Here is a 113549-nt window from a genome sequence, read left to right on the forward strand (position 1 = left end):
GGTGCCGGCAAGCTATCGCTGGACCGCGCCATTACCGACTGACCGCTCTGGCTCAACGAAAAGGCCCGCATTGCGCGGGCCTTTTTTGTTGCGCGTCATTCTTGACACTGTCCGGTCAGCTTCTCTAGGATGTTGCCCATGCGCCGATTTAAACAGCTACTTGCGGGGCGCCAGGTGACTCATTCAGTTGCCGATAGAAGCTTGAAACAGGCTTCGAAATACCGCTAAAGCGCTGGTTCGGTGTTGCCTCTCACCTGCCATGCAGAATTTTGAGGCAGAGACACGACTCGATGAACGCACTTAGCCCTGTAGTACGTCCCGCGCCGATCACGGCACACCTTACCCAGCGCAATCCAAAAATCCTGCTTGGCGGTAAACATCAGCCGACGCTCCTGCGTTACCTCGATGGCTGGCCACGTCGTACCGGCGGGCCTGCAGCCTTCCTGATCCAGTTTGTCGAAGACGGCGAATCGCTGGCTCGATTTGCCAGCGACAGCTTTGACCTGGCGGTGATTCAATCACCGAGCCTCGAAGACGCGCCGGAAGTGATAAAACAACTGACCCGCGTTGCCCGACAGGGGCTGATTACCCGTCGCTAAGGCTCAGAGATACTCAATCGCCACGATGTACACGCATTGCTCACCGGTCGGCGTCTGGACCCGAACTTCGGCGTCCAGCGCCTTGCCGATCAGCGCGCGGGCGAGCGGTGAATCGATACTGATCAGCCCCAGCTTCAGGTCCAGTTCATCCGGGCCGACAATGCGATAGCGCGACTCTTTGCCGTCTTCGTCTTCAATCGTGACCCACGCCCCGAAATAGACCTTGTTCGGATCGCTGGGCTTTTCGCTGACCACTTTCAACGCTTCCAGCCGTTTGGTGAGAAAGCGCACACGGCTGTCGATTTCGCGCAGCATTTTTTTGCCGTAGGTGTATTCCGCGTTCTCGGAACGATCACCCTGCGCCGCCGCCTCGCTCACCGACTGCGTCACTTGCGGTCGCCGTACATGCCAAAGCTCATGAAACTCCGCCCGCATCCGCGCTTCACCTTCGGGGGTGATCAGCGCGGTGCCTGCGGGGCGGGGTGGACGATAACGGCTCATGGCAACTTCTTGTATTTGAGAAGGTTCGAGTCTATCAACCCTCGCGCAACACTGTCAGGGGGCTGGCATTCAACGCACGACGTGTACCAAACACACCGGCACCGCCAATCAGCACCGCACCGATCACCGGCAGCACCAGCAACCATGGATGCGGGTGCCACGGCAGGTCGAAGGCGTAGCGGTAAAGCACCAGACTCACCAGTTCCGAGCCCAGTGCCGCCAACAAACCGCTGACCGCGCCGAGTAAACCGAACTCGATCCGCCGGGCCTTCACCAGCAACTGCCGCTCGGCCCCCAGCGCGCGCAACAGGGCGCCTTGGCGAATGCGTTCATCGAGCGTCGCCTGCAGGCCGGAAAACAACACCGCCATCCCCGCCGCGAGTACAAACAACAGCACATATTCCACCGCCAGCGTGACTTGGGCGAGGATGCTGCGCAGCTGTTCCAGCAAGGCTTCGACTTGCAAAATCGTCACCGCCGGGAAGCTGCGCGAGAGGTCGACAATCTGCTGATCGTGACCGGCCGCCAGATAGAAACTGGTCAGGTAAGTCGCCGGCAAATCTTTCAAGGTGCCGGGCTGGAAGATCATGAAGAAGTTCGGTTGGAAGTTGTCCCAGTTGATCTCTCGCAAGCTGGTGACCTTCGCTTCACGATTGACCCCGCCCACGGTAAACACCAGGTGATCGCCCAGCTTGAGCTTCAGGCTTTCGGCCACTTTGCCTTCAACCGACACACCGGGAACCTCGTCCGGTGTCTGCTCGGTCCACCAGTTGCCCGCCGTGAGTTTGTTGCCCGCCGGCAAGTCTGCCGCCCAAGTCAGGCTCAGGTCGCGCTGGATCGCCCGATCACCCGCCGAATCCTTGCTGACGATGTCCTGCACCGGTTCGCCATTGATGCTGATCAGTCGACCCGGCACCACCGGGTAAAGTGGCGCCGACTGCGCCGACAGTTGAATCAGGCGATCCGTAAAAGCCTGTTTGTCCGCCGGCAGAATGTTCAGCGCAAAATAGTTCGGTGCGTTTTTCGGCAATTGGTTCTGCCAAGTGTCCAGCAACTCGCCTCTGAGCAATGCGATCAGCGCCATGGACAGCAGAATCAGGCCGAAGGCCAAGGCTTGCCCCGCTGCGGCCAGTGGATGGCGCAGCAGTTGGCCCAGACCGAGGCGCCAGGGCAGCGAAGCACGGGCCAGCAGCCGGCGCAGGCTTTTGAGCAGCAGCAAGAGCAAGCCACCGAGCACCAGCGCGGCGATTACGCCGCCGCCGAGCAGGGCGAAGGTCAGCACCAGGTCGAGGCTCAGGCGCCACATGATCAGGCCGAGGGCACCCAGGGCGGCGCCATAGACCATCCAGGTGCTGGACGGAATTGGCAGCATGTCTCGGCGCAACACGCGCAGTGGTGGCACGCGACCGAGCGCGGCCAGCGGTGGCAGGGCGAATCCGGCCAGTGCCACCAGCCCGGTGCCGATCCCGGCAATGGCCGGCAGCAGACCACCCGGAGGCACGTCAGTCGGCAGCAAATCATGCAGCAAGGCGAACAGCCCCAACTGAGCCAGCCAGCCGAGGAGGGCGCCACTGAGGCTGGCGAGCAGGCCGAGTACGGTCAGCTGAAAACTGAACAATGCCATGGTTTCCCGGCGTGACAGGCCCAGACAACGGAGCAGGGCACTGGCATCGAATCGGCGCGTGGCAAAGCGCGTGGCCGACAGCGCTACCGCCACGCCGGACAACAGGACCGCCACCAGACTCGCCATGTTGAGGTAACGCTCGGCCTTGCCCAGCGCGCCGCCAATTTGTCGGTTGCCGTCGCGGGCATCCTGCAGGCGCTGGTTGGCCGCCAGGCCCGGCTTGACCAGTTGGCGATAGGTTTCCAGCGCCTCGGCTTTGCCGCGCCAGAGTTCGCGGTAGCTGACCCGGCTTCCGGGTTGCACCACACCGGTGGCGGCCAGGTCGCTGAGGTTGATCAGCACCCGTGGCGTGAGGCTATAGAAGTTGCCGGCCCGGTCGGGTTCGTAGGTCAGGACGCGTGCCAGTTTCAGGGTTTTCATGCCGACGTCGATGCTGTCGCCGATCTTCAGGTCCAGCGCCGTCAGCAGTCGCGCCTCAACCCAGGCCTCGCCGGCTTTCGGGCCGCCGCCGGGTTCTTCCTGAGCAAAAGGCGCCGGGGCACTTTTCAGTTCGCCGCGCAGTGGGTAGACATCATCGGCCGCTTTGATGCTGGAGAGTTGAATGCCGTTATCGGTGGCGATGACGCTGGAGAATTCCACCACTTGAGCGTGTTCAAGCCCCAGCTCCGTACCGCTTTTGATCTGTTCGAGGCGTGCCGGTGAGCTGCCTTCGAGCAACAGGTCGGCGCCGAGAAATTCGGTGGCGCGCAACATCATGGCGCCGTTGAGGCGGGCGCCGAAGTAGCCGATGACGGTACTCGCCGCGACGGCCACCAGCAGGGCGAAGAACAGCACGCGCAATTCACCGGCGCGGGCATCACGCAGCAGTTGACGGATGGCAAGACTGAACAGGCGCAACAGCGGCAGGCGTGCCATCAAGGCTCCAGTGGGGCGACCAGCAGGCCGGCTTCAAGGCGGATCAGGCGCCGGCAGCGATGTGCCAGGCGTTCGTCGTGGGTCACCAGTACCAGTGTCGTGCCGCGTTCCTGATTGAGTTCGAATAACAGGTCGCTGATGCGTTCACCGGTATGGCTGTCGAGGTTGCCGGTGGGTTCATCGGCGAACAGCACATCGGGCTCGGCGGCAAACGCACGGGCAATCGCTACACGCTGCTGTTCGCCACCGGATAGCTGGCGGGGGGAGTGGGTCAGGCGCTGGCCCAGGCCGACCCGTTGCAGCAACTCGGTAGCCCGCTCGCGGGCATCTTTGCGGCCATCGAGTTCCAGCGGCAACATGACGTTTTCCAGGGCGTTGAGGCTGTCGAGCAACTGAAAGGACTGGAATACAAAACCGACATGCTCGGCCCGAATGCGTGCGCGTTGATCTTCATCGAGGGTGCTCAGCCCTTGCCCGGCCAGCGTGACTTCGCCGCTGCTGGGCAGGTCGAGCCCGGCGAGCAGGCCGAGGAGGGTGGATTTGCCGGAACCGGAGGCGCCGACGATGGCCAGGCTGTCGCCCTTGTTCAGTTCCAGGTTGAGTTCGTGCAGGATAGTCAGTTCACCTTCCGCGCTGGGAACCACTTTGCTGAGGTTCTTCGCGGTGAGAATGCTTGCGCCCATGGAGAATCCGATGCGTGTGTGGTTTTTGAGTGCTGGCCTGGCCTTGATGTGCATGGCCCAGAACGCAGCGGCGGGTACTGTCCTGATCGTTGGCGATAGTATCAGCGCGGGTTTCGGACTGGATACCCGGTTAGGGTGGGTCTCGCTGCTCGAGCAACGGCTCAAACACGAAGGCTTCGACGATAAAGTGGTCAACGCCTCCATTAGTGGCGACACCAGTGCCGGAGGCCAGGCGCGCCTGCCTGCGCTGCTTGCAGAGCATAAGCCGGCGCTTGTCATCCTCGAGTTGGGCGGCAATGACGGACTGCGTGGAATGCCCCCGGCTAATTTGCAACAAAACCTTGCGTCGATGATCGACAGCTCCCGCGACAACGGCGCCAAGGTCCTGCTGTTGGGCATGCAACTGCCTCCTAATTACGGCGTGCGCTACACCGAAGCCTTTGCCAAGGTCTACAGCACGCTGGCCACCGAGAAAAACATCGCGCTGGTGCCGTTTTTCCTCGACGGCGTCGGCGGTCATCCGGACTTGATGCAGGCTGACGGCATACACCCGGCGGCCGGGGCTCAGGACAAGTTGCTGGATAATGTCTGGCCTACGCTAAAACCGCTGTTATGACCCTTTTCTAGGCGCAGGCTTTCGGCTAAGGTGGCGCCCCCGATTTGGAGCCCCCGATGCCGCGTCCTGCCTGGTCACTTTTTGCCTACCAACTGATCGAGCCTGACGAACAGCTGGATCTGTTCGCCTGCCAGGAAGTGCGGGTGCATCTGGTAACCCGTCAACTGGAGCTGGGCGGCTCGGCGGACCGAACCTTGTGCGGCAGCCTGTTGCCTGCACAGCCACGCTGGTCGAGTGTGGACCGTCGAGTATTCCAGGACCAGCGCCTGTGCTCGCTGTGCCGGGCGATCCTTGAATCGCAAAAGCGCGGCACCTCGCCGATCTGGCCAGAGCTGCGTTTTGAGCTCTGACGCATAAAAGATAGCGTGCTATCGGCCAACTCCCCGAAATTCCAGACGGCGGTGTACAATCCCGTTTTTTATACCCTTGTCGATCATGCGAAGGACTTTCCGGATGTTGCCGCGTTTTCCTGCCGTCACCCGCTGCCTGTCTCTTGCCGCCCTTTGTATGGCCGGTCCAGCTGCAGCATTGGAGTTTCCCCTGCCACCGCCCGGTGAAGACATCATCGGCCAGGTGCAGGTGATCAAGGCCAAGTACGAAGATACCTTTGCTGACCTTGGCACCGCTTACGACCTGGGCTACACGGAAATGATCGCGGCCAACCCGGGTGTCGATGCATGGTTGCCGGGCGCCGGTACTGAAGTCATTCTGCCGACCCGTTTCATCCTGCCACCGGGCCCGCGCGAAGGCATCGTGATCAACCTGGCTGAGTACCGCCTCTACTACTACCCCAAAGGCCAGAACGTGGTGTACACCTTCCCGCTGGGGATTGGTCGTGAGGGGTGGGGCTCGCCAATCGCCCATACCACCATCACCGCGAAAACGCCTAACCCGACCTGGACCCCTCCAGCGTCGATCAAGGCCGAGCACGCCGCCGATGGTGATCCGCTGCCGAATGTCGTGCCAGCAGGCCCGGATAACCCTCTGGGGCCGTTCAAGTTCAGCCTGGGCACTCCGGGCTACCTGATTCATGGCTCGAACAAGAAATTCGGCATTGGCATGCGCACCAGCCACGGCTGCTTCCGCATGTTCAACAATAACGTGCTGGAAATGGCGAAAATGGTGCCGGTCGGCACGTCGGTACGAATCATCAACGATCCGTACAAATTTGGCGTAAGTGGCGGCAAGGTGTATCTCGAAGCGCACACACCGCTGGATGACAAGGGCAACCCGTCGGTGGTCGACAAGCACACCGCGGTGATCAACGCGATGCTCAAGCGTGAAGACATCACTAACAACCTGCGCATGAACTGGGATGTGGTGCGTGACGTGGTCGCCGCTGAAGATGGCCTGCCGGTGGAAATCGCGGTGCCGAATGGCTCCGCGCCGATGGTGTCGAATACACCGCTCGATCCGTTGCAGTAAGGCTTGAAAACAACCCGCCGACGCACACCGCGTCGGCGGGTTTTTTATTGCCGGTAGGAAACACCAGGCAATAAAAAAGCCGACCCAAAAAATGGGTCGGCTTGATAACAATCCCGAGGGATTATTACTTGCGGCTAGCTTTGTCCAGCATGCGCAGAGCACGCTCGTTAGCTTCGTCAGCAGTCTGTTGTGCTTTTTGAGCAGCAGCCAGAGCTTCATCAGCTTTACGGTAAGCTTCGTCTGCACGAGCCTGGGAGCGAGCAGCTGCGTCTTCAGTAGCGGTCAGACGTGCTTCGGTTTCTTTCGATGCGCTGCTGCAACCGGTAGCCAGAACTGCGGCCAGAGCCAGAGCAGAGAATTTCAGAACGTTGTTCATCGTGTTCCCCTTCAAGGACTTTCTATTAAGTTAGCTGTCTCCTCAGAGTGAGGAAATAGCCGGCGTACATACTACTCATTACTACTCGTAAGTAAACTGACGTAAAGCAAGAAGCAAAAAAAATTGTAGGCGTTGATTCTTTTTCGAGCAACTTTTAACTGCATTGTCTAAAAAATATCCAGCTGCGAGGCCCGAGATGAGCGAGCCGCTCAAAAAAAGTTCCGCGCACTCACAGGGCTTTTTTTCGGTCTTGGCTAAAGTCTGGCTAGATGAGTTCGTCCATACTTCTGTTCGAATTTTGCGCAGAGGCTCTCATAATCTTTATCCATCTAGAGGTGACTTTAAGAGAGCGGATTCGTCTTATGTCTCAATATCCGGCAATGTTCAGGCTGCCGACCCGCTAAGACCGTCGGTCGAGCCGTCCCTGCGTCCCCCCGGAGCAGCACCTGCTGGCTGAGCATGATGACGAGCGCACCTTGAGCATTTTCGCCAATGGTGCCTACTATTTGATACGTGCTCGGTTGCGCGAGATCGGTGCAGTTCTTCTCGGTGTCCATTGGCACGGGGTGGCGTAGATGTTCCTTCGCCGGAAAAACATCGGTAAGGTAGGGGTCAGAATTCAGACCCGCGAGGAGTAGTGATGAGCGAGGCGTTGTCCATCCACCATGACCAGGCTGGTCATCAGTTCGAGACCAATGTGGACGGTCATCGTGCCTACCTGACCTATATGGATCTGGGAAAACAGACCCTGGATATCTATCGCACCTTCGTGCCCAACGCGTTGCGTGGTCGCGGCATCGCTGCGGCATTGACCGAGAAGGCGTTGGAGTACGCTGATGAAATGGGTTACACCGTCATTCCATCGTGCTCCTACGTTGAGCGCTATATGGAGCGTCACCAGCGGCACGCCGCCAAGCTGTGACCCCAACGAACACATAAAAAAACGCCAGGTTTAAGCCTGGCGTTTTTGTGTGCGCTAAACGCTGATCAGGTGCGATCGCGTTTGGGCAGCACGTCCTTGAGCTTGGCATGCATGCTGCGCAAGGTGTTTTCGGTGGCGGACCAATCGATGCAGGCATCGGTGATCGACACGCCGTATTGCAGGTCGGCGAGGTCTTTCGGGATAGCCTGGCAGCCCCAGTTCAGGTGGCTCTCGACCATCAGGCCGATGATCGACTGGTTGCCTTCGAGAATCTGGTTGGCAACGTTCTCCATCACCAGCGGTTGCAGCGCCGGGTCCTTGTTGGAGTTGGCGTGGCTGCAATCGACCATGATGTTCGGCTTGATCTTCGCCTTGTTCAGCGCTTGCTCGCAGAGCGCGACGCTGACCGAATCATAGTTCGGCTTGCCGTTGCCACCGCGCAGTACCACGTGGCCGTAAGCGTTGCCCTTGGTGGTGACGATCGACACGCCACCCTCCTGGTTGATGCCCAGAAAGCGGTGCGGGCTGGAAACCGATTGCAGGGCGTTGATCGCCACGGTCAGGCCGCCGTCGGTGCCGTTCTTGAAGCCGACAGCCGAGGACAGGCCGGAAGCCATTTCGCGGTGAGTCTGGGATTCGGTGGTACGCGCGCCGATGGCCGACCAACTGATCAGGTCCTGCAGATACTGCGGGGAGATCGGGTCGAGGGCTTCGGTCGCGGTCGGCAGGCCCATTTCGGCCAGGTCCAGCAACAACTGGCGACCGATGTGCAAGCCATCCTGAATCTTGAACGAGTCGTCCAGGTAGGGGTCGTTGATCAAGCCTTTCCAGCCGACAGTGGTGCGTGGCTTTTCGAAATACACGCGCATGACCAGATACAGGGTATCGGACACTTCTGCCGCGAGTGCCTTCAGGCGCTCGGCGTATTCGTGGGCAGCCTTGATGTCGTGGATCGAGCAAGGCCCGATGACGACGAACAGGCGGTGGTCGGTGCCATCCAGGATATTGCGAATGACTTCGCGACCCTTGGTGACGGTGCGCAGGGCGGCGTCGCTCAGGGGGATGTCACGCTTGAGCTGGTCAGGAGTGATCAGCGTCTCGTTGGAGGCGACGTTTAGGTCGTTGATCGGTAAATCAGCCATCGTTTACTCGTCAGGTCACGGGTGCCGGCCGCCAGCGAACCCGCGCGGCGGAGCACAGCAAATTAAGCGCGTCGGGGACCCGAACCTTAGCGCGTTAGGCGCCTGCTCGACAATGGGCACACACCTGTTTAATCCAGCACAGCCTGTGCAAATGCCTTGCGCACGGTGTCGTGAGAGAACTCGTCGGCATGTGCCTGGACCCATTCAAGGGCCAGCGCCTGAATACCCTGCAAGTCGTCATGTGCGTCATGCAGGCGGCAATAGCGTTCGATCTGGCACACTTGCTCGCCCATTCGGGCACTGAACATCATCTGCTCGTCGACAAAGGCAATGCCCACCAGGTAGCCGCGTTTGCGCCGCAGGCACCAGGCCACATAGCCCAGGTAGCGCAAGTCGGGGTTCAGGGTCGGCATGCGCACTTCCAGCGCCGTGCCGTGGCGCCAGGCCCTGTGATAATTGCAAGCCATGCCCCCGAGGCTGATAGTGTGCAAGCGCTGTCGCGAGATGCACTCATGTGTGAGCAACGTTAATTCGACGGGCACATCATCAGGATGAGGAATAAAACGTCCCATGAACACGGACTCCCTGTGTCGGCCATCTGACATTCTTTCACCCAGTATAGTGGTCGAATTGGAACTGACCGATTTCGATGCCGACCAACGGCTGCTGGGAATGCCCGGTGTTTCCCTGGTGATTTTTACCAGTGTCGGCTGCGCCAGTTGCCGATTTGCCCGTGAGCAATTGCCAAGGCTCGATCTGGCAGTCGATCGACTGTGCTGGATCGATGCGGGGAACAATGGCGGGGTGGTCGAGCGTTATCAGGTTTTTCATTTGCCGGCGCTGTTTTTAGTGCGCGACGGTGAGTTCTTCGGGGCGTTAAAATCGCGCCTGACCGGTACCGAACTCAATGAAGCGGTCGGACGGGCGCTGATGAAAACAGCAGAGGAGTTGCCATGATGGGGGCAGTGACCAGGCCGACAATCGGTGTGATCGGGACCGGCGCAATCGGCGGGTTCTACGGGATGATGCTGGCGCGTGCCGGCTTCGATGTGCACTTTTTGCTGCGCAGTGAATTTTCAGCAGTGGCCGAGCGCGGGTTGCGACTCGACAGCGCGGCGCATGGCGCGCTGACGTTGAACCCGGTTCAGGCCTATTCATCCGCGGAAGACATGCCCGCCTGCGACTGGTTGCTGGTCGGCGCCAAAACCACCAGCAATGCCGACCTGGCCCCCGCCATCATTCAGGCGGCTGCTGCGAACGCCAAAGTGCTGGTCTTGCAGAATGGCCTGGACGTCGAAGACAGCCTGCGAGAGTTGCTTCCTGACTCGTTGCACCTGCTCGGCGGGCTGTGTTTTATCTGTGTCCATCGCACCGGTCCCGGGGAAATTACCCATCAGGCGCTCGGCGCGGTCAACATCGGCTATCACAGTGGTCCTGCGGCCGATGAAGTGGAGCGCGTGGCGATTGTAGAAGAGGGCGCCAGACTGTTCCGCAGCGCTGGCATCGATTCCCAGGCCATGCCGAACCTGCAGCAGGCACGTTGGCAAAAACTGGTCTGGAATGTTCCGTACAACGGTTTGTCGGTTCTGTTGGGGGCCAGCACCACGCCATTGATGGCCGATGCTGACAGCCGGGAATTGATCAAGGCATTGATGGCCGAAGTGGTGCAGGGCGCAATCGCCTGTGGTCACGACATTCCGGCCGGTTACGCTGACCATCTGTTCATGGTGACCGAAAAAATGCCGGACTATTGGCCGAGCATGTACCACGATTTCCTGCACAAGCGACCGCTGGAACTGGCGGCGATTTACGCGCGCCCCTTGGCTGCGGCCAAAGCGGCAGGGTGCGAATTGCCGCTGATCGAAGCCTTGTATCGCAGTTTGAGTTTTATCGATCGACGAAATACCTGAGTCGATCAATCCGGGGGGAAGGGCATGGCCAAGACTATCGACGACAAACTGGTGCTGGCGATTTCTTCGCGGGCACTGTTCGACCTGAGCGAAAGCCACAAGGTGTATCTGTCGAGCGGTGTCGAGGCCTACCGGCAATACCAGATCGAGCACGAGGACGAAATCCTTGAGCCTGGTGATGCCTTCCCGCTGGTGCAGAAACTCCTGAACCTCAATACCCTTCTTGGTCGCGCCCGGGTCGAGGTGATCCTGGTGTCGCGCAACAGCGCCGACACCGGGTTGCGGGTGTTTAACTCGATTCATCACTACGGGCTGGCAATTTCCCGCGCGGCGTTTGTCGGCGGGCGCAGTCCCTATCCGTATCTCAAGGCCTTTGGTTGTGACCTGTTTCTGTCGACGCACGCCGAAGACGTGCGTAGCGCACTGGAGGCCGGTTTCGCCGCGGCGACCATTCTGTCGGGCGGTGCCAGCCGCGCGGCCAGCGATGAATTGCGGATTGCCTTCGACGGCGATGCGGTGCTGTTTTCCGACGAGTCGGAGCGGGTCTACCAGTCGGGCGGCCTGGAAGCGTTTCAGGCCAGCGAGCGCGAAGCCGCCCGTGAGCCATTGCGCGGAGGGCCGTTCAAAGGCTTCCTGGCGGCCCTCAATCTGTTGCAGCGTGAGTTTCCAGACGACGACTGCCCGATCCGCACGGCGTTGGTCACGGCGCGTTCGGCGCCGGCCCACGAGCGCGTGATCCGCACGTTGCGCGAATGGGATATTCGCCTGGACGAATCACTGTTTCTCGGTGGCCTGACCAAATCGGCATTTCTCGAAGCGTTTGCCGCCGATGTGTTTTTCGACGATCAGGCTGGCCATTGCGAATTGGCCCGCGAAGTCGTCGCCACCGGTCACGTACCGCACGGCGTAAGCAACGAGCAAAAGGTTTAAGCCTACCGTTCAACGCGTTACGCAGAGCGTCGTACTCGCCAAGGCACTGCTAAGCTGAATCAAATCTCCGCCATGTTGGCTTGCGAGGAGATCCTATGATTCAGTCGATGCTGTATGCCACTGACCTTGGCCTATATGCACCGTTGGTGATGCAACATGCCTTGGCCCTGGCGCGGACATTCAATGCCGACTTGTATGTGGTCCACGCGGTTGAGCCCATGGGGCTGTTTGCCGAATCGGTGCTTCAAAGTTATCTCGATGAACAGGCCTTGAACGAGTTTCACAGTCAGGGCCTGAGTACCGTCATTGCCAATATCGAGCAGCGGGTGCTCGACAGTTTTCGCGAAGAGCTGGGGGATGAAGGGGAGCAGGATCTGGCGCGAATCCGCGCGGTGCGCGTACTTCAGGGGGATCCGTCGCAGGTGATTCTCGACCAGGCGCAGAAACTCTCTGTGGATTTGCTGATCGTAGGTAGTCATAGCCATGGTGCTGGCGCGGAAACGCCTTTGGGCAGGACCGCCGCGCGCGTGTTGCAGCTGGCGCGGGTGCCGGTCTATCTGGTGCCACTGGTAGAGCGTCGCCGCAAGGAAGATCGCTAGAACACAAATAGTGGCAATTTGACAAAAAAGTTCTAGATTTATTCTTCACGCCATTAATATAGTTATATACCGTCGCTGATGCCCGTGGCGTCTACCTGCTTTGAGGGATTCATATGAAGCTTCAACAATTGCGCTACATCTGGGAAGTGGCGCACCACGACCTCAACGTTTCCGCTACTGCCCAAAGCCTTTACACCTCGCAACCGGGTATCAGTAAACAGATCCGCCTGCTGGAAGACGAACTGGGCGTCGAGGTGTTCGCCCGCAGCGGCAAGCACCTGACCCGCGTCACCCCGGCTGGCGAACGCATCATCACCACCGCCGGCGAAATCCTGCGCAAGGTTGAAAGCATCAAGCAGATCGCCCAGGAATTCTCCAACGAGAAAAAGGGCACCCTGTCGATCGCCACCACTCACACCCAGGCACGTTATGCGTTGCCACCGGTGATCAGCACCTTCATCAAGCAATACCCGGACGTTGCCCTGCACATGCACCAGGGTTCGCCGATGCAGATCGCTGAAATGGCCGCTGACGGCACCGTGGATTTCGCTATTGCCACCGAAGCGCTGGAGTTGTTCGGCGACCTGGTGATGATGCCGTGCTACCGCTGGAACCGCTGCGTGGTCGTGCCACAAGGTCACCCATTGACCAAACTGTCGAAGCTGACCCTCGAAGCCTTGGCCGAATACCCGATCGTGACGTACGTGTTCGGTTTTACCGGCCGTTCGAAGCTCGACGAAGCCTTCAGCCATCGCGGCCTGACACCGAAAGTGGTGTTCACTGCCGCCGACGCCGACGTGATCAAGACTTACGTTCGTTTGGGACTGGGCGTGGGCATCGTGGCGAAAATGGCGGTCGATGCCAAACTCGATAGCGATCTGGTCATGCTCGATGCGAGCGATTTGTTTGAATCGAGCATCACCAAAATCGGTTTCCGTCGTGGCACCTTCCTGCGTGGCTTCATGTGCGATTTCATCGAGAAGTTTGCCCCGCACCTGACCCGTGAAGTGATGGCTAAAGCCATTCAGTGCCACAACAAGCAGGAGCTGGAAGAACTGTTCGACGGCGTCGAACTGCCGGTCCACTGATCGTTTGTTCTAGACCACCTCGGTAACAGAAAACTGTTGCCGAGCGCCCGCCACCAGAATCTCCACTTCATCCCCTTCGAACTTGCCCAGCAGGTTTTTGCCCAGCGGCGAGCGGGGGGTGATGACGGTGATCAGTTGCCCCACCAGATCGACCTTCAGGCCGGCCGCATCGGGGGCCAGAAACAGCCATTGCTCACGACCGTTCTCGTCTTCCAGGCCGAGCAGTGCGCCGACTTCGATGCCGCGCTGATCATCATAAGGGCGCAGCATCAGATTTTGGCACAGCGCCAGTGACTGGCGGATTTCCTCCACCCGTTTGGCCTGCCCGGCTGCCAGATAGGACGCCTCCAGCCCCAGGGTGTCGTACTTGTTTTCGGCGATGTTTTCTTCGTGGGTCGCGGTTTCGTAGGCGGTTTGCGCGGCACGCTCTGCGATGTCGAGATCAATCCGCAGCTTGTCGAGAATCAATTGGTGGACGGTCTGTTTGTTCATGATCAGTCGCAGAATTGCAGGACATTGGCGCGGCTTTTTTCGCTCGGCGCGGTATGGTCCTGCTGCAACCAGAACTGGCATTTTGGATTGGACAGATTGCGGCTGCTGCTGCGGGCCTGATCCATGCGCACCTGCTGTTCGTTCTTGCGCAGGTTCTCTTCGTATTGCTCGAACAACGGGCTCTGCGGTGGAATATCCGGCCTTGGCTGTTCGACAATCGGCGGCTTGGCCAGTTGTTCCACGGCGGCGGCTACCGGTGCCAGTTGCTCTTTGAAAAACACCGCTGAGACGAGCCAGCAGGTCAGCGCGATGGCGATAAATCCCAGCCACATACCAAGGGCAATGCTGCCGGTCAATCGCAGGGCGTTAAGCTGGATCGGCAACGGGCGGCGCGGGTTGGGACGGTAGGGCATGGCTGCCTCCTGGCGGATGGTCGCGGGCGAGTGGCGATTGTCGCACGAAGATTAATCGCCGTCGGCTCTTCTGCACGAGGTAATTTATGCGGACAATCGGTGCCTTTGCCAACGGGAACCTGGAATGCCTGAACTGCCTCAAGTGAAAAACCGCCGGCGCTGGGATATTTTTTGCACCGTGGTCGACAACTTTGGCGACATCGGCGTGACTTGGCGCCTGGCTCGCCAACTGGTGGCCGACCACGGGCTGGAGGTGCGCTTGTGGGTCGATGACCTGCGCGCCTTCGAACGTCTGTGTCCCGAGATCGATAGCCATGTCGCGCAGCAATGGCAGGCCGGTGTCGAAGTGCGCCAATGGCCGACCGAGTGGCTGGCCACCGACGCGGCGGACGTGGTCATCGCCGCATTCGCCTGCCAATTGCCGAGCGCCTACATGGACGCCATGGCCGAGCGCGTAAAGCCGCCGCTGTGGATGAACCTCGATTATCTGAGCGCCGAGGACTGGGTGATCGGCTGCCACGGTTTGCCGTCGGTCAAATACAAAACGGTGCAGAAGTACTTCTTCTTCCCGGGATTCCGGCCGGGCACCGGCGGTCTGCTGCGTGAAAGTGGATTGCTTGAGCGTCGCCGACAGTTTCAGCAAAGTCCCGAGACTCAACGCGAATTCCTTCAAGGGTTGGGCATTGATCGTGCGCCGAACGCGCAATTGATCTCGCTGTTTGCCTATGAGAATGCCGGGTTGTCGAGTTGGCTGGATGTACTGGCCGCCGATTCGTCGCCCACACATTTGCTGGTGCCCGAGGGGCGGATTCTCGGCGATGTCGAACGCTGGCTCGGCGTTGAAGGATTGGCCGCGGGGGCGCTTCATGTTCGCGACGGATTGACCGTCCAGGTGCTGCCGTTCGTCCGACAGGATCAATATGATCACCTGCTCTGGTGCTGCGATTTCAACGCCGTGCGCGGTGAAGACTCCTTCGTTCGCGCTCAATGGGCGGGTCGGCCGATGCTCTGGCACATCTATCAGCAGGAGGAAGACATCCACCTGGACAAGCTCGATGCGTTCCTCGCGTTGTACACAAAAGGCCTGTCCGAGCCCGCCAGCCAGGCGATAAACGGTCTTTGGCACGCCTGGAATGCCGGTCATGATATGTCCGACCACTGGCGCACAGCCCGCAAACACTGGCCAGAGCTGCAAAAACACGCCGAGGCGTGGTGTCTGGAACAAGCCTTGCAGGCCGATCTTGCCGCGGCGCTGGTACAGTTTTATGTAAATTGGATATGATACGCGGCCTAGATTTTTGTAAATCCCATCCAAATTCGGATATTCGCAATGAAAACTGGTAAAGAACTGAAACCCGGTACCGTGATCCGTCTCGAAAACGATCCTTGGCTGGTTCAGAAAGCTGAATTCACCAAATCCGGTCGTAACAGCGCGATCATGAAGACCAAGCTGAAAAACCTGCTGACCGGTTACAAGACCGAGATCGTTTACAGCGCTGACGACAAACTGGACGACGTAATCCTCGACCGCAAAGAAGCGACCCTGTCCTTCATCAGCGGCGACACCTACACGTTCATGGACACCACTGACTACACCATGTACGAGCTGAACGCTGAAGACATCGAAGCCGTTCTGCCTTTCGTTGAAGAAGGCATGACCGATGTTTGCGAAGCGATCTTCTTCGAAGAGCGTCTGGTTTCCGTAGAACTGCCGACCACTATCGTGCGTCAGGTTGACTACACCGAAGGTTCCGCTCGCGGTGACACTTCCGGCAAGGTCATGAAGCCTGCCAAACTGAAGAACGGTACCGAGCTGTCGGTTGCTGACTTCATCGAAATCGGCGACATGATCGAGATCGATACCCGCGAAGGCGGTTCCTACAAAGGCCGTGCTAAATAAGCACTGCTTAAGGAATGAAAAAGCCCGACCTCTGAGTCGGGCTTTTTTGTGGGCGCAATTTCGAATTCAACGTTGCACCCCTGTAGGAGCGGTGTTACTTCTTCAGGTGTTCTTTGAGCTCTTGCGACGCTTGCAGCATCGCCGAACGCACCGCAGGCACCTGGCTCACCACGTTGAGCAAACCGTAGTCGTGGATCATGCCGTTGTAGCGAACCGACGTCACTGCCACCCCTGCCTCATCAAGCTTGCGAGCATAGGCTTCACCCTCGTCGCGCAGCACGTCAGCGCCCGCCGTCTGCACCAGTGCAGGTGGCAAGCCCTTCAGTTGGGCGGTGGTTGCCCGCAGCGGCGAGGCGTAGATCTCGTTACGCTGGTCGGCGTCGGTGGTGTAGTTGTCCCAGAACCACTTCATCATGTTTTTGGTGAGGAAGTGCCCCTCGGCGAACTGGTTGTATGACGCCGTTTCGAAGTTCGCATCCGTTACCGGCCACAGCAGCACCTGGAACTTGATCGCCGGTGTGCCCTTGTCCTTGGCCATCAGTGCAACCACGGCCGCCATGTTGCCACCGACGCTGTTGCCGGCCACGGCCAGACGTTTGCTGTCGACATTGATCTCTTTGCCGTGCTCGGCCACCCATTGGGTCGCCGCATACGCCTGGTTGATCGCCACCGGGTAATGCGCTTCTGGCGACGGGGTGTAATTGACGAACACCGCCACTGCCCCCGAGCCCGTTACCAGATCACGCACCAATCGTTCGTGGGTCGGGAAGTCGCCCAACACCCAGCCACCACCATGGAAGAACATGAACACGGGCAGCTCGCCCTTGACCCCGGCCGGCCGGACGATGGTCAGGCGCAGCGGTTGGCCATCGACTTGAATGGTCTTCTCGCTGACATCCGCTTTAGGCAGTGTCAGTTTCACCGAGGCTTGCGCACCCGTCAGCACGGCACGGGCGTCCTTCGGGGTGAGTTGCTCCATCGGTTTGCCGGTGCCGGCATTCAGTACGTCGAGGAAGGCCTGGGTGTTGTGTTCAACACCGTCGCCTGCAAACGCGTTGCCGATGGACAGGGCGAGAAGGGTGCCGGTCAAGACTTTGCTGAAAGCGTTCATGTTCGTTTCCTGTTCGGACTTTGGGATCAGCGGTTAGACGGTGACGTGCAGGCGCACATCGACGTTGCCACGGGTGGCGTTGGAATACGGGCAGACCTGGTGGGCAGCGTCGACCAGGGATTGCGCGTCGGCTTGTTCAAGGCCCGGCAAGCTGATGTGCAGGTCGATGTCCAGACCGAAGCCGCCAGGGATTTGGCCGATGCCGACATGGGCGGTGATCGAGGCGTCGTTCGGGATGGTGCGTTTGGTCTGGCTGGCAACGAATTTCAGCGCGCCGATGAAGCAGGCGGAGTAACCGGCAGCGAACAGTTGCTCAGGGTTGGTCGCTGCGCCGCCCGCACCGCCGAGTTCTTTCGGGGTAGCGAGTTTGACGTCGAGGATGTTGTCGCTGGAAACGGCACGACCATCACGGCCGCCAGTGGAGGTTGCGATTGCGGTGTAGAGAGTTTGCATGGTGTGAGCCTCATTCGGGTTTGATGTTTTGCGCTAAATGTTTGCGCGCTAAGTAAGTGCGAGATGAATGTATCGCGCAAGTATTTTGCGCGCAAGATAAATTTTTGAAAAAGTTTTGGTCGGGATTTGGGCGGATGATACGGAGGGCCGAGTTAGAGCGGTCGAGGCGAGATTTTCAGGACTGAAAATTTTTTGAGGAAGGGCTGAACGAGGTTGAAAGCACACAACAAAACCAATGTAGGAGTGAGCCTGCTCGCGATAGCGGTGCATCAATCGACATCAATGTTCGAATGTCACACCGCTATCGCGAGCAGGCTCACTCCTACAGGGATTCAGGTGGTAGAGGGATCAGAGGCTGTTCTGCAAATTGTCGCGCAGCACTTGCAGCTCCGCTTGCAGTTTGTTCAGTCGCTCCACGGTCATCCCGCTGGCGCCGAGGATGCACTGCGGAATGCTGCGTGCCTTTTCCCGCAAGGCGCGACCTTGTTCAGTGAGTTCGACGATCACCACCCGTTCGTCTTCGCGGCTGCGGGTGCGGCTGAGCAGGCCTTCGACCTCCAGGCGTTTGAGCAACGGCGTCAGCGAACCGGGATCGGTCAGCAGGCGCGTGCTGATTTCACCCACGGTCAAACCATCGCGTTCCCACAGCACCATCATCGCCAGGTATTGCGGATAGGTCAGGCCCAGCGCTTGCAACAGCGGTTTATAGACCTTGGTCATCAGTAGCGAAGTCGAGTGCAGGGCGAAACACGCCTGATTATCCAGCAGCAGTTGTTCGCAGTTATCCGGGGTGTCGCGTTCGGTGGTCATCTCAAAAGCCTTGATCGGTAATCCTCATGAATCTAGCGGGCGAATCTTTAATGCGCCATATAATTTTCGACTAGTGGCGATCCAGCGTGTTTTGCAGTGCCAGGTCCCACGGCGGGATCGGGCTGAAGCGAGTCTTGAGGTATTCCAGCAACAACCGGCTGCGCGAGTTGGGCTGTTGCGCCAATCGCAAGGCATAGATGCCGGCGCTCTCCGGTTTGGGCAGACCGTTTTCGCAGAACAGCGGCAGCAATTCACCGCGCAGCAGGTATTCACTGGCCAGCCAGGTCGGCAGGTGGGCGATGCCCAGCCCGGCCAATGCGCCACAGACCAGCGCTTCGGCATTGTTGGCGCTCATGCGGATCCGCGTCGGGCGATGCAAATGCATTTGCCCGTCACGTTCGAAGCGCCACGCGAAGGGCGGGGCGAGTCCATCCCAATCGAGGCCTTCGTGATCGACTAACTGTGCGGGCTCGGTTGGCACACCGCGGCGTTGCAGATAGTCCGGGCTGGCGCAGGCAATGCGCACCAGGCTCGCCAGTGGCGTGGCCACCAGTCGGGTGTCGGCCATCTGTCCGGCGCGCAATACCAGATCGACCTTGCCCAGGTTCAAGCCTTGCATGTCGACGAAGCTGTCGATCAGGTGCAGTTGTACGTCGAGGCCGGGGTACAGCATCAGGAAATCGGCAATCACCGGGGCCAGATGCCGTCGCCCGAATGCCGCGGGCGCATCGATTCTGATCAAGCCTTCCGGCGCGCTGCTCAGGGACACCGCTTCGGCCCGTGCCAGCCGAAGCTCGGCGACGATTCGTCGGGCGCGCTCGGCAAAGGCCAGGCCCGCCGGGGTCGCCATCACGGCGTGAGTGCTGCGGGTGAACAACTGGCTGCCGACGGCCTTTTCCAGACTATCAATGCGCCGCGCCACGGCCGATGGGGTCAGGGGATGGCGGCGGGAGGCCGCGGAGAAGCTTCCGGATTCCAGCACATCCAGAAACAGCCCAAGCTGTTCGGTCAATTGATTAGGGTTCATGGTGATCACGGCTATGCGAAGTTGGCACAGCCATTGTGCGGTGCTGTGCGTTTCCGCGCCATCGCGGACTGCGTAGCATGAACACCCTGACAAAAGAGGAATCGCCCGTGATCGAGTTTGTGATGTATCTGGTGTTTGGCGCGGCCCTCGGCACCCTCGGCGGGTTGTTCGGGATCGGCGGCGGTTTGATCGCGATCCCGTTGCTGGGCGTCCTGTTCGGGCTTGATCAACAAATCGCCCAAGGCACCGCGCTGGTGATGGTCGTACCCAACGTCATGCTGGCGCTGTGGCGCTATCACCAGCGCAATCGCATTGAATTGCGTCACGCGCTGCCCTTGGCGTCGATGGGCTTCTGTTTTGCCTGGATCGGTTCGATCTGGGCGGTCGGCATCGATGCGCAAACCATGCGCAGCGGTTTTGTCGCGTTCCTGGTGGCGCTGTCGGCCTACAACCTGTTCCGAATGTTCATCGCCAATACCCCCGCCTCGGCGCAGATGCATTACGGCTGGCCATGGCTGGGTGTGCTCGGCGCGGCTTCCGGGACCATGGGCGGCTTGTTTGGTGTAGGCGGGGCGGTGGTGGCGACGCCGGTGTTGACCAGCCTGTTTGGCACCAGTCAGGTGGTGGCCCAAGGGTTGTCGCTGGCGCTGGCGTTACCCAGCACCGGCGTCACGCTGGTGACTTACGCGGCGCACCATCAGGTCGACTGGCTGATTGGCGTGCCGTTGGCCATCGGCGGGTTGATGAGCATCAGTTGGGGCGTAAAGATCGCCCACGCAATGCCGGAGCGTCTGCTGCGCGGGTTGTTCTGCGGTTTTCTGGTGTGCTCGGCGGTGATGCTCGCGCTTAAAGTTTGAAGCCTTCGACAATGTGCTCGGCCAGGCACTCGGTGATCGGCGACGGGTTGTGCAGATTGCGCACGAGCATGATGCAGGCTTCCGGTAATTGCGGCAGGTCTTCGGCCTCACCGAGGATGCGCATGTCCGGGGTGATCAGGCTTTCCAGTTGCGCGGTCACCGCCAGCCCGGCGCTGACCACGGCCATCAATGCCGACAGGCTCGAACTGTTGTAGGCAATCCGGTAATCACGGCCCATCGCATCCAGTGCGTTACACGCCCACAGCCGGCAGAAACAATCACTGTTGAACATCGCCAGAGGCAATGGCGTCTGCTCATGGGCGCTGAAGCATTGCGCTTCGGCCCAGACGAAACGTTCCTTGCGTAACAACTGGCCAATCTCGGTCCCGGGCTCGCGAGTGACGATGGACAGGTCCAGGTCCTGACGTTGCAGCAATTGTTTTGATGATTCGCAGTGAACCTCGATCTGGATCAGCGGATAGCTCTTGGCGAAGCGCGACAAAATCCCCGGCAGAAAGCGCATCACGTAATCGTCCGGTGTGCCGATGCGCACGGTGCCGACCATGTGCGGCTCCCGCAGCGTGTTGAACACTTCGCTGTGGAGTTTGAGGATGCGCCGCGCATACCCCAGCAAAACCTGGCCTTCGGCGGTCAGTTTGACCTGTCGCCCATCGCGTTCGAACAGTTGGCGCTGCAACACGTCCTCTTCCAGACGTTTCATCTGCATGCTCACCGCCGACTGCGTGCGATTGACCAATTCACCGGCGCGGGTGAAACCGCCCTGGTCGGCGATGGCGACAAAGGTACGCAGGACATCCGTATCGATACTGGGGAAAGCTGACATCCATCAATCTCCGAGATGGTTACCATCAGAAACATTCGTTGGATTGATCTTATCCCTCGAGCGAGACTTGAGCCATCCCCAACGGAGGACAACGAGATGAAAGGTCAACATCAACACGTAACGGAAGAAAGATTCTCCATTCATGCGGTATCCGATCTGCTGCACAAGTTTACCCGCTGGTACGAACTTCATCGTGAGCGCGAATTGCTGGCGAGTCTGAGCGATGAAGCACTCAAGGACATAGGCGTCAGTCGTGCCGATGTCGAACATGAATCGGTCAGACCCTTCTGGGATGATCCGATGCATAAATGATGAGGCCATTGCTACACAAACCCCTCTCTGGTGAGGTAGGTTGCGAGCAGACACGGAGGTATTCATGCCCGCAACGCTGTCCTTTTCCAACCGACAAGCTCGACGTCTGGCACTGGCTGCCCAAGGGTTCAACGGGCGCCAGCCGCCAGCGACGATCACGCCTGTTCAACTCAATCGACTGATCGAACGGCTGGGTATTTTGCAGATCGATTCGGTCAACGCGTTAGTGCGTTCGCACTACCTTCCCTTGTTTTCCCGCCTTGGAAATTACTCATCCGACTTACTCGATCAGGCTGCCTGGAGTCAGGGCCGACGTCGCACGTTGTTTGAATACTGGGGGCACGAAGCCTCGTTGCTGCCGTTGTCGATGTATCCCCTGATGCGTTGGCGCATGCAGCGCGCTACGCGTGGCGAAGATATCTATCAGCAACTGGCGCGTTTCGGGCGTGAACAACAGGACACCATTCGCCGGGTGCTGGCCTCGGTCGAAGAACTCGGCGCGCTGGGTGCCGGAAGCCTGTCGACTCGTGAGGAACGGGCCGGGCCGTGGTGGGACTGGAGCGCGGAAAAGCATGCGCTGGAATGGTTGTTTGCCGCCGGCGAAGTGACGGTGGCCGGCCGGCGTGGTTTCGAACGACTTTATGATTTGCCGGAGCGGGTGATTCCTTCGGCCATTTTGCAGCAGCCGGAATTAAGTGAGGCCGAGGCTCAGCGCGGCCTGTTATTGCATGCGGTGACGGCATTGGGTGTCGGCACGGAAAAAGACCTCCGGGACTATTTTCGCTTGAACCCGGCAGACAGTCGCCCGCGTCTGGCGGAACTGGTCGAGGCCGGTGAGTTGCTGACCTGCGAAGTGCAAGGCTGGCGGCAAGCGGCGTATTGCCTGCCCGAGCCGAAAGTGCCGCGCAAGGTTGCGGCCAGTGCATTGCTTTCACCGTTTGATTCGCTGATCTGGGAACGCAGTCGTACCGAGCGGTTGTTTGATTTCCGCTACCGGCTGGAGATTTATACACCGCAGGACAAGCGGGTTTACGGGTATTACGTGTTGCCGTTTTTGCACAATGAACGGATTGCCGCGCGGGTGGATCTGCGGGCGGAGCGGGCGTTGGGACGGTTGGCGGTGCACGCGGTACACGAGGAAGAGCCGGGGCTGGATGATGAAGGGATGCAAGCTTTGGCAGTCAATCTGCAGCGGATGGCGGACTGGTTGGGGCTTGAGCGGGTGCAGTTGAATTGTCAGCGGGTGAGTGCCGACAGGTTAAGAGTGGCATTGGCTCAATTCTCTGGTGTTTAAGCGGCCGCCATCGCGGGCAAGCCCGCTCCCACATGGATCACCTAAACCCTGTGGGAGCGGGCTTGCCCGCGATGGCGGCCAGTCAAGCAATAAAGAACCTGCTGGCTTAACGCCGAACCTGTTTCAGTGTCTCCGCAATAAGAAAAGCCAATTCCAGCGACTGATCCGCATTCATCCGCGGATCGCAATGGGTGTGATACCGGTCCGACAGCCCATCCTCAGTAATCGGCCGCGCCCCACCAATGCATTCAGTCACGTTCTGCCCGGTCATCTCGATGTGGATACCGCCGGCATAACTGCCTTCCGCCTGGTGAACCTGGAAGAATTGCTTCACCTCGCCAAGGATCTGCGCGAAGTCGCGGGTTTTGTAGCCGCTGCTGGCCTTGATGGTGTTGCCGTGCATCGGGTCGGAGCTCCACAGCACCTGCTTGCCTTCGCGCTGCACTGCGCGGATCAGCGCCGGCAAATGATCGCCAACCTTGTTCGCACCCATTCGCGCGATCAGGTTCAGCCGGCCCGGATCGTTGTCCGGGTTCAGCACGTCAATCAGGCGAATCAGGTCTTCAGGGTTCATGCTTGGGCCGACCTTGACCCCGATCGGGTTGTTCACCCCACGCAGGAATTCGACGTGTGCGCCATCGAGCTGGCGGGTGCGGTCGCCGATCCACAGCATGTGCGCCGAGCAATCGTAGTAATCGTTGGTCAGGCTGTCGCGCCGTACGAAGGCTTCTTCGTAGTTGAGCAGCAGCGCTTCGTGGGCGGTGAAGAAACTGGTTTCGCGCAATTGCGGCGAAGTGTCCATGCCGCAGGCGCGCATGAACGCCAGGGTTTCATCGATGCGGTCGGCCAGGTGGCTGTATTTTTCCGCCAGTGCCGAGTTGGCGATGAAGTCCAGGTTCCACTTGTGCACCTGATGCAGATCGGCAAACCCGCCCTGGGCGAATGCCCGCAGCAGGTTCAGGGTGGCGGTGGACTGATGGTAAGACTGAAGCAGGCGTTCCGGGTCCGGCACGCGGCTTTTCTCGTCGAAACCGATGCCGTTGACGATGTCGCCACGGTAGGCGGGCAGGGTCACGCCGTCGATGGTTTCGTCATTGGCCGAACGCGGTTTGGCGAACTGACCGGCCATGCGCCCGACCTTGACCACCGGGCAACCGGCGGCGAAGGTCATGACGATCGCCATTTGCAGCAGGACTTTGAAGGTGTCGCGGATTTTCGCGGCAGAGAACTCGGCAAAGCTCTCGGCGCAATCGCCGCCCTGCAACAGGAAGGCGCGCCCCTGGGTCACTTCGGCAAACTGACGGCGCAACTCCCGGGCCTCACCGGCAAACACCAGCGGCGGATAACCGGCCAGGGTTTGCTCGACTTGCTGCAAGTGAGCGGCGTCGGGGTATTGAGGTTGTTGCTGGATCGGCAGGGCGCGCCAGCTGTCAGGGCTCCAGGGTTGGCTCATCACGTTCTCTAGTGTTTTACGCTCGGACGGTTATGTTATCAGCAATTAGTGCGTGACCTGTTCCCGTCGCTTCGCGGACAATCGCGCCTTTGCCGCGCCCCCTCGCGGTTTTATTGCGCTGCTGTTTATCACAGGTCGGCGCGGCAGCAATCAGGAGACGAAATGACTGAGGAGCGCGTCGAGCATCTGCTCGCCGAGGTACAGGATGAGTTCGGCGTGATACGCGTGCTGGAAGTCGCCGACTACCGTTTTCTGGAGTTCGGCGATGCCATCGAGCAGAGCTGCGTCTTCACCGCTGATCCGAGCTGGCTCGAGTACGACTACACCCGGGCGATGCTGATCGGTGCGCTGTGCCACGAGCAGCCGGAAAGCGCGCTGTTTCTGGGGCTTGGCGCGGGCACGCTGACTCAGGCCTGCCTGAAGTTTCTGCCGCTGGAAGATGTCGAAGCGATTGAATTGCGCCCGGACGTACCGCGCCTGGCCATTGAATACCTGGGGCTGGATGATGATCCTCGGTTGTATATCCGGGTGGGTGATGCGCTGGAATTGCTCGACACCGCTGAGCCGGCGGACCTGATTTTCGTCGACCTTTACACCGATGTCGGTCCGGGTGTCGGGCATCTGGCCTGGAGCTTTCTGGAAAACTGTCAGAAGCGCTTGAATCCGGGGGGCTGGCTGGTGATCAATCAATGGGCCACCGATGATGGAAAACCGTTGGGCGCGGCGTTGTTGCGCGGGCTTTATCACCGGCATTACTGGGAGCTGCCGGTGAAGGAGGGCAATGTGATTTTGATCGTGCCTTCGGAGCTGGATCAGGAATTGGACATGGACGGTTTGCTCGCCCGGGCCGAAGGGCTGGCGCCGCGATTGGGGTATTCGTTGCAGTCGCTGATCAAGGCGATTCGCCCGGCGACTTAAATGTGTTGCCTGTAATGGCCTCATCGCGGGCAAGCCTTGCTCCTACAGGTTGTGGATAACCCTTGTAGGAGCAAGGCTTGCCCGCGATTAAGTCCGAAAAACCAACACAAAATCAAAGCCCTTTGAAGATACCGGGCCGCTTCTCGACCATCGACCGCACCCCCTCCTTGGCATCCTCACTCGCCAACAACTTCTTCACCAGCGGCGGCAATCCCTGCGCCGCCGCCGTTTCCCCTTCATAGCGCGCCTGCCGCGCCGACATCAACGTCGCCTGCACGCCCAATGGCGCCTGCCGGGCAATCCGTTCCGCCAATTCAATCGCCCTTGGCAGCAGATCCTCGCTGGCCATGACTTCCTGCACCAGACCCAGATGCAACGCGTCATGCGCATCAAACTCATCACCGGTGAGCAGCCAGCGCATGGCATTGCCCCAGCCGGCGACCTGGTGCAGGCGCAATGTGGCGCCGCCAAACGGAAAAATCCCGCGCTGCACTTCTTTCTGGGCAAAGCGGGTGTTACTGGCGCACAGGTTGATGTCAGCGGCCAGCATCAACTCGATGCCGATGGTCAGGCAGTAGCCTTGAGCGGCAACAATCACCGGTTTGCTGACGCGGGGGCCGGCAAAAACACCCCACGGATCGCAGCCACCCGGCGGGGCCTGCCAGCCTTCGGCCAACGCCGCGCTGGCACTGACCAGATCGAGCCCGGCGGTGAAATGCTCGCCATGACCGAACACCACCGCGACCCGCGCCTCGTTATCGGCCTCGAATTCGCCGTAGGCCAGGCTCAGTTCGTTGAGCAGTTCAAGGTCGAAGGCGTTGCGCTTGGCCACCCGATCCAGGCCGATCATCAGGACATGACCGTGTCGTTCGCGGGTGACGCGACTGCAAGCGGGCTGATTCATGGAACAATTCCTCGGGCGGGAAGGGTGTGTCAGACCGCAGGTCTGCTTGCTAACGATGAACCGTTTTAGCGCCATCACCAGCAGGGCCGGGCCTTTGAAAAATAGACCGTGTCAGGATTATCCGCAAAGCCTGTGACACAACGGTGTATCCGTCAGTTTTCCGACAAATAATGCTCCCTTTTTGGGCGAATTCCGGTATAGTGCGCGCCGGCCTTTAACCGGGCCGCGTTTAGGTAGCGCAATTCCCCGAAGTCAGCTTCGGCTGCACGTCCGCACAGCGGACTCTCCCTTGACGAATCTTTTTCATTCATTCGTTTTCGCAAATCCCCGCCGACAAAGCAGCCAGGGCGACTCTTGAGTCTTACACGGCATGCGCAGCTTTGGAGCATGGGTCTTTGCGGATGCACTTAGAGGCAGACCCATGACCCAGGAAACCGGCGGCTTCGCCGCTTTTAATCTTAATCCGAATATCCTTGCAGCCGTCATTGCGACCGGCTACGAAGAGCCTTCGGCTATTCAGCAGCAATCGATCCCGATCATCATGGCCGGCCACGACATGATTGGCCAAGCGCAAACCGGTACCGGTAAAACCGCCGCGTTCGCTCTGCCAATCCTGCATCGCATCGATCCTGCAAAGCGCGAACCGCAAGCCCTGATCCTGGCGCCAACCCGTGAGTTGGCGCTGCAAGTAGCAACCGCTTTCGAAACCTACGCCAAGCAAATGCCGGGCGTTACCGTTGTGGCCGTTTACGGCGGCGCCCCTATGGGTCCACAACTGAAAGCAATCCGTAATGGCGCACAGATCGTTGTCGCCACTCCGGGCCGTCTTTGCGACCACCTGCGTCGTGACGAAAAAGTCCTGGCTACCGTGAACCACCTGGTTCTCGACGAAGCGGACGAAATGCTCAAACTGGGTTTCATGGACGACCTCGAAGTCATCTTCAAGGCTCTGCCAGCAACCCGTCAGACCGTATTGTTCTCGGCCACTCTGCCACAGTCGATCCGTGCCATTGCCGAACGCCATCTGCGCGATCCGCAACACGTGAAGATCCAGACCAAGACTCAGACCGTTACCGCGATCGAACAGGCTCACCTGTTGGTTCACGCTGACCAGAAGACCTCGGCTGTATTGAGCCTGCTGGAAGTGGAAGATTTCGACGCCCTGATCATGTTCGTGCGCACCAAGCAAGCGACCCTGGACCTGGCCAGTGCCCTGGAAGCCAAAGGCTACAAAGCCGCTGCGCTGAACGGTGACATTGCTCAGAACCAACGTGAGCGCGTGATCGAATCCCTCAAGGATGGCCGTCTGGACATCGTTGTGGCGACCGACGTTGCTGCTCGTGGCCTGGACGTTCCGCGCATCACTCACGTGTTCAACGTTGACATGCCGTACGACCCAGAGTCCTACGTTCACCGTATCGGCCGTACCGGCCGTGCCGGTCGCGAAGGTCGTGCACTGCTGCTGGTGACTCCGCGTGAGCGCCGCATGCTGCAAGTGATCGAGCGTGTAACCGGTCAAAAGGTTGCCGAAGTTCGCCTGCCGGACGCTCAGGCCGTTCTCGATGCCCGCATCAAGAAACTGACCAACAGCCTGTCGCCGCTGGTAGCTGATGCCGAATCGACCCACGGTGATCTGCTGGATCGTCTGACTGCCGACATCGGTTGCACTCCGCGTGCACTGGCCGCTGCTCTGCTGCGCAAGGCAACCAACGCTCAGGCGTTGACCCTGGCTGCGATCGAGAAAGAACGTCCACTGGTGCCGAACAATGCACCGCGTGGCGATCGTCCAGAGCGTACCGGTGATCGTCCGGACCGTGGTGATCGCGAGCGTCGTGCTCCGGTTCCATTGGCTGAAGGTCGTGCTCGTTGCCGTACCGCGCTGGGTGCGCGTGACGGTATCGCTGCCAAGAACCTGCTGGGCGCTATCCTGAATGAAGGCGGTTTGGCTCGTGAAGCCATCGGCCGCATCCAGGTACGTGACAGCTTCAGCCTCGTCGAGCTGCCGGAAGATGGTCTGGAGAAGTTGCTGACCAAACTGAAGGACACTCGCGTTGCCGGTAAGCAGTTGAAGCTGCGTCGCTATCGCGAAGATTGATCCGCTCTTGAGCTGATTGATCGCACATAAAAAATCCCCGACTGGTTCGGGGATTTTTTATGCCTGCTGTTTGTACCCTGCCTGTCGAGCAGCGTCGCACCCATCGCGGTCTACCGGTCAGCCAAAACGATAAATGTCCATGCCCAGCGCGCCCATGGTGAACCCCTGATGCGCAATGCTGAACTCGCCTCCAGCCCCACGAGCAAAATACAGCGGCAATAAATGCTCATCGCTAGGGTGATTGCGCACGGCATTGGGCGCCTGCTGACGGTAATCGTGCAGCGCCGCTTCATCGTCGGCCGCGAGTTTCTCGATCATCCAGTCGCGGAAGGATTTGGCCCACGGCTCGACGCTTTCCGGGCCCGCATGCCAATCCAGTTCACGCAGGTTGTGCGTGATGCTCCCAGAGCCGATCAACAGCACGCCATGCTCACGCAGGCTGGCCAAGGCATGGCCGACGCGGGTTTGCAGGGCAGGACCGCCACGGGTGGGCAGCGAGACTTGCACAATGGGGATATCGGCTTGCGGATACATCAACGTCAAAGGCACCCAGACACCGTGGTCGAACGGGCGCTTGGCATCGATGCGTGCTGGCAGATCGGCGGCCTTCAATAAATCGACAACCTCCGCCGCCAAATGGGGATTACCGGGTGCGGGGTACTGAACGTCGAACAACGCCTGCGCAAAGCCGCCGAAGTCGTGCCAGGTTTCCGGCCGGGGATTGCCGCTGACCAGCAGCTCATTGCTTTCCCAATGCGCCGATACGATCACGATGGCTTTCGGTTTCGGCAATTCGGCGGCTAATCGAGCTAGAGCCGGTCCGCTGGCCCCCGGTTCCAGTGCCAACATGGGCGAGCCATGGGATATGTACAGGCTGGGGAACATGAAAGAGCTCCTGAGGGGTAAGATGGCGTCATCTTCAGTCAGATCATTGATCTAAATCTAATATAAGTTTTAGGGTCTTTTGATCGAATTTTCGGGATTAATTATGCAGCCGGAGTTTTGGCACAAGCGGTGGACGACGAATCAGATCGGCTTTCACCTGCCGAAAGTGAATCCTTATCTGCAACGGTACTGGCCGCAGCTGGGGCTGGAAGAAGGCTCGCGCGTACTGGTGCCGCTCTGTGGGAAAAGCCTGGATCTGCTGTGGCTGGCGAAGTGCGGTCACGAGGTGTTGGGCGTCGAGCTGTCGGAAAAAGCGGTGGAAGACTTTTTCCACGAGCATCAATTTGATCCGGACGTCAGCGACCAAGACCCTTTCACGGTCTATCGAGCGGGCTCGATCGAGATCTGGTGTGGTGATTTCTTCGCGTTGACGGCCGGTGATGTCGCCGACTGCAGCGCACTGTACGACCGCGCAGCGTTGATAGCCTTGCCACCGATGATGCGCGAGCAGTACGCCGCGCATCTGACGCGGATTTTGCCGAAGAAGTCGCTGGGGTTGCTGATTACCCTGGACTACGACCAGGCGCAAATGGACGGCCCGCCGTTTGCCGTGCTGGATGATGAAGTGCAGCGGTTGTTCGGTAGCTCGTGGGCGCTGAAGATTCTAGAGGATCAGGATGTTCTGAGTTCGAGCGGGAAATTCCTGGAGGCGGGGGTTACCCGGCTTGAGGAGCGGGTGTATCGGGTTTCCAGCCATTAAGGTGTGTTGAGTTTGCTGGCCCCATCGCGAGCAAGCTCGCTCCCACATTGGAATGCATTCCCCTGTGGGAGCGAGCTTGCTCGCGATGAGGACAGGAAGAACACCGCATCAACCAGGCAAATAAAAAAGGCCCGCATCACTGCGGGCCTTGTTTTTTTGTTGCTGAACAATCAGCGCTGAAGTCGATGCAGCGCGTTGATACGTTCTTCCAGCGGCGGGTGGCTCATGAACATCCGGGCGAACCCTTGCTTGATGCCACCGTTGATGCCAAAGGCGTTCAGGGTGTCCGGCATGTGTACCGGCAGGCCTTGTTCGGCGCGCAGGCGTTGCAGGGCGCCGATCATCGCGGCAGTACCGGCCAGGCGTGCACCGGCTTCGTCGGCACGGAATTCACGCTTGCGCGAGAACCACATGACGATGGAGCTGGCCAGAATGCCCAGGACCAGCTCGGCGAAGATGGTTGCCACGTAGTAGGCAATCCCCTGGCCTTCTTCGTTCTTGAAGATCACCTTGTCGACAAAGTTGCCGATGATCCGCGCGAAGAACATCACAAAGGTGTTCACCACGCCCTGAATCAGCGCCAGGGTGACCATGTCGCCATTGGCCACGTGGCCAATTTCGTGGGCCAGCACGGCTTTCACTTCATCAGGCGAGAAACGCTCCAGCAAGCCCTGGCTGACCGCGACCAGTGCGTCGTTCTTGTTCCAGCCCGTGGCGAACGCGTTCGCCTCGTAGGCCGGGAAAATCCCGACTTCAGGCATCTTGATCCCGGCTTCCCGGGACAGTTGCTCGACGGTTTGCAGCAGCCATTGCTCGTGACGGGTGCGTGGCTGGGTGATGATCTGGGTGCTGGTGCTCATCTTCGCCATCCACTTGGAGATGAACAGCGAGAACAGCGAACCGGCAAAACCAAAGACCGCACAGAAAATCAGCAGCTGATTGAGGTTCAGATCAACCCCGTTGGCCGCCATGAACCCGTTGAAGCCGAAAAGGCTCAGGGTGATGCTGGCAATCAGCACGACCGCCAGGTTAGTGGCCAAAAACAGCAGGATGCGCATCATGGTTGTAGAAATCTCCTCGTGCTAAAGATGTAGCGTACTGCGGGGTATATAAGGTGCTGCACCGGGCTATTCAACCGGGTGACTATTTCAAACTGTGTCCTACGGCAACAGTCTAGCCGTTTGCAGGCCTTTTCCGATGCGGGCATGGGAAATGTTTGACAGGCAAAGCGCGGCGTAGGCCCCGCCGTCGTTAGACGCGAGCACCCAACCAGTGACCAGGCATGACTTGAAACAAGGAAGTGCGGCGGGATGCAGAGATGTGTTGCTGAATTAATCACCGCGCGACTTTCGCAAAAAGTCGCACGGTGACGAACCCCTTTTACTGACGGTAGGACTTGAGGAAGCTACCGATCCGCCCGATGGCCATCTCCAGTTCATCCACACGCGGCAGGGTCACCACGCGGAAGTGATCCGGCCAAGGCCAGTTGAAGGCTGTGCCCTGAACCACCAGCAGCTTCTCGGAGAGCAGCAGGTCGAGCACGAACTTCTCGTCGTTGTGGATCGGGCAGACTTTCGGGTCGATCCGCGGGAACGCATACAGCGCGCCCATCGGCTTGACGCAGGTGACGCCCGGAATGTCGTTAAGCAATTCCCAGGTGCGATTGCGCTGTTCCAGCAAGCGGCCCTGCGGCAGCACCAGGTCATTGATGCTCTGATAGCCGCCCAGTGCGGTCTGGATCGCATGCTGGCTAGGCACGTTGGCACACAGGCGCATATTGGCCAGCATGTCGATGCCTTCGATGTAGCTCTGTGCGTGATGTTTCGGGCCGGAGATGGCGATCCAGCCGGAACGGAAACCGGCAACGCGGTAGGACTTGGACAGACCGTTGAAGGTCAGGCACAGCAGGTCCGGGGCCAGGGACGCGGTGCAAATGTGCACGGCGTCGTCGTACAGAATCTTGTCGTAAATCTCATCCGAGAACACCACCAGGTTGTGCTGGCGCGCCAGTTCGAGCATGCCCAGCAGCACTTCTTTGGAATACACCGCACCGGTCGGATTGTTCGGGTTGATGATCACCAGCGCCTTGGTGTTCGGCGTGATCTTGGCCTTGATGTCCGCCAGGTCCGGCCACCAGTTGGCCTGTTCGTCGCACAGGTAATGCACCGGGTTGCCGCCGGACAGGCTGACCGCGGCCGTCCACAGCGGATAATCCGGGGCCGGCACCAGCACTTCGTCGCCATTGTTGAGCAGGGCCTGCATCGACATCACGATCAGTTCGGAAACGCCGTTGCCCAGGTAGATGTCTTCGATGCCGACGCCTTCAACCTGCTTCTGCTGGTAATACTGCATCACGGCCTTGCGCGCGCTGAACAGGCCTTTGGAGTCGCTATAGCCCTGGGCGGTCGGCAGGTTGCGGATCACGTCCTGGAGGATTTCGTCCGGCGCTTCGAAACCAAAAGGCGCCGGGTTGCCGATGTTCAGCTTGAGGATGCGATGACCTTCCTCTTCCAGGCGTTTGGCGTGCTTGAGCACTGGGCCGCGAATGTCGTAGCAGACGTTGGCGAGCTTGTTCGATTTGCTGACCTGCATGGCGATGTGTTCCCGAAAATGAACGATCCAGGCGGTGTATGAACTACCGTACTGGGAATCCTGCGTATTCACACAGGCCTGACGCCTTGAGATGCAGCACCCATAAATCCGTTTGAATGCGCGTGGTCTGGCTGCCAGACTGGCGTTTGACGAGGCGCAATCATACGTGCCGCCCGATCCGTGGAAAAGGTACAGATCGGGCTTTTTCAGTTGCTGAGGTGTGAAGATGGAAAAGTTGGAAAAAACCCTGGAAGAATGGAAGGCAATGCTCGATCCGGAGCAGTACAACGTGTGCCGCCTCAAGGGCACCGAACGGCCGTTTTCCGGTAAATACAACGGCACCAAGACTGACGGCGTTTACCACTGCATCTGCTGCAACGAGCCGCTGTTCGACTCCAAGACCAAATTTGACTCCGGTTGCGGCTGGCCGAGCTTCTACGCGCCGATCGGCGACAGCGCCATGGTCGAGATCCGTGATGTCAGTCACGGCATGATCCGCACCGAAGTGGTCTGTGCCAAATGCGATGCACACCTGGGGCACGTGTTCCCGGACGGTCCGCCGCCGACCGGCCTGCGTTATTGCATCAACTCGGTGTGCCTGGATCTGGTGCCGCGAATAGTGTGAGCCCTGTAGGAGCACGGCTTGCCGGCGTGGCAATCTCAAGGACGCCATCGCCGGCAAGGCGTGCTCCTACAGGGATTGTCCTGCTTCCATTGATTTATTAAATTGCACACAATTCAATTGCTCGCTATGTTTGTCTCATCTTCTTTCATCAAGAGTGCAAGTCATGACCGACAACCTGCTGAGCATCCCGTGCACCACCATCAAGGGTGAGCAAAAGACCTTGGCCGATTACGCCGGCAAGGCCGTACTCGTGGTCAATACCGCCAGCAAGTGCGGCTTCACCCCGCAATACAAAGGTCTGGAAGAGTTGTGGCAGACCTACAAGGACCAAGGGTTGGTAGTGCTCGGCTTTCCGTGCAACCAGTTCGGCAAGCAGGAACCCGGCAATGAAGGCGCCATTTCCGAATTCTGCGAATTGAATTTCGGAGTCAGCTTCCCGCTGTTCAAGAAAGTCGACGTCAACGGTGCCGGTGCGCATCCGTTGTTCGTTCAGCTGAAAAAACGCGCACCGGGTGTGCTGGGTTCGCAGGGCATCAAGTGGAACTTCACCAAGTTCCTGATCGGCAAGGACGGTCAGTTGGTCAAGCGCTTTGCCCCGGCGACCAAACCGCAGGACCTGAGCCGCGAGATTGAAGCCCTGCTCAAATGAATAGCCTGTCAGTCGATTCGCTGAAGCTCGACAGTCAGCTCTGCTTCAAGCTGTACGCCGCTTCCCGTGCGGTGATTCGAGCCTACAAGCCGATGCTCGACCAGCTCGGCCTGACCTATCCGCAATACCTGGCCATGCTGGTGTTGTGGGAATGGCAGGAGGCCGCTCCTGAGCAACCGACGGTCAAGGCGCTGGGCGAACGTCTGGCGCTGGATTCCGGCACCCTGACGCCGTTGCTCAAGCGACTTGAGCAACTGCAACTGGTGCAGCGCCAGCGTTCGGCTCGCGATGAGCGTGAGGTGCACCTGAGCCTGTCACCGGCCGGCAAGGCGCTGCGTGATCAAGTCGGCCCGCTCAAGGCGCGCCTGTTGTGCGACAGCGGGGTGGATCTGGATCGCCTGAGTGATCTGCGTAATGGTCTCGATCATTTGCTGGGGCAGATCAAGGCACTGTCGTAGCTGGAACCCATAGATCAAGCAGCGCGGCCAGTTCTTCTCGGCGGAAAGGCTTGGCCAGGTAGTCGCTCATGCCCGCCGCGCGGCAGCGTTCGCGTTCCTCGGACATGGCGTTGGCGGTCAGCGCGACGATGGGCAGTTGCGGCCAGCGTCCGCTGCGACGAATTTGCCGGCTGGCTTCGTAGCCGTCCATCACCGGCATGTTGCAGTCCATCAGCACCAGATCGAAGTCGCTTTGCTCCAGTTGATCCAGCGCTTCGGCCCCATGAGCGGCGACGATGACCTCGCAGCCCAATTTGCCGAGCATGCCTTTGGCGACCAATTGATTGACCGGGTTGTCCTCGACCAGCAATACCCGTCCGCGCCGCTGGTGGGGAAGGGCTTCGATCCGCGCGCCATTGATCATCGTGGTTTCTGGCTGCAAGATCCGCCGCAAGGTCTGGTACAGCGCATTGCGTGCCAGCGGCCGAGCCTGTTGCTGCAAGGGCGCGAGGGCACTCGCCTGTTCGCTGGGCATGAAGTTGCCATAAGCGGTCACCAGCAGAATCGGCGCGTCAAGGGTGGGGCGCAGGCCAAACAGGCATTCGGGGCAGTCGGTGATCAAGACATCAGGTTCAAGTCCGAGCAGCGAGTCATCGATGGAACGCTGTTGATAGTCGAGTCCCCACGCCGGCAGCAGGGTTTTCAGCAGCTCGGCCAGACCGCTGCTGGCCGCGGTGATCGCAATGATCTTGCCGGACAGCGGTGCCGGGGATACGGCGCGAGTGTGAGCGGACAGCGGCAGCTCGGCGCAGAACTGACTGCCAAAACCGGCTTCCGAGCTGATCGTCAGGCGTCCCTGCATGGCTTCGCAGAGGTTATAGGTCAGGGCCAGGCCCAGCCCTGTACCGCCGAACTGCCGGGTAATACCGGCGCCGGCCTGGGTAAAGGGCTGGAAGATCTTGACCTGGGCATCGTGGGCGATCCCGATGCCGGTGTCGCAGACTTCGATTCTGACCCCCTCTTCGAAGGCAGACAGACGCAAATCGACCCGACCGAAGCGAGTGAACTTGAGCGCATTGGACAACAGGTTGCTGACGATCTGCCGCACCCGGGTCGGGTCCCCCAGCACCAGTGCCGGAAATTGTGGATCGATCAGGCACGTCAACTCCACGCTCGGCGCCGCATTCTGGGAGAGCAGGTTGGCGGTGTCTTCAACCAGCGCGCCAAGGTCGAACGGAATGTGTTCGAGTTCCAGTTGCCCGGCATCGAATTTCGACAGGTCGAGAATATCGTTGAGCAGCTCCACCAGCACTTTGCCCGAGTCGTGGGCGATCGACAGTTGTTGCTGCTGTTCGGCCGTGAGCGGGCCGTCCAGCGACAGCGCGATCATTCCCAACAGACCATTGAGAGGGGTGCGGATTTCATGGCTCATGTTGGCCAGAAAGACCGAGCGTGCTTCAGCCATCTCGATGGCCGTGGTGCGCGCGACTTCAAGTTCCTGATTGGATTGGCTGAGCCGGGCATTGATCGCCTTGAGTTCGGCCGTGCGTGCCGAAACGATGTTTTCCAGTTGACTGAGGTAGTCGGTCAGACGGTTTTCGGCGTTGCGTCGTTGCTGGATCTCGGTGGCGATGTTTTCGAATTGTTGGTTGGCGACTTTGACCAGCACACCGATTTCATCGTTTTCATGCCCCGCCGGGTATTCCAGCCAGGTCGGCTGCGCACTGCGCGGATCGCGGCCACTGAGTTCGCGGATGACCCGCACCAGGGGCTTGGTCAGCATCACGTAGAACAGCGCCAGCAGAATGCCTGTCAGGATCAGGCTTCGGGCGAAGCCGTTGAGCAACGTCACTTCGGCCCGGCGCAGGAAGCGGCTGCCGAAGGCGTAGGTGTCGACTTCCAGTTGCAAGGTCCCGAGCGATTCGTTGGGCAGGTGATCGAGAAACAGACGGTCTTCGAACTGCCGATTGGCGCCGAACAGGAAATCGCTGATGACTCGATAGCCACTTTGCGCGCTTGGGCGTTTGACGCTGGCCAGCACGGTATTGTTGTTGTCGGTCAGTTTCGCGCTGAGGATCGCCGGTGAGCGCACCAGGCCCATGGTCAGTTCCTGGGCGAGTTCGGCGTCGATGTTGTAGGCGATGCGCGAGGCAGGGTTGTGGCTGATTTCCAGCAAAGACAGTATTTCGCGGTTGATGGAGGCGTCTTCGCTGGCATAATCGATGCCTATTTGCAGCAGGCTGAGCAGCGTGCCCAGAATGAAACCGACCAGCACAGTAAGCCTGGCTTGCTTGTATGACAGCCGGTGGGTGAATTTGATGTCCATGGGGTGTTGAACCACTTCCGTTTCCTTTCGCTGCTCAAGCATAGTCGATCATGCATGGATTCCGATGTTCTCGCGAACCCCTGAGCAGGGGATGAACCGGGCACTGAACGCTGTGTATTCGTCGCTGTATCGCCATCATCACTGTGAATGTGCCCGAGGAGAAGACGTGGACGCCCGATTGAATGCTTTTCTTGAACGCGCCGATGCTGTTTTGGCCCGTATCGAGCCGCTGCTGCCCGCACCTCGGCAAGCCATCGACTGGAATCAATGCCTGGCCGCACGCTGGCAACGCGAGGGGCGCAGCGGTTTTCTGCTGCCGCTGCACGTCAGCCTCGACATGCGCCTGTCTGACCTGATCGGCGTCGACCGGCAACTGGAGCAACTGGGGCGAAATACCCAACAGTTCCTCGACGGCATGCCGGCCAACCACGCGTTGCTCTGGGGCTCGCGCGGCACCGGTAAATCGTCGCTGGTGCGGGCCTTGCTGGCCGAACACGCCCAGGCCGGTTTGCGCCTGATCGAGATCGAGCGCGATCACCTGGCGGACCTGCCGCGTGTGGTCGAGCAAATCGCCAAGTTGCCGCAGCGCTTTGTGCTGTTCTGCGATGACCTGTCGTTCGAGGCGGGCGAGGGCGATTATCGCGTACTCAAGAGCGTGCTCGACGGCTCCCTCGAACAAGCGCCGGACAACGTTCTGCTGTACGCCACGTCCAACCGCCGTCACCTGGTGCCGGAAAAGGAAAGCGATAACGAAAACTGGAAACGCGTCGACGGTGAACTGCACCCCAGCGAGGCGGTGGAAGACAAGATCGCGCTGTCGGACCGCTTCGGCCTGTGGCTGTCGTTTTATCCGTTTACTCAGGAACATTTCCTCAACGTCGTCGAACACTGGATCGGTCAACTGGCCGGCAAGGCCGGGCTTGAGTGGCAGCGTGACGACGAGCTGGACATCCTCGCGGTGCGTTGGGCAGGAGGCCGAGGCAATCGCAATGGACGTTGCGCTTATCAATTTGCCCGCTATTGGGTCGGGCTCAAGCTGTTGGAGCACAAAGCATGATTGATTTACAGAAGAGCGGCCAAGGGCTGGATGGTTACGGCATGTTGTGGGCGCAGCTGGAATCGTTGCTGGCGGACGAGCGTGATTTCATTGCCAACGCTGCACAGTTCTCGGCGTTCCTGTTCAACCAGCTCGACGATTTGAACTGGGCCGGCTTCTACCTCAACCGCAACGAAGAACTGGTACTCGGTCCGTTCCAGGGGCAAATCGCCTGCGTGCGGATTCCGTTCGGCCGCGGTGTGTGCGGGACGGCAGCGTCGACCTTGCAGACTCAATTGGTTGAAGACGTGCATGCTTTTCCCGGACATATCGCGTGCGACAGCGCATCGAACAGCGAACTGGTTGTGCCGCTGGTCAAGGACGGTCGACTGATCGGCGTGCTCGACCTCGACAGCCCGAAACTGGCGCGGTTTACCGCAGAAGATCAGGCCGGTATCGAGCGCCTGGCGGCGATTTTCCTGCGCCTGACCGATTGCTGATCAAGCACTCAAGCCTGCCTTGACCAGCAGGCTGGTCGGGTCGACGGCGTCAATCTGCTGCGGATCGAGGAATCGTTCTGCGTACTGCAGATAAATGCGCGCCTGGACGAACAGCCCGAACAGTTCCGGGTCAATGTGGGCGTCACGGCACATGTTGGCCATGATGCCCAAGGCCTCGCTCAAGGTTTTGGCCTTCTTGTACGGGCGATCGGCGGCGGTCAGCGCTTCGAAGATATCGGCAATCGCCATCATGCGCGCCGGCAGGCTCATTTCTTCGCGCTTCAACTGTTTGGGATAACCGGTACCGTCCATTTTCTCGTGATGGCCGCCGGCGATTTCCGCGACGTTGTCGAGGTGGCTGGGGAAGGGCAGGCGGCTGAGCATCAGGATCGTCTGCACCATGTGATGATTGATGATGTAGCGCTCCTCGCGAGTCAGCGTGCCTCGGGTGATGCTCAGGTTATAGAGTTCGCCCCGGTTGTATTTGTACGGCGGTACATCGAGCTTGAAACCCCACGGATTGTCAGCCGGAATCAGCTCGTTTTCGACGCGTTCGAGCAGGTGTTCGGGTTTGTCCGCCAACAAGGGTTCGCTGACCGGCAGCGTCGGGGCCGGTGTGCGTGCCTGGCGGCGATTCTCTTCCCATGAAACCCCAAGTCGATCATCCAGCGTACGAGTCCAGGTGCGTTGAGCAATGCCGCGCAAGCGTTGCAGGTCGGCTTCGGCCATGGCCTCGCCGCCCAGATTGCAGTGGGCGACGAACGCGAAATCATCGTCCAGCCCCGCCAGGCTCGCATTGCGTAATTCGGCCAGCTGACGTTCGTCACCGCCCTGGGCGATGGCCTGCCAGTAGTTGATCCAGGCATCGCGCTTGAGCACTTCGAAACGCGTGCGGATTTCGTGGATGCGGTCGTTCAGGGTTTCAAGCTTGGTGGCTTTATCGACCACATATTCCGGGGTGGTGACTTTGCCGCAGTCATGCAGCCACGCCGCGATGTGCAGGGCTTCCCATTCATCTTCCGTCGGGTGATAACCGCTGAAGGCCGGCTCCTGACTGGCCGCGGCAGCCTCGGCGAGCATCAGCGTCAATTCCGGCACTCTCTGACAATGCCCGCCGGTGTAAGGGCTTTTGGCATCGATGGCGCCAGCCAGCAGTTGAATGAAAGAGTCCAGCAGCTGCTTCTGCCTGGCTTGCAAACGCTGGCTTTCAATACTTACCGCCGCCGCGCCAGACACCGCCTGGAGAAACGCGATACGGTCCGGGCGCAGCTTTTCCAGGTCGCTTTGTGCGCCGCTGTCGGTCAGCAAAAGGACCAGCAGGCCGACGGTTTCGTTATGCCGATTGTGCAGCCGGATACCGATCAGGTGAACCCGTGGACATTCCAGCGCCAGCAGCACCTTTTGCAGATCGGCTGCGTTTTCGAAGCCCAGGCTGGTGACCACATTGTCGGCGCTGGACAACTGCTGCATCCACTGAGGGCTCTGTGAACCCTGGAGTTCGTAACCTTGAATACCAAACGTCGACAACGCCTGAGAGGTCTCGTTGATCACCAGACCGTGGGGCTCCATGCGGTCGCCGTCCTGCTCGCGCAGGTAAATCAGGCCCGCCTGGGCCTGCCCGATCTTCACGGTTTCGAACAGCACCCGTTGCAGCAACGGGGCGAAACGAGTCTCGGCGCTCAAGCTGTCAGATATCTGGAAAAAGCTCGCGAGGGTGTCCTTCATGCGCGTCATCGACACGCTCAGTTGGTCGACTTCCAGCACGGGGGAGCGTCGGCTGACGGGAAAGTTGAAGTTGAAACTGCGGATCGCATCGGCTTCTTGCACGAGTGAACGTAAGGGTTTGACTAGAATTCTGGAGGTGAGCCACCCCAGCGGCAGGCACAGCAACAACGTTGCCAGCGTGATCAACGCCCCTTGCCAGCGCATGCGGTAGGCATCGACCAGTAATTCATCTTCGGGCACTAACAGCGCCAACTGCAATCCTTGCGGCCCGCCTTCCTGCATGCTGCTGCGGGCCACAATCCATTCGCGACCGGCGGCGTCCAGGCGATTTCCCTCGGACGGATGGGTGAGCAGGGCACCGAGTGCCGGATTCAGATCGGCCGCCTTGATCAAGCGTGCGGTCTGGTCGTCGACGATCAGACGGCTGCTGTCGGGATAGGCAACGGCATTGCCCTCGGCATCGAACAGCACGATTTCGGTATGCGGGGTCACCACATGTTTGGCCAGCGTCGCCGACAGTTCGGCGAGGGTCAGGTCGGCGCCCATCACCGCATTTTTGCCGCTGCGCCGGGCTAGCGTCGTCCCGACATGGTGAGTGGAGAAAAAGACATAGGGTTCGGTGGTGATCTGGCCCTCATCGCTGCGAGCACTGGTAAACCAGGCGCGTGTGCGCGGATCGTAGGTTTCTTCAGGGTTATCCTGGCGGCTGACGAGCGCCAGGTTTTGATCAAAAAACAACGACTGGGACCGCACCTTCCCGGCACCGGAAGGGTGTTCAATGCTCCAGACCTGATAGGCCGCATTCTCCGGGGCATTGGTGAGCGTTCTCAGGGCGGGGGTGCGCAGGGGGCGTACCATGAAAAAGTCGCCATTGCCGTATCCCAGGTACAGCGAGGCCAGGTTGGGATTGTCTTTGAGCGACTGGCTAAAGGGTTTCAGCAGCGCGAGCCGTTGCTCCAGCGCGGGCGCCTCGGTCGCCGGGTTGTCCGCCAGCAGGCTCAACAGATGGCGAATCGGTTCATAAGTGCCCTGCAGGTCCAGCCGGACATCCTGTTCGATGCGGTTGAACAGTTTTTCACTGCTGGACAAGATGATCTGCGTGGTTTGCCGGTAATTGAAAATGCCCAGCACCACGCCCGTGAGTAGCAGCAGGAAGGTAAACATCACGCTGATATGGACGTGCAGCGGAAACCTGCGTGGATCGGGGCGCAGTGGGTTGGACATTACTGGTCTCTCCGTGATGGTTAACACACTGCTCAGCCGTCCAAGCATAGTTAAGGCTCCATCGTTCTGCTCCTGTCGTTGTGCCCTATTTGTTGTTGCAAGGCGTGCTCCAGCTCGAGCATGGCGTGCTTGATGGCTTGGGTGCAGTCGGCTACGTTTTCGGGGTGGAACGCTTCACGGCAGGCGCTTTCGAGCGCTTCGCAGCTGTCGATCAATCGACTCGCCTGGACGATGCGCGCCGCCCCCTTGATTTTGTGAGCGATATCGAGGAATGACTGGGGGTCTTTGCAGGGGGACAAATCCAGCAATTCCTGGCGGTCCAGACGATTGCTGTTCAGCACTTCGAGCAACAAACGTTGATCCAGCTTTGGATTGCCGCCGGTGAGCAGCTGCAGTCCTTCGAGGCTGAATGCGGGGCGGGCGATCGGTTTGACGCGTTCAATCCACAGTCTCAAGGCCGCGAGGCTGAGGGGCTTGAACAGGCAGTCGTCCATCCCCGCGTGTTTGCAGCGTTGTACTTCTTGCGGTTGTGCGTTGGCGGTGAAGCCCAGCAGGGTGCACGCCTCGCGCGACTGTTGCTGTTCGTATTGGCGAATCAGGCGGGCCAGTTCGTAGCCATTCATGACCGGCATGTTGCAATCGACAATCACCAGATCGAACAGCCCGTGCTTCCATGCCTCGAACCCGGTTTCGCCATCCGTTTCAGCGCAGTGGTGGTGCCCCAAAAACTCCAGTTGCTGGCACATGAGCAAGCGATTGGCCGGGTGATCGTCGACCACCAGGACGTTCAACGGAGTTGAGGTAGGGTGAACAGTCGCTTCGACGGTTTTCGGTCTCAGGTCTGGCGGCAATGTCGTCAGGTGCAGCGCTATCTCGACCTGCGTACCGGCTCCGACCTGGCTACGCAACTGCAGACTGCCGCCCATCATCTCGCACAGCGTACGGCTGATCACCAGGCCTAACCCGGCGCCTCCTCGGGTCGACTGCGCGCTGTGGGTTGCCTGAGTGAATGGCTCGAACAAACGCTGTTGATCCTGCTCGCTGATGCCGATTCCGCTGTCCTGAACCTGCACGCGCAACAAAACCCGCTCGGGCTCGTCTGTGGCCTGCCACTCCACCACAATCCGCACCTGACCCTGTTCGGTAAACTTGATGGCGTTGCTGACCAGATTGGAAAGCACCTGCTTGAAGCGCATCGGGTCCAGCAACACATCGGGTGGCGGATGGGCGGGGCTCAAGTCCAGTAACAGATGCAGGTGTTTCTGTCGGGCGAGGCCGTCGAAGATCCTCACCACCGACGCTACCGTTTCACCCAGATGGACGCGCTCCGGATTCAGGCTCAAATGCCCGGATTCGATGCGCGCAATATCGAGAATGTCCCCGATCAGTTCCAGCAGGTCCTTCGCCGAGTGGTATGCGACGTCGATGGCGGGTCGGTCCGGATGAGCGGGTTCGATACGTTTGAGGGTCAGCTCCAGCATGCCGATGATTGCATTCATCGGGGTGCGAATCTCATGGCTCATGGTCGCCAGAAAAGTGCTTTTGGCTCTGTTCGCTTCATCGGCGCGTTCCTTGGCGGCTCGAAGGTCATCAAACAGTTGTCGCCGCTCGCTGATGTCAATCCAGCCACCAATGATGCCCTGTACTTCACCCTTCGAGTCCCGGTAAGGCAACACCCAGTGGTAAATCGTCAGTTTGCGACTGCCGATTTGCAACGTGCGATCGAGAATCAACGGTGCACCTTCGTTTACGACTCGCTGATAGTCAGACTCAAACTCCCGTGCCTCGAACGCGTTGCTCAAGTTGCCTTGAATGACACTTTTACCGATCACGTCTTCGTACTTTGCGCTGAAGGCTTCCAGGTAACTGTCGTTGCAGCTTTGCAGCACCCCCTGACGGTCCCGCACGTAGATCGGATGCGGCGTGCCGTTGACCAGCGATCGCATGAACTCAAGTTGGTCATTCAATGCGAGTTCAGCCGCCTGACGCTGTTTGATCTGACGACGCATGTAAGCGTTCCAGGCAACAGACATCAGCAGTAGCAGGCCAACCCCCAGCACCACCTGATAGAACACCCGGTGGTAGTTGCGCCAGGTGTTTTGCGATGTCGAGGCGTAACCCCGCCAGCGGCTGTTGATAATGCCCAGTTCTTGCGGGGTAATGCTCAGCAACGCCTTGTCGAGGATGGCGCTCAGTTCTTTGGCGTCGCGTCCGGTTGCGAGGGAAAACGCAGCCTGTTGCGTGCCAACGGTGGAACTGATCTGAAGCGTCTGCTCGAAGACTCTGGATGAGATGAAGTAGTTCGCAATCACCAGCGAGGTTACGGAGCCTTCAGCCTTGCCCTCTGACACCAGTTGCACGGCACTGAAGGTGTCGGGGGTTTCGATCAGAGTGAGGTTCGGGAACTCGAGACGCAGGTAATCCACCATCGGATTACCCTGGGCAATCGTCAGGCGTTTACCCGAAAACTGTGTGAGGTCGTTCGGACTGCCGGCCACTTTGCGCGTCAGCAGGACAAAAGAGTTTTCCAGATAAGGGCGGCTGAAATTCAGCAGCGTTTCACGGTGTGCGCTGGGCAGCAGGGCGGCAATCAGGTCGGTCTGATGCTGACCGATACGATCAATCATCTCGTCATCACTTCGGCTGCGTTGGATCTCGAAGCGCAAACCGGTGCGCAACCTGATCAGTTCGAGCAGATCGGCAGCGACACCTCGAAAGTTGCCGTCGTTATCGAAAAATGTCAGCGGCGCAAACGCTTCATTGACCACCACGCGAACCACCGGATGTTGCGCCAGCCAGCGTTCTTCGCGAGTGGTAAGTTGCAGTTTGTGATCGGTGAGAAGAATGTCACTGCCTGCACTCCAGCGTTTGGCAATCTCTTCCCGCGAATGGGTGGGTGTGGCATTCAGTATCGTGTTGATGATCCCAAGCAGTTCCGGGTTGTTGCGGTGCACGGCAAAACTGAAGCCGTGGACTTCGTGTTTACCGAAGTTGGCCATCCGGACGTTGTTCAGGTAACCCTTGTTGATCAGGTAGTGGGTCGAAATGGTGTCACCGAGAAAGACGTCCGCCTGGTCGAACGCAACCGCGTTAATTGCATTCTGGTAAGACGGGTAGGCCGTGATGATCGCCTTTGGATACAGGGCTTTGACTTCTTCCATCGGTAAATAGTGGTACACCATGCTCAACCGCAATCCGGCCAGTCCATCGGACAGGGATCGGGTTTCTCCTTCGCGTGTCACCAGAACCGGTTGGTCCGCGGCGTAAGGTGTCGACAGCACAATATCGGCGTTACGGGCCTCAAATCCGTTGGCGCTGCCGAGCATGTCGACCTCACCGTTTTCCAGCGCCTTGATGGCATCTTCCCGGGATGCGTAGCGCTGAACCTTGACTGGCAGGCCGGTCGCCTTGCCAAGGATGCCGGCGTAATCAGCGGTGAAGCCTTCATAGTCGCTGCCGCTGCTGGTCAGGTCGAAAGGCGGGTAATCGGGGGCTGAGCTACCCAGAATCAATTCGCGTTTGTTTTTGATCCATTGTCGCTGTGATTTATCCAGTTGTACTTCCATGTGCCCGACCATTGAGCGACTGAGCAGGGTGTAATGCTCGCTGGCGGAGTGTGTCGCAGACACTGAGGTGCTCAGGCACAAGCCGGCAGTGATCAGTATCAGATAATCCTTTAAACGACTGGGCATCCGGTCTCTCACACTAAGGCGTTGCGTTTTGCCATATCGATAAGTTCAACCAGTGATTTGGCTTTGAGTTTTTGCATCAAGCGTTTTTTATAGGTGCTGACGGTCTTGTTGCTCAGGAACATGCCCTTGGCAATTTCCTTGTTGGTGCGGCCTTGTGCAAACAGTTGCAATACCATCAATTCCCGGTCGTTGACTGACTTGAATAGCTCCAGGTCGGCATATCGCGTGTCATCGCTACGGACGGGGTTCAGCGCCTGGCTGGGGAAGTAGTTGTAACCGGAAAGCACCGCTTTGATTGCACTGACCAGCTCACTCAGGTCTTCCTGTTTGCAGACATATCCCGACGCGCCGGACTGCATGCAGCGAATACCGAACAAGGTCGGGCACTGGGCCGTTAAAACCAGGGTTTTTAACGGAGTACACATGGCATTAAAACGGGATAGAACTTCCAGTCCATCCAGTTTGGGAATGCTGATGTCGAGAATAACCAGGTCTGGCATGCATTCGCGGACCATCTGCATGGCGTCGACCCCGTTATCCGTTTCGCCGACGACTTTATAACCTTCATGTTCGAGCAACATTCGGACGGCAAGACGGATAACGGGGTGATCGTCGACAATAAAAACGGAGTTCATAATCAGATCCCATGCGAGCTCAAATAAAGCGCGCACCTTAGCTCAGATAGTTGAGGGGGCGCATGAACTGACAGGTCGATAGCAGTGATATAGGACAAGTCCTACAATTGAAGAGGAATGGGACTACGTTCCAGTTCGGATTTGAATGAGGATCAAGAGAAGTGTTGTATGTAGTAAGTTGATTGTTGAGTGATAGGTTTTTAGGAAGATGTCAGGGTCAATAAGTTTATAACGTCTGATTGTTTCAATGATTTTATCAAGTAACCAGGCCGCGGTAGATCTGTTGGTCGGCAGCTTTAAGTGTGTCCAGTTTCGCCGGATGTCAGACTACTCGAATGTATTGCCTGATCATTCCAGCACTCGACCCGCGTTCGGACAATCTGAACAGCGGGTCGGGGCGGGGGCGTCAGCGGCTTGAGCGACCGGTCATTTCCAGGGCCATTTCACTGGCATAGCTGTCGGTCATGCCGGCGATGAAGTCGATCATCCGCAGGAATGAAGTGTGCAAAGGCCCGCGAGGATCGGGTGCATTGTTGCCCAACAAGTCGAGGATGCGGCGACTTTTGAACGACGGCGTTCGACCATTGTGTTGTTCCAGTGCCGCGCCGCAGAAAGCGTTCAGTAGAATCTCCAGCGTGGTGTAGGCGCCGATTTCATGCAGTGTCTTGCGCTTGTCCTGGAAGATTTTTTTCCTGGCCATGTCTTTGGCATTCAGGACACAGCGCTTGGCCGGGCCATGCATGTGCTCCACCAGATCGCCGGGCAGTGTACCGGCCAGCAGGGCGTCCTGTTGTTCGACGAAGGCCCGGGCCGCTGCATTGGTCAGGTGTTCGATGGCTTTGCCCCGCAGGATGGCCAGCTTGCGTCGGCGCGAGTCCAGCGGGCCCAATTGGCGATAGGTTTCCGGAAGATCGTCGCCCACCAGATTGAGCAGTAACGACTCGACTTCGGCGTACTCCAGCAACTCCATTTCCAGGCCGTCTTCCAGGTCGATCAGCGCATAGCAGATGTCATCGGCGGCTTCCATCAGGTACACCAATGGATGGCGTGCCCAGCGCTGCTCCTCCAGTTGAGGCAGGCCGAGTTTATGAGCGATCTGCTCCAGCAACGGCAGTTCGCTCTGATAACAGCCGAACTTGTGCTTCTTGTAGCCCAGCGAGTCAGCGTGCTTCGCCGTCCAGGGATACTTCAAGTAAGTACCCAGCGTGGCGTACGTCAGCCGCGTACCACCATCGAACTGGTGGTACTCCAATTGAGTGAGCACACGAAAGCCTTGGGCATTGCCTTCGAAATTCAGGAAGTCATTACGTTCGACTTCGCTCATGTCATCCAGCCAGCCACGGCCTGCGGCCTGCTGGAACCAGTGACGGATGGCGTCTTCGCCGGAGTGACCGAAGGGTGGATTACCGATGTCATGCGCCAGGCAAGCCGACTGCACCACCATCCCCAGGTCACTCGGTTCGCACCAGTCTGGCAACGCGCTGCGGATGGTTTCACCGACACGCATGCCCAACGAGCGCCCGACGCAACTGACTTCCAGCGAGTGGGTCAGGCGCGTGTGGATGTGATCGTTACTGGTGACCGGATGGACTTGGGTCTTGCGTCCCAGCCGGCGAAAGGCACCTGAGAAAATAATGCGGTCATGGTCTTTGTGGAAAGGGCTGCGGCCGAGTTCTTCCGGGCTGTGCAGCGGCTTTCCGAGGCGTTCGCGGGTAAGCAGGGTTTGCCAATCCAAGGCTGGTCTCTCCGTCAGGTGACTGATGCCTTAGCCTAGAGCCCGGCGGCGTCGATGTCGATGAGCAGCAGTCGCTCGCCATTGTCGAAAAATTGCCCGGCGGTGAGGCAATACTGGTTGCTGGTGGCATCGCGGTACGTGTTGGAAAGTGTAAGCCGACGCTCGTCCCAACCCTCTGCCAACAAGTGATAGAAATACGGACGCCATGACCAGTTGTGACCCAGGTACCGGGTGTCCGATTCCCAGGCGTTGTTTCGCCATTCAAGGTTGGGCGTCAGTTGCGTGCCGTGGCGATCGCATTGATAGAAGCGCAACAACCAGGGGAATGCGTCCAGATGGGGCAGGGCGCTGAGCGGTGCGTGGGCTTGGGCCCATGTCTGCAACAGGGTCATCAGCTCGCCGAGTTGCTGGCGCATGACCATCAGCCGCCCACGCTCAGCCAGTTTTTGTTGAACATACCGTTGGCGCAGCTGTGCGAAGCGCTCGACAAAAGCGTCCGGGGCAAAGAAGTCGGCTTGTGCCTTGGCAAACAGAAAACCCTGCACGTACCGGGAGCCGCACTCCAGGGCAAAACTCAATTGAGCTTCGGTTTCCACCCCTTCGGCAATGATCCAGCAACCGGTTTTCTCGGCCATCTGCGCCAGCGCCTTCACCACATCGCTGCTTGGACCGCCCAATGCCGCCGCCTGGAACAAGCGCATGTCGAGTTTGAGAATGTCCGGTTGCAGGGCCAGTACGCGATCGAGTTGAGAATAACCGGCGCCGAAATCATCAATGGCGATTCGTGCGCCTGCCTCTCGGTAGCGAGCCACGACGTCAGCCAGGCGCTGAATGTCGCCGCCCAGTTCGGTTATTTCGAAGACGATGCGTTGCGGGTCGACGTTGTGCCTGCGCAGTTGCTTGAGGCTTGGCAGCGCTTGATCCGGGCGCAGGCGATTGATCCAGCGCGGGGAAATGTTCAGGCTGAGAAACCAGTCCGAGGGCGCTTCATGCAAACGACTGAGCGCGTTGTCGCGGATCTGCCGATCAAGACGCCGCAACGCGATGGCGGGTGTCCTCGGGTCGGCGAAAAGCGGGCCCACCGAGGCCAGTTGACCGTCGGCCTGTTGCAGTCGGCCCAATGCCTCGACGCCGGCGATACGGCCGGTGGCGGTATCGATGAAGGGTTGAAAGCAGGCGAGCGGTTGCCCGTCGATCACGAGGCCTCCTTGGTTAAGGTCTTGTTTTTGGATACCTGGTCACCGGATAGGCACACAGGATTGAACCCCTCGATAGAGAGGCTCATCCCGGTGGTATTGCAAGAATGCAGCCAGAGAGTGGCTATTTAGTCTTTTCGCGAGTTGCTTTGCAGGACCAGCTTGATCAAGGGCCCCAGGCTGGTGCCCAGACGAACCAGCCGAGTCAGGCTACTGGCGCCGCCGTTGCGGGTACTCTTGCCGGTCAGAAAGCCGAGCAAGGTGACAGCTGCCACGCCCCAGAGCGGGGCGTGCTTGATGCCAAAACTGTCCTGCAGGTCTTGCTTCATTCCGCGAATCCGCTGCAAGGGTTGTAGCAGTTCCCGGGACTCGAGGCGGATTTCCTGACGGTGCATTTCCATGCGCAGGCGAATCAGTGCCTTGCGCATTTCCGCGCGCGAGCTGTTATTGGGCAGTTGAGGCAGGCTCATGGCAACAGGCGCTCCCGATCGTTGGCCAATTCTTCCAGGGTGCCATGGAAGGGCGAGGACTCATCGAAGACCGCTGCTTTCAAACGCAATCCACAGAAGATCGCGGCTAGGGTATAGAACACGCAGAGCCCGATGATGGCGGCGAGGCGATAGGTGTCCCAAAACACAATCAACACCAGCGTCGACAACCCCACCAGCAACAGCAATGCAAAGACCAGCGCCAGGCCTGCAAACAGCAGCAGGCTTACGGTGCGCGCTTTTTGTTCCTGCAACTCGATGCCGAACAGTTCGACATGGCTGTGCAACAGTCCGAGAAACGCGGCACCCAGGCGCCGCGATGAAGCGCTTGTGCCCGTCGCCGACGAGCCGGATTCGCCGATAGACATATCAGCGCCGAGAAGCTAGCAGGCCAATGAGGAAACCTACCCCAGCGGCGATGCCGACCGATTGCCATGGGTTGGCCTGCACGTAATCTTCGGTCGCGGTGACAGCGGCCTGACCGCGTTCGCGCAACGAGTCTTCGGTCAGCTTCAGGGTTTCCCGGGCGCGCAACAGACTGTCGTGGATCTGGGTGCGCAGTTCATCTGCCTGATCGCCGGCCAGGGTCGCGGTGTGCTCCAGCAACCGCTCTGTGTCACTGACCAGGGTCTGAAAATCGTTCATCAGGATTTCTTGAGCAGTCTTTGCCTTGATGCTGGCCATGGGTGGATCTCCGTAAGTGGCTTCTGATGGGTTCGAGTATGAGCCTTGTGCGAAGGTTCAGTACAAATGACTGGTACAACTTTTGCTGTGTCGTGGTGCGTTTGCCGGCGCCGATGCGCTGTTGCCGGGCATGATTTCAGGAAAACCTCGGCTCAAACAATAAAAACTCGCGCGATGATTTCGCTCTGATGCGCCAAAGCGGTTCATGGGGATCAGTGATTCGATCCGCATAAGCCGCAACTTGGTGCGTCAGCAGTCTGCGTGAACTGCTTTGGTGCTTTTTTAGCCTTTAGGTCTGCCATTCCATGGAAAATCTGCAAAGCGCTGTGGACAGTCTGGTCCATAGCTCCAATACATTGTTCATCCTCATTGGCGCGGTCATGGTGCTGGCCATGCACGCCGGTTTCGCCTTTCTTGAGGTTGGCACGGTTCGGCAAAAGAACCAGGTCAACGCCTTGTCGAAAATTCTCAGCGACTTCGCCATTTCGACCCTGGCCTACTTCTTTATAGGCTATTGGATTTCCTACGGGGTGACGTTCCTGCAACCGGCGCCGGTGATCAATGCCGACCATGGTTATGGATTGGTGAAATTCTTCTTCCTGCTGACCTTTGCAGCCGCCATCCCGGCGATCATTTCCGGCGGCATTGCCGAACGCGCCCGGTTCGTCCCGCAATTGTGCGCGACCGCGCTGATCGTGGCGTTCATCTATCCCTTTTTCGAAGGGATGATCTGGAACGGCAATTATGGTTTGCAGGCCTGGTTGCTGGCGCGATTCGGCGCCAGCTTCCATGACTTTGCCGGTTCCGTGGTGGTGCATGCCATGGGCGGCTGGCTGGCCCTCGCGGCGGTGTTGTTGCTCGGGCCGCGACAAGGACGCTATCGCGATGGCCGCCTGGTGGCGTTTGCTCCGTCTAGCATTCCCTTCCTCGCCTTGGGCTCGTGGATCCTGATTGTTGGCTGGTTTGGCTTCAACGTCATGAGCGCCCAGACCCTGCAAGGCGTGAGCGGACTGGTGGCAGTGAACTCGTTGATGGCCATGGTCGGCGGAACCGTGGCGGCGCTGATCGTCGGGCGCAACGACCCAGGCTTTTTGCACAACGGCCCATTGGCCGGGCTTGTGGCCATTTGCGCAGGCTCCGACCTGATGCACCCGGTGGGCGCACTGGTGACCGGCGCCATCGCCGGGGCGCTGTTTGTCTGGTGCTTTACCGCGGCGCAGGGCAAATGGCATATCGACGATGTGTTGGGCGTGTGGCCTTTGCACGGTCTGTGTGGCGTGTGGGGCGGTATCGCGTGCGGCATTTTTGGCCAGAGTGCGTTGGGCGGCCTGGGCGGTGTAAGTCTGATCAGCCAGTTGATCGGCACCTCGCTGGGTGTGGTCGTGGCGCTGGCTGGTGGTTTTGCGGTGTATGGAACGATCAAGGCGTTTCATGGACTGCGCTTGAGCCAGGAAGAGGAGTACTACGGCGCGGATTTGTCGGTGCATAAGATCGGCGCCGTCAGTCAGGACTGAATCAATTTTCCGCATCTTCAGCTCCGGGATAAAAATCGTGGAGCATCCGATAGCGATCATGCCGGATCTGATCGGCCCGCTCCTGTACCTGATGGGCGGGCAGTCCCAGCATGATCAGTGCATGGGAGGCGAGCATCAGGCTGGACTCCAGCAACTCGGGTACGACTTCGTTGGCGCCGGCTTCTTTCAGCTCGGCCAGTTGGCTGTCATCGCGGGTACGAACCAGAATCGGCACTCTTGAATTGATCCGGCGAGCCTCCTTGAGGATCGCCAGCGCGATGTCAGGTTGGTCCACCGCAATTACCAGCAACCTGGCACGCGCCAGTCCGACGGCAAGCAGTAATTCACCTCGACGCGAGTCTCCATAGTGCACGCTGCTTTCGCTGACAGCCGCTTCCTCAACCCTGACCGGATCGTGGTCCAGTGCAATGTAAGGTTGTTGCTGATGACTCAGGCAGCGACCGATGGACTGGCCGACGCGCCCGTAACCACAGATGACCACATGCTTGTCCAGATCCGCGTTCAGCGCGCTGATCTCTTCAAGTTGGGCCTCCTTGTTGGATTTTCGATGCAGATGTTTTGCGATGGATGGGGCCGCGCGCAGCATCAGTGGCGTGACCAGCATCGAACAGAACGTCGCAGCCAGCAGCAAGCCGCCGAGTTGCGCGGGCATCAGATCGCTTTGCTGCATCTGCGCCATCAGCGCAAAGCAGAACTCACCTCCCTGGGCCAGTGCCAGACCGCTGCGCCAGGCGGTTTCGCCATCGCTGCCACGCCATTTGACCAGCAGCGCCACCACGGTGCCCTTGATCAGCAGCAATCCCAGGGTCAGGCCAAGGATCAGCAGCGTGTGGCTGGCGAACAGATTCAAGTCGATCAGCATGCCGATGGTGACGAAAAACAACCCGAGCAGAATGTCCCGAAACGGTCGGATATCGGCCTCGACCTGATGCCGGTAATGACTTTCGCCCAGCAGCATGCCGGCGAGAAACGCGCCCAGGGCAGGGGAAAGCCCCAGCAAGTGAGTCAGCCAGGCGGTCAGCAGGACAATCACCAGAGCCAGCAGTACAAACAGTTCGGCGGAGCGGGCGGCGGCGACTTCATGGAACAGTCTTGGCAACAACCAGCGGCTGGCCAATAGCAACCCGCCGAACAACACCACGGTTTTTATCAGGGTCAGGGGCAGCGCCCAATACCAGGCCTGATCACTGTTTCCGGCGAACACGGGCACCAGTGTCAGCAGCAAGACGGCCACCACGTCCTGGAACAGCAATACGGCGATGGCATTCTGGCCATGACTGCTGAAAATTTCGCCAAGGCTGGTCAGCTCCTTGCTGACGATGGCCGTGGACGACAGCGCCAGCCCCGCGCCCAGCAACAGCGCGGGAGTGACCGGCATCCCGAACATCATCAGTAAAACACCCAGCAACAGTCCGCAGGCCAACACTTGCAAACTGCCAAGGCCGAACACCACATGTCGCAGTGCGATCATTTTCGTCAGGGAAAACTCAAGACCGAGGGAGAACAGCAAGAACACCACACCTAATTCGGCAAGGTGTGGCAACCCTTCGCTCTCATCTACCCAATTGAACGCGGTCGGGCCAATCATCAACCCCACGCACAGGTAGCCGAGGACCGGGGGCAATCGCAGGCGCTGGAACAACGCGATGACCACTAGAGAGGAAACGAGAATAATCAAGAGATTGGCAAACACTAAAAGCTCCGCTGACAGACGCTGGCTACTCAAGCGTAGAAGCAAAAAAAACGTGAGCATTGCTTAAATGGCACAAACGACGCCTGATTTGCGTCAGGGTTATTCCGCCATCATGGCGATTCATGTTGTCGGGCAGAAAATTCGACGGCTCGACGGCTTTTCGGGGCAGGCCTAGAATAGTTACTTAATTTTTTCGGTTGAGCGCTCATGCCTCCTGAATGTCAGCTGTTCGGCACCCTGGGGTGCCATCTCTGTGAAGTGGCCGAAGCCGAGCTGATGCCGTTGGTTGAACACGGTCTGCTGGTCGAGCTGGTAGATATTGCTGACGATGAAACCTGGTTCGCCGCCTACAGTCTGCGCATTCCGGTCCTGCGACGAGTCGATACCGGCGCGGAACTCGGTTGGCCATTCAGTGCCGACGAGGTGGTGGCGTTCTTGCGTTAAGCGGTTTTTGTGCTGGCGATGGTCCCGTCTGTCGAACTTTGCGACTGATCCCCTTGGCTTAACCGATGCTCTTCGGATACTGTATGCGCATACAGTTATTCGGAGTGCTGCCTTGACGTCCCGGGTTTCCGGGTTTGAGCAGGCAGTTCCAGGCGTGAGAGGGATGAATCGTGGTCAATGTCGAACAATTGAAAAACAGCGTGAACCGGATGTCGGTCGATGTTGTGCGCGAGGCTGTCCTCGAATTGCGTCTGGACGGTTTGGTGACGGAAGGAAAAACGCCTTTTAACAAATTGCACTTCAACACCTGTTTTGCCGAGATCGAGGCGCTGTTCCAGCGTGCGGGTTACCACCGGCAGCTGGATGTCGTGGGCTATCAGGGGTTGTTGTACGCACTTTACGACCCGGCTCGCTGGGAAGCCGTCGATGTGTTGCGCTGGCTCAAGGAATTCACCGAAGCGGCGGCGCGTACACAGATTCCGGCATGAGGATTCTCCGCTAGGTTCGATTCGGCCACTGTTGGATAATGCTGCCCTGTATTGAGGGTTAGAGCTTTCGTATGTCCACTTCATCTTTTTCTGCCGCACACAGCCAGGCCAGCACACTCTACTTGCCGCCGGGTTCGTGGCTGACCGTTATCGATTGCCTGTGCGAGCATTTCAGCGCTATCGGTCGCGAACAATGGCTGGACAGGGTGGCCCGCGGTCGCGTGCTCGACGGGCACGGAATGCCGATTGCATTCGATCTGCCGTACAAGGAAGGGCTGCGGATTCATTATTTTCGTGAGGTTGCGGACGAAAAGCCGATCCCGGTGGTCGAGTCGATCCTCTATGCCGATGAACATTTGGTGGTCGCTGACAAACCGCATTTTTTGCCGGTGACTCCGGCAGGCGAGTACGTTGAACAAACGTTGCTGAGGAGATTGATCCGTCGTCTGGACAACCCACACCTGGTGCCGTTGCATCGTATTGACCGGCACACCGCGGGGCTTGTGCTGTTTTCCGCCAACCCGAAGAGCCGTTCTGCGTATCAATCGTTGTTTCCGGCACGGCAGATTGAAAAGTACTACGAGGCAATCGCCCCTGCATTGCCTGATCTGACCTTTCCATTGGTGCATAAAAGCCGGCTCATCGATGGCGAGCCGTTTTTCCGCATGCAGGAAGGTCCGGGTATCAGCAATACCGAGACAGCGGTCGAGGTTCGGGAAAAGAACGGAGATCTCTGGCGGTATGCGCTTTACCCGGTGACGGGCAAGAAACATCAATTACGGGTGCACATGACTGCGCTGGGCGCCAGTATCTGTAACGACCCGTTTTACCCGCAGGTGCTCAAGGACGTTGAAGATGATTATGCCAATCCGCTGAAACTGCTCGCGCAGGGATTGCGGTTTGTGGATCCGGTCACCGGCCAGGAAAGAGCGTTTGAAAGCACCCTCATCTTGCAGTGGTGAAAAAATCCCGGCCACGAAAAAGCCCGCGTCAAGCGGGCTTTGTCTTATCTGGCCGGTGCAGTAAAGATTACAACTCTTTAACGGTACGAACCTGATCCTTGTTGATGCGGGTTTCCTTGCCATCCAGCTGTTCGAATTCGTAGAAGCCCGATTTTTCATCGTACTTTGGCGAGTCGACTGCCTGGATTTCGCGGCCATCATTCAAGGTGATCACTGTCGGCGATGCGCAGCCCGCCAAGGTCGCGAGGCCTGCTGCGAGCATGAGAGTGGCGAGGGTCCGATGGGTCATGAGTGTATCTCCGAATAAGAATTCTTTTGGTTACTGAGCTTGTAGACGTACACAACGCACGCAAGTTCCTTGGCTAGTGTCATTCTGACACGGTATGCGCGCTTAGCAATTCCGGGGTGTTCAGGTTGGCCAGTCGAGGGTCGTTGTCTGCGCATTGCAGGGCGGTTGCCTCCAGTTTACGCATGATGCGTCCAGGGCTGCGTTCACCTTCATTCCATGCCGTGTCGAACGCGGCGCAGAGAGCGACAGGGATAACGCACAGCAACGGTTCCCAATGTGCACCCTGGCGCAGCATCAGCGGTTTGTCCGGATGCTGGCTGGCCATTTCGCGCATGCTGAGGAGCAGGGCATCGTCGATGCGGGGCACGTCGCACGGTAAGACCAACAAATAAGGATGACGGGCAGCCTTGAGGCCGGCGCGAATCCCGGCGAGGGGGCCGGGAAAATCGCCTTCGTCGTCATGGACCAACTGATCAGCGTAGGGCGCGTATTTATCCAGGTTCCTGTTGCACGAGATGATCAGGTCATTGCTCAGGTCGCGGGTCTTGCGATGCAGGTGCGCGATCAGCGGCGCGCCGTGCCATTCCAGCAAACCCTTGTCCTGACCGCCCATGCGTTGGCCGCGGCCACCTGCCAGGAGCAGAATGGAGCAGGGTGGCAATGCCGGGTTCGAGGTCATGGCGGGTCTCCATGGGGGCGCTGAAAAAGTGAAGCGCTGTGATATAACACCGAGCTGTTTTTCCTACAACTGGACGAGCCTATGAAAGCCAAGGCTGATGTACCTTTCGCGCCGCTTAACATTGCGGTGCTGACTGTCAGTGATACCCGAACCCTGGAAACCGATACGTCAGGTCAGGTTTTTGTCGACCGCTTGAGCGCCGCCGGCCACAACCTGGCCGCTCGGGTTCTGCTTAAAGATGATCTCTACAAAATCCGCGCGCAAGTCGCCAACTGGATTGCCGATGAGGTGGTGCAGGTGGTTCTGATCACTGGCGGTACCGGGTTCACGGGGCGCGACAGCACGCCAGAAGCGGTGAGTTGCCTGTTGGACAAGCAGGTAGATGGGTTTGGTGAGCTGTTCCGGCAGATTTCCGTTGCGGACATTGGTACCTCGACCGTCCAGTCCCGGGCGCTGGCCGGTTTGGCCAACGGTACGCTGGTCTGCTGCTTGCCCGGTTCAACCAATGCCGTGCGCACTGGCTGGGATGGGATTCTCGCCGAACAGCTGGATTCCCGGCATCGTCCCTGCAATTTCGTCGCTCACTTGAAGCAGGCGCAACCCTGTGAATCCCGTGGGTAAGCCAGGTAAAACCGGCAGCCTGATGCCGGTCGAGGTGGCGTTGGCGCGCTTGCTGGAAATGGCAGAGGCCTCGCCCATCCGCGAGCGTGAGCGTTTGCCTGTGGCGCTAGTTCAGGGGCGCGTGCTCGCCGATGACCTGGTTTCAACCCTTGATCTGCCACCTTGGCCAAACAGCGCCATGGATGGCTACGCCCTGCGGGCCGCTGACTGGACGGGTGAACCGTTGGTGGTCAGTCAGAAGATCTTTGCAGGTCAGGCGCCCGAACCGCTGCAGTCCGGCACCTGTGCCCGCATCTTTACCGGTGCACCGGTGCCAGCAGGTGCCGACTGTGTCGAGATGCAGGAAAATGCCGAGGTTCAGGCGGATGATCGAGTCCGTTTCATCGAGCCCATGACCCCCGGTCAGAACATCCGGCCACAAGGTCAGGAGACAACGGTGGGCGAGCTTGTTTTGCCGGCCGGTACGCGCCTTGGATCAATCGAACAGGGTTTGGCGGCATCGCTGGGCTGCGCTGAGCTCGATGTTGTTCGCAAGGTCCGTGTTGGGGTTCTCTCTACCGGAGATGAATTGGTTGAACCGGGCCAGGCCCTGGGCCCAGGACAAATCTACAACAGCAATCGCGTGTTGCTGTGCAGTTGGTTGCAACGCCTGGGTTGTGAAGTCATCGATGCCGGTATTCTTCCAGATGATCTGGAGACCACTCGTGTTCGCCTGGCTGAGTTGAACGAGGTTGATCTGATCCTCTCAACTGGCGGAGTGTCGGTTGGCGAAGCCGATTTCCTCGGCATGGCCTTGCGCGAAGCGGGCGAGTTGACGCTATGGAAGCTCGCCATCAAACCGGGTAAGCCGCTGACTTTCGGGCATTATCGCGGTGTGCCCGTGATTGGTTTGCCCGGCAACCCGGCGTCGACATTGGTCACTTTTGCGTTATTGGCAAAGCCCTATCTTCTGCGCCGTCAGGGTGTAAAAGAGGTCGAGCCATTGAAGTTCCAGGTGCCGGCCGGGTTTGTCTGGCCAAAGGCGGGCAATCGACGGGAATACTTGCGTGGTCGCCTGGAGAATGGTCGGGCGATCATTTACAAGAATCAGAGCTCCGGCGTACTTCGCAGTGCCGCCTGGGCCGATGGCCTGGTTGAAGTGTTGGAAGATCGCACGTTGATCGAGGGTGAATATGTAGTGTTCATTCCTCTGAGCGAAGTTCTGAACTGACGCGTAGGGCTCAGTTGCCGCAAGCCCGGTAAAGCGCCGGGTCTTGCGTGCATGGCTGACGCTTAACGAACCAGAAGTGTCACGACCTGATCAAAGCGGCTGTTGGCAACCCAACCCAACAGGCCGAGGACGACCGCTGCCCCGCCTGCCGAATAGGCAAGTCTGTGTTTGATGGATTTGACGTCATTGCGCACTTCATCCATGTCTCTTCGGATGTATTTCAGATGAGTTTCCAGTTCAATGACGCGAGGTTCCATGTCAACTCCTGCAGCGGGTTTTGCGTTGTTGTTGAATTCAGCCTGATGATTGGTGCGATTTTCCGAGAACGGCTTTACCGGAGGGAGCGGCAACTTGATGTCATGGGTTTGCATGGAGAAAGACGCTCCTTGCATCTATGCCCTTTGAATAGCCGAAGCTCATATAATTTGCTTTTGTAACCTTTGGTGAGTGTCTACTCATTGCCTGCACATCCCTGTGTGGTTGCTTTTGATGACGTATAGCCGCCGAAACCAAGGTGAACCATTCGCCCTGGCGGGTCAATTAAGCCGATTCCTCATATATCGTAAGAAAATATCCCGACCTGTAGGACCGCAAACCAGCATGCCTCGAAAAATCTCAACGTCGTGCGACCTTTATAGGGGGCAGTGAGGTCAACATCTCCTGAATGAATTCCAATCAGGAGCTACGACAATGAGTGAGCGCAAGGCGCTGTTGATTCTGCATGGCAAGCAGGCACTCAACGAGGAGGTCCGCGCGGCTGTCGAAGGCAAGCGCAAGCAAGGGTGGACACTGGCCGTGCGGTTGACCTGGGAAGCGGGGGACGCGCAGCGCTGGGTGGAAGAAGCGTTGAGCGCAGGCTATACGCAACTGATTGCCGGCGGCGGCGACGGCACGTTACGCGATATTGCCGAGGCCCTGGCGGCGCACCCGAATCAGGCCAGCCTGGTCTTGATGCCATTGGGTACGGCCAATGATTTTGCTCGCGCGGCTGGCGTGCCTTTAGCACCGGCGCTGGCACTGGATCTTCTGGAGGTTGCGCCACACGCTATCGATCTGGGGGAAGTAGGAGGCCAGGTCTTTCTGAACATGGCCACGGGCGGTTTCGGCAGTCAGGTCACGGCCAATACGTCAGAAGACCTGAAAAAAGTCCTCGGCGGCGCAGCGTATCTGTTTACCGGCTTATCACGCTTCAGCGAGTTGCATGCGGCTTATGGCGAGTTGCAGGGGCCGGACTTTCATTGGAGCGGCGAGCTATTGGCGCTCGGTATCGGCAATGGTCGGCAGGCGGGAGGCGGGCATGTGCTATGTCCGGAGGCGCTGGCTGACGATGGTCTGCTGGATATCAGTATTTTACCGGCACCGCAGGAAGTGGTCGGTACGTTGAAAAACCTGCTGGCCGATGGCTTTGGCATCGATAACATGTTCGTGCGCGCTCGTTTGCCCTGGGTCGAGATCAAGGTCTCGGAAGGTCTGCACATCAACCTTGATGGCGAACCTCTGGAGGGCGACAACCTGCGCTTTACGGCGCGTGCCGCAGCGTTGCGCGTGCATTTGCCGGAAAATTCACCCCTGTTGAGTACATTGCAGTCAGCTAATCGTCCAGGCTGATGATTTGCTCGCGTACGGCAAACAGGACAAGGCCGGCGACATCGTAGATCTGCAGGCGCTTCATGATCTGCGAGCGGTGGGTTTCAACCGTCTTGATACTGAGGCTCAGGCCATTGGCGATTTCCCGGGTGGATTTTCCGCGAACAATCAGTCGCAGGATTTCCAGTTGCCGGGCTGTCAGGTTATGTGATTCTTGCGTTTCCGGCTGCTGCTTCTGGTTCCGGATCAGCGCCTGATTGATGACCGTGTGGGCGATGGCAGGGCTGAGGTAGCGTTCGTTGTTGCGCAGGGCATCCAGCGCATGTTCCAGCTCGGTGGCCGTGGTGTCCTTGAGTAAATAGCCATGAGCACCGGACTCCAGCGCTTGCATGATGAGCGCGGGATCGGTGTGCATCGACAGAATCAGTACCTTGCTTTGCGGGCGTACCCGCTTGAGTCGCTGCAAGGCTTCAAGACCGCTGGTCTCCTTCATGGAGATATCCAGTAGGACGATGTCAGGGGACAGTTTCTCGACCATTTCGAGCAGCTGCGAGCCGTCATTGGCCTCGCCAACTACCGCATAGCCGGGAATGTCCAACACCAGGGCGCGTACGCCAGCCCTGATCAGCGAGTGGTCATCCACCAGAAGTAAATTACAAGTCAATGCAAAACCTTATTCGTACTGGCCCGTTCGAGCGCACGGGGCGCCCAGGGGAAAAGTGCTTCGATTTGAGTGCCTTTGCCCAGCACGCTACTCACGGCCAGGGTCCCGCCCAACTGATCGATCCGTTCCTGCATCCCGGCCATCCCCCGCTGTCCCTCTCGACCGGGATCAACCGCGGGTGCGAAACCCTGGCCGTCGTCGCTGATCAATAGTGTCAGGCCTTGGGGCATGCGCTGTAGTCGGACCAGAAGATTTTTTGCATCGGCGTGGCGCAAAATATTGGTCACTGCTTCCTGGGTGATTCGAAAGGCTGCCACCGCCATTTCTTCCGGGACGCCGGTCAACCGTTGATGGCATTCCAGGCTCCAGTGCAGCGAGGTGTTGGCCAGGGTCTTGAGCAGATGCGCACGCAGACTGGCCTCCAGCCCGAGACTCGTCAATTGCCTGGGATTAAGGATGGCCGAGACGTCACGAACTTTGGTCAGGGTTTCTTCCAGCGTGTCGCAGAGCACCGAACACTGGCCCTGCATTTCATCAGGCATCCGACGTTTGAGCCATTCACTTTGCAGTTTTGCGGCGGTCAGCAACTGGCCAATATCGTCGTGCAATTCTCTGCTCAGACGATGACGTTCATTTTCCTGTACTTCCAACAAGCGGTCCGCCAGCTCTTGCGGTTCAAATTTTATCGACTGGCTCGAGAGGCGATCCTGGACCCGGACGCAGGCCAGTGCCGCGAGATTGAACGCCAACAAGCTCAGTGCAAGGGAGGTGGAGAAACCGAAGACCAGCAGGCTGCCAAGTGCCGAACAGGTGCACAGCAATAGCGTGAGCCGTCGAGCGTTTTTCTGGGACGGTGGCCATGAGGTGACTGACTTGAGGCTGGCGTACATAGCGGATGGAGCCAATGAATGTTCGCTGCGGGCAGACCGGCCATAGTGGCTGACGGGTCTCTGTCTGAAAAGCTGTAGTGACTCGTCTTGAGCAGAGCGGGCTCCTCTGGTGGAACCACAGCCTTTAGCGGCTTGCTCTGATCTGAAGTCCACTTTGCCATTAATTGGCGTCAACTAATGGGCGGCATAATACCACTTAAGATACCGTTGGTCGCGTTTGGTATATATGCCCATAGCGTCAGGCAATAACGCGATGGACGAGAGTTCCACTATGGAAAAGTTTTACGAAGGGGAGTAACGATTAATATCGAGTTGTCGCGCAAAGGCATGAAATATTCAATTGCGACATGAGCCCACTCATTTATAGAGCGGCTGCATGGCAATAAGAATACACATGGCTAAGTTATCAGACTCATTCAAGCCTGCCGTTCCGAATAGGAAACGAGCGTAAACGGTTTGGAATTAACCGGTAACTGAAAATGACTCTGTCCGACCTGCAGCGCAAAGGCTTCGATCAGGGAGGTCTGTTCGCTGTCATCCAGGCTGAGCTGCCCGGTGGTCTGATCGATGAGTTCGAGTTGCCAGGCCATCAGCGTGAAGCAATCCTTCAACGCGCCCAAGGCGTGCTCGTGCAGGTCAATGTGGGGGTGGGCGTGGTTCAGTAAACCGTGAATATGCAGGGAAAACTCCGACACGGCTTCCAGCGCCAGGGCATCGGCCCGGCTTGCCAGTTTGAGCAGGCTGCTGAGCATGCAATCGATTGCGTCCTTGTCATTGCTGATCAACTGCAGATGGCTCAGGCACTCCTCCGACTTGGCCAGAAGTGTTTCCGCCTCGACAAGAAACTCTGGCAAACGCTGAGCCCACTGCTTGGGTTTCTTCGGCATGCTTATCTCCACAACGTCATGTCAAATGAGGGGATGTCGCGTATGTCGACCAGGACGTCCAACGTCCCGACGCTGCCATGCCGGCATGAGATCGCGCTCCTGCAGGCCTGAGTGCAGGCTTGGGAACTCGAGAGGGTGGATGGCCACTTACCTGCGATCGCACACAAAAGCCTGACTCCGTTCATGCAATGAGAATGGCGTCACATTAATGGCTATTGGATATCGCGAATATCAGGTTGGACCTGATTGTTAATAGGGGAATCCCTTACACGAGGGAACCTAACGTGCAAACCGTGGTCGCGCCGTCGGGAGTGAAGCAGATGAATCGCGGATGCAGTAAACCATGATGTTATTGTGACATCAATGCTCGATCGTGGCATTTTGTCTCAGGGTCAAGATTTGGCAATAACAGCCGATAACCCTCTTTAAGTGAATTAATCAGAACAAGCCCAGGAGTCATTAATGGCCGGCATTCTCGACACGGTAGACCAACGCACGCAACTGGTGGGTGAGAATCGCCTGGAAATTCTCATGTTTCGCCTGGCTGGCCGGCAATTGTTTGCGATCAACGTCTTTAAAGTGCAGGAAGTGCTGCAACTGCCCAAGCTGACCCTGATGCCACAGCGTCATCCATTCGTCTGCGGCGTGGTCAATTTGCGCGGCCAGACGTTGCCGGTGATCGACCTGTCCCAGGCCATCGGCATGCGTCCGCTGATCCCGAGCCCGACCAGCACGATCATCGTCACCGAGTACAACCGCTCGGTGCAGGCATTCCTGGTTGGCGGTGTGGATCGCATCGTCAACATGAACTGGGAAGCCATTCTGCCGCCGCCGACCAGCGCCGGTCGCCAGCATTACCTCACGGCGATCAGCAAGGTCGATGACCAGTTGGTGGAAATCATCGACGTCGAGAAAGTCCTGGCCGAAATCGTGCCGTACAACGCCAAAGTCTCGCGCGAAAAACTCGACGATCCGGTACTCGAACGCGCCCGTGGCCGTGAAGTGCTGCTGGTCGACGACTCCAATGTCGCACTGTCGCAATTGCGCGACACCCTGGGCCAGTTGGGTGTGAAGATGCACATTGCCAGCGACGGCTTGAAGGCGTTGAACATGCTCAAGGCCTGGGCGGACACGGGCGTGTCCATGACGGACAAGCTGTTAATGGTGTTCACCGACGCCGAAATGCCGGAAATGGACGGCTATCGCCTGACCACCGAAATCCGTAATGACCCGCGTCTGCGCGGCCTTTATGTGGTCCTGCACACCTCCCTGTCGGGAAGCTTCAACGACTCGATGGTGAAGAAAGTCGGCTGCGACAACTTCCTCTCCAAATTCCAGCCGGACAAACTCGTCGACGTGGTGCGCCAGCGCCTGATGCTCGACGAAGTCCCGGCCTGATCACGATCAAGGACTGGCCACTTTCCCTGTAGGAGCGAGCCGCCCGGAGCAGGCTCGCTCCTACAAGGGGGCAGTGCTCTGTTTTCAGCCTTTGATTCGGTGACCAAGCTCGTATAGGGTGGCCTTTTTTGACCATCAGGGAGCTGGCCATGTTGCGTCTGAGCGCGCTTTACCGTTATCCGTTGAAATCCGGCAAGGGTGAAACCTTGCAACAGGTCGGCCTCGACAAACTGGGGCTGGACGGTGATCGACGCTGGATGCTGGTAGATGAGGCCAGCGGACGTTTCCTGACCCAGCGCGCCGTCCCGTCCATGAGCCAGTTGTCGGCGTTGTGGAATGCCGAAGGCGGCTTGACCCTCAGCGCCCCGGGCCGCTCGCCGATCGATATCGCCTTGCCCTCCAGCAACGCTGAGCTGCGTGGTGTCACCCTCTGGCGCGACACCTTGCGCGTGCCGGATGCCGGTGACGAGGCGGGTGCCTGGGTCAGTGAGTTCATCGGCAAGCCTACACGCCTGGTGCAGGTTCCCCTTGATCGTGCGCGCATGACCGAGGCCGGTTACGGCAAGGACGATGATCAGGTGGCGTTCGCCGATGGTTATCCATTGTTACTGATCGGGCAGGCGTCCCTCGAAGATTTGTCGCAAAAGGTCGGACGTTCCCTGGAAATGCTGCGTTTTCGACCGAACCTGGTGATCGAGGGCAGCGAAGCCTATGCCGAAGACAGCTGGAAGCGTATTCGCATCGGCGAGGTCGAGTTTCGGGTGGTCAAGTCCTGCTCTCGGTGCATTCTGACCACCATCGATCCGCAAACCGGTGAGCGCAGCGATGACCGGGAACCGCTGGCCACGTTGCAGAAATACCGTGCCGAGGCCGACGGCGCGATGTTTGGACAGAATCTGGTCAACGACAGCAATGGTCGTCTTGAAGTCGGGATGCCGGTGACGATTCTCGAATAAAAGCCCCGGAATGAAAAATGCCCGTGTCTTTGGACACGGGCATTTTTTTATCGCGATGAAAACCCGGGGGGTTAGCCGCGGTATTCACACAGGTAAGCGGTGTCGACGGCCACTTTCAACTGGAATTTGCTGTTGGCGGGCACGTTGAACTGGCTACCGGCGGCGAAGGTTTCCCAGTCGCTGCTGTCAGGCAGTTTGACGGTCAGGGCGCCGCTGACCACGTGCATGATTTCACGTTGGCTGGTGCCGAATTCGTATTCGCCCGGAGCCATGACGCCAATAGTCGCAGGACCTTCAGCGGTGCCAAAGGCGATCGACTTGACGGTGCCGTCGAAGTACTCGTTGACTTTAAACATGGGCGATTCCTCGAAAAGGGCTAAAAAGGGCCGGCCAGTATGCACAAGGCCTTGAGCGTCGTCACCTCTCTAGGAGGGGAGAATCAGCGGTAATAAGCGAGCGGTATTGCGCGCATCTTCCAGTGCCCGGTGTTGCTGTCCGGTGAACTGCATGCCTGCCAGTTGCAGGGCGCCATTGAGCCCCAGCGGGCGTTCCAGGCGCCTGGCCTTGGCAAAGCGCTGCTTGAGGTTCATGTGCGGCACGCGGCTCAAGGCGCTGTCGAGTTGCAGGCGCTCCCACTCCTGAACCAACTGTTTGCGATCGTAGTCGCCCCAGCTCGCCCAACCTTCCAGGCGTGAATGATGCTGGCCCAGCCAACGCTCGAACGCCGGCCAGACCTCGGTCAGCAGTTGCGCAGTATCGATATTGCCTTGGGTGATGTGCGTCAGCTCCCGGCAAAACGGTGTCAGCAAGGGCCGCCGCTGTGGCCGCACGAAACGCTGGAAGTGGTCCAGTTCGCGACCTTTGCGGTCCACCAGGGTGGCACCGATTTCGATGATTTCCATTTCCGTAACTGGCCAGCCACCTTCATCGGTGGTGGCTTCCAGATCTATCACCAGCCAGTGAGGCATCGCAGGTTTCCTGGTATCCGCGTCCTGATAGGGCTTGAGCGTAGCCAAACCCGGCGGATCCGCCTAGCGGCTTATTCGACCTCCAACAAAATCTGACGATTTTTGACCTGATCGCCGACCTGAACCTGCAAGCGTTTGAGCACGCCGTCGATGCCCGACTTGAGCGGATGCTCCATTTTCATGGCTTCGAGCACCACCAATAGCTGGCCTTTGCTGACCGTGCTGCCCTCACTGACCAGTACGTCGACGATGGCGCCGTCCATCGGTGCCTTGAGCGTGCCGGAACTGACGCTGGCCTGACTGCTGACCAGCGCCTGGGTCCGATCCAGCAGTTTCAAACTGCCGGGCCGCGCGAACAACCACAGGTGCCCGGCTTCGAGTCGATAGGCATGACGCTGGTGGATACCGTCAATCTCCAGCATTGCCCAGCGCCCATCGCTACGGATGATCTTCAATGTGAGCAGTTGCCCGGCGACTTGAATCCGAAACGCCCCGTCAGGCGAGGCGTTCAATTCCACCGGCCAATCCTGGTCATTCAGGCCGATGCGGTAATGCAAGGGCACGCTGGCATTGTTGCGCCAGCCCTTCAGCGGTGCCGCGTGAGCCTGTGCCGACGCTTGATAGAACAGCGCCGCAGCGATGGCCAGCTCCGCAGCGCTCGGGACATGCGCCTGCAAGCACGGATCGTCAGCAAAGCAAGTCGGGATGAACCCGGTGTTGAACTCGCCGCTGATGAATTGCGGGTGTTGCAGCAGACTGGCAAGCAGGCGCTGATTGCTCTGTACGCCCAGCAGCACGCTGTCCTGCACCGCCCGCAACAACTTGCGTCGGGCCTCTTCGCGGGTTGCACCGTGGGCGATGATTTTGCCCAGCATCGGGTCATAGAACGGACTGATGTCCTGGCCTTCAATCAGGCCATGATCGATCCGCACACCATTGTGCAACGCCGGCTCCCACGCCTTGACTTGACCGGTTTGCGGCAGAAAGTCGTGAGCGGGATCTTCGGCGTACAAACGTACTTCCATGGCATGCCCGCTGAGCTGAACCTGCTCCTGTCGCAATGGCAGCGGTTGTCCTTCGGCGACGAGCAGTTGCCAGGCCACGAGGTCCAGCCCGGTGATCAGTTCGGTCACCGGATGTTCCACCTGCAGCCGGGTGTTCATCTCCAGAAAGTAGAACTGCCCGCGTGCATCCAGCAGAAATTCCACCGTGCCGGCGCCGACGTAATTCACCGCCCGGCCGGCCTTGAGCGCAGCCTCGCCCATGGCCTGACGCAACTCGCCGGTCATCACCGGGCAGGGCGCTTCTTCGATGACTTTTTGATGGCGGCGCTGGATCGAACAGTCGCGTTCGCCGAGGTAGATCAGGTTGCCGTGCTGATCGCCGAACAATTGAATCTCGACGTGGCGCGGGTCGATCAAGGCTTGCTCGAGAATCAGTTCGTCGCTGCCGAAACCATGCTGCGCTTCGGAGCGTGCAGTACGCAGTTGTTCCAGTAACTGGCTGGCATCCTGTACCAGGCGCATGCCTCGTCCGCCCCCGCCCGCACTGGCTTTGATCATCAGTGGGTATCCGATGCGTTCAGCTTCACGACTCAGGGTTGCATCGTCCTGTTCGGCGCCTTGATAGCCTTTAACGCAGGGCACTCCGGCATCGATCATGGCGATTTTCGACAGGCGTTTGCTGCCCATCAGCTCAATGGCTTCGGGGCTGGGGCCGATGAAGGTAATACCCGCGTCACGGCAGGCAAGGGCGAAGCCAGCGTTTTCCGAGAGGAAGCCGTAGCCGGGGTGGATCGCATCGGCACGGGTGCGCCGGGCCGCGTCGATGATGGCCGGGATGTTCAGGTAAGACTGCTGCACCGGGGCCGCGCCGATGTTGACGGCTTCGTCGGCCATTTGTACGTGCAGGGCATCGGCGTCGGCGTCGCTGAAGATGGCGACAGTGCGATAGCCCAGCGCCTGGGCGGTGCGCTGGAGGCGGCAGGCGATTTCACCGCGGTTGGCGATCAGGATTTTTCTGAGTGCGGGCATGAAGGCTTTCCTTGATATGTGCGGTGAATGTGATGGCCTCATCGCGAGTAAACCCGCTCCCACATTTGGAATGCATTCCCCTGTAGGAGTGAGCCTGCTCGCGATGCTTTTAAGAGGCCCACCCCGGTTTTCTTTTTTGCACAAAAGCCATCGTCCCTTCGATGCCTTCTGCGCCCGTCACCGCTTCGCTAAACCACTGCGCCGCGTCATCCAACAGTGCATCCGACGGTTGCCCGGCACTCGCCAGCAACAGTTTTTTAGTCGTCGCATTCGCCCCCGGCGCGCAGCACAGCACATGGGCGAGGACTTCATCGAGGCGTTCGGCCAGCGCTTGCGCGTCATGCTCGACAAAGTGCACCAGGCCCATGCGCCGCGCCTGAGTACCGTCGAAACGCGCGGCGGTCAGCGCCAGGCGCCGGGTCTGGGTCAGGCCGATGCGCTGGACCACAAACGGGGCGATTTGCGCGGGCAGCAAGCCAAGGCTGGTTTCCGGTAACCCGAACTGCGCCAGGTGATCGGCCAGGGCGACATCACTGACACACGCCAGCCCCAGGCCACCGCCTAACACGGCGCCTTGCAGCACCGTAATCACCACTTGCGGCGCGTGTTGCACCTCTTGCAGCAGTGCGCCAAAGGCCCGGTTCAACTCGCGATAGGCGTCCGAACCTTGAGCGCGTGCGTTGGCCATGTCCTTGATGTCGCCACCGGCACAGAAATGTCCGCCGGCACCGCCAATCACCAAGGCCCGAACCGCACGATCATCACGCACCGCCGCAAGGACCGCGCGCAGTTCGGCGACCATGTGCAGACTCATCGCATTGCGGCTTTGCGGACGATTGAGGGTGATGTGGAGCACGCCGTTATGCGACTCCAACAGCAGCGCCTGGCAATCGGGCAGGGTGCTCATTTCTTTTTCCCCGGCAGAATACCCATGAGTTTGCAGATGATCCCCAGCATGATTTCATCGGCGCCACCGCCAATCGACACCAGCCGCACATCGCGGTAAGCGCGGGCCACCGGGTTGTCCCACATGAAACCCATGCCGCCCCAATATTGCAGGCAACTGTCGCTGACTTCACGGCCCAGACGCCCGGCCTTGAGCTTGGCCATGGAGGCCAGGCGAGTGACATCCTGGCCTTTGATGTATTGCTCGGTGGCCTGATAGACCAGCGCCCGCAGGCATTCGATTTCGGTTTGCAGCTCGGCCAGACGGAAGTGGATCACCTGGTTGTCGATCAGCGCATTGCCGAAGGTTTTGCGCTCCTTGCAGTACTCGATGGTGCTGTCGACGCAATACTCCAGGCCCTTGATCATGTTCGCCGCGCCGAACAGCCGTTCCTCCTGGAATTGCAGCATTTGCATCATGAACCCGGCGCCTTCATGGCCGATGCGGTTGCGTTGCGGCACACGCACATTGTCGAAAAACACCTGGGCGGTTTCCGAGCTGCGCATGCCGAGTTTGTCCAGGTGCGAGCTGAGGCTGATGCCGGGGGTGTTCATCGGCACCATGATCAGCGACTTGTTGATGTGCGGTTTGTCGTCCGAGGTGTTGGCCAGCAGGCAGATGAAATCGGCGCTGGGCGAGTTGGTGATCCACATCTTGCTGCCGTTGATCACGTAATCGTCGCCATCCTTGCGGGCAGTGGTTTTCAGCCCGGCGACGTCGGAGCCGGCACCGACTTCGGAAACGCCGATGCAACCGACCTGTTCGCCGGTAATCGCCGGGCGCAGGAATTCTTCACGCAATTCATCGGAGCCGAAGCGGGCGAGGGCGGGCGTGCACATGTCGGTCTGCACGCCGATGGACATCGGAATGCCGCCGCAATGGATGGTGCCGAACTCTTCGGCCGCGGCAATCGAATAGCTGTAATCCAGCCCCATGCCACCGAATTTTTCCGGTTTGGAAATTCCCAGCAGGCCGAGGTCACCGGCTTTGCGAAAGATTTCATGGATGGGGAAACGACCGGCCTTTTCCCATTCCTCGACGTGGGGGTTGATCTCGTGATCGACGAACTGGCGCACGGTGCGGCGCAGTGCTTCGTGTTCCTGGGTGAAGATCATTTTTATTGTTCTCCTAAAGGCCGGTCTAGAACCTGGCGACGCCAAAACTGTTGGTTTGCAGCGGCCGCACCTCGGCCTCGTGACAGATATCCAGCACGTAACCGAGCAACGTCCGCGTGTCCCGCGGATCGATCAGCCCGTCGTCCCACAGGTTGGCACTGCCGTAGAGGGCGGTGGACTGGCTGTCGAGTTTCTGTGCGGTGACCTGTTCCAGCATGTCGAGCATTTTCGGGTCCGGCACCAGACCGTCCTTGAGCTGTTTGGCTTCGGTGACAATCCGCAGCACCTTGCCGGCCTGGGCACCGCCCATCACGGCCGTGCGGCTGTTGGGCCAGGCGAAGATGAAACGCGGGTCGAGGCCGCGCCCGCACATCGCATAGTTGCCGGCACCATAAGAGCCGCCGACGACAATCGTCAGTTTTGGCACCCGGGCATTTGCTACTGCTTGAATCATCTTCGCGCCATGTTTGATCACGCCTTGCTGTTCCGATTCGGTGCCGACCATGAACCCGGTGGTGTTGTGGAAAAACAGCAGCGGCGTCTGGCTCTGGTCGCACAGCTGAATGAACTGCGCGGCCTTGCTCGCACCCTTGGGCGTGATCGGGCCGTTGTTGCCGATGAAGCCGCAGGCACGGCCCTGGATTTTCAGGTGGCCGCAGACGGTCTGCTGATCAAACTCAGCCTTGAATTCGAGGAAGTTCGAACCGTCGGCGATACGGGCGATGATCTCGCGCACGTCATAGGGTTTTTTCGGGTCGTCCGGGATCAGGCCCAGCAGCTCGTCGATGGGGTAGAGCGGTTCTTCCCAGCGATGTACCGGACGCCAGGGCAACTGATCGTTCCAGGGCAACAGGCCGACGATCTCGCGCACCTGGCGCACGCCGTCGGCATCGTTCTCGGCCAGGTACTCGGCGGTGCCAGCGGTTTGCGCATGCATCTCGGCGCCGCCGAGTTCTTCGTCGGTGGCGACTTCCCCGGTTGCCGCTTTCAGCAGTGGCGGGCCGGCGAGAAACAGCTTGGCCTTGCCGCGCACGACCACCACGTAATCCGACAATCCCGGCTGATAAGCGCCGCCCGCAGTGGCCGAGCCATGCACCACGGTAATCTGCGGTAATCCCATGGCCGACATCCGCGCCTGATTGGCAAAGCTGCGCGCGCCTTCGACGAAAATGTCCGCGGCGTAATTCAGGTTGGCGCCACCGCTTTCGGCGAGGGTGATCACCGGCAGTTTGTTCTCCATGGCGATCTGCTGCAGGCGCAGGGACTTTTTCAATCCGCTGGGGGAAATGGTCCCGCCCTTGATCGCGCTGTTGTTTGCCACCACGAGCACGCGGACGCCGGACACGTAACCGATCCCGGCGATCAAACCACCACCGGCTGCGCTGCCGTCCTTGTCGTCGTGCAGCTTGTAGCCCGCCAGGCTCGCCAGTTCGAGGAACGGCGCGCCGGGGTCGAGCAGCAGGTTGAGGCGTTCACGCGGCAGCAGTTGGCCACGCTTGTCGAATTTCGGCTTGGCTTCGGCTGCCTTGTTCAACAGGTTCTGTTCGAGCTGGCGCACGTGTTCGATCACGGCCAGCATCGCGTCGCGGTTCTGGGCGAACTGCGCGCTGAACGGGTCCACTTGCGATTGAATCACCGGCATGGCTTATTCCTTGTCCTTGAGCACGTCAGGTAAGTACGCGCGGTGAAAACCGTTGTACGACTCGCTGTTCGTAGCCTTGTGGATCGGCCACGCGCGCCCGCCGAGGCTGGCGCCACCGTCGATGCGCAAGGTGCTGCCGCTGACAAATGCCGCGGCCGGGCTGAGCAGGAACACAATTGCAGCGCTGACTTCCGATTCGGTGCCGATGCGTTTCAGCGGCACGTGTTCGCGCAAGGTCGGTATCACCGCTTTGAAAGCGCCTTCGTAAGTGTCCATGCCGCTGGACGCGACCCACCCCGGCGCCACCGCGTTGACCCGCACCCCGGCGTAACCCCATTCGAAGGCGGCAGTCTTGGTCAGGTTATCCATGCCCGCGCGCGCCGCGCCTGAATGGCCCATGCCGGGCATGCCGCCCCACATGTCGGCAAGCATGTTGACGATGGCGCCGCCATGCTTGCTCATGGATTGATTGAACACTTCCCGGGCCATCAGGAAACCGCCGACCAGATTGGTGCGGACCACGGTTTCGAAACCTTTCTGATTGATTGAGGCCAACGGTGACGGGAATTGCCCGCCGGCGTTGTTGACCAGACCGTGGATCGGCCCGTATTTGCGAATCAGTTCGCTGACCAGATGCTTGACTGCATCTTCCTCGCGAATATCGCACACGGCCCAATCCGCCTTGCCGCCGTCTTCGGCAATCTCGGCGGCAACGCTTTTCAACTTGTCGGCCTTGCGCCCGACCAGCAGCACATGCGCGCCCAGCGCTGCCAGTTCATGGGCGGTGCAACGGCCGATGCCGCTGCCGCCACCGGTGACAAGAATGGTTTGGCCCGCAAACAGATCGGTTTTGAAGATCGAATCGTAAGCCATGGCGGCAGTCCTCTAGTTGACCTGGTCGGCGATGCGCTGCGGCACCGGAATCTGGATTTCCAGCAGCTGCTGGGCGAAGGCCTTGCCTTGCGGGTCGATCCGCAGGCTGGCCACGCCACCGCCGCCGAGGGCGTTCTCCAGTAGAAAATTCAGGCTGTGGGTGCCCGGCAAATACCAGCGCTCCACGCGCCCGTGAACGGGGTCGAGGACGTGGCTCATCCAGTCGACCATGACCTCCGGCGTCAGCGCTTCGGCGATCCACGGCAGGTACTCGGGCTCGCGGGCCATGACGCCGATGTTACTGTGATTGCCCTTGTCGCCGGAGCGCGCGACCGCGAGTCTGATCAGGGCCACGCTGGCGTCGGCGCGGTCGCTGGGCTGCGGTGGGTCGAACGGGACAGGTAAGTCATCCGGGTCGAGCACATCGACGGCGGGCAGGGCGCAGGGGTGGCGCCGGCCGTTGAAATCAATGTCCAGCGTGCAGGCGGTTTTGTCGATAAGGAAGGAGAACAGCCGGATCAGCGGATACACCGTTGGCCGCCCGCCGACGATCCCGGTCAGCCCCGGCGCCATGCCGGTTGCAGCCTGGGCGATTTCCCGGGAGAACACGATCAAGGCCTGTTTGCTCGGGTGACGCACAGCGAGTTTGATCACCACTTCGCGGCTGTCCGTGCGCTGGCCGTGGGGGCCGTAGGTGGCCTCGCTGCCGAGCAGTTCGATGTTCACTTCGCTGTAGGGCGCCCAGCCGCGCTGGCGGAAAATATCCGAGGTCTTGTTGATGATCGCTTCGCTGACCCGTCGCGCCTTGTCCACCGCATCGATGCCTGCAATCAAGCAACTGGCGGTGCAGCGGAAACCGTCCGGGTACGTCGCGCTGACCTTGTACTGATCGGTTGGCGGCAAGCCCTTCGCGCCATGCACCTGAACCGCGTTTTTGCCCTGTTGCTGAAGTTTGACCTGAGTGAAATCGCAGACCACATCCGGCAGCAGGTAAGCCCGTGGATCGCCGATTTCATAAAGCATCTGCTCGCCGACGGTCAGTGGCGTGACCAGGCCGCCAGAGCCTTCCGGTTTGCTGACGATGAACTGGCTGTCGGCGCTGACCTCGACGATAGGGAAGCCGATGTGTTCGTAGTCGGGCACTTCGCGCCAGTCGGTGAAATTGCCGCCGGTGCACTGGGCGCCGCATTCGATGATGTGGCCGGCCAGCGCCGCTTGGGCGAGTTTGTCGTAGTCGTGCCAGGACCAGCCGAATTCATGCACCAGTGCCGCGCTGACCACGGCGCTGTCGACCACGCGCCCGGTGATCACGATGTCCGCACCCAGGCGCAAGGCTTCAACGATGCCCGGCGCGCCGAGGTAGGCGTTGGTCGATACGCACAGGGGCGGTAACGGCGCGCCGCTGAACATTTCATAAAGGCCGAGGCTACTCAGCTGTTTGAATTGCGGTTGCAGGTCATCGCCCAGCAACACGGCGATTTTCAGCGCCACACCGGCCTTGTCGCAGGCGGCTTGCAGGGCGGCGGCGCAGGCGAGTGGATTGACGCCGCCGGCGTTGCTGATGACACGAATCTTCTGTTCGGCAAGTTGCCCCAGCAATGGGCTGAGGACTTCGATGAAGTCCCCCGCATAGCCGGCCTGCGGGTCTTTCATCCGTGCGCCGGCCATGATCGACATGGTTATTTCGGCCAGGTAGTCGAAGACCAGGTAGTCCAGGCGTCCACCTTCCACCAGTTGCGCGGCAGCGGTCGAGGTGTCGCCCCAGAAGGCGCTGGCGCAGCCGATGCGAATCGTTTTAGGCACAGTCAACTGCATAGCCACCTCCCAGTGAAGTGCATCGAGACTACCAAGCAAGCGCTTGGTTTGTAAACGCCTGAAATATCTTCTGCCCGAGCGCTTGCTTGGTGGTCGTTGCCAGCTTAAATTGCCCGCGCAACCCCCGTTATTTCAGCGGCGAGCGGCGTATTTGATTGATCGACTGTAGGAGAGAACGGGTGGACGAGCAAAAAGCCCTGAGGGTCATGCGCGAATTGGTCGACAACGGCCAGTTGACCGACCCGGACAGCGCCCGCGGCAAACTGCTGCAAGTGGCGGCTCACCTGTTCCGCAACAAAGGTTATGAACGCACCACGGTGCGCGATCTGGCGGGCGCCGTGGGCATCCAGTCAGGCAGCATTTTTCATCACTTCAAAAGCAAGGACGAAATCCTTCGCGCCGTGATGGAAGAGACCATCCGCTACAACACTGCGTTGATGCGGGCGGCCCTGGCCGAGTCCAGCAACGTCCGCGAGCGAGTGCTGGCGCTGATTCGTTGTGAATTGCAGTCGATCATGGGTGGCAGCGGCGAAGCCATGGCGGTGCTGGTGTATGAATGGCGCTCGTTGTCCGAAGACGGGCAGGCGCAGGTATTGGCACTGCGTGATATTTATGAAGAACTCTGGCTGCAGGTGTTGGGCGAAGCCAAAGAGGCGGGTTTCATTCGCGGCGATGTGTTCATCACGCGGCGTTTCCTGACGGGTGCATTGTCGTGGACCACCACCTGGTTTCGCGCTGACGGCAGCATGAGCCTCGATCAATTGGCCGAGGAAGCCTTGATTCTCGTGCTGGAAGAAAAACAATAAGGTTGTGCCAATCTAAGGAAACTGGCTAAGTGGCCGAAACCGCCTAGCTTGAATGCATTGATGCGTATTTTTTTGGGGAGTGGGTTGTTTTGATGTCTTCGCCAATCAGGACGGCTTCGCGGCTTTTGCTGGCGTCGCTTGCGGCGCTCTGGGTATTGCCGTCCCACGCTGCACAACTGGTGCGAGTGGGGGCGGCGCATTTTCCGCCCTACACCATTCGCCCGGAAACCGGTGTCGACACCGGCCTGCTGCCTCAGCTGGTCGAGGCGTTGAATCGCGAGCAAAGCGATTACCAGTTTGTCCTGGTGCCCACCTCCATTCCCCGGCGCTTCGGTGATTTCAAGCAGGGCCGGGTCGACATGGCGATTTTCGAAAACCCGGATTGGGGCTGGCAGGACATTCCCCACACCAGCGTTGACATGGGGCTTGAAGACGCCGAGATTTTCGTCGCGCAACGCCTGCCGGAACGACTGCAGAACTATTTTGTCGACCTCACCGGCAAGCGCCTGGCCCTGTTCAGCGGCTATCACTACGAATTCGCCAATTTCAATGCCGACCCGAAATTCCTTGCGCAAAACTACAACGCGACGCTGACCTATTCCCACGACAGCAACTTGTTGATGGTGTTGCGCGGGCGGGCGGACATTGCCTTGGTGACGCGCTCGTACCTGAGCGATTACCTGCTGCGTAATGAGAAGGTCGGCGATCAACTGCTGGTGTCCCAGCGCATCGATCAGGTCTATCACCACTACGCCATCCTCCGCCCCTCCGCGCCGATCACTGGCGAAGCGTTCGGCAAATTGCTGCAAGGGTTGCGCGACAACGGCCAGATGCTGAAGATTTTTGATCCGTACAAAATCGCCGTAGTGCCGGTACCGCGAAACTGATATCGCGCCACAGTATTTACGCACGTGTCTTAAATTTCCGGGCCCGGCTCACGTCACATCGTTGAACTGTCGACGACTAACGTGAGCCCGACCCATGCCCGATTTGAATGACCTGACTGGCCTGGCCCTGCCTGCCGAAGGGCCGCTTGTAGCGGATGAAAGCGAAAACCGCCTGCACCTCAGCCTGCAAGGTCAGCCGTTGATCCAGCTGCGCCTGACCCGCGAGCCCGAGTTACAGGTGCAAGTGGAAGAGCATTTTGGCCAACCGCTCGAACACGGCATCCGGGCGGCGTGTTATTGGCTGTTTGCTCGTGATCCCGCTTGCCAGTGCCTGACCTGGCAACTCGATGAAGTGCCCACCGATGTACTGCTCAGCGGATTGCTGATTCCCACCGAAATCGCCGGCCAATATCACTGTTTGCGCACCCTGTTCTGGCAAATACCTCAGCCATGGCTGGGTGAATCGCTGGTCGTCAGTTATCCGCAGCATAGGGTCATCAGCAACGGCAAGCGTCATCCGCTGCGCCCACCGAAGCCGCGGGGCGAAGTCTATCGGCGTTTTGATGCGCGCCTCGGTGCCTGGATTTCCCTGCGCACGGTAGACATTGAATTGGACCTGGAGCGTTTCAATCGCTGGCAGAACAGCCCGCGCGTGGCGAGTTTCTGGCAGGAGGAGGGCAGTCTCGAACAGCATCGCGACTACCTGGAAAAACTGGCGGCGGACCCGCACACGGTCACCCTGGTCGGCTGTTTCGATGATCAGCCGTTTGCCTACTTCGAAGCGTATTGGGCCAGGGAAGATCGCATCGCGCCGTTCTATGACGTCGATGATTACGACCGGGGCATCCACATGCTGGTGGGTGAAGAAAACCACCGGGGGCCGCACAAAGTGGCGAGCTGGTTATCGGCGCTGGTGCATTACCTGTTTCTTGACGACCCGCGCACGCAACGGGTGGTGGCCGAGCCTCGCGCGGATAACGCGAAGATGATCGGGCACATGCAGGGGCAGGGTTTTTACTGCGAGAAAGAGTTCGACTTCCCGCACAAGCGGGCGGCGTTGATGGCGGTGGGGCGGGAGCGGTTTTTTGATCGGTGCCGGTTGACTTGATGTTTATGGCTCAAGACCTGTACTGGTCTTGAGTCAGCCATCGCGAGCAGGCTCACGCCTACATTGGATCTATGGTGAACACACTATTCGTGAACACTGGAGATCTATTGTAGGAGTGAGCCTGCTCGCGATGGGGGCACCACAGAATCCAGATCTTAACGACGAGCAAAAGTATCCGCCCGACTCCCCGACACCTTGCGGCAATGCACCAGCGCATCACGAATCATGAAGTTCACCAGGGTCGGCGATACGCCGAGTTCCTTGGCGATGTCCTTCTGCGGCACCCCGTGCAGGCGGTACATCTCAAAGGCGTAGCGGGTGCGGCTTGGCAGCTCCGTCAGCGCATCGGCAATGTGCTCAAGAGTCGAGAAGTTGATGTGCGAGGTTTCGGGTGAAGCACCTTGGATCACCACGTTCAGACCTTCCTCTTCAGGGCCGGAATACTTCTGCTCCAGCGCCTGCTTGCGGTAGTGGTCGATCGCCAGGTTGCGCACGATCTGGAACAGGTAGCTGAGCTGCGCCTTGAACGAGGAGGTGATCGCCGGTGCGGATTGCAGCCGGAAAAAGGCATCCTGCACTACGTCTTCGGCGCGTGACCGGCAACCGGTAATGCGGGCTGCAATCTTGACCAGAATCAGTCGATTGTCGACGAAGGCCTGAAGTAGCGGTGAATCGCACCTGCTTGTGGATACTTGTTCCGTCATGGAAATCACCCTGCTGCCAATAGGTTGGTGGGACGGCACGAAACCCGTGCCGCCCGACACGTCGAGCGACAAATTAGGCTGAATGATAATGATTGTCAATTGAGAAAGAGAAGTAATGCGCCTCGTTGGTGCAAAGTGCGAACTGCCGCACGCCGACGTCCTCGCTTGCACCCTCCATCCCCACTGGCTATCCGGCCTGTCGACTAATTATTTGCAGACGTCATCCGTTCTCATTGGTGAAAGGCGCCGGGCAAATTCCGGCCACAGCCGCATTCCCAAAGCCTTGCGCGGTCGGCGAAGACCGCGTCCTGCACGCCTTCCCATGGGGCGTGACGTCACAAAACCGATTCCACTTGCAAGCCGATATCAGGCAGGAAACCTCATGACCGACGCGTTCGAACTCCCAAGCACACTGGTCCAAGCCCTACAGCGCCGTGCGGCCCTGACGCCGGATCGGGTGGCCTTGCGTTTTCTTGCCGACACGCCGGATCAGGCGGTAGTCCTCAGTTATCGCGAACTGGATCAGCGCGCGCGAACCATTGCCGGTGCGTTGCAAGCCGAGGCGGAGTTTGGCGATCGCGCGGTCCTGTTGTTTCCCAGTGGTCCGGATTACGTTGCCGCGTTTTTCGGCTGCCTGTATGCAGGCGTGATCGCGGTGCCGGCCTATCCGCCGGAGTCGGCCAAACGTCATCATCAGGAACGCCTGCTGTCGATCATCGGCGATGCCCAACCGCGCTTGCTGCTGACCAGCGCCGATCTGCGCGACGCGTTGCAGCAGATCGAAGGCGCGCCGCCGCTGCTCTGCGTCGACACTCTCAATGTTGAACTGGCGGATCGTTGGGTCGAACCAAACCTCGAAGGCAACCACATCGCCTTCCTGCAATACACCTCCGGTTCCACCGCGGTGCCCAAAGGCGTGCAAGTCAGCCACGCTAATCTGGTGGCCAACGAAGTGCTGATTCGCCACGGCTTTGGCATTGATCTGAACCCTGATGACGTGATCGTCAGCTGGCTGCCGCTGTACCACGACATGGGCTTGATCGGCGGTCTGTTGCAGCCGATTTTCAGCGGCGTGCCGTGCGTGTTGATGTCGCCGGCGTACTTCCTCGGCCGGCCGCTGCGCTGGCTGGAAGCGATCAGCGAGTACGGCGGCACCATCAGCGGCGGACCGGATTTTGCCTACCGGCTGTGCAGCGAGCGGGTCAGCGAATCGGCGTTGGAACGGCTCGATTTGAGCGGCTGGCGTGTGGCGTACTCCGGTTCCGAACCGATTCGTCTCGACACCCTGGAGCGCTTCGCCGAGAAATTCGCCCCATGCGGATTTACCCCGGACAGTTTCATGGCGTCCTACGGCTTGGCCGAAGCGACGCTGTTTGTGGCTGGCAGCCCTCGTGCTCAGGGCATTGGTAACCTGCGCGTAGACGATCAAGCTCTGGCGCAACATCGCGCGGAATCGGGCGAGGGCTGCGCGATCATGAGTTGCGGCTTCAGCCAGCCGGCTCACGCGGTGCTGATTGTCGATCCGGTTGCGCTCACTGAACTGGCCGAGAATGCTGTCGGTGAAGTCTGGGCCACCGGGCCGAGCATCGCCCTCGGCTATTGGCGCAACCCCGAGGCCAGCGCCAAGACCTTCGTCCAGCACAACGGCCAGACCTGGTTGCGCACCGGCGACCTGGGGTTTATGCGCGACGGCGAACTGTTCATCACCGGGCGCCTGAAGGACCTGCTGATCGTTCGCGGGCACAACCTCTATCCACAGGACATCGAGCAAACCATCGAGCGTGAAGTGGAGGTGGTGCGCAAAGGTCGCGTCGCGGCATTCGCGGTCAATATCGACGGTCAGGAAGGCATTGGTGTCGCCGCCGAAATCAGCCGCAGCGTGCAGAAAATCCTGCCACCCGAAGCGCTGATCAAAGCCATCCGCCAAGCCGTGGCCGAAGCGTATCAAGAAGCGCCGAGCGTGGTGGTGCTGCTCAATCCGGGGGCGCTGCCCAAGACGTCGAGCGGCAAGTTGCAGCGCTCGGCGTGCCGCCATCGTCTGGCGGAGGGCAGTCTCGACAGCTATGCGCTGTTTCCGTCAGCGGCCACGGAGCGTGAAGCAAACACCGAATCCGGTTCTGAGCTGCAATCCCTGATCGGCCAGATCTGGTGCGAACAATTGCAGGTCAAACAGATCCATGCCGACGACCACTTCTTCTTGCTCGGTGGTAATTCCATCGCCGCCACCCAAGTGGTTGCGCGCCTGCGTGAAGCACTCGGCCTGGAGCTGAACCTGCGCCTGTTGCTCGAAGCGCCGTCCCTCGGTGCATTCGCCAGCGCTGTGGCTCGGCAACAACAGGATGGTGGCCTGGTCCAAGGCGCGATCACCCCGCTGTCGCGCACCGAAGCCCTGCCGCAATCCCTGGCGCAAAACCGCCTGTGGATTACCTGGCAACTCGACCCGCACAGCAGCGCCTACACCATTCCCGGTGCGTTGCGTTTGCGTGGCGAGCTGGATCAAGACGCATTGCGCGGCAGTTTCCAGCAACTGATCGAGCGCCACGAATCCTTGCGCACGCGGTTCTTCGAGCGTGACGGCGTGGCGCTGCAACAGGTGGATGCCGCCGCCGGGTTGAACCTGCGATTGATCGACATCAGCGGCCTGCCAGCCACCGAGCGTGAAGCCCGCGCCGAGCAAATCCGTGAGGACGAGGCGCGCACCCCATTTGATCTGGAGAAAGGTCCGCTGTTGTGGGTGACGCTGGTACGCCTCGATGATGAAGATCACCAGTTGCTGGTGACGATGCACCACATCATCGCCGACGGTTGGTCGCTGAACGTGCTGATCGACGAGTTCTCGCGCCTGTACGCCGCAGCTTCCCAGGGACAACAAGCAACACTTCCGGCCTTGCCGACGCAGTACGCCGACTACGGCAGCTGGCAGCGTCAATGGCTGGCGCAAGGGGAGGGTGAACGCCAATTGGCTTATTGGAAAGCGCGGTTGGGCGATGAGCACCCGACGCTCAATCTGGCCACCGACCACCCGCGTTCGGCACAGCACACTCACAGTGCGGCGCGTCATTCCGTCAAACTGGACGCGACCTTGAGCGATGCCATTCGCCGGACCGCACAGGCGCATGAATCAACCCCGTTCATGCTATTGCTCGCCGGGTTCCAGAGCCTGTTGCACCGCTACAGCGGCCAGCGCGACATCCGCATCGGCGTGCCGAATGCCAACCGTCCACGCCTTGAAACCCAAGGGCTGATCGGCTTCTTCATCAACACCCAGGTGCTGCGTGCCGAAGTGGATTCGCGACAGCCTTTTGTTGAGCTGCTGGCGCAAACCCGTCAGCACGCATTGGACGCCCAAGCGCATCAGGACCTGCCGTTCGAGCAACTGCTCGAAGCGTTCCCGCAAGCCCGCGAACAAGGCCTGTTCCAGGTCATGTTCAACCACCAGCAACGGGACTTGAGCACACTGCGCCGGCTGCCGGGATTGCTCGTCGAAGAGTTGCCGTGGCACAGCCGCGAAGCCAAGTTCGACCTGCAACTGCACAGCGAGGAAGATCAAAAGGGTCGCCTCAGCCTGTCCTTCGACTACGCCAGCGAACTGTTTGATGCGGCGACCATCACCCGTCTTGCCGAACACTTCAGCAACCTGTTGCACGCCATTTGCGAACAGCCCGACACCGCCATCGGCGACCTGCCGTTGCTGACCTCAAGTGAGCACGATCAGCAAACTGCCTGGAGCGCGGCGCCTTGCACGCCGGCCAGCCAATGGCTGCCGCAACGGCTCAACGAACAGGCGAAACTGACACCGGAACGCACCGCCCTGCTGTGGGACGGTGGCGCCATGGACTTCGCCGACCTGCACAGCCGCGCCAACCGCCTCGCGCATTACCTGCGCGACAAAGGTGTCGGCCCGGACGTGTGCGTGGCCATTGCTGCGCAGCGTTCGCCGCAATTGCTGATCGGCCTGCTGGCGATCATCAAGGCTGGTGGCGCGTATGTGCCGCTGGACCCGGACTATCCGGCCGAACGCCTGGCCTACATGCTCGGCGACAGCGGCGTCGAGTTGCTGCTGACCCAGACCGGGTTGCTTGAACGTCTGCCGGCCACCGAGGGTGTCAGCGTGATTGCCATGGACGCGCTCAACCTCGACGGTTGGCCGAGCCATGCGCCGGGGCTGCATTTGCACGGTGACAACCTCGCCTACGTGATCTACACCTCGGGCTCCACCGGTCAGCCGAAGGGCGTCGGCAACACTCACGCGGCGCTGGCCGAGCGACTGCAATGGATGCAAGACACCTATCGCCTGAATGACACCGACGTGCTGATGCAGAAGGCACCGATCAGTTTCGATGTGTCGGTATGGGAGTGCTTCTGGCCGCTGATCACCGGCGCCCGTTTGCTGATGGCCGGCCCCGGTGAACACCGCGACCCGCATCGCATTGCGCAGTTGGTTCAGCAATTCGGCGTGACCACGCTGCACTTCGTACCGCCGTTACTTTCGTTGTTCATCAATGAACCGCTCACCGCTGAGTGCACCAGCCTTCGCCGCATCTTCTCCGGCGGCGAAGCCTTGCCGGCCGAACTGCGCAACCGTGTGCTGGAACAATTGCCCGCCGTGCAACTGCACAATCGTTATGGCCCGACCGAGACCGCGATCAACGTCACCCACTGGCAGTGCACCACGGCCGATGGCGAGTGTTCGCCGGTTGGCCGTCCGGTGGGCAACGTCATCTGTCGCGTGCTCGACAGCGACCTCAACCCCGTACCGGCCGGCGTCCCCGGCGAATTGTGCATCAGCGGCATCGGGCTGGCGCGTGGTTATCTGGGGCGTCCGGGCCTGACTGCCGAACGCTTTGTCGTTGATCCGCTGGGCGAGCCGGGCGCACGTCTGTATCGCACCGGCGACCGTGCGCGCTGGACTGCTGACGGCGTGATCGAATACCTCGGCCGTCTCGATCAGCAGGTCAAATTGCGCGGCTTCCGTGTCGAACCGCAAGAGATTGAAGCGCGGTTGCTGGCGCAGGAGGGCGTTGCACAAGCCGTGGTGCTGGTGCGCGAGACGGCAGTCGGCGGGCAGTTGATCGGCTACTACACCGTCACAGAAGCCAGCGAAACCGAAGACGCCCAGACAACACGCCTGATCACCGCGCTGGCGGCCGAGCTGCCGGAATACATGGTCCCGGCGCAGCTGATGCGTCTGGCGCAAATGCCCTTGAGCCCGAGCGGCAAGCTCGACCGTCGCGCCATGCCCGAGCCGCAATGGCACGTGCGTGAACACGTCGAACCGGTCACGGCGCTGGAGCAACAGATCGCCGGTATCTGGCGAACAGTGCTGGGCCAGACGCAAATCGGTCTTCGCGACGATTTCTTCGCCCTCGGCGGTCACTCGTTGCTGGCCACACAAATCATTTCCCGCACGCGCCAGGCCTGCGACGTCGAATTGCCGCTGCGTGCGTTGTTCGAGAACCGTGAACTGGGTGCATTCGCCGAGCAGGTTCGGCTGATTCAGGTCAGCGGCCAGACCAACGAGCAACCGCCGATCAAGCAGATCGACCGCAGCCAACCGGTGCCGCTGTCCTATTCCCAGCAACGCATGTGGTTCCTCTGGCAGATGGAACCGGACAGCCCGGCGTACAACGTCGGTGGCATGGCGCGGCTGCGTGGCGTACTCGATGTCGGGCGTTTCGAAGCGGCGCTGCAAGCGTTGATCATGCGCCACGAAACCCTGCGCACCATGTTCCCGAGCGTCGACGGCGTGGCCCGGCAACAGGTGCATGGGCAAACCGGAATGCGCATGGACTGGAAGGATTTTTCCGCACTGGCGGGTGAAATCCGCGAGCAACGCGTCCAGCAACTGGCTGACGACGAGGCGCATACGCCGTTCAATCTGGAAACCGGCCCGCTGCTGCGTGCCTGCCTGGTCAAGACTGCCGAGCACGAACATTACCTGGTGCTGACCCTGCACCACATCGTTACCGAAGGCTGGGCGATGGACATCTTTGCCCGGGAACTGAGCGCGCTCTACGAAGCCTTCGTCGATGACCGCGAATCACCACTGGCGCCACTGCCGGTGCAATACCTCGATTACAGCGTGTGGCAACGGCAGTGGCTGGCGGCCGGCGAGCGTCAGCGCCAACTCGATTACTGGACGGCGCAACTGGGCCGTGAACATCCGCTGCTGGAACTGCCGGCGGACCGTCCACGCCCACCGGTGCAAAGCCACCGGGGTGAGCTGTTCCGTTTCGACCTGAGCGATGACCTGGCGGCACGCATTCGGGCCTTCAATGCGCAAAACGGTCTGACCCTGTTCATGACCATGACCGCCGCGCTGGCCGTGCTGCTTTACCGCTACAGCGGCCAGACTGATCTGCGCATCGGTGCGCCGGTGGCCAACCGGATTCGCCCGGAAAGCGAAGGGCTGATCGGTGCGTTCCTCAACACCCAAGTGCTGCGTTGCCAACTCGACGGGCAGATGTCCGTTGGTGAATTGTTTGAGCAGGTGTGCCACACCGTGATCGAAGGCCAGTCCCATCAGGACCTGCCGTTCGACCACTTGGTAGAAGCGTTGCAGCCACCGCGCAGCGCCGCGTACAACCCGCTGTTCCAGGTGATGTGTAACGTGCAGCGCTGGGAGTTCCAGCAGAGCCGCACCCTGGCCGGCATGACCGTCGAGTACCTGGCCAACGATGCGCGGGCGACCAAGTTCGACCTTAACCTGGAAGTCACCGACCTCGATCATCGCCTCGGTTGCTGCCTGACCTACAGCACTGATCTGTTCGATGAACCGCGCATCGCGCGCATGGCCGGGCATTGGCGCAATCTGCTGGAAGCGTTGTTGACCGATCCGAAACAGCGTCTCAGTGAACTGCCGTTGCTGGACACCCGCGAACAACAAGCATTGCTCGATAGTCTTGGCGTCGGACCGGGCGAGCATCGCCTCGACCAGTGCATTCATCAACTGTTCCGCGAGCAGGCGCTGACGCGCAAGGAGGCGCCAGCCCTGACCTTTGCCGGGCAGACCCTGAGCTATGCCGAACTCGACAGCCGCGCCAATCAACTGGCCTGGATGCTTCGCGAGCGTGGTGTTGGTCCGCAGGTGCGCGTCGGCCTGGCGCTTGAACGGTCGCTGGAGATGGTCATCGGCCTGCTGGCGATTCTCAAGGCCGGTGGCGCCTATGTGCCGCTGGACCCGGAATATCCGCTCGACCGTTTGCGTTACATGATCGAGGACAGCGGCATCGCAGTGTTGCTCAGCGATGCGGCAATGTTCGAAGCCCTCGGTGAGTTGCCGGCAACGGTGGCGCGCTGGTGCCTGGAAGAGGACACGGCCGGGCTGGTCAATTACCCGACCAGCGAGCTGCCGTTTATCAGTCTGCCGCAACATCAGGCCTACCTGATTTACACCTCCGGTTCCACCGGCCAACCGAAAGGCGTGGTGGTGTCTCACGGTGAGATCGCCATGCACTGCCAAGCGGTGATCGAACGCTTCGGCATGCGCCCGGACGATTGCGAGCTGCATTTCTATTCGATCAACTTCGACGCGGCGACCGAGCGTTTACTGGTGCCATTGCTGTGCGGCGCGCAAGTGGTGTTGCGTGCGCAGGGGCAGTGGGATGCGCAAGAAATCTGCGGCTTGATTCGTCAACATCGCATCAACATCCTCGGCTTCACCCCAAGCTACGGCAGCCAGTTGGCGCAATGGCTGGCGACTCAGGGCGAAACCCTGCCGGTGCGCATGTGCATCACCGGCGGCGAGGCCCTGACCGGCGAACACCTGTCGCGGATTCGCGCGGTCTTCAAGCCGAGCCTGTTTTTCAATGCTTACGGCCCGACCGAAACCGTGGTCATGCCGCTGGCCAGTCTCGCGCCCGAACAGTTGGAAGAAGGCCTGGGCAGTGTGCCGATTGGCAGCGTGATTGGCGCGCGGGTGGCTTACATTCTCGACGCGGATCAGGCGTTGGTGCCACAAGGCGCGACCGGCGAGTTGTACGTCGGCGGTGCTGGTCTGGCGCAGGGTTATCACCAGCGTCCGGGCATGACCGCCGAACGCTTTGTCGCCGATCCGTTTGCCAACAATGGCGGACGCCTGTACCGCACTGGCGACCTGGTGCGTCAACGTGCCGATGGGTTGGTGGAGTATCTCGGGCGTCTCGACCATCAAGTGAAGATTCGCGGTTTCCGCATCGAGTTGGGCGAGATCGAAACCCGTCTGCTGGAACATGAATCGATCCGTGAAGCCGTGGTGCTGGCCCTCGACGCACCGAGCGGCAAGCAACTGGTGGGTTATCTGGTCACCGAGGTCGCCGAGCAGGACGAAGCGCTACAAGCCGCACTGCGCGAATCCCTCAAGTCGCACCTCAAATCTCAATTGCCGGATTACATGGTGCCCACGCACCTGATTCTGCTGACCAGCATGCCACTGACCGCCAACGGCAAACTGGACCGCCGTGCATTGCCGGCACCGGACCCGGAGCTGAACCGTCAGCAGTACCTGGCGCCGAGCAATGCACTTGAACTGACCCTGGCCGCGATCTGGTGCGAAGTGTTGAACGTCACGCAAGTCGGTCTCAATGACAACTTCTTTGAACTGGGCGGCGATTCAATTCTGTCGATCCAGGTGGTCAGCCGGGCGCGGCAGCAGGGCATCCATTTCAGTCCGCGTGATCTGTTCCAGCACCAGACTGTGCAGACTCTGGCCGCAGTGGCGACCCGTACCGAACAGGTCACCGCCGAGCAAGGCTTGCTCTCCGGTGAATCGCATCTGACGCCGATTCAGCATTGGTTCTTCGATACCGACATCCCCGAGCGCCAACACTGGAACCAGGCGTTACTGCTGGAACCGACCGTGACGCTGGAGCCTCATCGTCTTGAGCAAGCGCTGATGGCGGTGATCGAACAGCATGACGCCTTGCGCCTGCGCTTCATCGAGAACGCCGGGCAATGGCATGCCGAACATCAGCCAGTGTCCGATGCGCCAGTGCTGTGGCAAGTCCATGTTTCGTCGATGGACCCATGCACCGCGCTGTTCACCGATGCCCAGCGCAGCCTTGATCTCGAAGCGGGGCCGCTGTTGCGTGCGCTGCTGGTCGATGGGCCTGAGGGACAACAACGGCTGTTCATCGCCATTCACCACCTGGTGGTCGACGGCGTTTCGTGGCGCGTGCTGCTGGATGATCTGCAAACGGTTTACCGGCAACTGGACGCACAGCAGTCGGTCAACCTGCCGGCGAAAACCAGTGCCTTCAAGGACTGGGCGGCGCGCTTGCAGGCGTACGCCGGCAGCGAATCCCTGCGCGAAGAACTGAGCTGGTGGCAGTCGCAACTGGCCGGCCCAAGCGTTAAGTTGCCCTGCGAACGTCCTCAAGGCGGTCAGCAGAATCGTCATGCGCATACCGTCAGTGTGCGCCTTGATAGCGAGCGCACCCGCCAATTGCTGCAACAGGCGCCGAGCGCTTACCGCACGCAAGTCAACGACTTGCTGCTGACGGCACTGGCACGTGTGATGTGCCGCCGGAGCGGCGACGAATCGACGCTGATTCAACTGGAAGGCCACGGCCGCGAAACCCTGTTCGACGAGATCGACCTGACCCGCACCGTGGGCTGGTTCACCAGCGCCTATCCGCTGCGACTGACGCCGATGGGCGGGCAGGGCGACTCGATCAAGGCGATCAAGGAACAACTGCGCGCCGTGCCGCACAAAGGTTTGGGGTATGGCGTGTTGCGTTATCTGGCCGACGACCTCTGCCGACAGGCGATGGCTGAGCTGCCGGCAGCGCCGATCACCTTCAACTACCTCGGTCAGTTCGACCAGAGCTTTGGCGCGGATGCCTTGTTCCGCCCGCTGGATGAAGCGGTCGGCGCGGCCCACGATCCGCACGCGCTGCTGCCCAATGAGCTGAGCGTCGACAGTCAGGTCTACGGCGGTGAACTGGTGCTGCGCTGGACCTTCAGTGCAGAACGCCATGATCCGCAAACTATCTCCGACCTGGCAGACGCTTACGTAAATGAATTGCACAGCCTGATCGAACATTGTCTGCAGGACGAGGCGGGTGGCCTGACACCGTCGGATTTTCCGCTGGCGAAACTGACCCAGGCGCAACTCGATGCACTGCCGGTTCCGGCCGCCGTGATCGAAGACGTCTACCCGCTGACCCCGATGCAGGAAGGCATGCTGTTGCACACCTTGCTGGAGCCGGGTACCGGGCTCTACTACATGCAGGACCGCTACCGCATCAACAGCGAGCTCGACCCTCAGCGTTTCGCCCAGGCCTGGCAAGCGGTGATCGCCCGTCACGAAGCCCTGCGTGCGTCCTTCTGCTGGAACGTCGGCGAAGACATGCTGCAGGTTATCCACAAGCCGGGCGGCACGCCGATCGAATACCTGGACTGGACCGCGATGGCTGAAACCGCGCAAGAGCCGACGTTGCAGGCACTGCTGAAAAGCGAGCGTGAGGCCGGGTTCGATCTACTCAATCAGGCCCCGTTCCATTTGCGCTTGATCAAGGTCGGCGCGGCGCGTTACTGGTTCATGATGAGCAACCATCACCTCCTGATCGATGCCTGGTGCCGCTCGCTATTGATGAACGATTTCTTCGATATCTACACCGCTCTCGGCGAAGGACGCGAAGCGCAATTGGCCGTACCGCCGCGTTACCGCGACTACATCGGCTGGCTGCAACGCCAGAGCCTGGCGGAAGCGCGGCAGTGGTGGAAAAACAACCTGCAAGGCTTCGAACGCACAACGCCGATCCCGAGTGATCGACCGTTCCTGCGCGAACACGCCGGCGCCAGCGGTGGCATGATCGTCGGCGACCGCTACACCCGGCTCGATGCCCGTGACGGTGCGCAATTGCGTGAACTGGCGCAGGCGCATCAGCTGACCATCAACACCTTCGCCCAAGCGGCGTGGGCGCTGGTGTTGCGGCGCTTGAGCGGTGATCGCGACGTGCTGTTCGGCGTCACCGTGGCCGGGCGCCCAGTGGACATACCGCAGATGCAACGCACTGTGGGGCTGTTCATCAACAGCATTGCGTTGCGGGTGAAAATGCCCGAAGACGATCAGCGTTGCAGCGTGCGCCAATGGCTCAGCGGTTTGCTCGATAGCAACATGCAGCTGCGCGAGTACGAATACCTGCCGTTGGTGAGCATTCAGGAACACAGTGAACTGCCCAAAGGTCAGCCGCTGTTCGACAGCCTGTTCGTGTTCGAGAACGCCCCGGTGGAAGTGTCGGTGCTGGACCGTGCGCAAAGCTTTAACGCGACCTCGGATTCGGGCCGCACCCACACTAACTTCCCGCTGACAGCGGTGTGTTATCCGGGCGATGACCTGGGCTTGCACCTGTCTTACGACCAGCGTTACTTCGACGAATCGACCATCGAGCGCATGCTCGGTGAGTTCAAGCGCTTGCTGCTGGCGCTGGTCGACGGGTTCCACGGTGACATGGCCGACTTACCGCTGCTGGGGGGCGAGGAGCGGGACTTCCTGGTCCACAGTTGCAACCAGAGCGAACACGACTACCCGCTGGAGCAGAGCTATGTCGCGTTGTTCGAAGCGCAAGTCGCGCAGCATCCGCAGCGGATCGCTGCGAGTTGCCTCGATCAGCAACACAGCTACGCCGAACTGAACCAGCGCAGCAACCGCCTCGGTCACGCCCTGATCGCTGCCGGTGTCGGGCTGGATCAACCAGTGGCGTTGCTGGCCGAGCGTGACCTCGATTTGCTCGGCATGTTCATTGGAAGCTTCAAGGCCGGTGCTGGTTATCTGCCGTTGGATCCGGGCCTGCCGAGTCAACGTCTGAGCCGGATCATCGACCTGAGTCGCACGCCGTTGCTGGTGTGCACTCAGGCCTGCCGCGAACAGGCGCTGGCGTTGCTGGACGAGTTCGGTTGTTCCCAGCGGCCTAAATTGCTGGTCTGGGAAGAGGTGCAGGCGAGCACTGTTTCGGAGGCCAATCCGGGCGTTTACAGCGGGCCGGATAACCTTGCCTACGTGATCTACACCTCGGGCTCCACGGGTTTGCCCAAAGGCGTGATGGTCGAGCAGCGCGGCATGCTCAATAACCAGTTGAGCAAGGTGCCTTACCTGAACCTGAGCGATGCCGATGTGATCGCCCAGACCGCTTCGCAAAGCTTCGATATTTCGGTCTGGCAGTTCCTCGCCGCGCCGCTGTTCGGTGCCCGGGTGGACATCGTGCCGAACACCATCGCTCATGATCCACAGGGCCTGTTGGCGCATGTTTCGGCGCAAGGCGTCACCGTGCTGGAAAGCGTGCCGTCGCTGATCCAGGGCATGCTCGCCCAGGAACGCATGAGCCTCGACGGCCTGCGCTGGATGCTGCCGACCGGTGAAGCGATGCCGCCGGAACTGGCGCACCGATGGCTGTTGCGTTACCCGGAGATCGGCTTGGTGAATGCCTATGGACCGGCGGAATGCTCGGATGACGTGGCGTTCTTCCGTGTCGACCTGGTCTCGACACGCGGCAGCTATTTGCCGATTGGTACACCCACCGACAACAACCGTTTATACCTGCTCGATGGCGCGCTGGAACTGGTGCCGTTGGGCGCGGTAGGCGAGTTGTGCGTGGCCGGTACCGGTGTCGGTCGTGGCTACGTGAGTGATCCGTTGCGCACGGCGCAGGTGTTTGTGCCGAACCCGTTCGGCGCGCCGGGGGATCGGTTGTACCGCACTGGCGACCTGGCCCGTCGTCGCAGTGACGGCGTGCTGGAGTACGTCGGGCGTATCGACCATCAAGTGAAGATTCGTGGATACCGCATCGAACTGGGGGAAATCGAAGCGCGTCTGCACGAACAGCCTGAGGTCCGCGAAGCGGCGGTGGGGGTGCAGGAAGGGGTGAACGGTAAACATCTGGTTGGCTATTTGGTTGCGGCTGATTCAGCCTTGAGTCCGAGCGAACGACTGGAGCGGATCAAGCAACGACTGCGCGCCGAACTGCCGGAATACATGGTGCCGCTGCACTGGTTGTGGCTGGATCGCCTGCCGCTTAATGCCAACGGCAAACTCGATCGCAAGGCGCTGCCAGCGCTGGAGATCGGCCAGTTGCAGAGCCAGGACTATCTGGCGCCACGCAATGATCTGGAGCAGACGCTGACGGACATTTGGGCTGAGGTGTTGAAAGTCGAGAAGGTCGGTGTGCGCGACAACTTCTTTGAGTTGGGTGGGCATTCGTTGCTGGCGACGCAGATTGCTTCGCGGGTGCAGAAAGCGCTGCAAAGGGATGTGCCGTTGCGAGCGATGTTCGAGTGCAGCACGGTGGCGGAGTTGGCTGAATACATTGATGAATTGGCGGCGAATGACATCACCGAGGAGAAGGTGGATCGGCTGAATGACCTGATGGCGGAGTTGGAAGGGTTCTGATTCTTTAGGGGCTGGTAAGGCCTCATCGCAGGCAAGCCAGCTCCCACATCTGATCTGTGTTTGCAGAACCAATGTGGGAGTGAGCTTGCTCGCGATGGGGCCGGTACAGACACTCAGAGTGTTGACTATGGACCCACGGCAGCCCAGTCTCCCCACTCCAGTTTTCACCAAGGAAACAGTCAATGCCCTTCGCAACGATTGATGGTCAACCCCTCCATTACCTGGATCAAGGCACCGGCCCGGCGGTCCTGCTGGCCGGCAGTTACCTGTGGGACCAGGCCATGTGGGCCCCGCAAATTGCTGCCCTGTCACCGCACTACCGGGTCATCGCTCTGGACCTGTGGGGCCACGGCGAATCCGGCTCGCTGCCCGCAGGCACGCAATCGCTGGACGACATTGCGCGCCAGGCCTTGGCGCTGCTCGATCATCTGGATATTGATCGCGTCACGCTGGTTGGGCTGTCTGTCGGTGGCATGTGGGGCGCGCGGCTGGCGCTGTCCGCACCGCAGCGAATCAACGGTCTGGTGCTGATGGACACCTACCTCGGGGTCGAGCCGGAACCGACTCGCCAGTACTATTTCTCGTTGTTCAAGCAGATCGAAGACACCGGCGTGATCTCGGCGCCGCTGCTCGACATCGTGGTGCCGATCTTCTTCCGTCCAGGCATCGATCCGCAGTCGGCGCTGTATCAGGAATTTCGCGCGAAGCTGGCCGCGCTGTCGCCGCAGCGTCTGCGTGAAAGCGTCGTGCCGATGGGGCGGATTACGTTTGCGCGGGATGATCTGTTGCCGCGTCTGAGGGCATTGAGTCCTGAAACCACGCTCGTGATGTGTGGCGATCAGGACAAGCCGCGGCCGCCGTCGGAAGCGAAGGAAATGGCTGAGCTGATCGGGTGCCCGTCTGTGCTGGTGCCGGAAGCGGGGCATATCTCCAGTCTGGAGAATCCCGGATTTGTCACGGAGGCGCTGCTGAAGTTTTTGGCTGAGAGGAATTAGTTAAATTTGCCGGCCTCATCGCGAGCAAGCTCGCTCCCACAGTTGATCGCATTCCCCTGTTGGAGCGAGCCTGCTCGCGATGGTGTCGATAAGTTCTACTTAGGTCCCAAAATTTTAGCCAACTTGTCCGGCGAAGGCGCGCCTTGCTGCTGTTGCAGCTCACCCTTGTCATCCATATAGAAAATCGCCGGCGTCGCCTGCAACTCCAGGTCCTCCATCAATTGCATGTTCGCCGCCAGTTTCAGCTGAATCGCCGGCGGCACTTCCTTCAGCGCCTTGAGCGAACTCTCCTTGCCAGCCTTTTCGTGCTCTTCCAGCGCTTTGCTCGGGTCCTTGGCCGCCAGCAATGCCGCCGATTTGCCCGGGCTGTCTTCGCGAATGATCCCGACCATGATGTGGCGCAATTGCACCTTGCCGGATTTCACCCATGGCCGCGCCTGTTCCCAGAACAGGTTGCAGTAAGGGCAGTTCGGATCGCTGAACAGGTACACGACACGCGGGGCATCTTTTTTGCCATCGCCGATCCAGTTACTGGCTTCCATCTTGCCCCAGACTTCCTTGGACATTGGCGCGTAGACCAGTTTCTGCAACGGCGCCGCGGACAGGTCATTGCCCTCGGCATCGTAGAGGTTGCCGAGCAACACATGCTTGCCATCCGGGGTCAGGTACAGCGCCATGCCACGGTTCTGGTATTGCGCCGCGTAACCGCGCAAGCCGTCGGGGGCATCGAACTGGCCGACGATTTTCGCACCCTTGGCTTCGATCTTCTTGATCGCTTCGGGCAGTTCTTCGGCGGCCTGCACCGACGGCAGGTGCAGCAGGGCGGCGCCGAGGGTCAGCGTCAGCAGGTGGCGGAGGCGGGGCATGGCAGTTTCCTTGGAGAAGTGGACGGTGCGGCAGAAGAAGGACTGTCGAAGTTTTCCAGGGCGCGGGCCAGACTGGCTTCCGAGAGCTCGCCCAAATGACTGCCCAACAGGCGGCCGTCATTGCTATAGAACAGCGTAGTCGGCAAAGCCATGGAACCCACGGCCTGACCCAAACGACCGCCACCATCGAACAGCACGTTGGTCAGGCTCAGGCCCTGGGTTTCGAGGAAGGTGGCGACGCTTTGCATGCTTTCGGCCTGATTGACGAACAGGAACGTCAGGTCCGGGCGGTGTTGCTGGGCATTTTCCAGTACCGGCATTTCTCGACGGCACGGCGGGCACCAGGTGGCCCAGAGGTTGATCACCAGCGGCCCCCCCTGGTAATCGGCCAGTTGCACGGTTTCACCGGCGGCATTACGCAAGCTGATTTCCGGCAGGCGTGTGCCTTGCTCATAAATGCTCAGGGAGACGGTCGCCAGCAGCCAGAACGCCAGGCCGCTGCCCACGCCGAATCCCAGAGGACGGCGCAGCCCCGGCCGACGCCAGCCGCGATACAGCGTGGCGAGCAGCAGCACAATCACCCCTGGCCAGGCGAGAAAACCGCCGTCGCGCAGGTCGATGATTTGCCACGGATCGTTGCGATAGTGCGTCCAGTAAATGGCGACGAAACTGACACGGGCCGCCAGCATTCCCATCAGGAACAGGCTGAACAGCACCGACTCGGGGTTCTCGCCACCCCGTTTGGCCACCCGCCAGCCGACAAATGTCGCCAGTGCCAAGGCACTGATCAGCAGCAGATGGTTAAGCGCGATGGCAAAGGTGCCGAGGGTAAAGGTCAGCATCAACGGGCGTCTCGGGTAGTGGTCCAGCGTTGCAGGAAGGTGTCGGCATCGACCTCGCCGGTGATGCGCTGGCTGCGACGCTCTTCGCCGTCGGCGCCGATCCACAGAAAACTCGGTGGCCCCGGCACTTTATAACGGCCGAGCAGTTCGCGGCTGGCGGCATTGTCGGCGGTGACGTCCAGCCGGAGCAAGCGCACATCGCTCAACGCTTCCATCACATGGGGTTTGCCGAACACCTGCTTTTCCATGACCTTGCACGACACACACCAGTCGGCGTAGTAGTCCAGCAGCACCCATTGGCCCTGGGCCTGGGCGGCGTCCAGTTCCTGTTGCAGCGCTTGCGCACTGTTGATCGTGGTGAACGCGTCATGGCCGGTCGGGCGAGCGGCATGACCGGAAGACGCTGAGGCGCTGTAGACCTGCAACGGTTTGAGCCAATCATCACTGCCCCCGGCGGCGCCAATCATCAGCAGACCGCCCCACATCCCAAGCAACAGCGCACTGGCGCCGAACAGATGGGCGACGCGGCCGAAACCTTCCGACTGTTTCCAGGCACTGTAGGCGGCGATCAGCAGCAAGGCGCCGCACAAACCGATCCACAGCGATTGATCCAGCACCGGGCGCAACATCAGCAGCGCGGTGGCGAGGAACAGGAAGCCGAAGATGCCTTTGAGCAAGTTCATCCAGGCGCCGGGTTTGGGCAGGAAACGAGTGCCCACGGTCACCAGCAACAACAGCGGCACACCGATGCCGATGCCCATGGCAAACAGAATCAGCCCGCCATTTAGCGCATTGCCGCTTTGCGCGATGTAGAGCAGGGCGCCGGCCAATGGCGCGGTCATGCACGGACCGACCAGCAACCCCGACAAGGCCCCGAGCACACCGGCACCGGTCAGGCTGCCGCCACGCTGATTGCGCGATACATTTTCCAGCCGGTCCCGCACCGCCACCGGCAGTTGCAGCTCGAAGAAACCGAACATCGGCAACGCCAGCAGGACAAATATCGCCGCGAAGCTGCCCAGCAGCCACGGGTTCTGCAACAGCGCCTGCAGGTTCGCCCCGAGCAGCGCGGCCAGCACGCCCATCGCCGCATACACCAGCGCCATGCTCACCACGTAACTGGTCGCCAACGCAAAGCCGCGTTTGGGTGTGGCCCCGCTGCCGACGATCAACCCGGCCAGAATCGGCAGCATCGGCAACGAGCAAGGCGTAAAGGCTAACAACAGCCCCAGGCCGAAGAACACCAGCAAACTCCAGCCCAGCGCCCGTTGTTGCAGGCCACTGGCCAGGGCTTGATCCGGTGCTTCGTTGGTTGTGCCTGCAATGCTGCCGCCCAGGTCCACGACCTGAGTCTGCGGTGGATAGCACAAACCGGCATCGGCACAGCCCTGGAAGCCCACCTTGATCTGACCGGTGGCGCCCGCTGGAATCTTCAGCTCAAGGCCTTGGCGATACACCTGTTGTTCGCCGAAGAATTCATCACTGTGCGCTTCGCCTTCGGGCAACTGCGGGCGCTGCTCCGGGGGCAATGCTTCGAATTTAAGGCGTTTCTGGTAAAGGTAATAACCGTCGGTAATTTGCCAGAAGAGCTGAGTTTCGCCTGATTCAAGGCGCTCGGAGGTCAAGACAAAGGCCTTTTCCACGGGCAGGAATTCAGGTTTGGTATCGAACGGATTGGTCCCTGCCTGGGCCACACCCGAGATCAAGAGAACAAAAAAAAGAATCAGTTGACGCATGGGTAAGCCTTATCCCTGTGCAAGTGAGGTGCACAATGGGAGGCGGCGATTAACCGATGATTAACCGCCGCCGGTGCTGCCCGCTGAGCTGATCAGAGGGCAGCCGCTACTGTTCAAGTCATCAGCTGCGCAACAGGCCTGGCCAGGACTGGTTGTCTACTGCGTGCGGGCCGGACACCAGGCGGTTTTGCGGGATGTTATAGATCAGGTACTGATTGCCGGTCAGAAAAACATAGAGCGCGTTGTCGGCAAAGGTTCGATCGTTTTGCGCCGCTGTAATAATGCGGTCTTTGTAAAGCGCCAGACCTGGCCACGTGGATTCTGTGATGGGCTCGAGTCTTATCGTTTGAATGGGTGTCTCAACAGGGTTAAAGAGGTTGTCGTCATATTTATCGTCTGCGTAGTCACGCAGAGGGGCGCGGGGCACCTCATCCCAGTCCAGGTAAAGAGAGTTTCCGTCATTCATGATGAATCGGAACAATGAACTGCGGTTGACTTGCCACCATGTCCCCGCAACGATCCGGTCAAAGTAAGGCAGCAACAGACGCCATTTGGAAGACCGGACGGTGCTTGTTTGCAGGACCGAATCAGTGTCCTGATTGTAGGCGCAGACCATGGGCGTATCGCCGTCATAATAGAATAACCACAGAATATCCAGGTCAGACGTATCCATCGGCTTATCCAGTGTCAGCCCGGTCGTGGCAAAGCCAAATCGCAGGTTCTTGACGTGGTTATCGAATGTTCCCCAACTTCCACTGACAGGGGAAGGATATCCAGCAGGGACTTCCTGGTCGCCGATATTGAAGCGAGCGTAAGTGTCGGTGTCTTTGAAGAAGAAATAAATTCTGTCTTTTCCTGCGCGCCAATCGACGGCAATACACTGTTCGAGTGTTGGCATGATCTGAATCCTTTCAGTCAAGTTAAAGTGGCTTTAAATAGAGGGGTAATATCTTTCGAAGTGTTTTTTTTTCGATGCCTGATTCCCGCCTCACAATATCGTGAGTCAACCAGTTCTCTTAAGTCTTTTATGAGGCTGTTTGTGTCTGTTTCAAAATCTGCCGTTTTTATAAAAAAGGCCTGATGTAAATCGGTACGATGGCCAGCCAAAGCCGTCGCTTCTCGTCAGCGACATGCCTTGCCATAATTGCGGCTTAATCCTCAGCTGCTTCACTGGTTTTTTTTGCTTCGGGAGCTCCCATGCATGTACTGGTTTGCGAAGACGATGAGCTGATCGCCAGCGGCATTGTTGCCGGCCTGACCGCGCAAGGCCTGACCGTCGAGCACGTCGCCACCGCGTCGTCTGCGCGCGCGATGCTCAAGGTTGCTGAATTCGATGTCATGGTGCTCGACCTCGGCCTTCCCGACGAGGACGGTCTGAAGCTGTTGCAGCAACTGCGTCACAACGGTCTGGAGATTCCGGTGCTGATTCTCACCGCGCGTGATTCAGTGACGGATCGGGTCGATGGCTTGCAAGCCGGCGCCGATGATTACCTGCTCAAACCGTTCGACCTGCGCGAACTGGCTGCGCGTCTGCACACGTTGCTGCGCCGGGTGGCGGGGCGCAGCGTCAACCTGATCGAACACGGTGCGCTGACCTACGACCCCAGCAGCCGCGAAACCCTGCTCGGCGGTCAACCGGTGGACCTGTCGCGTCGCGAGCAGGCGTTGTTGCAAGCCTTACTGCATAACCGCGGGCGCGTGCTCTCCACCGAGCAACTCAAGGACAGCGTCTACGGTTTCAACGACGAACTGGAAAGCAACGCCCTCAACGTGCACATCCATCACCTGCGGCGCAAACTCGGTAACGGCATCGTCGAAACCGTGCGCGGCCTGGGCTATCGCCTGGGGCCGGCTGATGGCGGAGAACCCTCGAAGTGATGAGCCTGCGTTTGCGCCTGAGCCTGACCCTCGGCGCCGCTTTTGCCTTGATCTGGGCCCTGGCGGCGGCCTGGATGCTCAGCGACCTGCGAAACCAAATGATGTTTTCCCTCGATCAGCGGCTGGTGGCTTCAGCGCGCATGGTCGCCGGCCTGATGGAGCAATTGCCCGCGTTGCCGACCAAGGGCGAGGGCACCCATTTCAGCGCTGAACAATTGAATGTCCCCGGCGGCATGGCCTGTCAGGTCAGTTCATTGCGTGGCGAAATCCTCGCCCGCAGTCACACCGATCCGCAGCAAACCCTGGAAGCCGAGAAAATGGGCTTTCACGACCAAATGATCGACGGCGCACCGTGGCGCAGTTTCACCCTGGCGCGCGGCGATCTGCGCATCACCACCGCCGACCGGCAAATCGAGCGCGAGGCGCTGAACATGTCGATCCTGCTGGCCGCGTCGGTGCCGGTGGGTGTGGCGTTGCTCGGCTGTTTGTGCCTGCTGTGGCTGGGCATCGGCCAAGGGCTGGCACCGCTCAACCGGATGCGCGATGCGCTGATGCGGCGTAGCGCCGATTCCCTCGAACCGTTGCAGATACAGCCGCTGCCTAGTGAACTGCAACCGCTGCTGGACACGCAGAATCAGCTGTTCCAGCGCATCGGCAAGACCATCGAACGTGAACGACGTCTGACCGGCGATGCGGCGCACGAATTGCGCAGCCCCCTGACCGCGATCAAGACCCACCTGCAAGTGGCGCGCATGACCGACGGCGCGGCGCGGGATCAATCCCTGGCCCGCGCCGAAGAGGGCGCCGACCGCATGCACCGGACTCTTGAACAACTGCTGTTGCTGGCGCGGGTCGAGGGCAGTTTGTCGTTCGACGACGGCGTACAGTGCAGCGCTGAACAAGTGGCGAAACTGGCCATCCAGGACGCCGCCAGCGGGGATCGGCAGCGCATCAAGCTGCAGATGCCGAACACGTTCTCCAGTGCGCCGGTGCAAATGCCCGCCGTGTTGTCGATTGCCGCGTTACGTAACCTGCTGGACAACGCCTTGCGCCATACGCCCGGCGATGGCGCCGTGGAATTGAGCCTGGAGACCACCGGCAATCGTGCGCGTTTTCTGGTTCGCGACCATGGACCGGGGATTGCAGAAGACGACCTGCAGCACCTGACCCAACGCTTCTGGCGCAATGGCCAGAGCACCGGTTGCGGGTTGGGGCTGGCGATTGTTCAGGCAATTGTCCAGCGCTGCGGCTGCACGTTGCGGTTCGACAGCCGACCGGATGGGTTGCGGGTTGAACTGACCATGCCCCTGCAAACAATCTAACTCACACCCCCAAACCCTGTGGGAGCGAGCTTGCTCGCGATAGCAATTTGTCAGTCACATCAATTCTGGATGTGCCACCGCTATCGCGAGCAAGCTCGCTCCCACAGGGGATCTGTGTTGCACATCAAATGTAACTTCTCTTCATTGGCCTTTTGCCGGCCGTCAGCGCTATCGTCCCCGGCAGCTTTTTCTCAATGGATTGAGGTAACAGCGCCATGGAAGCATCGGTTCACATCTGCAAGGCAACCTCCGCCGACGCGGGCATCATCAGCCGTATCCTCGAGCGCTCCATTCGGGTGGGGTGTGCACTGGATCACCGCAATGACCCGCGCACCGTCGCCACCTGGGTCCAGAACAAAACCATCGGCCACGTCCAGCCCTGGCTGGCTGACCCGCGGTTGTACCTCAACATCGCCCTGTTGCATGACAAACCGGTTGGCGTCGCGATGGCCAGCATCAGCGGCAAGGTCGCGTTCTGTTACGTGCAGCCGGAATGGTTCCGCCGCGGTGTCGGGCAAGCGCTGGTGCGCGACCTTGAAGGCTGGTTGATCGAGCAAGGTGTGCACCAGGCACGACTCAACAGCACCCGAACCGGCGAGGCCTTTTACCGGCATCTGGGTTACCAGGCCTGCGCTGAAACCTTCACGGTGGCCGGGCTTCAGGCGGTTCCCATGCACAAAGCGTTGTCGACGCTCTAAATCCTTGAGCCCCTGATGCGTTTCCAGAACAGGAAACCTTATTGAGGGGTCGAGAAATGTCAGTCGCTACCAGCCTTATCGAAGATCAGCCGGCCCGGATCGTCCCGACGCCTGCCGAAACGCTGTACCAGTTCAATGAATCGCCGCTGCTGGCCCGTCAAAACCAGCAGGAATCCAATGCCCGCAGCTACCCACGGCGTATTCCCCTGGCGCTGAAACGCGCCAAGGGCATTTATGTCGAGGACGTCGAAGGGCGCCATTTCATCGACTGTCTGGCCGGTGCCGGAACGCTGGCGCTGGGGCACAACCATCCGGTGGTGATCGAAGCGATCCGGCAAGTGCTGAGCGATGAACTGCCGCTGCACACGCTCGACCTGACCACGCCGGTCAAGGACCAGTTTGTGCAGGACCTGTTCGGGCTGCTGCCGCCGGCATTGGCTGCCGAGGCGAAAATCCAGTTTTGTGGCCCGACCGGCACCGACGCGGTGGAAGCCGCGCTGAAACTGGTGCGCACCGCCACCGGACGCAGCACCGTGTTGTCGTTCCAGGGTGGTTATCACGGCATGAGCCAGGGCGCATTGAGCCTGATGGGCAGCCTGGGGCCGAAAAAGCCATTGGGTGCCTTGCTCAGCAGCGGTGTGCAGTTCATGCCCTATCCCTACGATTACCGTTGCCCGTTCGGCCTCGGTGGGGCGCAGGGCGTGCAGGTCAATCTGAACTACCTGGAAAACCTGCTGAATGATCCCGAGGCCGGCGTGCAATTACCGGCCGCGGTGATTGTGGAAGTGGTACAGGGCGAAGGCGGCGTAATACCTGCGGATCTCGATTGGCTGCGCGGCGTGCGCCGCATCACCGAAAAGGCTGGCGTGGCTTTGATCGTCGATGAAATCCAGAGCGGTTTCGCTCGCACCGGCAAGATGTTTGCCTTTGAACACGCCGGGATCATTCCGGACGTGGTGGTGATGTCCAAAGCCATCGGCGGCAGCTTGCCGCTGGCAGTGGTGGTTTACCGCGACTGGCTCGACACCTGGCTGCCGGGCGCGCATGCCGGGACCTTCCGTGGCAATCAGATGGCCATGGCCGCCGGTTCCGCGGTGATGCGTTATCTGGTCGAACACAAGGTGTGCGAGCACGCGACCGCGATGGGCGAGCGCTTGAGCGAACACCTGCGCATCCTGCAGCGGGACTTCCCGCACATGGGCGACATCCGCGGTCGTGGCTTGATGCTCGGCGTTGAGCTGGTCGACCCGTCCGGTGCACCGGACGCTCAGGGTCATGCACCGATATCGGCTGCACTGGCGCCGTTGGTGCAGCGCGAATGCCTCAAGCGCGGGTTGATTCTCGAGCTGGGTGGCCGTCACGGCGGCGTGGTGCGCTTCCTGCCACCGCTGGTGATCACGGCGGCTGAAATCGATCAGGTGGCCGGGATTTTCGGTCGGGCCATGACCGCTGCCACCGCCAGTCTCTAAATTTTTTGCCGCCCTGAACGTTCTTTCTACATAACGGCTGCGCACGCCGCGCAGCCCACCCTACAGCGATGGAGAAACGCCCATGACTTCAGTATTCGACCGCGAGGACATCCTCTTTCAAGTCGTGGTCAACCACGAAGAGCAATACTCAATCTGGCCTGACTACAAAGCCGTGCCGGAAGGCTGGCGCACCGTGGGCAAAAGCGGTTTGAAAAAGGAATGCCTGGCTTACATTGAAGAAACCTGGACGGACATGCGCCCGCTGAGTCTGCGTCGCAAGATGGAAGAGCAGGCGGCAGTGGCTCACTGATTGACCGTACGAAAAAGCCCGCTGAACCGCGAAGGTCAGCGGGCTTTTTCATGCCTGAAAGTTGTGTTGTTTATCAGGCCTTCATCGCTGGCAAGCCAGCTCCCACATTGGATTCGGGGTGTGACACATATCCCTGTGGGAGCTGGCTTGCCAGCGATAAACGATAACGCGGTCCAACTGACTTAAACCCCGTTCAACCCCTTGATCACCAAGTCCACATTCCTCTCCAGCTCCGCCACCGGATCCGCGGCATCCACACTCAACACCACCAACCGGCTACCGGCCTCGGCGATCACCGCTTTCACCGCGTCCGAAGGCTGCCGATGATGCAACACCACCGCCACCTCGTTGTCCTTCAACGTCGCGCCCAATCGCTTGAGCGCTTCCGGCGTCCACTCGGCATCCGAGCGTGCATCGATCCCGATCAGCTCCAGATTGAGCCCGCCCATCAAATAGCCAAAGTGATCACTGAGGCTCATCACACTGAGAGTGTCAGCACTGGCCAGCCGCGCTTCGCTGTCGGCGCTGAACTTGAGCAAGCGCTGTTTCAGCGCCGCCAGGTTAGCCTCGATTGCAGGTTTGGCTTCTGGTGCCAGGCGCACGAGATCGGCGGCCATCACGTCCGCCATCCGCCCCATGTTGTTGCTGGACAACCACGGCTGACTGTTCAAACCCTCGACCTTGTTGTCCGGCTGCACGGCGATGCCGGGCAGGGCGCCGTCCACCGGGCGCGCGGCGTCGACTTCGACAATGCGAATGTTGCTGCGACGGGAGATCGGGTACAGCGGATCATCCGCCCACAGTGACCGCAGACCGATCACCGCGTCGGCGTGGGTTGCCAGTTTGGCCAGCGTCGGGGCACCACGGCCGGTGAAGTACGCGGTCTGACGGCTGCCAGGCAGGTTCGCCGGTGCGACGCGTTCAAGGTTGACGTCAGTTCCTTTGAGCAAGACTTCACCCAAGCCGTAAGTGATTGGCAAGGACGCCAGCACATGCAGTGGTTTGGCGTTGTCCGCCGCAAACGAGGTGTTGACCAGCCCGCAGAGCGCCACGGCCAGGGTCAATTGACGCAGAGAAAAAACCATTTATCCGAGATTCCCTTTGAGGCTGGGGACGACACCGCGCGCAATGGCGGACAGGGCGAAAGCGATACCGGCCACCAAAATGATCGCGGCACCGGACGGGATGGGCAAGTCGAACACAATCGGCGCCAGAATCCCGCACAGCGTGCTCACCGTGGCGATCAGCACCGAACACCAGAAAAAGCCTTTGAGCGACTGGCTGAGCAAGCGCGCGGCGGCGGCTGGAATCACCAGGAGCGCGCCGACCAGAATCGCGCCGATGACCTTCACCGCGGCCACGGTGATCAGCGTCACCAGAATCACAAACAGGTAATCCAGGGTCTTCACCGCCACCCCGCGCACCGCCGCCAATTGCGGGTTGAAACTGGCGAGCATGATGCGGTTGTACAGTGGCAAGGCCAGCGCCATGACCAGCGAACCGACGATGGCCAGGACCGCCAGATCGTTACCGTTGACGGTCAACACCGATCCGAACAACACGTTTTCCAGAATGTGCACGTTGATCTTGCCCGCCAGAATCAGCAGCAGGCTCGCGCCCAATGCCAGCGACACCGACAGGAATACGCCGATCAAGGTATCCGGCGCCAGGCCGGTGCGGTTGCGCAGGTAATTGAGCAAAATGCCGAACAGCAGGCAGTAACCGAACAGGCTGCCATAAGGCCCGGTGTAGGGCTCGCCGAGCAGGATGCCGATGGCCACGCCGGTCAACGCCGCATGACCCACCGCTTCGGAGAAAAACGCGAAGCGCTTGACCACCACCAATGTGCCCAATCCACCGAGTACCGGGCCGATCAACAGGCCGGCGAGCAGTGCGTTGACCACAAATCCGTAGGCCAGCGCCTCGGGCAGATACCCCGAAGACGCCCAGCCCTGAACCATCAAGCGAAAGGCTTCGTAGCTCATTTGGCAGCGCTCCGTGGATGGGTGGAAAACAGAGTCAGCAGACGTTCCGGGGTCAGGGCCTGTTTCGGCGTGGCATCGAACAACACCCGGCGATTGAGCCCGGTGACGCGATCCGCCAGGCGCCCGACGGCCTCCAGATCGTGCTCGATCCACAGCACGGTGATGCCGCTTTGGCGCCAGTCGCCGAGCAGCCGTTCGAACACCCGGATACCGGCTTCATCCAGCGCCGACATCGGTTCGTCGAGCACCAGCAGTTGCGGCGCCGGGATCAGCCCTTGAGCCAGCAATACCCGTTGACGCTCACCGCCGGACAATGCGCCCATGCGCCGTTTGCGTTTGTCCTGCATGCCGACCCGTTCCAGCGCTTCACCGATCGCGGCGGCGTAGTGTTTGCTCAAACCGAGGAACGCCGGGCGGCGCTGGCACATGGCGGCCATGAAATCGTCGACGGTCATGGGCAGGCCGCGATCAAACTCCAGGGCTTGCGGCACGTAGCCGATGGTCCCGGGTATGTCCGGCCATTGCAGGCTCAGCTTCCCCTGATGCGGCATCTGTCCGAGCAGGGTCTTGATCAGCGAACTCTTGCCACCGCCGTTGGGGCCGACCAGCGCGTGCACACTGCCGGGGGAAACCTGAAAGGTCACGTTGTCGAGGATCGTTGTACGCCCGAGGGTCAGGCTGACATCGCTGAAGTCCAAGGTCGGGCCGCTGGTTTGGGCCGAGAGGTTTTCTTGAGCAGTCATTGACCCGACTCCTGTATCGCCCGGACCACAGTGTTGAGGTTGCCGGTCATTTCCTTTTCGTACTTGTCGGCGGTGTATTCGCCATAGGAAATGTGCGACAGCGGGTACAGCTTCACCCCGGATTCACGCTGGATGGTGTCGACGTAAGTGGAGGGGAAATCCATCTCCGAGAAGATCACTTTCACGTCCAGTTCGCGCAGTTGGTCGATGGTCTTTTTCAACTGACTCGGGCTCGGTTCTATGCCGTGCGCAGGTTCAACCACCGCAGTGACTTCGAGGCCGAATTCACGCAGCAGGTAATCGTAAGCCGCGTGAACGGTGGCCACGCGAAGTGCGGCGTTGGGTGCCTGGGTCAGCTTCGCCAAGGCGTCGGCGCGCATCTGCCGCAGACGTTTGCCGTAGGCGCGGGCGTTTTGCGTATAGGTCTTGGCGTTGGCCGGATCAAGCTTGCCCAGTTCCCGGGCGATGTTGTTGACCTGGGCAATCGAGGCGCTGATCGACAGGAACGTGTGCGGGTTGACCACCTTGCCCGCACCGCGTGCGGCGACGCCAGTGGCGGCCAGCAGCGGCACGTTTTCGTTGGCTTCGATCACCGTGATGTTCGGGGTTTCGCTGGCGGCAATCATGCGGTCGGCGAAGTCGTCATGACCGACGCCATTGAGCACGATCACGTCCAGTCCGCTGATGCGCTTGATGTCCTCGGCGCGGGGCTCGTAGGCGTGCGGATTGAAACCGGCCGGAATCAGCGGCACCACATCAGCCTTGTCGCCGACGATGTTGGCGACGTAGCTGTAATAAGGGTGCAGGGTGATGCCGATGCGCAGGCGTTTGGCGTCGTCGGCATGGGCCAGAGGAGTCAGCAGGCAGGCCAGCAAGCCGACCGATAGCAGGCGCAGGAAAGATGAAATAGGCATGGGAAAGCGGTCTTCTCTCGGTTGAAGGCGAGGGGTCAGTGCCGATGCTGGCGGGTCACGCCGGCATCGAATTGCGCGACGATCAGTTGCCAGCCGGTGCTTTCGAGGGCGGCGTCCGTCAGGTCGGTCGGGGCTTGGAGGTCGGTGGCGCGGTGGAGCCAGATGTCCGGTGCCTCGTCGCCAGCGGTCAGGCGCATCAAAAACGAACCAGCCACGGCGGGTGCCTGGCTCTGGCCGAAGTACGCCTTGGCGTCGAGCAATTGCCATTGATGGGCGCCACGACTGACGGAGCTGGCGTCTTGGGCGAAGGGTGCAAAACCTTCCTCGGCGAGGGCTTCAGGTGTTGGCAGGGTTTGCTGTTCCTGTTGCAGCAAGTGAATCTCGTCCAGCGTTACCCGCAGGTCGGCGTAGATCCCTTGCTCGGACGCGCTCAAGTCGCGGCGGGCATCCAGTTGATGGCTGCCGACGCTGCTCACGGCCTGGGACTCGTGGCGCCAGGCAACCACCGAACCGGCTACCGCCAGAATCATCAGGCACAACAGCAGCACATAAAGGGTTTCGTGGCCGGCACCGGCCGGACGGACGACGTATGTGGTGGGCGTACTCATGGGGTTTCGATGTCCGCTTGGTCGATCTCGACGACGTGGCCGGGACCGGCGTCGAACAGCACATAAAATTCCGCGCCGGGTTTCTTGAAGGTCAGCGTGGAATCGGCGCCGAGCTTGCCCGGCACCAGAATGGTTTCGTCGTAGCCGATCACGTCCAGGGTCACGCCCGGTGCGCCGCTGCCGTCGGAGAAGCCGCCGGTGCATTTGATCTGTTCGGCATCGACGGCTTTGCATTCGCACATCGGGTTGTGCGCCAGCGCGCTGGCACTGAATCCGGCGCAGAGCACCAGCAACACAGTTTGAAGTGGGCGAAAAATGCTGATCATGGTTTGCCTCCTTGTTGGTTCAGCCACGCGACGGTGGCCGGCGATGCCTGGCTCAGGGGGAGGGCGGCCTGGTGCATCGCGCCGTCCCAGCCTTCCATGGTGATCCACAGCTCGGCGTCAGCCTTGGTCTTTTCCGGGATCGGCACCATGGCGCCCATGCGATGCGGCGTGCCGAAGAAAATCACCCCGGCGGCCCGCAGGCTGCGCGGTTTGCCGATGCGCAGGTAAGTCGCCTTGACCTGATCGCGGCAGCTGTCGCACAGTGCGGCGGTGAAGTTCTTCATGTGGCCGGCGGGTCCGTCGAGCGTCGGGGCTTCATTGCGCAGTTCGGCCAGGCGCAGGCTCCACGGGCCGACCTGGATTTCCCCTATCTCCCGCTCACCGAGCCCGGTATCTCCGCGAAACAGCGCCTCGTCAGCGAAGTATTTGGGCATGAACCCCAGTGGCACCAACAACAGCAGAACGTTGATATGGAAGCGCCATTTGAGCCAGAAGCGGCGCAGGGTCGAGTCCGGTGTTTGCTTGGCGTGCGCGTTCATTGGCTGACCTCCGTCGCGGCTTGCACCCGTGGCTGTTTGTGGCTGCGCTTGAGAGCGTTGGCGGTGGCGAGGGCGGTGCGTTTGGTCCAGATCAGCAGGCCGCTGAGGACCATCATGCTCAGGATCAAACCGAAGAAGAACCAGATCAGTTTGATCCAGATCCCGCCGAAATCACCGGTGTGCAAGGGGCGCATGGACTCGGTCACCAGCTCCAGGCCGCTGCGGTCCGACAGCAAGCGCGTGGCGGCGACGTCGCCGGTGTATGGGTTGATATCGGCCGTCTGGTACATCAGCGGATACCAACTGCGTCCACCCACCGACAAGTAGCTGTAGGCATTGGCGGGCAGGCTGACGAAGCTGTCTTCCAGGCCGGGAATGCGTTCCTTGGCCTGGGCAATCGCGGTTTCGAGGCTGATCGTCGGTGCAGGGGAGCCATCGCTGCTCACCGGTACGCTTTCACGCGGCACCACCAGGGCCACCGGCGCGGTGGAAATCGAGACCTGGTTATCGAACATGAACGCCTGAATCAGGAACCAGGTGCTGGTGATGGAAATCACCGCAATAAACCAGATCGACCAGATGCCACTGAGGCGATGAAAGTCGCCCCAGAAAATCCGCGCGCCATGACGAATACGCAGGGTCGGCCGGAAGAAGCCCTTCCAGAATTTTTTGTAGACCACCAGCCCGGTGACCAGCGAGGCCAGCAGCGGCAGGCTCAAGAAGGACACCAGGTACCAGCCCCAGCTGTAGCCATTGGTGAACGGCACCAGCCACCAGCCGTGCAACGCGCGGGTAAACGCCTTGAAATCGAAGGCCGGGGCGGTGCCCTGAATAACGCCGCTGTACGGGTTGACGTACACGGTCACCGAGCGGCCGTCGGGGTAGCTGACGCTGACGTCGAGGGCGAAGTGGGATTCATCGGGGCGGCTGATGGATTCGACCAGCGTGTCCGGTTCGGCCTGTTTGATTGCCGCGATGATCTGGTCATAGCTGAGTAACGGCGCATCGTCCGACGGCTGGCTGGCGCGCATTTGCGGGTTGGCCAGCCAGACGATTTCCTGACTGATCACCGCCAATGTGCCGGTGACACAGACAATCAGCACGAAAAACCAGATCGGTAATGCCAGCCAGCTGTGGACCAGAAACCAGAGTTTGGAACGGGATTTCTTCGACATGATTAAAGGTCTTGTATCGATGAGAGAACCTCTGCTGCGGGCTTCCCAGCGATGAGGTCCATGAAAAGGCCAGCGATGGCTGTTGCGGGCGCACGCCGACTGCATCTCTATAAGACGGATGAGGAACAGAAATCCCGAAGGGGGAGATGAAAGTAAATGTTTCTTATTGGCGAGAAGTTGTTACCGGGGGGATTTGCGATGTTGGGGATGGCCCCATCGCGAGCAAGCGCGCTCCCACAGGATCACCGCTGTACCTGTGGGAGCGAGCTTGCTCGCGATGGGGCCCGATCAGGCGACAAAGCTCTCAACCCTGCTGAAACATCTCCTTCGCCCGCTGCTCAATCTGCGCTTGAGTCAGGTTTTCCTTGCGCGTGGCCAAAAACCACAAATGCCCATACGGATCTTTCAACGTCCCGGAGCGGTCGCCATAAAACTGATCCTTAACCTCGGACACCACCGTGCCACCCGCATCAATCGCCTGTTTATAGGACTTGTCCACATCCGTCACATACAGATGCAGACCCACTGACGGCGACTTGTCCGGGTTGCTCAACGGCCCCTGATCACATGGCGTGCCGAGCATGATCGGGCAGTCGCCGATCCTCAGTTCGGCGTGACCAATGCCGCCATCGGGCATGGCCAGGCGCATGACTTCGATGGCGCCAAAGGCCTTCTTGTAGAACTCGATCGCTTCGGCCGCTTTTTGAATGCCCAGATACGGGGTGATGCTGTGATAACCCTCTGGAATGGGTTTGACGCTCATGATGAATCTCCCTGTTTGTTGTTGTGGGTGGAAAGTGTCCTGCGCCGATTTCCGGCCGAATAAATATAGGTCAGCGTCGTGTTGCCAGCCGAGCACCCGACGAGCAGCCACACTGTTCAGCCAGCAACAGCGCGGCAGCAGATTGCTCGGCTGCATCATCAGAAACGCTGATAAATTCCCGTCACCCCCCCCCCCGAAAGCAGGGGGGCTCGGCACAGAAGCTGCAATGGCTCTGTTAAATACAGTTGTAGAGAACTCGCGCTCGGTGAGTCAGGTCAACCTGGCGTTTGTCATTGCCAACGACGCGCTGGAAGCGGGGATCGACACCAACAGCGCGTTGATTGTCGAGAAGGGCAGGAGCCTGTACATCGAATTTCTGGCGGCGCGGCCGGACAACATCAATGATCCGGCCTTGCAGAAACTGGCCAAGGCGTTGAATTCGGATGAGGAACGGCAGTTCATCCTGACCCGCGATAGCCGCGTCGCTATTTCGGACCTGTCCCCAATTCCAGCAGCTGCGCTCCCGGCCCCTGTTCCCCCAGCACATCGCCAAAATTACGCAACGGACACGCCTCCATCGACAAACACCCACACCCGATGCAGCCATTGAGCTTGTCGCGCAGCAACGTCAGCTGATTGATCCGTTCATCCAGGTCCTGACTCCATTGCGCCGACAACACCTTCCAGTCCGCCGCCGTCGGTGCGCGGTTATCCGGTAGCGATTTCAACGCTTCACCGATCTCCGCCAACGGAATCCCCAGGCGCTGCGCGACTTTGATCAGCGCCACCCGCCGCAACACTTCCCGTGGATAGCGCCGCTGGTTGCCCTGATTGCGCGTGCTGTTGATCAGCCCCTTCGATTCATAAAAGTGCAGCGCCGTGATCGCCACACCGCTGCGGGCGGCCAATTGGCCGACGGTGAGTTCCTTGTGCAGAGTGTCCGGGGTGATCATTTAAAAATCCTACTTGACCTCTAGTTAACTCGAGGTTTTACCCTGCAGGCCTTCGGATCGCAAGATCCGCCTGACACGTGAGGGGGACTATTCATGCAATCGTCAGAGAACAATCGCAGCTTCACCCAACTGATCGAGTTCGAGATCGAGCCGCATCAGCAGCCTGCACTGGTGTCGGCGTTGTCCCGGCAGACCGAGCGTCTGGCCCGGGATTTCAGTGGTTTTCTGAGTGCCAGCATCCAGGCCAGCGACGACGGCCGGCGGGTGCTCAACTACCTGCAATGGCAAACCCGCGCGGCGGGAGAGGCGGCCTTTCGCAGTTTCGAAAGCGGCGAGCAGGATTTCTGGCAGCTGATCCGCGCGCATCAGGCGAAGACCGTGACGTTCGGCTCGTTCCAGGTGCTGCACAGCCTGGCGCTCAGCCACGACAACGCGCTGCACTGCCGCCTGGTGGGTTAAATCGACAACTGCATCACCCGCTCGCCCTGGACATTCTCCATCCCCCGGCGTTTGTTCACGGCCAGTTCGCCGATCTTGATCAGCCGCGTGCGCGTCACGTTTCGGCTCAGGCCCAGCAGGGCAGCGGTGTGCACCTGATTGCGCTTTCTGCAGCAAGACGAATGCGGGCCTTCAAGGGCTCACCGATTATTTGGTAGTTGGCGAAATCGGCTTCGGTGGCGTAGACGCCAATCGGCAAAAAATAAATATTTATAGTTCGTTAATGAATATGTTTTGGCGTACCTGGAGAGTGTTTACCAAAGTCGATAGCCACTATTGAGAGCGTTGATTTCTGCCCGCCAAGCCGCGCGAGTAGCCTGTGTTCATTCCCCCGAACCCAGATGCAGGACGCCAAAAACGAAACCTCTAATCGCCACTTTTCTGCTGCTCGCGGTCTCTGTGCTTGCCGGATGTGCCAGTCATGTTTCACCGGAATTGCGGCCGTACACCGCCGAGGAATCAAAGGAATTGGCGCTAGAGGATTTGAATCGTCGTGGCCTGTCCTTCGAGGAATACCACGCGAAGAAAGCCGCCTTGCTCGGTCAACCGCAAAAGTCGTTCAGCTTCGATAAACAGGGCGAGATGAACGCCGAACGTGCTGTACAGCTTCATGGTCGTCCAAGCTGATCGAAAACTGTACCGCTCGAAGTTTCACGTAACTGTCCATGGGTTTCCGGCAAGGCGTGCGATAGGGTCTTAACACCCGATTGACCCTCATGGACTGCCGCTGATGACGCTTTCACTCGATCTGCTGATGGGCTTGGCCTTGTTTGCGCTCGTCACCTCGATTACTCCCGGCCCCAACAACACCATGTTGCTGGCATCGGGTGTGAACTTTGGCTTTAACCGCACCATCCCGCATATGTTGGGCGTCACCTGTGGTTTCTTTGTCCTGGTGGTCGCCGTCGGGTTCGGCCTCGGTGCCGTGTTTAAAACCTATCCTTTGCTCTATACCGTGCTGCGTTACGTCGGCGCGGCGTATCTGCTGTACCTGGCATGGAAAATCGCCCATTCAGGTCCGGTCTCCGAGAGCGAGAACGGCGAAAGCAAACCCATCACTTACCTGGGCGCAGCGGCGTTCCAATGGGTCAATCCAAAGGCGTGGATCATGGCCATCGGTGCCATCAGCACCTACACGCCGATGCAGGGTTATTTCACCAACGTGATCATCATTGCGGCGGTGTTTGCCTTGATCAACCTGCCGAGCGTCGGTCTCTGGGCCGGGTGCGGCACGTTGTTGCGCAATGTGTTGAAGGACCGCCGCTGGTTGCGCCTGTTCAACTGGGGCATGGCGGCGCTGTTGGTGGCGTCGCTGTATCCGTTACTTCTTGAAAGCTTTAGCTGACGCATTGCTTCAACCGGTTGCCCGATGCCTGTTAAGCTCGACTTCAGGAGCGTTCCTACGCACTTTTAAATGAAGTTGTTCTTCTTTAACGGCTTCCGATCAGGTATTTCTAACGTGCTGAAATATCGGCGCAGCTCACAAGGCTGCGCCTCGACGTTTCCGTCATGAGCTTCCTGATCCCGGAACACGCTCTGCGAGTCTTTTATGAATAAGCGTCCGTTGTATTTCGATTACGCCGCCACCACGCCGGTGGATGAGCGGGTCATCAAGGTCATGGTCGAGTGTCTGGGTTTTACCGGCAATTTCGGCAACCCGGCGTCCAGCTCCCATGCCTATGGTCAGCAAGCCCGACAGTCGGTCGAGCACGCCCGGCAGCAGGTTGCCGAACTGGTTGGCGCCACGGCGCAGCAAATCGTCTGGACCTCCGGCGCCACTGAATCCAACAACCTCGCGCTCAAAGGCGTGGCCCAGGCCCGTGGTGTCAGCGGCGGGCACATCATTACCAGCCAGATCGAACACAAGGCGATTCTCGACACGGCGAAGCAATTGCAGGACGCCGGGGTTGCGGTCACGTACCTGGTGCCTGACGCCGAAGGTTTGATCACGGCGCAAGCAGTCAGCGAAGCGATGCGCGAAGACACCTTTCTGGTGTCGCTGATGCTGGTCAATAACGAACTCGGCACTGTCAATGATATCGCCGCCATCGGCGAAGTCGTGCGTGCTCGCGATGCGTTGTTTCACGTCGACGCCGCTCAAGGCGCGGGCAAGGTGGCCATTGATCTGGCGCGCCTGCCGGTCGACCTGATGTCGTTTTCCGCGCACAAGATCTACGGTCCCAAAGGCATCGGTGCGTTGTACGTCGGCCCGCGCGCTCAGCAACGCTTGCAGGCTCAGATTCACGGCGGTGGTCACGAAGGCGGGTTGCGCTCCGGTACCCTGGCGACTCATCAGATCGCAGCCATGGGCGCGGCCTTCGCCTTGGCCGCCGACCTGTTCGATGACGAGAAAGCCACGATCGTGCGCTTGCGCGAACGGTTGCTTGAGCAGTTGCTGAGCCTTCCCGGTGTTCGCCTCAATGGCAGCCCGGCCCAGCGCATTCCCCACACCCTCAGCCTGACGTTCAGCGAAGGTGAGTTCAATTCTGCGGCGTTGAGCCATTCGATCGCTTTTTCTGCGACGTCGGCCTGTAACTCCGCCAGCAACGCGCCATCCCATGTGCTGCTGGCCCTGGGGCATGACGCCCGCTCGGCGAGTCGCACCATCCGCTTGAGCCTCGGCCGGTTCACCACCGAGCAAGACATCGACCAAGCGGTGCACCTGATCAAAGCGGCCTGCGCCAGTGCCCCGGCATTCTGGCAGTAGCGCCTTAAAGCGCCGACTCAGATCGGCACTCAACAATAAGCTGAAGTGATTAGCAGGAGACACGATGAGTACGCAGCCTTCGATCAATGGATCGGTGCCACAGCGCCTGGCGCAAACCCGCGAACTGATGAGCCGCGAAGGCATTCATGCCTTGCTGGTGCCGTCGGCCGATCCGCACCTGTCGGAATATTTGCCGGGTTACTGGCAGGGACGGCAGTGGTTGTCGGGCTTCCATGGCTCGGTCGGCACACTGATCGTGACCCCGGATTTTGCCGGCGTCTGGGCCGACAGTCGTTACTGGGAGCAAGCGACCAAGGAACTCAAGGGCAGCGGCATCGAATTGGTCAAGCTGCAACCGGGTCAACCTGGCCCGTTGGACTGGCTGGCCGAGCAAACCCCTGAAGGCGGCGTCGTCGCGGTGGACGGTGCAGTGATGGCCGTGGCGTCGGCGCGTACGCTAGGTGGCAAACTCGAAGAGCGCGGTGCCCGCCTGCGGACCGACATCGATCTGTTGAGCGAAGTCTGGAGCGATCGCCCGACATTGCCGAATGAGCCGATCTACCAGCATTTACCGCCGCAGGCGACGGTCAGCCGTGGCGAGAAACTGGCGAAACTGCGCGAAGTGTTGAAAGAACGTGGTGCTGACTGGCATTTCATCGCGACCCTTGATGACATCGCCTGGCTGTTTAATCTGCGCGGCGGCGATGTGTCGTTCAATCCGGTGTTTGTATCTTTCGCCTTGATCAGTCAGGAGCAGGCCACCCTGTTCGTCGCTTTGAGCAAAGTCGATACTGAACTGCGTGCGGTGCTCGAACAAGACGGCGTGACCCTGCGCGATTACAGCGAAGTGGCTGCTGCGTTGCGCGCCGTGCCGAGCGGCGCGAGCCTGCAAGTCGATCCGGCGCGCGTCACCGCCGGTTTGCTGGATAACCTCGACAAAGGCGTAAAACTGGTCGAAGGCCTGAACCCGACCACGCTCGCCAAGTCGCAAAAAAGCCTGGCCGATGCCGAGCATATTCGTCAGGCGATGGAACAGGACGGTGCCGCCCTGTGCGAATTCTTCACGTGGCTGGACTCGGCCTTGGGTCGTGAGCGCATCACCGAGCTGACCATCGACGAACACCTCACGGCCGCGCGCACCCGCCGTCCAGGCTACGTGTCGCTGAGCTTCAACACCATTGCTGCGTTCAACGCCAATGGCGCGATGCCGCACTACCACGCGACCGAAGAAGAGCACGCGGTGATCGAGGGTGACGGTCTGCTGCTGATCGACTCCGGCGGTCAGTACCTGGGTGGCACCACCGACATCACGCGAATGGTCCCGGTCGGTACACCCACTGCTGAACAGAAACGCGATTGCACACGCGTCCTCAAAGGCGTGATCGCGCTGTCCCGCGCGCAATTCCCTCGTGGGATTCTGTCGCCATTGCTCGACGCCATCGCTCGCGCGCCGATCTGGGCTGAAAGCGTCGACTACGGTCACGGCACCGGCCATGGCGTTGGCTACTTCCTCAACGTTCACGAAGGTCCGCAGGTCATCGCCTATCAGGCTGCTGCGGCTCCGCAAACGGCGATGCAACCGGGCATGATCACGTCCATCGAGCCGGGCACTTATCGTCCGGGCCGTTGGGGCGTGCGTATCGAGAACCTGGTGCTGAACCGTGAGGCGGGTTCCAGCGAATTTGGTGAATTCCTCAAGTTCGAAACCCTGACACTGTGCCCGATCGACACCCGTTGCCTGGAGCCGTCGCTGCTGACCCTGGAAGAGAAGCAGTGGTTCAACGCCTACCACGCCGAAGTGCGGGAGCGCTTGAGCCCATTGCTCGATGGCGCGGCCCTTGAATGGTTGAACACCCGTACCGCGGCTATTTGACGGGCTGGAGTTCAGGCGCTTGTTTTAGCGCCTGACTCATGTAGTCCACGAAAGCTTTGACCCTGGCGGATTGGCGACGATTCGCCGGGGACACGGCATGAATCGGCAGCGACTGCGCCGTGTAGTCTTGCAAAATCGCCTTCACTCGGCCGGCCTTCAGATCCTCGCTGAATAGCCACACCGGCGACAGCGCAATGCCCAATCCCCCCAGCACCATCTCGCGAATGGCCTCGGAGTTGTTGCTTTGCGCATTACCCCTGATGCGCACTTCGTGGTGTTGGTTGCCTCTTTCGTAATGCCATAGGTTCTGACTGTTCAGCAAATTGAATTGCAGGCAATTGTGCGCGCCGAGTTCTTCCGGGGTGTGCGGCTCGCCGTGTT

At 59.8% G+C, this 113549-nt stretch carries 106 protein-coding genes and 3 pseudogenes (2 of these 109 only partly in view); 49 read left to right on the forward strand and 60 right to left on the reverse strand.

Annotated elements, in window-relative coordinates:
- Positions 1 to 42, forward strand: partial view of a DoxX family protein gene (locus SB725_RS22235; protein ID WP_027925698.1) — the 3' end only. 393 nt of this gene lie to the left of the window's left edge; 42 of the gene's 435 nt are visible here — the last part of the coding sequence; the start codon falls outside the window, past its left edge; its stop codon occupies positions 40 to 42.
- Positions 43 to 290: 248 nt separating this feature from the next.
- Entirely contained in the window at positions 291 to 599 is a 309-nt protein-coding gene (locus SB725_RS22240; RefSeq protein ID WP_027925699.1) for a hypothetical protein, read from the forward strand.
- A 3-nt stretch (positions 600 to 602) separates the two neighbouring features.
- Here the strand turns inward: SB725_RS22240 and greB are convergent, their stop codons facing one another.
- From greB to SB725_RS22255, 3 genes are read right to left on the reverse strand one after another with little or no spacing between them, the layout of a single operon-like run.
- Entirely contained in the window at positions 603 to 1100 is a 498-nt protein-coding gene (gene greB, locus SB725_RS22245) for a transcription elongation factor GreB (protein WP_007943614.1), read from the reverse strand.
- A gap of 34 nt (positions 1101 to 1134) precedes the next feature.
- Positions 1135 to 3639, reverse strand: a complete 2505-nt coding sequence (locus SB725_RS22250; RefSeq protein ID WP_410922587.1) for an ABC transporter permease — start codon at positions 3637 to 3639, stop codon at positions 1135 to 1137.
- Complete coding sequence (locus SB725_RS22255) at positions 3639 to 4322, reverse strand: ABC transporter ATP-binding protein (protein WP_027925701.1); 684 nt, start codon at positions 4320 to 4322, stop codon at positions 3639 to 3641. The genes SB725_RS22250 and SB725_RS22255 overlap by 1 nt, the downstream gene beginning before the upstream one ends.
- A 10-nt stretch (positions 4323 to 4332) precedes the next feature.
- Here SB725_RS22255 and SB725_RS22260 point away from each other — a divergent pair, with 10 nt between their 5' ends.
- From SB725_RS22260 to SB725_RS22270, 3 genes are all read left to right on the forward strand, one after another.
- Positions 4333 to 4938: an arylesterase gene (locus tag SB725_RS22260; protein ID WP_027925702.1), complete on the forward strand. Its 606-nt coding sequence runs from the start codon at positions 4333 to 4335 to the stop codon at positions 4936 to 4938.
- Positions 4939 to 4994: 56 nt separating this feature from the next.
- The gene (locus tag SB725_RS22265) at positions 4995 to 5288 is read left to right on the forward strand and encodes a hypothetical protein (protein ID WP_003226812.1); all 294 of its coding nucleotides are present in this window, start codon (positions 4995 to 4997) and stop codon (positions 5286 to 5288) included.
- A gap of 103 nt (positions 5289 to 5391) precedes the next feature.
- Positions 5392 to 6363, forward strand: coding sequence for a L,D-transpeptidase family protein (locus SB725_RS22270; protein ID WP_027925703.1), 972 nt, complete (start codon positions 5392 to 5394; stop codon positions 6361 to 6363).
- 124 nt (positions 6364 to 6487) lie between these two features.
- Here SB725_RS22270 and oprI read toward each other — a convergent pair whose 3' ends face one another.
- Positions 6488 to 6739, reverse strand: coding sequence for an outer membrane lipoprotei OprI (oprI, locus tag SB725_RS22275; protein ID WP_003199355.1), 252 nt, complete (start codon positions 6737 to 6739; stop codon positions 6488 to 6490).
- 640 nt (positions 6740 to 7379) lie between these two features.
- Here oprI and SB725_RS22280 point away from each other — a divergent pair.
- The gene (locus tag SB725_RS22280; RefSeq protein ID WP_027925705.1) at positions 7380 to 7661 is read left to right on the forward strand and encodes a GNAT family N-acetyltransferase; all 282 of its coding nucleotides are present in this window, start codon (positions 7380 to 7382) and stop codon (positions 7659 to 7661) included.
- Between the two features lie 65 nt (positions 7662 to 7726).
- Here the strand turns inward: SB725_RS22280 and SB725_RS22285 are convergent, their stop codons facing one another.
- A complete protein-coding gene (locus SB725_RS22285; RefSeq protein WP_027925706.1) occupies positions 7727 to 8803 on the reverse strand; it encodes a 3-deoxy-7-phosphoheptulonate synthase in 1077 nt (358 codons plus the stop codon).
- 128 nt (positions 8804 to 8931) lie between these two features.
- On the reverse strand, positions 8932 to 9375 hold the full coding sequence (locus SB725_RS22290) for a PilZ domain-containing protein (RefSeq protein WP_027925707.1): 444 nt from the start codon (positions 9373 to 9375) through the stop codon (positions 8932 to 8934).
- Between SB725_RS22290 and SB725_RS22295 the strand changes: the two genes are divergently transcribed.
- From SB725_RS22295 to cysB, 5 genes are all read left to right on the forward strand, one after another.
- Entirely contained in the window at positions 9374 to 9760 is a 387-nt protein-coding gene (locus SB725_RS22295; protein ID WP_027925708.1) for a thioredoxin family protein, read from the forward strand. The two genes, SB725_RS22290 and SB725_RS22295, sit on opposite strands and share 2 nt — an antisense overlap.
- Positions 9757 to 10713, forward strand: coding sequence for a putative 2-dehydropantoate 2-reductase (locus SB725_RS22300; RefSeq protein WP_027925709.1), 957 nt, complete (start codon positions 9757 to 9759; stop codon positions 10711 to 10713). Before SB725_RS22295 ends, SB725_RS22300 begins: the two co-directional genes overlap by 4 nt.
- A gap of 24 nt (positions 10714 to 10737) precedes the next feature.
- Positions 10738 to 11643, forward strand: a complete 906-nt coding sequence (locus SB725_RS22305; RefSeq protein WP_027925710.1) for a 5'-nucleotidase — start codon at positions 10738 to 10740, stop codon at positions 11641 to 11643.
- Between the two features lie 95 nt (positions 11644 to 11738).
- A complete protein-coding gene (locus SB725_RS22310) occupies positions 11739 to 12242 on the forward strand; it encodes a universal stress protein (RefSeq protein WP_027925711.1) in 504 nt (167 codons plus the stop codon).
- 113 nt (positions 12243 to 12355) lie between these two features.
- The gene (cysB, locus tag SB725_RS22315; RefSeq protein ID WP_027925712.1) at positions 12356 to 13330 is read left to right on the forward strand and encodes an HTH-type transcriptional regulator CysB; all 975 of its coding nucleotides are present in this window, start codon (positions 12356 to 12358) and stop codon (positions 13328 to 13330) included.
- A gap of 9 nt (positions 13331 to 13339) precedes the next feature.
- Here the strand turns inward: cysB and SB725_RS22320 are convergent, their stop codons facing one another.
- Together SB725_RS22320 and SB725_RS22325 are read right to left on the reverse strand one after the other, a co-directional pair.
- Positions 13340 to 13822 carry a GreA/GreB family elongation factor gene (locus SB725_RS22320; RefSeq protein WP_027925713.1) on the reverse strand — a complete coding sequence of 161 codons (483 nt, stop codon included), beginning with the start codon at positions 13820 to 13822 and terminating at the stop codon, positions 13340 to 13342.
- A 2-nt stretch (positions 13823 to 13824) separates the two neighbouring features.
- Complete coding sequence (locus SB725_RS22325) at positions 13825 to 14235, reverse strand: hypothetical protein (protein ID WP_027925714.1); 411 nt, start codon at positions 14233 to 14235, stop codon at positions 13825 to 13827.
- Positions 14236 to 14359: 124 nt separating this feature from the next.
- Here SB725_RS22325 and earP point away from each other — a divergent pair, with 124 nt between their 5' ends.
- Both earP and SB725_RS22335 read left to right on the forward strand, forming a co-directional pair.
- Positions 14360 to 15517, forward strand: coding sequence for an elongation factor P maturation arginine rhamnosyltransferase EarP (gene earP / locus SB725_RS22330; protein WP_027925715.1), 1158 nt, complete (start codon positions 14360 to 14362; stop codon positions 15515 to 15517).
- 48 nt (positions 15518 to 15565) lie between these two features.
- The gene (locus tag SB725_RS22335) at positions 15566 to 16135 is read left to right on the forward strand and encodes an elongation factor P (RefSeq protein ID WP_007943632.1); all 570 of its coding nucleotides are present in this window, start codon (positions 15566 to 15568) and stop codon (positions 16133 to 16135) included.
- Between the two features lie 94 nt (positions 16136 to 16229).
- Here SB725_RS22335 and SB725_RS22340 read toward each other — a convergent pair whose 3' ends face one another.
- The 4 genes from SB725_RS22340 to SB725_RS22355 all read right to left on the reverse strand — a co-directional run bounded on the left by SB725_RS22340 (position 16230) and on the right by SB725_RS22355 (position 19536).
- On the reverse strand, positions 16230 to 17246 hold the full coding sequence (locus tag SB725_RS22340) for an alpha/beta hydrolase (RefSeq protein ID WP_027925716.1): 1017 nt from the start codon (positions 17244 to 17246) through the stop codon (positions 16230 to 16232).
- A gap of 33 nt (positions 17247 to 17279) precedes the next feature.
- Positions 17280 to 17699 carry an organic hydroperoxide resistance protein gene (locus tag SB725_RS22345; protein WP_027925717.1) on the reverse strand — a complete coding sequence of 140 codons (420 nt, stop codon included), beginning with the start codon at positions 17697 to 17699 and terminating at the stop codon, positions 17280 to 17282.
- Positions 17700 to 18047: 348 nt separating this feature from the next.
- Entirely contained in the window at positions 18048 to 18509 is a 462-nt protein-coding gene (locus SB725_RS22350) for a MarR family winged helix-turn-helix transcriptional regulator (RefSeq protein ID WP_027925718.1), read from the reverse strand.
- 70 nt (positions 18510 to 18579) lie between these two features.
- Positions 18580 to 19536 (reverse strand): LysR family transcriptional regulator, encoded by a 957-nt coding sequence (locus tag SB725_RS22355; protein WP_027925719.1) that lies wholly within the window; start codon positions 19534 to 19536, stop codon positions 18580 to 18582.
- 107 nt (positions 19537 to 19643) lie between these two features.
- Here SB725_RS22355 and SB725_RS22360 point away from each other — a divergent pair, with 107 nt between their 5' ends.
- Positions 19644 to 20393, forward strand: a complete 750-nt coding sequence (locus SB725_RS22360) for a sulfite exporter TauE/SafE family protein (protein ID WP_027925720.1) — start codon at positions 19644 to 19646, stop codon at positions 20391 to 20393.
- Here SB725_RS22360 and SB725_RS22365 read toward each other — a convergent pair.
- A complete protein-coding gene (locus SB725_RS22365; RefSeq protein ID WP_027925721.1) occupies positions 20383 to 21237 on the reverse strand; it encodes a LysR substrate-binding domain-containing protein in 855 nt (284 codons plus the stop codon). The genes SB725_RS22360 and SB725_RS22365 overlap by 11 nt on opposite strands.
- Before the next feature lie 96 nt (positions 21238 to 21333).
- Between SB725_RS22365 and SB725_RS22370 the strand changes: the two genes are divergently transcribed.
- Positions 21334 to 21549 (forward strand): DUF1127 domain-containing protein, encoded by a 216-nt coding sequence (locus SB725_RS22370; protein ID WP_027925722.1) that lies wholly within the window; start codon positions 21334 to 21336, stop codon positions 21547 to 21549.
- Positions 21550 to 21613: 64 nt separating this feature from the next.
- Entirely contained in the window at positions 21614 to 22843 is a 1230-nt protein-coding gene (locus SB725_RS22375) for a winged helix-turn-helix domain-containing protein (RefSeq protein ID WP_194940716.1), read from the forward strand.
- 106 nt (positions 22844 to 22949) lie between these two features.
- Here the strand turns inward: SB725_RS22375 and SB725_RS22380 are convergent, their stop codons facing one another.
- The gene (locus SB725_RS22380) at positions 22950 to 24296 is read right to left on the reverse strand and encodes a class II 3-deoxy-7-phosphoheptulonate synthase (RefSeq protein WP_027925724.1); all 1347 of its coding nucleotides are present in this window, start codon (positions 24294 to 24296) and stop codon (positions 22950 to 22952) included.
- Between the two features lie 162 nt (positions 24297 to 24458).
- Here SB725_RS22380 and SB725_RS22385 point away from each other — a divergent pair, with 162 nt between their 5' ends.
- Positions 24459 to 25214 (forward strand): spermidine synthase, encoded by a 756-nt coding sequence (locus SB725_RS22385; protein ID WP_027925725.1) that lies wholly within the window; start codon positions 24459 to 24461, stop codon positions 25212 to 25214.
- Positions 25215 to 25326: 112 nt separating this feature from the next.
- On the opposite strand, the gene SB725_RS22390 is transcribed toward SB725_RS22385, so the two are convergent.
- On the reverse strand, positions 25327 to 26118 hold the full coding sequence (locus tag SB725_RS22390) for a crotonase/enoyl-CoA hydratase family protein (RefSeq protein ID WP_027925726.1): 792 nt from the start codon (positions 26116 to 26118) through the stop codon (positions 25327 to 25329).
- 421 nt (positions 26119 to 26539) lie between these two features.
- On the opposite strand from SB725_RS22390, the gene SB725_RS22395 reads away from it, so the two are divergent.
- Positions 26540 to 28213 (forward strand): DEAD/DEAH box helicase, encoded by a 1674-nt coding sequence (locus SB725_RS22395; RefSeq protein WP_007943712.1) that lies wholly within the window; start codon positions 26540 to 26542, stop codon positions 28211 to 28213.
- A 117-nt stretch (positions 28214 to 28330) separates the two neighbouring features.
- Here the strand turns inward: SB725_RS22395 and SB725_RS22400 are convergent, their stop codons facing one another.
- Positions 28331 to 29098: a DODA-type extradiol aromatic ring-opening family dioxygenase gene (locus SB725_RS22400; protein WP_027925727.1), complete on the reverse strand. Its 768-nt coding sequence runs from the start codon at positions 29096 to 29098 to the stop codon at positions 28331 to 28333.
- Positions 29099 to 29201: 103 nt separating this feature from the next.
- Between SB725_RS22400 and SB725_RS22405 the strand changes: the two genes are divergently transcribed.
- The gene (locus SB725_RS22405) at positions 29202 to 29858 is read left to right on the forward strand and encodes a thiopurine S-methyltransferase (RefSeq protein ID WP_410922588.1); all 657 of its coding nucleotides are present in this window, start codon (positions 29202 to 29204) and stop codon (positions 29856 to 29858) included.
- Positions 29859 to 30028: 170 nt separating this feature from the next.
- Here the strand turns inward: SB725_RS22405 and htpX are convergent, their stop codons facing one another.
- Positions 30029 to 30919: a protease HtpX gene (htpX, locus tag SB725_RS22410; protein ID WP_027925729.1), complete on the reverse strand. Its 891-nt coding sequence runs from the start codon at positions 30917 to 30919 to the stop codon at positions 30029 to 30031.
- A gap of 319 nt (positions 30920 to 31238) precedes the next feature.
- Positions 31239 to 32450, reverse strand: coding sequence for a pyridoxal phosphate-dependent aminotransferase (locus SB725_RS22415; protein ID WP_027925730.1), 1212 nt, complete (start codon positions 32448 to 32450; stop codon positions 31239 to 31241).
- Between the two features lie 226 nt (positions 32451 to 32676).
- Between SB725_RS22415 and msrB the strand changes: the two genes are divergently transcribed.
- From msrB to SB725_RS22430, 3 genes are all read left to right on the forward strand, one after another.
- Positions 32677 to 33075 (forward strand): peptide-methionine (R)-S-oxide reductase MsrB, encoded by a 399-nt coding sequence (gene msrB / locus SB725_RS22420; RefSeq protein WP_027925731.1) that lies wholly within the window; start codon positions 32677 to 32679, stop codon positions 33073 to 33075.
- Between the two features lie 163 nt (positions 33076 to 33238).
- The gene (locus tag SB725_RS22425; protein WP_027925732.1) at positions 33239 to 33724 is read left to right on the forward strand and encodes a glutathione peroxidase; all 486 of its coding nucleotides are present in this window, start codon (positions 33239 to 33241) and stop codon (positions 33722 to 33724) included.
- A complete protein-coding gene (locus SB725_RS22430) occupies positions 33721 to 34182 on the forward strand; it encodes a MarR family winged helix-turn-helix transcriptional regulator (RefSeq protein ID WP_059182407.1) in 462 nt (153 codons plus the stop codon). Before SB725_RS22425 ends, SB725_RS22430 begins: the two co-directional genes overlap by 4 nt.
- Here SB725_RS22430 and SB725_RS22435 read toward each other — a convergent pair.
- Complete coding sequence (locus SB725_RS22435) at positions 34166 to 36487, reverse strand: response regulator (RefSeq protein ID WP_027925734.1); 2322 nt, start codon at positions 36485 to 36487, stop codon at positions 34166 to 34168. The two genes, SB725_RS22430 and SB725_RS22435, sit on opposite strands and share 17 nt — an antisense overlap.
- A 166-nt stretch (positions 36488 to 36653) precedes the next feature.
- On the opposite strand from SB725_RS22435, the gene SB725_RS22440 reads away from it, so the two are divergent.
- Complete coding sequence (locus tag SB725_RS22440) at positions 36654 to 37544, forward strand: ATP-binding protein (protein WP_059182408.1); 891 nt, start codon at positions 36654 to 36656, stop codon at positions 37542 to 37544.
- Positions 37541 to 38023: a GAF domain-containing protein gene (locus tag SB725_RS22445; protein WP_027925736.1), complete on the forward strand. Its 483-nt coding sequence runs from the start codon at positions 37541 to 37543 to the stop codon at positions 38021 to 38023. Before SB725_RS22440 ends, SB725_RS22445 begins: the two co-directional genes overlap by 4 nt.
- Here SB725_RS22445 and SB725_RS22450 read toward each other — a convergent pair whose 3' ends face one another.
- From SB725_RS22450 to SB725_RS22485, 8 genes are all read right to left on the reverse strand, one after another.
- Positions 38024 to 40972 (reverse strand): HD domain-containing phosphohydrolase, encoded by a 2949-nt coding sequence (locus SB725_RS22450; RefSeq protein ID WP_410922589.1) that lies wholly within the window; start codon positions 40970 to 40972, stop codon positions 38024 to 38026.
- A 50-nt stretch (positions 40973 to 41022) separates the two neighbouring features.
- Positions 41023 to 44664 (reverse strand): transporter substrate-binding domain-containing protein, encoded by a 3642-nt coding sequence (locus SB725_RS22455; RefSeq protein ID WP_027925738.1) that lies wholly within the window; start codon positions 44662 to 44664, stop codon positions 41023 to 41025.
- An 8-nt stretch (positions 44665 to 44672) separates the two neighbouring features.
- The gene (locus tag SB725_RS22460; RefSeq protein WP_027925739.1) at positions 44673 to 45299 is read right to left on the reverse strand and encodes a response regulator transcription factor; all 627 of its coding nucleotides are present in this window, start codon (positions 45297 to 45299) and stop codon (positions 44673 to 44675) included.
- Positions 45300 to 45705: 406 nt separating this feature from the next.
- Positions 45706 to 47034 (reverse strand): deoxyguanosinetriphosphate triphosphohydrolase, encoded by a 1329-nt coding sequence (locus SB725_RS22465; RefSeq protein WP_027925740.1) that lies wholly within the window; start codon positions 47032 to 47034, stop codon positions 45706 to 45708.
- A gap of 35 nt (positions 47035 to 47069) precedes the next feature.
- Entirely contained in the window at positions 47070 to 48233 is a 1164-nt protein-coding gene (locus tag SB725_RS22470) for an EAL domain-containing protein (protein WP_027925741.1), read from the reverse strand.
- A 125-nt stretch (positions 48234 to 48358) separates the two neighbouring features.
- Complete coding sequence (locus SB725_RS22475) at positions 48359 to 48700, reverse strand: hypothetical protein (protein ID WP_027925742.1); 342 nt, start codon at positions 48698 to 48700, stop codon at positions 48359 to 48361.
- On the reverse strand, positions 48697 to 49086 hold the full coding sequence (locus SB725_RS22480; protein WP_027925743.1) for a phage holin family protein: 390 nt from the start codon (positions 49084 to 49086) through the stop codon (positions 48697 to 48699). Before SB725_RS22480 ends, SB725_RS22475 begins: the two co-directional genes overlap by 4 nt.
- A 1-nt stretch (position 49087) precedes the next feature.
- On the reverse strand, positions 49088 to 49402 hold the full coding sequence (locus SB725_RS22485; protein ID WP_007943326.1) for a YqjD family protein: 315 nt from the start codon (positions 49400 to 49402) through the stop codon (positions 49088 to 49090).
- Between the two features lie 305 nt (positions 49403 to 49707).
- Between SB725_RS22485 and SB725_RS22490 the strand changes: the two genes are divergently transcribed.
- Positions 49708 to 50916, forward strand: a complete 1209-nt coding sequence (locus SB725_RS22490) for an ammonium transporter (protein WP_059182411.1) — start codon at positions 49708 to 49710, stop codon at positions 50914 to 50916.
- A 1-nt stretch (position 50917) separates the two neighbouring features.
- Here the strand turns inward: SB725_RS22490 and SB725_RS22495 are convergent, their stop codons facing one another.
- On the reverse strand, positions 50918 to 52630 hold the full coding sequence (locus tag SB725_RS22495) for a cation:proton antiporter (protein WP_027925745.1): 1713 nt from the start codon (positions 52628 to 52630) through the stop codon (positions 50918 to 50920).
- Positions 52631 to 52837: 207 nt separating this feature from the next.
- Here SB725_RS22495 and SB725_RS22500 point away from each other — a divergent pair, with 207 nt between their 5' ends.
- From SB725_RS22500 to SB725_RS22510, 3 genes are all read left to right on the forward strand, one after another.
- Positions 52838 to 53074 carry a glutaredoxin family protein gene (locus SB725_RS22500; RefSeq protein ID WP_027925746.1) on the forward strand — a complete coding sequence of 79 codons (237 nt, stop codon included), beginning with the start codon at positions 52838 to 52840 and terminating at the stop codon, positions 53072 to 53074.
- Positions 53075 to 53244: 170 nt separating this feature from the next.
- Positions 53245 to 53562 (forward strand): transcriptional regulator, encoded by a 318-nt coding sequence (locus tag SB725_RS22505; protein WP_027925747.1) that lies wholly within the window; start codon positions 53245 to 53247, stop codon positions 53560 to 53562.
- A gap of 71 nt (positions 53563 to 53633) precedes the next feature.
- The gene (locus SB725_RS22510) at positions 53634 to 54524 is read left to right on the forward strand and encodes a pseudouridine synthase (protein WP_410922590.1); all 891 of its coding nucleotides are present in this window, start codon (positions 53634 to 53636) and stop codon (positions 54522 to 54524) included.
- Positions 54525 to 54591: 67 nt separating this feature from the next.
- Here the strand turns inward: SB725_RS22510 and SB725_RS22515 are convergent, their stop codons facing one another.
- Entirely contained in the window at positions 54592 to 54813 is a 222-nt protein-coding gene (locus tag SB725_RS22515) for a YgdI/YgdR family lipoprotein (RefSeq protein WP_027925749.1), read from the reverse strand.
- Positions 54814 to 54892: 79 nt separating this feature from the next.
- Complete coding sequence (gene mobA, locus SB725_RS22520) at positions 54893 to 55492, reverse strand: molybdenum cofactor guanylyltransferase MobA (RefSeq protein WP_027925750.1); 600 nt, start codon at positions 55490 to 55492, stop codon at positions 54893 to 54895.
- A gap of 81 nt (positions 55493 to 55573) precedes the next feature.
- Between mobA and moaB the strand changes: the two genes are divergently transcribed.
- Both moaB and glp read left to right on the forward strand, forming a co-directional pair.
- Entirely contained in the window at positions 55574 to 56113 is a 540-nt protein-coding gene (moaB, locus tag SB725_RS22525; protein ID WP_027925751.1) for a molybdenum cofactor biosynthesis protein B, read from the forward strand.
- A 22-nt stretch (positions 56114 to 56135) separates the two neighbouring features.
- Positions 56136 to 57323, forward strand: a complete 1188-nt coding sequence (gene glp / locus SB725_RS22530; protein ID WP_410922601.1) for a gephyrin-like molybdotransferase Glp — start codon at positions 56136 to 56138, stop codon at positions 57321 to 57323.
- A 62-nt stretch (positions 57324 to 57385) separates the two neighbouring features.
- Here glp and SB725_RS22535 read toward each other — a convergent pair whose 3' ends face one another.
- Entirely contained in the window at positions 57386 to 57694 is a 309-nt protein-coding gene (locus SB725_RS22535) for a hypothetical protein (protein ID WP_027925753.1), read from the reverse strand.
- A 319-nt stretch (positions 57695 to 58013) separates the two neighbouring features.
- Between SB725_RS22535 and yegS the strand changes: the two genes are divergently transcribed.
- Positions 58014 to 58931, forward strand: a complete 918-nt coding sequence (gene yegS, locus SB725_RS22540; RefSeq protein ID WP_027925754.1) for a lipid kinase YegS — start codon at positions 58014 to 58016, stop codon at positions 58929 to 58931.
- Here the strand turns inward: yegS and SB725_RS22545 are convergent.
- The 3 genes from SB725_RS22545 to SB725_RS22555 all read right to left on the reverse strand — a co-directional run bounded on the left by SB725_RS22545 (position 58915) and on the right by SB725_RS22555 (position 61351).
- Entirely contained in the window at positions 58915 to 59574 is a 660-nt protein-coding gene (locus SB725_RS22545; RefSeq protein WP_027925755.1) for a response regulator transcription factor, read from the reverse strand. The two genes, yegS and SB725_RS22545, sit on opposite strands and share 17 nt — an antisense overlap.
- Positions 59571 to 60464: a sensor histidine kinase gene (locus SB725_RS22550; RefSeq protein ID WP_027925756.1), complete on the reverse strand. Its 894-nt coding sequence runs from the start codon at positions 60462 to 60464 to the stop codon at positions 59571 to 59573. The genes SB725_RS22545 and SB725_RS22550 overlap by 4 nt, the downstream gene beginning before the upstream one ends.
- A gap of 416 nt (positions 60465 to 60880) precedes the next feature.
- On the reverse strand, positions 60881 to 61351 hold the full coding sequence (locus SB725_RS22555) for a hypothetical protein (RefSeq protein WP_027925757.1): 471 nt from the start codon (positions 61349 to 61351) through the stop codon (positions 60881 to 60883).
- Positions 61352 to 61813: 462 nt separating this feature from the next.
- Between SB725_RS22555 and SB725_RS22560 the strand changes: the two genes are divergently transcribed.
- On the forward strand, positions 61814 to 62749 hold the full coding sequence (locus tag SB725_RS22560; RefSeq protein WP_027925758.1) for a chemotaxis protein CheV: 936 nt from the start codon (positions 61814 to 61816) through the stop codon (positions 62747 to 62749).
- Between the two features lie 149 nt (positions 62750 to 62898).
- Positions 62899 to 63705 (forward strand): MOSC domain-containing protein, encoded by an 807-nt coding sequence (locus tag SB725_RS22565; protein ID WP_059182415.1) that lies wholly within the window; start codon positions 62899 to 62901, stop codon positions 63703 to 63705.
- A gap of 71 nt (positions 63706 to 63776) precedes the next feature.
- Here SB725_RS22565 and SB725_RS22570 read toward each other — a convergent pair whose 3' ends face one another.
- From SB725_RS22570 to SB725_RS22605, 8 genes are all read right to left on the reverse strand, one after another.
- Positions 63777 to 64061 (reverse strand): pyrimidine/purine nucleoside phosphorylase, encoded by a 285-nt coding sequence (locus SB725_RS22570; RefSeq protein ID WP_007940055.1) that lies wholly within the window; start codon positions 64059 to 64061, stop codon positions 63777 to 63779.
- 69 nt (positions 64062 to 64130) lie between these two features.
- Positions 64131 to 64673, reverse strand: coding sequence for an exonuclease domain-containing protein (locus SB725_RS22575; RefSeq protein WP_027925760.1), 543 nt, complete (start codon positions 64671 to 64673; stop codon positions 64131 to 64133).
- Positions 64674 to 64744: 71 nt separating this feature from the next.
- The gene (locus tag SB725_RS22580; protein ID WP_410922591.1) at positions 64745 to 66706 is read right to left on the reverse strand and encodes an acetyl/propionyl/methylcrotonyl-CoA carboxylase subunit alpha; all 1962 of its coding nucleotides are present in this window, start codon (positions 66704 to 66706) and stop codon (positions 64745 to 64747) included.
- A 109-nt stretch (positions 66707 to 66815) separates the two neighbouring features.
- Positions 66816 to 67613 (reverse strand): enoyl-CoA hydratase/isomerase family protein, encoded by a 798-nt coding sequence (locus SB725_RS22585; protein ID WP_410922592.1) that lies wholly within the window; start codon positions 67611 to 67613, stop codon positions 66816 to 66818.
- Positions 67610 to 68767 carry a citronellyl-CoA dehydrogenase gene (atuD, locus tag SB725_RS22590; protein ID WP_027925763.1) on the reverse strand — a complete coding sequence of 386 codons (1158 nt, stop codon included), beginning with the start codon at positions 68765 to 68767 and terminating at the stop codon, positions 67610 to 67612. The genes SB725_RS22585 and atuD overlap by 4 nt, the downstream gene beginning before the upstream one ends.
- Before the next feature lie 25 nt (positions 68768 to 68792).
- Positions 68793 to 70409: a geranyl-CoA carboxylase subunit beta gene (gene atuC, locus SB725_RS22595; RefSeq protein WP_059182417.1), complete on the reverse strand. Its 1617-nt coding sequence runs from the start codon at positions 70407 to 70409 to the stop codon at positions 68793 to 68795.
- A 3-nt stretch (positions 70410 to 70412) separates the two neighbouring features.
- Positions 70413 to 71282 (reverse strand): SDR family oxidoreductase, encoded by an 870-nt coding sequence (locus tag SB725_RS22600; protein ID WP_410922593.1) that lies wholly within the window; start codon positions 71280 to 71282, stop codon positions 70413 to 70415.
- A 12-nt stretch (positions 71283 to 71294) separates the two neighbouring features.
- Complete coding sequence (locus tag SB725_RS22605) at positions 71295 to 73085, reverse strand: acyclic terpene utilization AtuA family protein (RefSeq protein ID WP_410922602.1); 1791 nt, start codon at positions 73083 to 73085, stop codon at positions 71295 to 71297.
- A gap of 191 nt (positions 73086 to 73276) precedes the next feature.
- On the opposite strand from SB725_RS22605, the gene SB725_RS22610 reads away from it, so the two are divergent.
- The 3 genes from SB725_RS22610 (at position 73277) to SB725_RS22620 (ending at position 75898) form a co-directional block, all read left to right on the forward strand.
- Positions 73277 to 73903 carry a TetR/AcrR family transcriptional regulator gene (locus SB725_RS22610; protein WP_027925767.1) on the forward strand — a complete coding sequence of 209 codons (627 nt, stop codon included), beginning with the start codon at positions 73277 to 73279 and terminating at the stop codon, positions 73901 to 73903.
- A gap of 92 nt (positions 73904 to 73995) precedes the next feature.
- Positions 73996 to 74790 carry a substrate-binding periplasmic protein gene (locus SB725_RS22615; protein ID WP_027925768.1) on the forward strand — a complete coding sequence of 265 codons (795 nt, stop codon included), beginning with the start codon at positions 73996 to 73998 and terminating at the stop codon, positions 74788 to 74790.
- Between the two features lie 94 nt (positions 74791 to 74884).
- Positions 74885 to 75898 (forward strand): GNAT family N-acetyltransferase, encoded by a 1014-nt coding sequence (locus SB725_RS22620; RefSeq protein WP_027925769.1) that lies wholly within the window; start codon positions 74885 to 74887, stop codon positions 75896 to 75898.
- Positions 75899 to 76053: 155 nt separating this feature from the next.
- On the opposite strand, the gene SB725_RS22625 is transcribed toward SB725_RS22620, so the two are convergent.
- Entirely contained in the window at positions 76054 to 76602 is a 549-nt protein-coding gene (locus SB725_RS22625) for an RNA polymerase factor sigma-70 (protein WP_027925770.1), read from the reverse strand.
- A gap of 382 nt (positions 76603 to 76984) precedes the next feature.
- On the opposite strand from SB725_RS22625, the gene SB725_RS22630 reads away from it, so the two are divergent.
- Positions 76985 to 89968, forward strand: coding sequence for a non-ribosomal peptide synthetase (locus tag SB725_RS22630; protein WP_410922594.1), 12984 nt, complete (start codon positions 76985 to 76987; stop codon positions 89966 to 89968).
- A 182-nt stretch (positions 89969 to 90150) separates the two neighbouring features.
- Positions 90151 to 90963 (forward strand): alpha/beta fold hydrolase, encoded by an 813-nt coding sequence (locus SB725_RS22635; RefSeq protein ID WP_410922595.1) that lies wholly within the window; start codon positions 90151 to 90153, stop codon positions 90961 to 90963.
- Positions 90964 to 91058: 95 nt separating this feature from the next.
- On the opposite strand, the gene dsbG is transcribed toward SB725_RS22635, so the two are convergent.
- From dsbG to SB725_RS22655, 4 genes are all read right to left on the reverse strand, one after another.
- Positions 91059 to 91829, reverse strand: a complete 771-nt coding sequence (dsbG, locus tag SB725_RS22640; RefSeq protein WP_194940725.1) for a thiol:disulfide interchange protein DsbG — start codon at positions 91827 to 91829, stop codon at positions 91059 to 91061.
- On the reverse strand, positions 91805 to 92671 hold the full coding sequence (locus SB725_RS22645; protein WP_059182424.1) for a TlpA disulfide reductase family protein: 867 nt from the start codon (positions 92669 to 92671) through the stop codon (positions 91805 to 91807). Before SB725_RS22645 ends, dsbG begins: the two co-directional genes overlap by 25 nt.
- Positions 92671 to 94407, reverse strand: coding sequence for a protein-disulfide reductase DsbD (gene dsbD, locus SB725_RS22650; RefSeq protein WP_027925775.1), 1737 nt, complete (start codon positions 94405 to 94407; stop codon positions 92671 to 92673). The genes SB725_RS22645 and dsbD overlap by 1 nt, the downstream gene beginning before the upstream one ends.
- 121 nt (positions 94408 to 94528) lie before the next feature.
- A complete protein-coding gene (locus tag SB725_RS22655; protein ID WP_027925776.1) occupies positions 94529 to 95305 on the reverse strand; it encodes a hypothetical protein in 777 nt (258 codons plus the stop codon).
- A 299-nt stretch (positions 95306 to 95604) separates the two neighbouring features.
- Between SB725_RS22655 and SB725_RS22660 the strand changes: the two genes are divergently transcribed.
- From SB725_RS22660 to SB725_RS22680, 5 genes are all read left to right on the forward strand, one after another.
- On the forward strand, positions 95605 to 96285 hold the full coding sequence (locus SB725_RS22660; RefSeq protein WP_027925777.1) for a response regulator: 681 nt from the start codon (positions 95605 to 95607) through the stop codon (positions 96283 to 96285).
- The gene (locus SB725_RS22665) at positions 96282 to 97607 is read left to right on the forward strand and encodes an ATP-binding protein (RefSeq protein WP_027925778.1); all 1326 of its coding nucleotides are present in this window, start codon (positions 96282 to 96284) and stop codon (positions 97605 to 97607) included. The genes SB725_RS22660 and SB725_RS22665 overlap by 4 nt, the downstream gene beginning before the upstream one ends.
- 215 nt (positions 97608 to 97822) lie before the next feature.
- Positions 97823 to 98305 carry a GNAT family N-acetyltransferase gene (locus SB725_RS22670; protein WP_059182425.1) on the forward strand — a complete coding sequence of 161 codons (483 nt, stop codon included), beginning with the start codon at positions 97823 to 97825 and terminating at the stop codon, positions 98303 to 98305.
- Between the two features lie 56 nt (positions 98306 to 98361).
- Positions 98362 to 99774 carry an aspartate aminotransferase family protein gene (locus SB725_RS22675; protein ID WP_410922596.1) on the forward strand — a complete coding sequence of 471 codons (1413 nt, stop codon included), beginning with the start codon at positions 98362 to 98364 and terminating at the stop codon, positions 99772 to 99774.
- 82 nt (positions 99775 to 99856) lie between these two features.
- The gene (locus SB725_RS22680) at positions 99857 to 100084 is read left to right on the forward strand and encodes an MbtH family protein (protein ID WP_027925781.1); all 228 of its coding nucleotides are present in this window, start codon (positions 99857 to 99859) and stop codon (positions 100082 to 100084) included.
- Positions 100085 to 100266: 182 nt separating this feature from the next.
- Here the strand turns inward: SB725_RS22680 and SB725_RS22685 are convergent, their stop codons facing one another.
- The 9 genes from SB725_RS22685 to SB725_RS22725 all read right to left on the reverse strand — a co-directional run bounded on the left by SB725_RS22685 (position 100267) and on the right by SB725_RS22725 (position 107137).
- Entirely contained in the window at positions 100267 to 101169 is a 903-nt protein-coding gene (locus tag SB725_RS22685; RefSeq protein WP_410922597.1) for a metal ABC transporter substrate-binding protein, read from the reverse strand.
- Entirely contained in the window at positions 101170 to 102069 is a 900-nt protein-coding gene (locus SB725_RS22690) for a metal ABC transporter permease (protein ID WP_027925783.1), read from the reverse strand. It abuts the gene before it with no gap.
- Positions 102066 to 102812 carry a metal ABC transporter ATP-binding protein gene (locus SB725_RS22695; protein WP_059182427.1) on the reverse strand — a complete coding sequence of 249 codons (747 nt, stop codon included), beginning with the start codon at positions 102810 to 102812 and terminating at the stop codon, positions 102066 to 102068. The genes SB725_RS22690 and SB725_RS22695 overlap by 4 nt, the downstream gene beginning before the upstream one ends.
- The gene (locus SB725_RS22700) at positions 102809 to 103726 is read right to left on the reverse strand and encodes a metal ABC transporter substrate-binding protein (protein ID WP_027925785.1); all 918 of its coding nucleotides are present in this window, start codon (positions 103724 to 103726) and stop codon (positions 102809 to 102811) included. Before SB725_RS22700 ends, SB725_RS22695 begins: the two co-directional genes overlap by 4 nt.
- Before the next feature lie 35 nt (positions 103727 to 103761).
- Positions 103762 to 104334, reverse strand: coding sequence for a DUF6162 family protein (locus SB725_RS22705; RefSeq protein ID WP_027925786.1), 573 nt, complete (start codon positions 104332 to 104334; stop codon positions 103762 to 103764).
- Entirely contained in the window at positions 104331 to 104660 is a 330-nt protein-coding gene (locus SB725_RS22710; RefSeq protein ID WP_027925787.1) for a hypothetical protein, read from the reverse strand. Before SB725_RS22710 ends, SB725_RS22705 begins: the two co-directional genes overlap by 4 nt.
- Positions 104657 to 105199, reverse strand: a complete 543-nt coding sequence (locus SB725_RS22715) for a hypothetical protein (protein WP_027925788.1) — start codon at positions 105197 to 105199, stop codon at positions 104657 to 104659. The genes SB725_RS22710 and SB725_RS22715 overlap by 4 nt, the downstream gene beginning before the upstream one ends.
- Entirely contained in the window at positions 105196 to 106374 is a 1179-nt protein-coding gene (locus SB725_RS22720) for a PepSY-associated TM helix domain-containing protein (protein ID WP_059182429.1), read from the reverse strand. The genes SB725_RS22715 and SB725_RS22720 overlap by 4 nt, the downstream gene beginning before the upstream one ends.
- A 304-nt stretch (positions 106375 to 106678) precedes the next feature.
- Positions 106679 to 107137: a VOC family protein gene (locus tag SB725_RS22725; RefSeq protein ID WP_027925790.1), complete on the reverse strand. Its 459-nt coding sequence runs from the start codon at positions 107135 to 107137 to the stop codon at positions 106679 to 106681.
- 256 nt (positions 107138 to 107393) lie between these two features.
- Here SB725_RS22725 and SB725_RS22730 point away from each other — a divergent pair.
- A pseudogene (locus SB725_RS22730) lies at positions 107394 to 107609 on the forward strand (MetQ/NlpA family ABC transporter substrate-binding protein); the annotation flags it as partial.
- 13 nt (positions 107610 to 107622) lie between these two features.
- On the opposite strand, the gene soxR reads toward SB725_RS22730, so the two are convergent.
- Positions 107623 to 108090 carry a redox-sensitive transcriptional activator SoxR gene (soxR, locus tag SB725_RS22735; RefSeq protein ID WP_410922598.1) on the reverse strand — a complete coding sequence of 156 codons (468 nt, stop codon included), beginning with the start codon at positions 108088 to 108090 and terminating at the stop codon, positions 107623 to 107625.
- 93 nt (positions 108091 to 108183) lie between these two features.
- Here soxR and SB725_RS22740 point away from each other — a divergent pair, with 93 nt between their 5' ends.
- On the forward strand, positions 108184 to 108549 hold the full coding sequence (locus SB725_RS22740; protein WP_027925792.1) for an antibiotic biosynthesis monooxygenase: 366 nt from the start codon (positions 108184 to 108186) through the stop codon (positions 108547 to 108549).
- Here SB725_RS22740 and SB725_RS22745 read toward each other — a convergent pair.
- Both SB725_RS22745 and SB725_RS22750 read right to left on the reverse strand, forming a co-directional pair.
- Positions 108546 to 108689: pseudogene (locus SB725_RS22745) on the reverse strand (sigma-54-dependent Fis family transcriptional regulator); the annotation flags it as partial. The gene SB725_RS22740 and the pseudogene SB725_RS22745 overlap by 4 nt on opposite strands.
- Positions 108656 to 108787 (reverse strand): annotated as a pseudogene (locus SB725_RS22750) (hypothetical protein); the annotation flags it as partial. The pseudogenes SB725_RS22750 and SB725_RS22745, both read right to left, overlap by 34 nt.
- Positions 108788 to 108957: 170 nt before the next feature.
- Here SB725_RS22750 and SB725_RS22755 point away from each other — a divergent pair.
- From SB725_RS22755 to SB725_RS22770, 4 genes are all read left to right on the forward strand, one after another.
- Positions 108958 to 109215, forward strand: coding sequence for a hypothetical protein (locus SB725_RS22755; RefSeq protein ID WP_410922603.1), 258 nt, complete (start codon positions 108958 to 108960; stop codon positions 109213 to 109215).
- Between the two features lie 103 nt (positions 109216 to 109318).
- Complete coding sequence (locus tag SB725_RS22760; RefSeq protein ID WP_027925794.1) at positions 109319 to 109933, forward strand: LysE family translocator; 615 nt, start codon at positions 109319 to 109321, stop codon at positions 109931 to 109933.
- Between the two features lie 204 nt (positions 109934 to 110137).
- Positions 110138 to 111295 (forward strand): aminotransferase class V-fold PLP-dependent enzyme, encoded by a 1158-nt coding sequence (locus SB725_RS22765; protein ID WP_027925795.1) that lies wholly within the window; start codon positions 110138 to 110140, stop codon positions 111293 to 111295.
- A gap of 64 nt (positions 111296 to 111359) precedes the next feature.
- Positions 111360 to 113168, forward strand: coding sequence for an aminopeptidase P family protein (locus SB725_RS22770; protein WP_027925796.1), 1809 nt, complete (start codon positions 111360 to 111362; stop codon positions 113166 to 113168).
- Here the strand turns inward: SB725_RS22770 and SB725_RS22775 are convergent.
- Positions 113161 to 113549, reverse strand: the final stretch of a protein-coding gene (locus tag SB725_RS22775) for a LysR family transcriptional regulator (protein WP_172825933.1). It continues 532 nt past the right edge of the window; only the last 389 of its 921 coding nucleotides appear in the window; the start codon falls outside the window, past its right edge; it ends in the stop codon at positions 113161 to 113163. The genes SB725_RS22770 and SB725_RS22775 overlap by 8 nt on opposite strands.

Origin of the sequence: Pseudomonas sp. SIMBA_041 (assembly GCF_046535095.1) — a bacterium.
GTDB lineage: Bacteria > Pseudomonadota > Gammaproteobacteria > Pseudomonadales > Pseudomonadaceae > Aquipseudomonas > Aquipseudomonas mucoides.

Bases quoted from the DNA above. Each gene is read 5' to 3' on its own strand.
- glp (WP_410922601.1), top strand. From the start codon at position 56,136: ATGCCGGTCGAGGTGGCGTTGGCGCGCTTGCTGGAAATGGCAGAGGCC.
- SB725_RS22670 (WP_059182425.1), top strand. From the start codon at position 97,823: ATGGAAGCATCGGTTCACATCTGCAAGGCAACCTCCGCCGACGCGGGC.
- SB725_RS22655 (WP_027925776.1), bottom strand. From the start codon at position 95,305: ATGCCAACACTCGAACAGTGTATTGCCGTCGATTGGCGCGCAGGAAAA.
- SB725_RS22355 (WP_027925719.1), bottom strand. From the start codon at position 19,536: ATGAACCCTAATCAATTGACCGAACAGCTTGGGCTGTTTCTGGATGTG.
- SB725_RS22280 (WP_027925705.1), top strand. From the start codon at position 7,380: ATGAGCGAGGCGTTGTCCATCCACCATGACCAGGCTGGTCATCAGTTC.
- SB725_RS22700 (WP_027925785.1), bottom strand. From the start codon at position 103,726: ATGCCTATTTCATCTTTCCTGCGCCTGCTATCGGTCGGCTTGCTGGCC.
- SB725_RS22585 (WP_410922592.1), bottom strand. From the start codon at position 67,613: ATGAGCACCCTGCCCGATTGCCAGGCGCTGCTGTTGGAGTCGCATAAC.
- SB725_RS22475 (WP_027925742.1), bottom strand. From the start codon at position 48,700: ATGAGCCTGCCTCAACTGCCCAATAACAGCTCGCGCGCGGAAATGCGC.
- SB725_RS22370 (WP_027925722.1), top strand. From the start codon at position 21,334: ATGAAAGGTCAACATCAACACGTAACGGAAGAAAGATTCTCCATTCAT.
- SB725_RS22510 (WP_410922590.1), top strand. From the start codon at position 53,634: ATGTCCACTTCATCTTTTTCTGCCGCACACAGCCAGGCCAGCACACTC.
- SB725_RS22325 (WP_027925714.1), bottom strand. From the start codon at position 14,235: ATGCCCTACCGTCCCAACCCGCGCCGCCCGTTGCCGATCCAGCTTAAC.
- SB725_RS22250 (WP_410922587.1), bottom strand. From the start codon at position 3,639: ATGGCACGCCTGCCGCTGTTGCGCCTGTTCAGTCTTGCCATCCGTCAA.
- SB725_RS22450 (WP_410922589.1), bottom strand. From the start codon at position 40,972: ATGTCCAACCCACTGCGCCCCGATCCACGCAGGTTTCCGCTGCACGTC.
- soxR (WP_410922598.1), bottom strand. From the start codon at position 108,090: ATGATCACCCCGGACACTCTGCACAAGGAACTCACCGTCGGCCAATTG.
- SB725_RS22380 (WP_027925724.1), bottom strand. From the start codon at position 24,296: ATGAGCCAACCCTGGAGCCCTGACAGCTGGCGCGCCCTGCCGATCCAG.
- SB725_RS22675 (WP_410922596.1), top strand. From the start codon at position 98,362: ATGTCAGTCGCTACCAGCCTTATCGAAGATCAGCCGGCCCGGATCGTC.
- SB725_RS22300 (WP_027925709.1), top strand. From the start codon at position 9,757: ATGATGGGGGCAGTGACCAGGCCGACAATCGGTGTGATCGGGACCGGC.
- SB725_RS22760 (WP_027925794.1), top strand. From the start codon at position 109,319: ATGACGCTTTCACTCGATCTGCTGATGGGCTTGGCCTTGTTTGCGCTC.
- htpX (WP_027925729.1), bottom strand. From the start codon at position 30,919: ATGATGCGCATCCTGCTGTTTTTGGCCACTAACCTGGCGGTCGTGCTG.
- SB725_RS22255 (WP_027925701.1), bottom strand. From the start codon at position 4,322: ATGGGCGCAAGCATTCTCACCGCGAAGAACCTCAGCAAAGTGGTTCCC.
- SB725_RS22635 (WP_410922595.1), top strand. From the start codon at position 90,151: ATGCCCTTCGCAACGATTGATGGTCAACCCCTCCATTACCTGGATCAA.
- moaB (WP_027925751.1), top strand. From the start codon at position 55,574: ATGAAAGCCAAGGCTGATGTACCTTTCGCGCCGCTTAACATTGCGGTG.
- SB725_RS22565 (WP_059182415.1), top strand. From the start codon at position 62,899: ATGTTGCGTCTGAGCGCGCTTTACCGTTATCCGTTGAAATCCGGCAAG.
- SB725_RS22395 (WP_007943712.1), top strand. From the start codon at position 26,540: ATGACCCAGGAAACCGGCGGCTTCGCCGCTTTTAATCTTAATCCGAAT.
- SB725_RS22705 (WP_027925786.1), bottom strand. From the start codon at position 104,334: ATGAGTACGCCCACCACATACGTCGTCCGTCCGGCCGGTGCCGGCCAC.
- SB725_RS22460 (WP_027925739.1), bottom strand. From the start codon at position 45,299: ATGAACTCCGTTTTTATTGTCGACGATCACCCCGTTATCCGTCTTGCC.
- SB725_RS22430 (WP_059182407.1), top strand. From the start codon at position 33,721: ATGAATAGCCTGTCAGTCGATTCGCTGAAGCTCGACAGTCAGCTCTGC.
- SB725_RS22560 (WP_027925758.1), top strand. From the start codon at position 61,814: ATGGCCGGCATTCTCGACACGGTAGACCAACGCACGCAACTGGTGGGT.
- SB725_RS22645 (WP_059182424.1), bottom strand. From the start codon at position 92,671: ATGCTGACCTTTACCCTCGGCACCTTTGCCATCGCGCTTAACCATCTG.
- atuC (WP_059182417.1), bottom strand. From the start codon at position 70,409: ATGCCGGTGATTCAATCGCAAGTGGACCCGTTCAGCGCGCAGTTCGCC.
- SB725_RS22285 (WP_027925706.1), bottom strand. From the start codon at position 8,803: ATGGCTGATTTACCGATCAACGACCTAAACGTCGCCTCCAACGAGACG.
- SB725_RS22600 (WP_410922593.1), bottom strand. From the start codon at position 71,282: ATGGCTTACGATTCGATCTTCAAAACCGATCTGTTTGCGGGCCAAACC.
- SB725_RS22575 (WP_027925760.1), bottom strand. From the start codon at position 64,673: ATGCCTCACTGGCTGGTGATAGATCTGGAAGCCACCACCGATGAAGGT.
- SB725_RS22365 (WP_027925721.1), bottom strand. From the start codon at position 21,237: ATGTCAGCTTTCCCCAGTATCGATACGGATGTCCTGCGTACCTTTGTC.
- SB725_RS22265 (WP_003226812.1), top strand. From the start codon at position 4,995: ATGCCGCGTCCTGCCTGGTCACTTTTTGCCTACCAACTGATCGAGCCT.
- SB725_RS22390 (WP_027925726.1), bottom strand. From the start codon at position 26,118: ATGAATCAGCCCGCTTGCAGTCGCGTCACCCGCGAACGACACGGTCAT.
- SB725_RS22550 (WP_027925756.1), bottom strand. From the start codon at position 60,464: ATGTACGCCAGCCTCAAGTCAGTCACCTCATGGCCACCGTCCCAGAAA.
- msrB (WP_027925731.1), top strand. From the start codon at position 32,677: ATGGAAAAGTTGGAAAAAACCCTGGAAGAATGGAAGGCAATGCTCGAT.
- SB725_RS22515 (WP_027925749.1), bottom strand. From the start codon at position 54,813: ATGACCCATCGGACCCTCGCCACTCTCATGCTCGCAGCAGGCCTCGCG.
- SB725_RS22425 (WP_027925732.1), top strand. From the start codon at position 33,239: ATGACCGACAACCTGCTGAGCATCCCGTGCACCACCATCAAGGGTGAG.
- SB725_RS22690 (WP_027925783.1), bottom strand. From the start codon at position 102,069: ATGAGCTACGAAGCCTTTCGCTTGATGGTTCAGGGCTGGGCGTCTTCG.
- SB725_RS22680 (WP_027925781.1), top strand. From the start codon at position 99,857: ATGACTTCAGTATTCGACCGCGAGGACATCCTCTTTCAAGTCGTGGTC.
- SB725_RS22400 (WP_027925727.1), bottom strand. From the start codon at position 29,098: ATGTTCCCCAGCCTGTACATATCCCATGGCTCGCCCATGTTGGCACTG.
- SB725_RS22320 (WP_027925713.1), bottom strand. From the start codon at position 13,822: ATGAACAAACAGACCGTCCACCAATTGATTCTCGACAAGCTGCGGATT.
- SB725_RS22620 (WP_027925769.1), top strand. From the start codon at position 74,885: ATGCCCGATTTGAATGACCTGACTGGCCTGGCCCTGCCTGCCGAAGGG.
- SB725_RS22770 (WP_027925796.1), top strand. From the start codon at position 111,360: ATGAGTACGCAGCCTTCGATCAATGGATCGGTGCCACAGCGCCTGGCG.
- mobA (WP_027925750.1), bottom strand. From the start codon at position 55,492: ATGACCTCGAACCCGGCATTGCCACCCTGCTCCATTCTGCTCCTGGCA.
- SB725_RS22415 (WP_027925730.1), bottom strand. From the start codon at position 32,450: ATGCAGGTCAGCAAATCGAACAAGCTCGCCAACGTCTGCTACGACATT.
- SB725_RS22350 (WP_027925718.1), bottom strand. From the start codon at position 18,509: ATGACCACCGAACGCGACACCCCGGATAACTGCGAACAACTGCTGCTG.
- SB725_RS22615 (WP_027925768.1), top strand. From the start codon at position 73,996: ATGTCTTCGCCAATCAGGACGGCTTCGCGGCTTTTGCTGGCGTCGCTT.
- SB725_RS22345 (WP_027925717.1), bottom strand. From the start codon at position 17,699: ATGCAAACTCTCTACACCGCAATCGCAACCTCCACTGGCGGCCGTGAT.
- SB725_RS22445 (WP_027925736.1), top strand. From the start codon at position 37,541: ATGATTGATTTACAGAAGAGCGGCCAAGGGCTGGATGGTTACGGCATG.
- SB725_RS22630 (WP_410922594.1), top strand. From the start codon at position 76,985: ATGACCGACGCGTTCGAACTCCCAAGCACACTGGTCCAAGCCCTACAG.
- SB725_RS22240 (WP_027925699.1), top strand. From the start codon at position 291: ATGAACGCACTTAGCCCTGTAGTACGTCCCGCGCCGATCACGGCACAC.
- SB725_RS22260 (WP_027925702.1), top strand. From the start codon at position 4,333: ATGCGTGTGTGGTTTTTGAGTGCTGGCCTGGCCTTGATGTGCATGGCC.
- SB725_RS22660 (WP_027925777.1), top strand. From the start codon at position 95,605: ATGCATGTACTGGTTTGCGAAGACGATGAGCTGATCGCCAGCGGCATT.
- SB725_RS22570 (WP_007940055.1), bottom strand. From the start codon at position 64,061: ATGTTTAAAGTCAACGAGTACTTCGACGGCACCGTCAAGTCGATCGCC.
- SB725_RS22500 (WP_027925746.1), top strand. From the start codon at position 52,838: ATGCCTCCTGAATGTCAGCTGTTCGGCACCCTGGGGTGCCATCTCTGT.
- SB725_RS22455 (WP_027925738.1), bottom strand. From the start codon at position 44,664: ATGCCCAGTCGTTTAAAGGATTATCTGATACTGATCACTGCCGGCTTG.
- SB725_RS22435 (WP_027925734.1), bottom strand. From the start codon at position 36,487: ATGGACATCAAATTCACCCACCGGCTGTCATACAAGCAAGCCAGGCTT.
- SB725_RS22535 (WP_027925753.1), bottom strand. From the start codon at position 57,694: ATGCAAACCCATGACATCAAGTTGCCGCTCCCTCCGGTAAAGCCGTTC.
- SB725_RS22485 (WP_007943326.1), bottom strand. From the start codon at position 49,402: ATGGCCAGCATCAAGGCAAAGACTGCTCAAGAAATCCTGATGAACGAT.
- SB725_RS22480 (WP_027925743.1), bottom strand. From the start codon at position 49,086: ATGTCTATCGGCGAATCCGGCTCGTCGGCGACGGGCACAAGCGCTTCA.
- atuD (WP_027925763.1), bottom strand. From the start codon at position 68,767: ATGATCTTCACCCAGGAACACGAAGCACTGCGCCGCACCGTGCGCCAG.
- SB725_RS22490 (WP_059182411.1), top strand. From the start codon at position 49,708: ATGGAAAATCTGCAAAGCGCTGTGGACAGTCTGGTCCATAGCTCCAAT.
- earP (WP_027925715.1), top strand. From the start codon at position 14,360: ATGCCTGAACTGCCTCAAGTGAAAAACCGCCGGCGCTGGGATATTTTT.
- dsbD (WP_027925775.1), bottom strand. From the start codon at position 94,407: ATGCGTCAACTGATTCTTTTTTTTGTTCTCTTGATCTCGGGTGTGGCC.
- SB725_RS22290 (WP_027925707.1), bottom strand. From the start codon at position 9,375: ATGGGACGTTTTATTCCTCATCCTGATGATGTGCCCGTCGAATTAACG.
- SB725_RS22710 (WP_027925787.1), bottom strand. From the start codon at position 104,660: ATGATCAGCATTTTTCGCCCACTTCAAACTGTGTTGCTGGTGCTCTGC.
- SB725_RS22725 (WP_027925790.1), bottom strand. From the start codon at position 107,137: ATGAGCGTCAAACCCATTCCAGAGGGTTATCACAGCATCACCCCGTAT.
- SB725_RS22715 (WP_027925788.1), bottom strand. From the start codon at position 105,199: ATGAACGCGCACGCCAAGCAAACACCGGACTCGACCCTGCGCCGCTTC.
- SB725_RS22375 (WP_194940716.1), top strand. From the start codon at position 21,614: ATGCCCGCAACGCTGTCCTTTTCCAACCGACAAGCTCGACGTCTGGCA.
- SB725_RS22740 (WP_027925792.1), top strand. From the start codon at position 108,184: ATGCAATCGTCAGAGAACAATCGCAGCTTCACCCAACTGATCGAGTTC.
- SB725_RS22295 (WP_027925708.1), top strand. From the start codon at position 9,374: ATGAACACGGACTCCCTGTGTCGGCCATCTGACATTCTTTCACCCAGT.
- SB725_RS22385 (WP_027925725.1), top strand. From the start codon at position 24,459: ATGACTGAGGAGCGCGTCGAGCATCTGCTCGCCGAGGTACAGGATGAG.
- SB725_RS22405 (WP_410922588.1), top strand. From the start codon at position 29,202: ATGCAGCCGGAGTTTTGGCACAAGCGGTGGACGACGAATCAGATCGGC.
- SB725_RS22270 (WP_027925703.1), top strand. From the start codon at position 5,392: ATGTTGCCGCGTTTTCCTGCCGTCACCCGCTGCCTGTCTCTTGCCGCC.
- greB (WP_007943614.1), bottom strand. From the start codon at position 1,100: ATGAGCCGTTATCGTCCACCCCGCCCCGCAGGCACCGCGCTGATCACC.
- SB725_RS22625 (WP_027925770.1), bottom strand. From the start codon at position 76,602: ATGACGGAACAAGTATCCACAAGCAGGTGCGATTCACCGCTACTTCAG.
- SB725_RS22720 (WP_059182429.1), bottom strand. From the start codon at position 106,374: ATGTCGAAGAAATCCCGTTCCAAACTCTGGTTTCTGGTCCACAGCTGG.
- oprI (WP_003199355.1), bottom strand. From the start codon at position 6,739: ATGAACAACGTTCTGAAATTCTCTGCTCTGGCTCTGGCCGCAGTTCTG.
- SB725_RS22310 (WP_027925711.1), top strand. From the start codon at position 11,739: ATGATTCAGTCGATGCTGTATGCCACTGACCTTGGCCTATATGCACCG.
- SB725_RS22305 (WP_027925710.1), top strand. From the start codon at position 10,738: ATGGCCAAGACTATCGACGACAAACTGGTGCTGGCGATTTCTTCGCGG.
- SB725_RS22340 (WP_027925716.1), bottom strand. From the start codon at position 17,246: ATGAACGCTTTCAGCAAAGTCTTGACCGGCACCCTTCTCGCCCTGTCC.
- SB725_RS22685 (WP_410922597.1), bottom strand. From the start codon at position 101,169: ATGGTTTTTTCTCTGCGTCAATTGACCCTGGCCGTGGCGCTCTGCGGG.
- SB725_RS22335 (WP_007943632.1), top strand. From the start codon at position 15,566: ATGAAAACTGGTAAAGAACTGAAACCCGGTACCGTGATCCGTCTCGAA.
- SB725_RS22555 (WP_027925757.1), bottom strand. From the start codon at position 61,351: ATGCCGAAGAAACCCAAGCAGTGGGCTCAGCGTTTGCCAGAGTTTCTT.
- SB725_RS22580 (WP_410922591.1), bottom strand. From the start codon at position 66,706: ATGCCCGCACTCAGAAAAATCCTGATCGCCAACCGCGGTGAAATCGCC.
- yegS (WP_027925754.1), top strand. From the start codon at position 58,014: ATGAGTGAGCGCAAGGCGCTGTTGATTCTGCATGGCAAGCAGGCACTC.
- dsbG (WP_194940725.1), bottom strand. From the start codon at position 91,829: ATGCCCCGCCTCCGCCACCTGCTGACGCTGACCCTCGGCGCCGCCCTG.
- SB725_RS22695 (WP_059182427.1), bottom strand. From the start codon at position 102,812: ATGACTGCTCAAGAAAACCTCTCGGCCCAAACCAGCGGCCCGACCTTG.
- cysB (WP_027925712.1), top strand. From the start codon at position 12,356: ATGAAGCTTCAACAATTGCGCTACATCTGGGAAGTGGCGCACCACGAC.
- SB725_RS22765 (WP_027925795.1), top strand. From the start codon at position 110,138: ATGAATAAGCGTCCGTTGTATTTCGATTACGCCGCCACCACGCCGGTG.